Source organism: Tenacibaculum sp. IB213877 (genome assembly GCF_034043975.1).
Lineage (GTDB): Bacteria > Bacteroidota > Bacteroidia > Flavobacteriales > Flavobacteriaceae > Polaribacter.
The window spans coordinates 173014-288356 of the sequence record NZ_JAXCHH010000005.1 but is presented as its reverse complement, the minus strand read 5'-3'; the positions used below and the strand labels follow the sequence as shown (position 1 = coordinate 288356).

The window sequence follows — 115343 nt, the reverse complement described above, 5'->3', positions numbered from 1 at the left end:
TATTGAACTCATTTATTTTTTGAGAGATGAACAAAAATTTGACTCGATTAATGAATTAATTAATCAGTTAAAAAAAGACGAGCAAACTTCTAGAGATTATATAAAGAATAATCTATAAGTACACGTTGCTAAATTCTTACGCTTCACGTATCTTTGCTACCTTAAAATTTAAAAAAGATGTTACAAGTTCAGTTTATTCGAGACAACAAACAGACTGTTTTGAAAGGATTAGCAAAACGTAATTTTGCTGATGCCGAAGCAATTATTGATGATGTGTTAAAAGCAGATGAAACACGTAGAGAAACTCAAGTGTTGTTAGACAATGTGTTATCTGAATCGAATAAAATATCCAAAGAAATTGGAAATCTTTTTAAATCGGGTGAAGTTCAAAAAGCCAACTTGTTAAAAGAAAAAACAGGTCAGTTAAAAGAACAATCAAAAGAATTAACTGAAAAATTGAATGAAGCTGCAGATAAACTTCAAGAATTATTATATCAAATTCCAAATATTCCTCACGCATCAGTAGTTGCCGGTAAAAATGAAGAAGACAATGAAGAGGTATTTAGAGAAGGTGTGATTCCAAATTTAGGTGAAAAAGCCTTACCTCACTGGGAATTAGCAAAAAAGTATGATATCATTGATTTTGATTTAGGCGCAAAAATTACGGGTGCCGGTTTTCCTGTATATAAAGGAAAAGGAGCTCGTTTACAACGTGCTTTAATCAACTATTTTCTAGATAAAAACACAGCAGCAGGGTATAAAGAGGTTCAAGTACCACATTTGGTAAATGAAGCTTCTGGATTTGGTACCGGTCAGTTACCAGACAAAGAAGGTCAAATGTATCATGTTACGGGTGATGATTTGTACTTGATTCCAACAGCAGAAGTACCTGTTACTAATTTGTTTAGAGGAGAATTGGTGCAAGAAAGTGATTTACCAATTACGTTAACAGGGTATACACCATGTTTTCGTCGTGAAGCAGGTAGCTACGGAGCTCATGTAAGAGGTTTAAATCGTTTGCATCAATTTGATAAAGTAGAAATTGTTCGTGTTGAACATCCTGATAACTCGTACGAAGCGTTAAACGGAATGGTAGAACATATCAAAGAAATTTTACGCGAGTTAAAATTACCGTATAGAATTTTACGCTTATGCGGTGGAGATACCGGATTTACTTCGGCTTTAACTTTCGATTTTGAAGTGTTTTCAACGGCTCAAGACCGTTGGTTGGAAATTAGTTCAGCCTCTAATTTTGAAACTTATCAAGCTAACAGATTAAAACTTCGTTTTAAGAATAAAGAAGGTAAAAATGAATTGGCACATACGCTTAACGGAAGCTCTCTAGCTTTACCAAGAGTATTAGCAGGAATTTTAGAGAACTATCAAACAGAAGACGGGATTAACATTCCAGAAGTATTAGTTCCTTACTGCGGATTTGATAAGATAAATTAATAAAGTTTGGTGTTTCAGTAGTCAGTTGCGCGCTAACTGACTGCTGGATTTCCCCCTTTATATTAGTTGGCAATTACTGCCGTCATTAATCTTTTATACTTGTTCATTTCTAATAAAGCTTCAAAATATTGCGTTATTAGTCCTGCTTTCATAAATTCGTTTGCATTTCTTTTTGCAGTCTCGTATTGTTTAGTTAAGTTTTTCATAATTCAAAAATTTGTTTAGTTTTCTTTCTATTAAGACAAAGTTCATGCCAAATTGTTACAACTAATTTTAGAAAACGAACGGATTTAATAATAATTTAACAAATTTCTTCGCTATTTTTGATTGATGAAAAAGCAAATATTCATACTTATTTTACTGATAAACAATATGTTTTCCATGGCGCAAAGTAATGATTTTGTGTTGGCAGAAAATTATTTTAGAAATGGTGAATTTGAAAAAGCTTCATTGTTTTATCAACGTTTGTCAGAAAAAAGCCCGTATAACAATGTTTATTTAAAAAGATTAATTGCTTGCTATCAAGAATTAGGTGCCTTTCCAAAAGCAGAAAATTTATTGCTATCAAAATTAAAACAACAGCCTAATCTTTCTTTTTTGAATGTATTAGTAGGCTATAATTTTGAGCGTCAACAACAAATAGAAAAAGCTACAGAATATTACAATAAAGCCATTAATAGTATAGATGAAAAACCAAGCTATGCAGCCACCATTGCAGGATTGTTTAAAGAATATAGTAAGTTAGATTATGCAATTGAAGCTTATCAAAAAGCATCAGCGGGAAATAAAAATTCGAATTACGGATTTCAAATAGCACAGATTTATGGTGAAAAAGGTGATTTTGACCAGATGTTTAATGAATACATCAATTTTTTAGATCAAAATGAAAATCAGTTAAATACCGTAAAACGATTTACTGCTCGTTATATTTCTGACGATAGTGAAGATGAAAACAACATTTTGTTCAAAAAAGCTTTATTGCGTAAATCTGCTAGCAATCCAAAAGAAGAATGGAATGATTTATTAAGTTGGTTGTTTACAAAGCAAAAAGAATATAGTAAAGCTTTTATTCAAGAAAAGGCATTGTATGCTAGAAATGCTGATAATTTAGCTGGAGTAAATCAACTAGGGCAAATTGCTTTTATGAATAAAGATTACCAAGCAGCAAAACAATGCTTTGATTTTGTTATAGACAAAACAAGTTATCCGAGAGATAAATTCAATGCAATACACATGAATTTATTGATTGATGTTGAAACAAAAAATCCTAATGTTGAGCAACAATTTCAAGACCTTTTCACTGAATACGGTATAAATAACAATACATTTTCTATTCAGATGGCGTATGCCGATTTTTTGACCTTTGATAAAAATCAGCCTAAAAAAGCAAAAGAAGTTTTAGAGCAGGCATTGCCTTTTGCAACTTCTAACTATCAAAAAGGAAAAGCTAAAATAAAACTGGCCGATGTATTGGTTTATCAAGGTCTTTACAATAAAGCATTGATTTATTATACACAGGTTCAAAATCAGTTTCAAAACCATTCATTGGCACAAGAAGCTCGTTTTAAAGTAGCACAAACTTCCTATTTTAAAAACGATTTTAAATGGGCAAAAGCTCAGTTGAAAGTATTAAAAAAATCAGCAAGCCAACTTATTGCTAATGATGCTGCAGAATTATTCTTAACCATTTCAGATAATGAACCTAAAGATAGCTTACCCAACGGACTGCAACAATACGCCAAAGCCGATTTGTTAGCTTTTCAAAATAAAAACGACGAAGCTATAGCTATTTTAGATCAAGTTTTGGTAGATTTTAAAGGGCAATCAATTGAAGATGAAGCGTTGTTCAAACTAGGAAAAATCTATACTAAAAAGAAGATCTTTAATGAAGCGATTTCAAATTATGAAAAAATCCTAACGTTAGACAAAGAAGGCATATATGTTGATGATGTTTTATATTATATGGCAGAATTGTATAAAAACGAATTAAATCAACCAGAAAAAGCCTCAGAATACTACCAAAAGATTATTTTTGAGCATCCATCTAGTATTTATTTGGTAGATGCCAGAAAAAAATACCGAAAATTAAGGGGAGACAATATTTAATTAATCAATGTAACAATACTTCATTGTTGCATTTCTTCATTCAAAAAATATGTATATATACAACGTAACAATTAATATAGATAATAGTGTTCACAACGAATGGTTAGTGTGGATAGAAAGTCATATTCCGGAAGTGTTGGCTACAGGAAAATTTATTAGTGCAAAAATGACACAGGTTTTGGTAGACGAAGAAATGGGAGGAATAACTTACTCAATTCAATATACTGCAAAAACCAGAGAAGATTTGGATGAATATTACCAGCATCATGCAGATAAATTACGTAACGACGGATTTATAAAGTTTGCTGATAAAATGGTAGCTTTTCGTACCGAATTAAAAGTAATTAACGAATTTTATCCATCCGAAGTTAGTAATTAATATGCAAGAAAAATTATATAATAACAGAAAAACATTGCTTTATATCGGTATAATATTAACGATTCTAGGAGTAATTTTAGGGTATTATATGTATGAAGTAGAACCTTGGGAAACTATAGGAGGAGCAATTTCAGGTTTAGGTTTTAGCATGTGTTTTATTTCATTAACAATAAAACATCCTGAACAGGTTAAGTAGATTTTTTATGACTGTACGCGCAAAAAAACATTTAGGGCAACACTTTTTAACGGATGAAAACATCGCTAAAAAAATAGCTGATTCACTAACGGAATCGGGTTACGATAATGTGCTTGAAATAGGTCCGGGTATGGGAGTGCTTACCAAGTATCTACTAGAAAAAAAACCTAAAGTAACGGTGATGGAGCTGGATAGCGAATCTGTAGAATATTTAAAAGAAACCTTTCCGGTAGAACATATTAAATTAGATACATCAGCAGAGAAATTTAATATTTTAGAAGGCGACTTTTTAAAACAGAAAATAGAAGATGTCTTTAAGGGAGAACAAATTGCTATTATTGGTAACTTTCCATACAACATTTCCTCGCAAATTGTTTTTAAAGCTATTGAAAATCGTCATTTAGTTCCAGAATTTTCCGGAATGTTTCAAAAAGAAGTGGCACAAAGAATTGCAGAAAAAGAAGGAAGTAAAACTTACGGAATTTTATCTGTTTTAACCCAAGCTTTCTATAATGCTGAGTACCTTTTTACAGTACCGCCAACCGTTTTTAATCCGCCACCAAAGGTAGATTCTGGAGTAGTGCGACTCATCAGAAAAGAAAATTATACGCTTCCTGTTGATGAAAAGTTATTTTTTAGAGTAGTAAAAACAGCATTCAATCAACGAAGAAAAATGCTTCGAAGCAGTTTAAAAACCTTTAATCTGTCGGATACTTTAAAAGAAGACCCTATATTTGCGATGCGTCCCGAACAACTATCGGTAGAAAAATTTATTGAACTGACGGATAAAATTGCAAACGATGGCATTAGAAATTACTAAAGAACTTTTAGAAAACGTATCAGAACTTATCCAAAATCAAAAAGATACTGATCTTTCTGATTTTTTTACTGATGTACACCATGCAGATATTGCTGAGGTATTAGACGAGCTTTCGTTTGATGAAGCAGTTTATATCATTCGTTTATTGGATTCAGAAACTACCTCGTCTGTTCTTATGGATGTAGATGAAGAAGTTCGTGAAAAAGTTTTTAAACAACTTTCTGCTAAAGAGATTGCAGAAGAAATTGATGAGCTTGATACCGATGACGCTGCCGATGTAATTGCTGAGTTACCAGAAGAACGCAAGCAAAAGGTAATTCAGGAAATTGAAGACAAAGAACATGCCAAAGAAATTGTAGAGCTTTTACGTTACGATGAAAATTCTGCTGGTGGTTTAATGGCTAAAGAATTAATTAAGGTCAATGAAAACTGGTCGGTGTTAGGTTGTGTTACCAAAATGCGAGAACAAGCAGAAGATGTAACTCGTGTACACTCAATTTATGTTATTGATGATGATGGCAAATTAAAAGGGCGTTTATCACTAAAAGACCTCTTAATGGCATCAACAAAAGCAAAAATTTCTGATGTATACATTCCTAATGTTGATTATGTAAATGTGCATGATAACGCTGAAGAAGTAGCTAATATTATGCGTAAATATGATTTAGAAGCTATTCCTGTTATAGATGAATTAGGTGTTTTGGTAGGTAGAATTACTATTGATGATATTGTAGATGTTATCAAAGAAGAAGCTGATAAAGATTACCAAATGGCAGCAGGTATAACACAAGATGTAGAAGTAAACGATAGTATTTTAGATCTTACACGAGCTCGTTTACCATGGCTATTTTTGGGATTGATAGGTGGTATTGGTGCTTTTTTAATTATGGGAGAATTTGAGCATACTTTTAAAGAAAACGTAGCCTTATTCTTTTTCACACCATTAATTGCGGCTATGGCAGGAAATGTAGGTGTACAATCATCTGCAATCATTGTACAAGGTTTAGCTAATGATGATGTACGTGGAAGTACTCAAACTCGATTGATTAAAGAAATGCTTTTAGCCTTATTAAATGGTGTAGTATTAGCTTCTTTCTTGTTTATGTTTGTGTTTATTTATGAGAAGGATTTTATGAAGGCATTAGCTATATCAGTTTCTTTAGTGGCAGTAATTGTTGTTGCGGGTTTAATAGGAACGTTTATCCCATTATTTCTTCATAAAAGAGGTATAGATCCAGCTATTGCTACTGGTCCTTTTATTACTACTAGCAATGATATTTTTGGGATTTTAATCTATTTTTTAATTGCGCAGCTTATTCTTGGAGTTTAGCAGTACCTTCTACCCTTTCCATTAAGGTTTCAATTTTATCTTTTGGAATAAACCCTTTTAGCATTAGTAAAGCACCAAAAACAATTAAAAGAATACCCATTCCTCTTTTAATACGATAAATAACTAAAGGAGTTAATTTACTTTTTAGTTGTTTTGCTAATAATATTTTAACTAAATCTGTTAAGGCATATCCTAAAATTACTGTTGCTAAATACCAAAATATAGAACGCGGATTCATATCTAACGTGGGTCCCACCACAACTAACAATCCTAACCAAAAAGCTAAAACACCTATATTTATAAAGTTTAAAAGAAATCCGTTAAGAGTTAATTTGAAATAATTTTTTCCTGCAGGAACTGCTATTTTAGAATCGTCAACTTCTTTTTTGTTGTTTTTATCTAAATATGTTATCAAACCATAAATAATCAATACCAAGCCACCAATTAAAAAGAGACGAGGATCGTCCTTAATTTTTTCTAACAAACTTCTACTGCCAAAATAAGCAATACACATAAAAGAAATATCTCCTAAAATAACTCCTAAATCAAAGGCCATGGCTGCACGTGCTCCTTTTAAGATACTAGTTTTAATAAGCATAAAAAATACAGGCCCAATCATAAAAGCCATAAATATACCTACTAAAAATGCGTTTTTAAATGTGTTAAAATCCATTTTATAAAATTATACTAAACATCATCGTAATCAACTATTATTTTTGAAGTGGTTGGATGTGCTTGACAGGTTAATATTAACCCCTCTTCTAATTCATCATCAGTTAAGATTTGATTTTTAATCATTACCGCTTTACCTTCGGTTACTTTTGCAATACAGCTACTGCAAACTCCTCCTTGGCATGAATACGGAGCGTCTAGTTTGTTGAGTAAGCTGGCTGCTAAAATTGTATCAGTTTGCTTCATGGTAAAGGTGGTTTCTTCATCATCTAACAATACTGTAATTTCGGTTTCTCCTTCTTTCACTTGCGCAGCAGCTTCTTCATCTATAGAAGCAGTAAAAAGTTCAAACAAGATGTTTTCTTTCTTGAATCCGTTCTTTTCAAGTGTTTCTGAAACAGTTTCAATCATTACTTCCGGCCCACATAAATAAGCTTTATCAAAAGAAATCTCTTTATAAATATTTTTCACAAAATAATTTACGTGCCCAGTATCAATTCTACCAAAAACAGAATCATCTTGTCGCTCTCTACTAAAAACAAAATTCAAATTGAATTGGGTAGGATACATTTCTTTTATAGCGTTTAATTCTGCATAAAAAATAGTGTCTGCAATAGTTCTGTTACCATAAACCAACGTAAAAGTAGAACTAGGCTCACTTTCTAAAACCGATTTGATCATAGACATAACAGGAGTGATACCACTACCAGCAGCGAAACCAATATAATTTTTACCAGCTTGAGGTTGCAAAATAAATTTGCCCTCAGGTTTACTCACCTCTAATTCATCACCCGCTTGTAGTTTAGTTGTGGCATAGACAGAAAATTTTCCGTTTTCAACTGCTTTTACAGCCACTTTTAACTGTCCACTTTTAGGAGAAGAACATAAAGAGTACGCTCTGCGTACTTCTTCATTGTTAATTTTTGCTTTTATGGTGATGTAATGACCTGCAGTAAACAAAAACTCTGGTTGCAATTGTGATGGAACCTCAAAAACGATAGAAACAGCCGAAGCAGTTTCTTTAATAACATTTTTGACTTTAAGCGTATAAAATTGACTCATTTCTAAATTTTGGAACACAAAAATAAGAAACTAGCTTCACTTTTTCCCCTCAACAATAATTACAATTTCACCTTTAGCAGGTTTTTCAATATAATATGATAACAATTCTTGTATACTTCCTCGTTTGGTTTCTTCAAATAATTTGGATAATTCTCTAGAAACAGATGCTTCTCTATCTTCACCAAAATATTCTGCGAAATTGGTTAAGGTTTTGATGAGTTTGTGTGGACTTTCATAAAAGATCATGGTTCGAGTTTCTTCTGCTAAAAACTGTAAGCGTGTTTGACGTCCTTTTTTAACAGGTAAAAAACCTTCAAACACAAATTTATCATTGGGTAAACCAGAATTTACCAAAGCGGGAACAAAAGCCGTAGCACCAGGTAAGCATTCTACTTCAATACCGTTCTGAATGCAAGCTCGCGTTAATAAAAACCCTGGATCAGAAATTGCAGGAGTACCAGCATCAGAAATCAGTGCAAATGTTTCTCCACTTTGAATACGTTTTACAATCGTTTCAACCGTTTTATGCTCATTGTGCATGTGATGTGATTGCATTGGTGTAGCAATATCAAAATGTTTTAGCAATTTACCGCTTGTACGCGTATCTTCAGCTAAAATATAATCCACTTCTTTCAATACTCTTATAGCACGAAAGGTCATATCCTCCAAATTTCCAATCGGGGTAGGTACTAAATACAATTTACTCATACAACAAATGTAAGAAATTGTCATTCCTGTGAAGGTAGGAATCTTATCCTTTTTGTATTTTTGTTTTTATGCCAAAAAACTTGTTAAACAATATTAGTTTTCCTTCGGATATTAAAAAATTAAATACTGATGAATTGCCGCAATTAGCGCAAGAATTGCGAAATTTTATCATCGATGTGGTTTCAACTAAAGAAGGTCATTTAGGTGCTAGTTTAGGAGTTATAGAACTTACCATTGCATTACATTATGTGTTTAATACTCCAGATGATTTATTGGTTTGGGATGTAGGACATCAAGCATATGGACATAAAATTTTAACAGGTAGAAAAGATGTTTTTCATACGAATCGTCAATTAGATGGTATTTCCGGTTTTCCTAAAAGAAGTGAGAGCGAGTACGATACTTTTGGTGTAGGACATTCATCAACTTCTATTTCTGCTGCATTAGGAATGGCTATTGCTTCACAACTAAAAGGTGAAAATAACAAACATCATATTGCAATAATTGGTGACGCGTCTATCGCAAGCGGAATGGCATTTGAGGCATTAAACCATGCTGGAAGTACCAATGCTAATTTATTGGTAATTTTAAACGATAATGCTATTGGCATTGATCCTGCTGTGGGTGCCTTGAAAGATTATTTAACCAGAGTAAAATCAAATCGATTAGACGTTGATCAACAAAATATAATTGAGGCATTGAATTTTGATTATTCAGGTCCTATTGACGGACATAATTTTGATGAATTGGTATCAGAATTAAATCGATTAAAAACTGTTGAAGGACCCAAGTTTTTGCATGTTGTTACAACAAAAGGAAAAGGTTTACGTCAAGCAGAAGAAGATCAGGTAAAATATCACGCACCTGGTAAGTTTGATAAATTCTCTGGTGATTTGTTACCAAAATCTGAGGAAGTACTTCCCCCTAAATATCAAGATGTTTTTGGTGAAACCATAGTTGAGCTTGCTGAAAAGAACAAAAACATAGTGGGTATTACACCTGCCATGTTAACAGGAAGTTCTTTAAAAATAATGTTAGAGAAGTTTCCTGAACGAACTTTTGATGTTGGTATTGCCGAACAACATGCGGTTACTTTAGCAGCGGGTATGGCAACCCAAGGATTAGTTCCGTATTGTAATATTTATTCTACGTTTTTGCAACGAGCGTATGATCAAGTAATTCATGATGTTGCGTTACAAAACCTACCCGTTATTTTTTGTTTAGATAGAGCAGGTATTGTGGGTGAAGACGGAGCAACACATCACGGAGTTTTTGATTTGGCTTATTTGAGGTGCATTCCTAACCTAATTATTTTTGCTCCACGTAACGAAATAGAATTACGAAATATATTATTTACAGCACAATTAGGCTTAGAACATCCTATTGCTATTCGTTATCCTAGAGGTAGAGGAGTTACGGTGGATTGGAAACAACCTTTTCAACAAATTGAAATTGGAAAAGGAGCAGTTTTACAAGAAGGAAAATCAATTGCAGTATTATCTGTGGGTTCTATAGCTAAAAACGTCTCAGAAGCTTTAAAAACAATCAATACAGATGAAGTTGCACATTACGACTTACGTTTTGTAAAACCTTTGGATGAAAAATTGCTACATGAAGTATTTTCAAAATATCAAGATATCATTACTATAGAAGATGGAACCATAATTGGTGGCTTTGGTAGTGCTATGCTAGAATTTGCAGCAGAACATAACTATCAGCAATCTATTAAAATTATGGGGATCCCTGATGAATTTATCCATCATGGCACTGTTGATGAATTGCATCAAATATGTAACCTTGATGCGGTATCAATTAAAAGAGTACTTGAAAGCATGTTAACATAAAAAAAGGTGAACCAAATGGTTCACCTTTTTTCTATTTTATTCAGTCAAGCTTTATGTTTAAAGCTTTTCTTTATTTAAGCATTTTGCTAATGTTTAATTGTTTAATGCTTCAGCACCACCTACAATCTCTAAAATTTCGTTAGTAATTGCAGCTTGACGAGCTTTGTTATACGTTAATAATAAATCATCACGTAATTCTTTAGCATTGTCTGTAGCTTTATGCATTGCAGTCATACGAGCACCATGTTCGGCAGCAAATGAATCACGGATGGCTTTGTATAACTGAGTTTTTAATGACTTAGGAATTAATTGTAATACAATTTCTTCTTTTGAAGGCTCAAAAATGTAATCTAGATTTACATTTTCATCAGTTTCAGTAGGTTTAATTGGTAAAAACTGTTCAACCATTGCAATTTGGGTTGCGGCATTCTTAAAATGGTTGTAAATAATTTCAATTTTATCATAAGTTCCTTCCACAAACAATTCCATTAGTTGCTCAGCAATTTCAGAAACATTTTCAAAAGTTAAATCATCAAAAACATCGTTTCTGTTTTCAAGAACATTATACTCTTTTGATAAAATATCGTTTCCTTTTTTACCAATAGTAAAAATATCAACTTGAGTACCGTTGTATTTTTCTTTAATGGTGTTTATTGTAGCCTTAACTATAGATGAGTTAAAACCACCACATAAACCTCTGTTAGAAGTAATAGATACTAATAACACCTTATTTACTTCTCTTTGATCAGAATAAGCTCCTCCTGCATCCCCTTCTAAAGTAGCGCTTAAGCTTTGTAAAAGTTCAGTAAGCTTTGATGAATATGGGCGCATTGCCGTTATTGCATCTTGTGCTTTTTTCAACTTTGCAGCCGATACCATTTTCATGGCAGAGGTAATCTGCATGGTTGAACCAATAGAACTAATTCTGTTACGTATTTCTTTTAAGTTTGCCATTTATATGAACTTAAAATTTGAATATCCCGCTCAGTTTGAGCGGGAATGTTTTTTATTGATTAAGCTGAAAATTTAGCTGAAATTTCTTTTGCAGCAGCAGTTAATGTATCTGTAACTTCATCAGTTAATTTACCTGCTTTTAACGTGTCTAAAACACCTCTATGTTTAGCGTTTAAGTACTCTAAGAAATCTGCTTCAAACTCTTTTACTTTATTTACAGGAACATCTTTTAATAAGTTTTTAGAACCTGCATAGATAATTGCAACTTGATCTTCAACAGTAAAAGGATCTCCTTGATTTTGCTTTAAGATTTCTACGTTACGCTTACCTTTTTCAATTACGTTCATAGTAGCAGCATCTAAATCAGAACCAAACTTAGCAAACGCTTCTAACTCACGGTATTGAGCTTGGTCTAATTTTAATGTACCAGATACTTTTTTCATTGACTTAATCTGAGCAGAACCTCCTACACGAGATACCGAAATACCTACGTTAATTGCAGGACGTACACCCGAGTTGAATAAATCAGACTCTAAGAAAATCTGTCCATCAGTAATCGAAATTACGTTTGTTGGAATATATGCAGAAACGTCACCCGCTTGAGTTTCAATAATTGGTAATGCAGTTAATGATCCACCACCTTTTACTTTACCTTTTAAAGACTCAGGTAAGTCGTTCATTTCAGCAGCAATAGCATCATCATTAATAACTTTTGCAGCACGCTCTAATAATCTTGAGTGTAAGTAGAAAACGTCTCCAGGATACGCCTCACGTCCTGGTGGACGACGTAATAATAACGATACCTCACGGTAAGCAACTGCTTGTTTAGATAAATCATCATAAACAATTAAAGCTGGTCTACCAGTATCTCTAAAATATTCTCCAATTGCAGCACCTGCGAATGGAGCATATACCTGCATTGGTGCAGGATCTGAAGCATTAGCAGCAACAATAGTAGTATAAGCTAAAGCTCCTTTTTCTTCTAACATATTTGCAATGGCAGCTACTGTAGAACCTTTTTGCCCAATAGCAACATAAATACAGTAAACAGGCTCTCCTGCATCAAAAAATTCTTTTTGATTTAAGATGGTATCAATAGCTACTGTTGATTTACCAGTTTGACGATCTCCAATGATTAACTCACGTTGACCACGACCGATTGGAATCATTGCGTCTACAGATTTAATACCTGTTTGTAATGGCTCAGTTACTGGTTGACGGTAAATTACACCAGGTGCTTTACGCTCTAATGGCATTTCAAAAGTTTCACCTTCAATTGGTCCTTTACCATCAATTGGGTTTCCTAAGGTATCTACAACTCTACCAACAATTCCTTCTCCTACTTTTAAAGAAGCAATTCTTTCTGTACGTTTTACAGTTGAACCTTCACTAATTCCTATGGATGGCCCTAATAGTACCACACCAACGTTATCTTCTTCTAAGTTTAGTACGATTCCTTCTAAACCGTTACCAAAATCTACTAATTCACCATATTGTACGTTAGATAAACCGTAAACACGTGCAATACCATCACCTACCTGTAATACAGTTCCTACTTCGTTTAACGTAGCTTTTGATTCGAAATTTGTTAATTGTTCCTTTAAAATTGCTGATACTTCAGCTGGTTTAATTGCTGCCATCTTATATCTTTTGATGTATAATTAAAGTTTTGGAATATAATGACTATTGTCAAATTCTCTTCTTAATTCATTAAATTGGTTAGAGATACTTGCATCGTATTGCTTGTCTCCAACACGTAAAATAAATCCACCAATTATATCAGGATTTACAATATTTTCAATTGTAGCACTGTTACCAGTAATAGCTACTATTTTATTTTGAATTTTTGTTTCTAACGCTTCTGTTAAAGGTACAGCAGTAGTTACAGTAGCCACTTGCATGTTTTTATAGTAATCATAAATAACTGTGTACTGTTTTGCAACTGCTTTTAGCATTAACATTCTTTTGTTTTCAGCTAAAAGATTGAACAAACCTTTAGTAACATTGTTTACTTTGTTACCAAATAAAGCAGTTAAAACCTTATTTTTATCTGTTACTTTAATAACAGGGCTTTTAAGCATAGCGTCTAGATCGTTACTTTCAGCAATTGTTTCAGCAATTAACTTCATATTGTCGTTAACTTCTGAATCTAATCCTTGATCTTTAGCAAGATTTAATATTGCTTTTGCGTAACGTAATGCTGGTCTAGCTTCTTTCATTTTGTAAGATTAGTTTAACGTAACGTCTTCTAACATTCCTTCAACAAGCTTTAATTGATCATCTTGTGAAGCTAATTCTTTTTTAACAACTGTTTGAGCAATACCGATTGATAAATCGGCTACTTTTTTCTTTAATTCAGCTACAGCTGCTTGTTGTTCTTGTTTAATGGTAGCTTTAGCAGATTCAATCATTTTAACTGCTTCTGATGATGCTTCTTCTTTAGCATCAGCAATGATCTTATCTTTAATTTCTCGAGCTTCTTTCATCATTGCATCTCTTTCTGCTCTTGCTTCTTTTAATAATCTTTCGTTATCTGCTTGTAAATTTTGAATTTCTTTACGTGCATTTTCAGCCTCATCTAAAGCATTTTGAATTCCTTCTTCGCGCTCAGTTAATGCTTGCATAATTGGTTTCCAAGCAAACTTAAACATTAATGCTAGTAAAATTACTAGAATTACTGCTTGCATGATAAACAACCCTGGTGAAAAATCATTTAATAACTGATCCATTATATACTTAATTTATTCTTTGTTACTCTTTTTTGTTTAATTTTTAAAACATTTCCTGTAACCAACCGTTACAGGAAAATGTTTTGTCTTTTGTTTTGTTCGGAATTATTTTCCTAAGATTAAAGCACCGAATGCTAAACCTTCTAATAATGCTCCGATGATGATCATCGCTGTTTGGATTTTACCAGCTGCCTCAGGTTGACGAGCAATACCTTCCATTGCTTTTCCACCGATTTGACCTAAACCGATACCTCCACCGATTACGATTAATCCTGCTCCAATTAAATTGTACATACCAATTGATTTATATAATTAAACAAATTTTTATTCTTAAATAATTCGGGTATCTTCATACCCAGTAGCATCTTCATTATGCGCATGCTCATGATCGTGCTCTTCTACTGCCATACCAATAAACAACGCTGAAAGCATTGTAAAAATGAACGCTTGTAAGAAAGCTACCAATAACTCAATAACTGAGATGAATAATGCCAATGCTAATGACAATCCTGTTGAACCAACTGAACCAAATTGATTTTTTAACGTAATCATTAAGGCAATTAAGCTCATTACTACAAAGTGTCCTGCTGTCATGTTAGCAAACAAACGAACTAATAATGAAAAAGGTTTAATTAAAACAAAACCTACCATTTCAATTACTGCTAATATTGGTCTTAATATTTTTGGCACCCCAGGCATCCATAAAGTATGCGCCCAGAAATCTTTGCTACCATTGGTCATATAAATAATCATGGTAAAAATTGCTAAACATACAGTTACTGCAATTTGACCAGTTACGTTAAACCCTAATGGAGTTAACCCTAACAAGTTTAAAATCCAAATAAAGAAGAATACCGTTAATAAATATGGCATAAACTTCTTGTATTTTTTTTCTCCAATATTAGGTCTTGCTATTTCGTCTCTTACGTATAATACTAAAGGCTCTAATACACGACCAACACCTGTTGGAATTGCACCTTTTTTATATCCTCTTGCTAAAGAACTAAAACCTAACAACATTAATAAACCTGCCAACAACATACCAAACACACTTTTAGTAATAGAAAAGTCTAACACTTTATGTGCATTCGTTGCATGGTGCTCTTCATCAAAAGAAACCTCTGTAACTCCTTCTTCTAATTCGTATATTTTACTGTGAATTTTTGTTAATTTAACCCCGTCTTTCTCAACGATAACGTGGCCATCATCATTATGATGAAATGCTGAAGACATAAAAGTTCTTAAACCTTTGCTTGTCCAAACAATAACAGGCAATGGAAAACCTACGTGTTTTCTTTCTCCTGCATCATTTGTATAAGAATACAAAGCAAAATCATGAGAATCAGCTAAGTGATGTTTGATATAACCTTTAATTTGCTCTGGTGTATTGATTTGCCCACCTTTACTAGTTGAACCGTGCTCTCCACCTCCTGCAAACATGGTAAGTGTAGAGAATACTACTGCTAATGTTACTAAAAATTTGATAGGGTTTTTTGCTATCATCATACCTTTTTCTAAATATAAGATTATGGTCTCTAAATTTCCGTGCAAAGGTACACATTTAATTAAAACTACAAACCCTTTTTTTATTTAGTTTTTTAAAGATGTTTTTTAGTGATCGTTTACAGGAACTATTTGTTATTCAATAGTTTTGAAACAGCTATAGCTTCTGAGATCAAAAACAAGAAAAGAGGAATTACTAGTGAGAATCTTTCAGGTTTTGTCAAGTTGTCATTTTCAAAGATAGGTGCTTGAAAAATAATTACAAAAAAACCTATCTTTAAAAAGATAGATGCTAAATAGGCATATCCTGCTTGGTTGGGAAGTTTATCAGCAACCAATTCAACTATAGCATATACAATACCAGCAGCGATAACATGAAAAAGATAAACAGAGTGTAAAGAGAAGGTTAGATAACTATCATTAATTGTTAATAAATACCAATGTAAATTATAACTTATAAGATATAATACTATTATCAATACTATAAAGTAAAGTATTCTTTTAATCATTATCTTTTGAAAGCTTAGTTACTTGTACAATTACGGAAAGCATTGCACCAAAGACGGCTACAAGTGTACAAATTTTTGTGTAAAGTTGGTTGTTGTTTGGATATTTTGAATCTAACCACCCACCTAGTATACTACCTAGATAAATGGTTAGACCCATTTGAATAGCTATTCCGGTAAACCGGATGTATTTATTAAGCGGTTTTTTGCTTGAGTTCTTTTTTGTCATTACTATCTTTACTCAATTCTTTTACCGCTCCTTTCATATTGCATGTGGCATTAAATGAAGCTCCAGGTTCTGTAGAAATTTGACCCACTATAACGCTTCCGGTAATGTTTGCTGTAGATTTTGCAGTTAAAGTTTGAGAAACAACGAATTCTCCAGAAAATTTACCTTCGACATCAGCATTGGTACATTCAACGTTTCCTTTAATAAAACCTTCTTGACCAATGATAACTCTACCATTAGTTTTTAAAGTTCCTTCTAAAACACCGTCAATTCTAAAGTCTCCATCTGAAATTAAATCACCAATAATTTTGGTGCCTGGTCCGATTACGTTTCTGCTACAAGTGCCTTTTACACTGGCAACTTCTTTTTTACTTTTTGTACTAAACATGGGGATATTTATTTTAATATATTAATTATTTCTTGGGCTTTTTTACCCTCAATTCTATTAGCATAGCTAAAAGCAACAAACTCAAGAGCTTTTTTATATTCCTCCTTAGTTTTGTATTTACCTATAGCCAAAGCTTTTAGGAGAGCAAATTTAGGAATTAATTCCGAATTTTCAATGGTTTGAGAAAAACTATCTATTTGATTTACAACTTCTTCATACTTTTCTTCTTTGTATAAATAGTAAACCTGTTTATATTTTTTACCAACGACGTCCTCTTCTTCATTAATTTCTAGCTTTTTAGTAGGGTTGGTGATAATCTGTGCAAATTGTGAATTAGGATAATTTGTTACAATATAGTTCTTAGCCTTTTCTGCTTTTGATGTTTCATTTACATTAGTATATAATTGATATAAATGATAGTGAATAGGCAAGTTTAATTCCTGATTTTGATTAACCGCCAACAAGCGTTCTAGATTGTGAATAGCTTGTTGATTATTGGTGAATTTTTCCTTGTAAATTAATCCTAATTGATACAAAGCATCATTACGATCTTTTTTTAAACTATTGATTTCTTCACTATCTGTAGGGATAGTATTTAGATAGGTGCTTAATTCGTATCTGCTTTTATTTTCTTCTTGCTGATTAACTGCCAGATTATTTTGGTTGATCGCTGTTTTTTCTGAATTTCTCCAATTGTCCTCTAAAGGTCTATTACCCCACACACGTTCAAACTCTGCAACTCCAAAGGCTTTGGATTGCGAATTATAAAAATACCATTTGCCTTTGTTTGAACTGCCAAAGCCAGCACCACCACCAAATTGACTTCCAAAGTTTTGCGAGTTTAGTAATTGCTGACGACGTTCTTCATCTTCTTTTTTAATTCGTTCTATATAATTTTCAAAAAAAGCGGTGCGCTCATCTGCACTCATAGCTACCAATTGTAAAATACTATCATTGGTTTTAACAACGTCTTCGTATTTTCTTAAAGAGGTCAACCCTTTATTCTTTCTTCGGATTCTTCGAATTCTTTTTTCATTTTCAAACTCTTTCGATGCCAATTGAAGCACACTATCATAATAAGTACCTGCGAGCAGATAGTTTTGCTTGTTAAAATACAGGTTACCTATACCTTCATAAGTGTATGTTTTTTGATAGTTGTTTTCTTTACCTGCTTCTAATGATTTTTTATAGTATTCAAGTGCTTTTTCTGTATTTCCTCTTTCTTGGTATAGTGTTCCTAGTTGGTAATATAACTCATCATAATATTTACGATTATCTATGTTTTTTACCAGTTTTCTAAGACGATCTATCAATACAACATCCGTTGAATCCTTTGCTGAATTTTTAGCCAATTCAATAGTGGCATGAACTCGATATTTATTTGGAGCTTTTGAGTTTTCTGTTAGATCTTTAAAAACCATTCTTGCAGAATCCTTATGATTTAATTCGCTATAAATCTGACCTAATATAAATTGATTTCTTGCTGATTGCTCTTTGTTGATAAACGTTTTGGTAGCTTTTGTTAAATGCTCAATTACTTTTTGAATAGTATCCGTTTCAGTATAAGCCATAGCCATAGCTGTATGTGCTTGTTCTTGAATTGCTTTCGGAATTTCTTCTTTTTCATCAACTACTTTTAAAAGCAATTTCATCGATTGAATTGCACTTTTTTCACCTCCTAATCTGATGTTAGCCTTTGCTCTCCAAACACGTGTTTCATAATTTAAATTGGCATTGGGGTAGTTAGCAATAATGTAGTTAAATGCTTCAACTGCCGGAATAAAACGCTGTGTATAATAACGGGATTTACCTAGCAATAAATAAGCGTCATCAATTTGACGGTTTTTTTCATACCCATTGATGTTCATAGAGTGTTTTTGAATAGCTTTTACAGCTTTTTCTTCAGCTCTGTCAAATGGAGTTTGATTAGCCGATTGTGTTTCTTTACCATTAAAATCAGCTCCTGGGTTGTTAAATTTTGGAGCAGCAATTTTTCTGTCATCAAACGTAATAGGTTCAATAGGCAAACGTTTCCAAAAATTATCTTTATAGTTGCTTTGTATTTGGGTAAGACCTTTCTCAAATGCTTGTTCTCCATTAAATAATACATTGTATTTAGTGGTTAATGCATGAAAATTTCTATTAATTACACTGTCTTTTTGTGTACTACAAGAAAGTAAAAACACAAAAATGCTTGTAAAACCAAGAATTTGAGAAAGCTTTTTCATAAAAAAATACGCTCTAAATACAACTATATTTTTGATGAGATATTGTACGTTAGAGCGTAAAAATAGGAATAAAAAGCTAATTTTTTAATTAAGTCAGTTTTTTAAGGTTATTTCTTTTGATTAAAATTCAAAGCTGTTTTATAACCAAACTGTATGGATGCATAATTTTCTTCATTATTTAATATCCTCTCAGTTTTCAACCTTAAAAAGAAAGCAGAATTTTTATTTGTACTATCATAATAATACATCTCTGCATTTACACCTATTGTAGAAAAATCTTTAACTTTTTCAATTATATCACTATTGTTTTTATGGTCATACAAGTTCAAGTCTACTGAAATAGCAAGTCCAAAATTTCTTATTTTCCTAAAGTTAGCAGAAATACCCGACCCCCACACTACAGTGTTTATGTTGTCTGATGAATTAGAAGTACTATTATTAGTTTCTCCTATGTTCAGCTGAAATCTAACAGGAATAGAAAAAGAAAACGGGTATTCTTTACCCAACTTAACTTCTAATAAATTCAAATCTAATCCACTTACTATAAATGCCTTTTGACTTAATTCCAATTTATTGTCAATTTTATTATTATTTATAATTATGGCTCTATCATCATTATCAAACCTTGAATATCTTACAAAAGGGCTTATTTTTTTTCCTATATGAATCAATCCTATATTGCCTGGGACTAAATGAATATCTGAAGAAGCTTCGAAGCTTATAATACCGTTTGGAGTTTCATTTATTAAACCTAAAAAATCTGAATAAACCTTAAGGTTTATAAATGAATTTAAATTGTTATTTAACTCTAAAATTTCATTAGGTTCCTTCCTTGTCAAGACAACTCTTTTATTTTCTGGAGAAAAATTGTTTCCTCTAACATGTTGGTATCGAAGAACATTTTTTAAGTAAATTCCTTTTGATTTATTATTTTCTTCCCAAAGAATCCAATCATTATAATGATGAAATCTTAATATAGAAATAGGCGACCGATTAGAAAAATGTCTTCTCTCAGGAGAATTTGTCACCTCATTAAATAAACTGACTGAAATATCGGTGATAAAACCATCTTCTATATACATATCAATTTTATCAACTTTCCATCTTTCTTGAATATCTAATACATCTTCAAGAGACGATTGTGTAACACCGGTTAAGTCTTCAATTAGTTGAATATTAGTTTTATTTTCTAATCTCTCTCTTTCATCTATTGTTTTTTTTATTTCTCTACTTATAATTGATATGGAATCTGAGCTAGATTTATTTAAAGATAATGCTAAATTTTTTATTTTTTTATCTAAAACTTTTATAGAATCAGCCTTTATTTTTTTTATTATTTTTTCATTAGCTATGTCTAGCTTTTTAAATCTTATTTTGTCTTTAATGTTATCTTTTATAGACTGATTTATATCTCCTTTTTTAGATTTTATAGCTTCTGAATCAGATAAATCATTTATTCCTAAATTTAATCCTAAAAAAGTATGCACCTTTATAGGAAGAATAGGTATTTCTTTATTTATCATTGAAAAGGCTCCAATATTTGTTAACTTATCTACCTTAGCTAACTCTTGAACATGACTTAAAATAGAATCTATTTTTTCTTTTTGTGTTTCTTGTCCAAAAAAAGGCTCAATAGTAATGAATAAAAGTAAAATAAATAAAATAATATTTTTCATAGCAATTTAGTTTTAGTTAAAATCAAAAATACTAAATTACTGATTATTAATTAATTGTTTTTTTAATTAAGCTGAAAAATAGCTTTCTAATTCTTTTAAGGTTTCTGGTGAGGTTTTAATATCTTTTACCATATTTCCTTTTTCAAGAACTACAATTCGTTCACAAACTTCGGTTACATGACTTAAATCGTGACTAGATACTAAGACAGTAACTTCACTTTCTTGTGTTAATTTTTTAATGATGCTTTTTAAACGAATTTGTGTGGTCGGATCTAAATTAGCAAAAGGCTCATCTAAAATAACCACTTGCGGATTCCCCATCATTGCTGCAACAATTCCTGCTTTTTTCTGATTTCCCTTACTTAAATCGCGTAAATACTTTTTCTTTCCTAGAATTTCCCCATTAAAAAACTCTTCAAACTGACTCAAAAATGATTGCACGTCTGCTTTATTCATTCCTCGTAATTCTCCAATAAAATCAAAATATTCTTGTGGAGTCAAATAACCAATTAAAAAGCTTTCATCAATAAATGATCCGGTAAAGGTTTTCCAATCCTCACTTTTATTTACAATTACTTCATGATTTTCAATAGTACCTGAAGTAGGCCTTATTAAATCCAACAGTAAATTGAAAAAAGTTGTTTTTCCGGCTCCGTTGTTACCCACTAACCCAAAGGATTGCCCTTTTGGAATATCTAAAGCAGGAATGTTAAGCACTTCAGTTAATCCGTATTTTTTTGAAATATTTTTAGCTTGTATCATGTGTGTCTTAGTTTAGGTTAGTTATTTCTGATTAAATGCATGAATAGCTGCATACTTATCTTTGATATATTTCTTTTCGATTAAATCCATAAAATAATTTTTAAAAAGTAAGCAGATAATTCCCACAGCAGCTATAGCAGCAATACCCGCATTAAAACTTACGTACTTGTTAAAAATCCAGAACAAAAACATTGGTACCCCCATTAATGGAAGCACAATTAAAAATTGTGTTGCGCTGGTTCCTTGCATGTTGCCAAAACCACTGGCGTTCAAATCAATTCTTTTTCGGTTAAAGGAGCCTGCAAAAAGTAAGAACAAGCTGTTAAACCCTATGTTGAAGATTGCTCCGGCAGTAATCATTAAAAATTTATCTACACCATAATACAAATAAGGAATACTTAAAATGTACAAAACAAAGGTCATAATAACCATTAATAGCCATTTACTTTCTAAGAATTTACGATAACGTATATTTTGGCTCATTAGCATTCTATAATGGGCGCTATCCCAAGCAGGAATAAATTGTCCGTAGTTTATTGCAAAACCACCCGTAACAAAGAGAGCTGCAAATATTAAAAAAGCAGGCATTTTTTCTTCATAAACTTCTTGAGAAAAGAAAATAACTCCATAAAAAAGGAATAAGAAAGACATGAAAAAGATGGTTTTTGTACGTTTATTCCTCCAAATTTGTCGCATATCATTTTTAATAAATGGAGCTAAACTTCCGAAACGGTTGATAAATGATAAATCGCTAGATGCTACCTCTTTAGTTTTTACAGAAACGGCATCATCTAAGTATACTCTATTAGATAACTGTTTAAAATTCAATAAATACAAAATAATAAGTGCTGCTAAAGGCACTAAAACATATATGATGTTTTCGTATAAACCATTAAACAACAAAGAGCTGATTTTAGTAAAATCATACACTCCAAAATGTTGCAAAGCAACGATTCCTCCTAACAAAATAGCCAACACCGCAAAAGCTATGTTGTTTTTATTAATTAAGAAGTTTACATAGTTTGCTGATAAAGCAATAAAGAACACTCCTAACAACCAACTCAACACTTTAGTTACATCATACCCTTCTTTAATTAAAACTATTGCAAAAGGAATAAAAAAGAACATTCCTATAATATTAAAAAAAGAAAAAGCAGACTTTGTTAAAATATAGTTGACTAACTTACTTTTTTTTATGGGTAAGATAAGCATCGGCTTAATGTTCATTACCGGTAGTTTTTGAAGTAAGTAGCGAAAAATTAAATCTGCAATAACATAAAAAAGTAGTGCAGTGTTTACCAATGCTAGCGGATCTTGTTCTGGAAATTGTTTTTTAAGAATATAAAATCCAAGTATACCTGTACTTAAAAAAGCAGAAATAAGATACAGCGCAAAAAAGCCTAGTAAAATATTAACCAGAACGCTCTTTTGCCAAAACATGGAACGAATAAACTGTTTCCATTCAAAGTTTAAAAAGTTTTTAATCATTTGGTTATTTTTTAGTTGATACTAATTAGTTGTTTAAAAATGAGTTTTGTTACAAAAAATAAAAAAGCATCAACTATTTGTTGATGCTTTTCATGTATGTTTTATACTAATAAATGTTTATAACCACTGGCATAAAATACCTCCCATAATTGCCAAAGTAATAATCCAATAACCTGCATTTATGGCTATATATTTAAAATTTTTACGTTCAAATAAAGCTTGAATTCCTAGTATTGGGAAGGAAACAAAAAAACCAATTAAGGCACCATGTAAAGCTCCGTGTTTAAAAGTTCTGAAACGATCTCCGTAGTTACTCATGAAATCAGTGAAGTAATTCCAAACTTCTCCCGATTTTTCCATAAAACCTGGTTCTCCTGCTAAAGTAGAGAATACACCCCATTGGTGAATTACTACCGGCATTAAACCTAATGTTATTAAAAAACTAAACACATAGGTTAAACCAAAAATCAATGGCATGTTTGCACCTTTCATACTTTCTTCTGTAAGGTTCATTTCTTTCATCCAGGCATTTTTAAAAAGAGAACCATACCAAATAAATCCGGTAACTAAAGGAACCAAAGCTGCAAGGGCACATACTAAAAAATTAATGTCCATAAAATTATTGTTTATAGTTAGTTCTATCAAATATAAAAAAAAGCACCTAAGTTTAAACTTAGGTGTTTTGGAGGTATTTTATGTTAAATTGTTATTCTATTTTTAATGATTTACCAATAGCTTCAAGTTCAAATATAAAATCACGTTTGTTAATAGAAGGAGCGTAGGTAAAGCCTTCAAAAACAACTAAACGATTATTCTTTTTATCAATTACCGTATAATTAATAAAAGGGCCTGCCATGAAATCGTTTTTAACTTCCCACTTTCCACGAGTTTCATATGCTTTTTTACCATCAATTTCTGCTTCATAAGTAAAAGGGGTATATGCTGCTTCTGTAATCATATACATTCCTTCTTTGCTTCCTGGTATATATTTTTTTCCAATAGTATCTCTAATAGCGGTAATATTATCTACTACTTTATTTTCATCTTCTAACGGAACAGAATACACTAAAATATTATTAGTTCCATCACCTCTTGCAATACCACTTTTTAAGTGATGGCGTAACCACAAAAATTCACCTGTATCCTCTACCAATTTATATCTATCAGGTATGTTTAACGTAATTTTTAAGTTTTGTAGTGTTTTAAATTTAGTAGGATCTAACCGCTCTTTATTAAAAACACTTTGTATAAACTTAATATCTGCATCTTTAAATAATTTAATAATCTCTTTACCTCTGCTTCTAATTAAGTTTATCAAACCTTCTTCATCTTTTGCTGTAGCTGTAATAATTATTTGCGGCTGAGCATATTTGTTTTTGATGCTTGTGATTTGCTCTTTTTGTCCTGTTTTAAGGATTAACAAAGCTTTTCCGTTACGTACAAAGCCTCTAAACCCTGCTGGGTCAATTTGACTAACAGAAAGCAATGTTTCTGGTTGTGGTAAACCTACTTGATGTTCTCCAAAAACAGTTCTCAATTCATCTCCTGGTTTTCCGAGCCACAAATTACCATCCATTACCACCATAATTTTATTAGTGTTTCCTGATGATGAAGGCAGAACAAAGTCTGATGTTTTTCCATCAGATTTACAAGCAACAAAGGTTATTGCAAGTGTAAAAAGTGTAAGTAATTTTTTCATTTTAGTTTTTATGGTTTTGGTAAAAAGTGAAATCAAAAATTATTCCGTTTTACATTCTTCTAGGATAAATATATAAGCGTTGACCTATTTTTAGGTTCGTATTTTTCATATTATTCCAGCGTTTTATTTTACTAACAGTAACGCCAAATTTGTTTGCTATTTTACCTAAATAATCTCCGCTTTTTACTTTATAACGAATACGTTTATCCATTTCAAAATATTTAGGCAAAGGTTGCTCTCTCTTAGAATCATCATATTCAGCTAAGGCATAAATTTCATGTTCTTTATCAATAAAATCAAATGTTTTATTACGAGGTAATCTAACTGTAAAATTCTTCTTGTTTACATACGGAATCACATCTAATTTATACATCGGATTTAAGAAAGAAATAATTTTTTCATCAACTCCTGTTTTTTCTGAAATATGATCAAAAGAAATAGTTCTTTTGACATGAATAGTATCCGTTTGAAAATTAAAAATTTGTGGAGCTTCCGGGTAAATACCCAATTCATCGGCATATTTAAAAATATACATGGTTGCATAAAAAGCCGGAACATAACCTGCTGTTTCTCTTGGCAAAAACGGACGAATATTCCAATAATTTCTATGTCCGCCTGAACGCTTAATAGCTTTTAATACATTACCCGGACCCGAATTATACGCTGCTAGAGCCAGATCCCAATCGCCAAAAATATCGTATAAATTATTTAGGTATTTACATGCTGCAATAGTAGATTTTTCAGGGTCTTGACGCTCATCTACATAGGAATTGATAGATAATTTAAATTGCCTACCAGTACCATACATAAACTGCCAAAGACCTGTTGCTCCTACTCTAGATTTTGCTTTTGGATTTAAAGTTGACTCTACAATTGCCAGGTACTTCATTTCTAACGGAATGTTATACTGGTCTAAATACTGCTCAAACATAGGAAAATAGTATTGTGCTCTTGCCATAACAGCAGGATAATACTTTTTTCTGTACTTAATGTAGTTATTGATGACCTTTTCTAAAGCTGGATTATAAGCTAAATGAAATGGAGTTGTAGAATTGATTTCTGACAATCGTTGCTTTAATAAATCGGGAGAAACAATTTGCTCTACATTACCAATAATATCTTTATCATTAATCACATACTGTATGCTATCATACAAAGGCGATTTAAATTTTGCCTCAACTAAAAGACTATCCATTAACTTTAAATCATCATGTGTAAAAAGTTCTTTTTTGGTGGCAGGTTGAATAATCGTATCAGAAAGTTGAAAAACTTCTTTTGGAGTAACAATAACAGAATCTATTTCTGTATTCTGAGCAAATACTTGATAGGTTACAGTGCATATCAACAACATTAAAAATCTTTTCATAGTTTCTCTTTTCAATAAATTCAACTTCATCTTAACTTTTTAAAATTTAAATTCAACTGCTATCGGACAATGGTCTGAATGTTTAGCTTCAGGTAAAATATATGCTCTAGAAATATTTTCTTTTAAAGGTTCTGATACCATGCAATAATCTATACGCCATCCTTTATTATTAGCTCTTGCATTGGCCCGGTAGCTCCACCAACTATATTCTTGAGCGTCTTGATGTAAGTGCCTAAAACTATCTATAAAACCATTATCAATAAACTTGCCAATCCATTCGCGTTCAATAGGCAAAAAACCAGAAACTCCTTTCATTTTAGGATTGTGAATGTCAATTTCTTGATGACAAATATTATAATCACCGCAAATTACTAAATTTGGAATTTCTTTTCGTAATTCATTGATATACTCCTGAAATTCAGCCATGTAATTTAGCTTAAACCCTAATCTAGCATCATTGGTACCAGATGGTAAATATAGACTCATAATAGACACATGGTCATAATCAATACGTAAGTTTCTACCTTCAAAATCCATGGTTTCAATTCCGGTTCCGAATGCAATGTTCTTAGGTTCTTCTTTACAAAAAACAGCTACTCCAGAATATCCTTTTTTTTCTGCGGAAAACCAATAATGGTGAGGATACCCTGCATTTTCAAATTCAGATAGATCTAATTGCTCTGGATGCGCTTTGGTTTCTTGAAGACAAATTACATCTGGATTAGCAGCTTGCAACCAATCTAAAAAACCTTTTTTAATTGCGGCTCTAATTCCGTTTACGTTATAAGAAATTACTTTCATTTATGTTTTATAAAAAAGAAAAGACGTAAAGAAACAGCTTTACGTCTTTAAATATTAATAATTAGGTGTTAAATTTTCATTTCTGGCACTTCTCCGTTTATAATCAAAGTGCCTTCTGTTGCTGTTTGAATTTCTTCAACAGATACTCCTGGAGCTCTCTCTATTAAATGGAAACCATTGTTTTTAATCTCTAAAACAGCTAAATTAGTTACAATTTTTGTAACGCAACCGACCCCAGTTAAAGGTAACGTACAGCTCTTTAGTAATTTACTTTCACCTGCTTTGTTAGTATGCATCATGGCAACAATGATATTTTCAGCAGACGCTACTAAATCCATAGCACCACCCATTCCTTTTACCATTTTACCTGGAATTTTCCAGTTGGCAATGTCACCATTTTCAGCTACTTCCATAGCTCCTAAAATAGTTAAATCAACATGTTTACCACGAATCATAGAAAAACTGGTAGCAGAATCAAAGAAACTTGCTCCCGGTAGCGTTGTAATAGTTTGTTTTCCAGCGTTTATAATATCAGCATCTTCTTCACCTTCAAAAGGGAAAGGCCCCATACCTAAAACTCCGTTTTCACTTTGAAATTCCACTTCAATATCTTCGCGTACAAAATTTGCTACTAATGTAGGAATACCAATTCCTAAGTTTACATAGTAACCGTCTTTAACCTCCTGGGCAATACGTTTTGCTATTCCGTTTTTATCTAAAGCCATAACTAGTTTTTTTGTCTTACTGTGCGTTGTTCAATACGTTTCTCATACTTTTTACCTTGAAAAATGCGTTGTACAAAAATTCCAGGAATGTGAATTTGATTTGGATCTAACTCACCAACCTCAACTAATTCTTCCACTTCAGCAACGGTAATAGTTGCAGCGCCACACATATTAGGGTTAAAGTTACGTGCTGTTCCTTTAAAAATTAAGTTTCCTGCTGCATCACCTTTCCAAGCTTTAACAAAAGAAAAATCTGCTTTAAAGGCTTCTTCCAACACATACATTTTACCATTAAATTCACGGGTTTCTTTACCTTCTGCTACTTCTGTACCATAACCTGCTGGTGTATAAAAAGCCGGAAAACCAGCTTGTGCTGCTCTACATTTTTCAGCCAGTGTTCCTTGTGGGGTTAATTCAACTTCTAATTCACCAGAAAGCATTTGGCGTTCAAATTCATCATTTTCTCCCACATAAGAAGATATCATTTTTTTGATTTGCTTGTTTTGAAGTAATAAGCCTAAACCAAAATCATCCACTCCTGCATTGTTTGAAATACAGGTTACGTTTTTAATTCCTAAACGCACCAATTCTGCAATGGCATTTTCAGGAATACCAGATAAACCGAAACCTCCAAGCATAAAAGTCATATTGTCTTTTACGCCTTGTAAAGCTTCTTGTACATTATTTACTTTTTTACTGATCATTTTTAGTTGTTTGTTTGTTGTTGATTAGAAATCCGTATCTTTTTGTTCTTCTTTCTTCTCTTCTTTATTATCCTCTTCTCCTTCCTCTAAATTATCATCTTCTACTTTATTACAATCTAAATTTATAGAAATATCATCTGGTTTTTCAAATGCTTCTTTACTAATATCTAAAGATTTATCTTCATAACATTTACGCATAAAAATTGCCCACGTAGGTAACGACATTGCAGCTCCTTGACCTTTATCTATTCCTGCAAAATGAATAGAACGATCTTCTCCACCTGTCCAAACACCTGTTGCTAAATTAGGTACAATTCCCATAAACCAACCGTCAGATTGGTTTTGTGTAGTACCTGTTTTACCAGCAATAGGATTATTGAATTTATAGGGATATCCTGTAATAAATTTACCTCTAGGAAAAGTTGTACGTAAACGAACACCAGATCCTGCTTGTGTTACTCCTTCCATTAAATTCAAAATTACATAAGCAGATTCTTCACTTAATACCTCTTTAGTTTCTGGAACAAAAGTTTCTAACACAGTACCGTTTTTATCTTCAATATGCGTAATCATCATTGGGGTTACACGCATACCTTTGTTTGCAAAAGTAGAATAGGCACTAACCATTTCTAATAATGATAAATCAATTGCTCCTAATGCTATAGATGGATTTGCTTCTATTTTTGTTGAAATACCCGCAGATTCTGCTAAACGAGCTACATTTATAGGAGATACTTCATCAATTAAACGAGCTGTAATTACATTGACAGATCCTGCTAAGGCTTGTTTTAAAGTTAATTCGCCTCCATATTTATTTCCCGCGTTTTTGGGAGTCCAATCTTGGTCCATCCCATATTTTTCTTTTGGAATGGTATAAGGTGTATTTGGTAATTTATCGCAAGGAGATCTTTTTAACTGATTAATAGCTGTTGCATATACAAATGGCTTAAAAGTAGAACCTACTTGTCGCTTTTGCTGCTCAACAGCATCGTATTTAAAATACTTATTATTTATACCTCCAACCCATGCTTTTATATGTCCGGTTTGTGGCTCAATAGAAACTAAACCAGAACGTAAGAAATATTTATAATGTCGAATAGAATCATAAGGAGTCATAATAGTATCTCTATTTCCTTTCCATGTAAATATTCGCATTTCAGTTTTAGTATTGAAAGACTTTTCAATTTCTTTGTCCGACTTACCATTAGCATTCATACGCTTGTAACGATCTGAATTGCGTTTTGCTCTGTTGATGATTTTCTTGATTTCTGATTTATCAATATCATAAAAAGGAGCTTGTCTATTTCTTTTTTGCTCTTCATAAAAGAATTTTTGAAGATTGGAAACATGCTCTTGAACAGCTTCCTCTGCATATTGTTGCATACGAGAATCTATGGTGGTGTAAATTTTTAAACCATCGCGGTAAATATTGTACTCTGTACCGTCTGGTTTAGGATTTCGTTTTACCCAACCTTTTAAAAATCCACGTAAATGCTCTCTAAAATAAGTAGCTAAACCGTCACTATGGCTTTCAGGTGTGTAATTTAGATCTAACGAAAGTTTTTGTAATGAGTCTTTTTGTTGCTCGGTAATATAATCATTACGTTCCATTTGCTTTAACACCACATTTCTTCTGTCTTTTACCATTTGCTCTCTTCGAAGAGGGTTGTATAAAGATGAGTTTTTTAACATGCCCACTAACATTGCAGATTCATGCATTTCTAACTCAATAGGCTCCTTACCAAAGTAAATTCTAGAAGCAGAACGGATACCCACCGCTTGGTTTAAGAAATCGTACTTATTTAAGTACATGGTTAAGATTTCTTGTTTAGTGTATTGGCGTTCAAGTTTGGTAGCAACAACCCATTCTTTTATTTTTTGCTTAACACGCATTACAATATTTCTTGATGCTTTACCTGTAAACAACATTTTTGCTAACTGCTGCGTAATGGTACTTGCACCACCGCTACCTGGTTTTAAAAAAGCTCTGGCAGTACCTCTAAAATCAATACCTGAGTGCTGATAAAAACGCTCATCTTCTGTAGCAACTAAGGCTTTGATTAAGTTTTCAGGTAAATCTTTATATTTTACAGGTGTTCTGTTTTCATCTGCGTATTTCCCTAGGGTTTTTCCGTCTGTAGAAATAATTTCTGTAGCTAAATTATTCTCTGGATTTTCTAACTGCTCAAAGGTTGGAAGTTTACCAAAAGCCCCCCATGATGCTAATAAAAAGATAAAACAGATTATAGCTAAACCAGCACCAATAGTTATCCAAAACCATTTAATAAATTTACCAAAGTTGTTCACTTTCTTTTCTGTCATTTTATTCAATTTTTTCAATTCTAAAACCTACATCCGTAATTCCTTCTAAAGCGTGCACACCATTTACATCACCATTTTTTCGCATAGCATGACGTACTTCAAAAGCATACTCTCCTAGTGTAGGAAATGTAATATTTTCTTTATAAAATAATTTATTTTCTTTAATTTCTGAAAAACCTTGCCCTAAGAATTTTCCTGTATTATCAGCCATATCATATTCTAAGGTATCGATCATTTTTTGGCCATCAGGAAAACTCATTTTAGTAATTAAAAACAGGTTACTAAATGAATAATTATTGTTGTTTCTTATGTTGATAAACAAATTGCGCTTAGCCAAAGTATCTGACACTTCAAAATGAAAGCTAATTGGGTCATTTGCTTTCCATTTATTAGAAGAAATTGTGGTGTATTCATCAAAAATACGTTTGGAATCGCATGATACCAAAACGAATAAAAACGATATAATTAAGATTAACTTATTGTTTTTGATTGTTCTGGTCATTTTTATTGTCATTACTTCTACGCCTGTTATTTCTTCTTTTGTTAGGTCTTTTTTTACTTTCAGTAGCTTGTGGCTGATTATCTTTATTTACAGGATTTTTTGGTTTATTTCGTCTTTGCTGAGGTTTAGGCTTTTTTTGATCAGCTTTTGGTTTTTTATTGTCCGCTACCTGTTTATTTTTAGGTGATGTATCGGTCTTTTTTTCCGTTTGAGATTTTGGCTTTTTGCGAGACTTGTTACGATTTCTTTTTGATTTTTTAGGGGTGTCAAAACGAGTTAAACTATCTTGTCCAACCACATTTTCAAAATCTACCTTAATTTCTTCCTCAATTTCTGCTTCATAATCTTCTAATGGTGAAGAAAGTTCATCGTTCTGATTCAGTTCAATAATTTCTAATACCTGATCTAATGTAAGTTTATACCATCTATAATTTTCTTGTTTGTAAGTATACCAAAGCAATTGCTTAAAGATGTCCATTTTTACAAAAACAGCTTCTCCTTTTTCAGTTTTTAAAACAGTATCTTGCTTAGGAAATTCTTTTAACGCATCTAAATAAGTATCTAACTCAAAGTTTAAACAACATTTAAGCTTTCCACATTGTCCTGCTAATTTTAACGGATTTAATGATAATTGTTGGTAACGGGCAGCTGCAGTATTAACTTTTCTAAAATCGGTTAACCAAGTAGAGCAGCATAGTTCTCTTCCACAAGAACCAATTCCTCCAAGGCGCGCTGCTTCTTGACGCATTCCTACTTGTTTCATCTCAACTCTAATGGAAAAAGCACTGGCTAGATCACGAATCAATTGTCGAAAATCTACACGTTCATCTGCAGTATAATAGAAAGTTGCCTTATTTCCGTCTCCCTGATATTCAACATCAGAAAGTTTCATTTTTAAGCCTAATTTGCTTATAATTTCACGGCCTCTTCTTTGTGTTTCTAGCTCTTTTCCTCTTGCCTCTTGCCAAACATCAATATCTTTTTGTGTTGCTTTACGATATATTTTTTTTACATCATCACTATCTGCAGTAACATTTCTTTTTTTCATTTGAACTTTTACCAGCTCTCCTGCTAAAGAAACAACACCAATATCATGACCCGGACTTCCTTCAACCGCTACTATATCACCCATAGTAATGGTAAAGTTGTTTGTATTTTTATAAAAATGTTTCCTTCCGTTTTTAAAACGGACTTCATACACATTAAAAGACTCTTGCCCTGTAGGCAAAGTCATATTTGATAACCAATCAAAAACAGCGAGTTTGTTTCCACTTCCACATGATCCTGTTGCACAATTTCCATTGCTTTTACATCCTCTTGGAACGCCATTTTTGTTAGTTGAGCAACTGCTACAACTCATAAAAATTTATATATTTTGAGGTGTTTTTTAAACCTGAAAGCTAATCAGTATCAAAAAACACTCTATTTTAATAATTGATTTTCAATCGAATACACAAATAAGCGATAAACGATTCTTAATCAGTAAATATACATATTATAACGGAATGATAAAATTGAATTTTATGTTAAAATATTATGCTTTTTTACTGATGAAAATAGCCTTAAAATAAGAAACGCACCCAAATGGGTGCGTTTCTTATTTTTTTTTCAAAAACGTGCTATAATTATACCACTCCTTGTGCTAACATTGCATCGGCAACTTTTACAAAACCTGCTATATTTGCTCCTTTTACATAATCAACATAACCAGATTCATCTGTACCATATTCAACACAAGCTTCATGAATGTTTTTCATGATTCCTTTTAATTTTGCATCAACCTCTTCACGAGTCCAGCTTAAACGTAATGAGTTTTGGCTCATTTCTAAACCAGAAGTTGCCACACCTCCAGCATTTGATGCTTTACCGGGTGCAAACAAGATTTTATGCTCATGGAAAGTTGCAATTGCCTCTGGAGTAGATGGCATGTTTGCTCCTTCACTAACACAAATACACCCGTTGTCTACTAATGTTTTTGCTTCGCCTCCGTCTAACTCGTTTTGAGTAGCACATGGTAAAGCAATATCTGCTTTTACTGACCAAGGACGCTCTCCTTTAAAGAATTTTGCTGATGGATATTTTTCAACATACTCGCTAATACGACCACGTTTTACATTTTTAAGATCCATTACAAATGCTAATTTTTCAGCATCAATTCCAGCTTCATCATAAATATATCCAGAAGAATCTGACAAAGTAACTACTTTAGCACCTAATTCAGTTGCTTTTTCACAAGCGTATTGTGCCACGTTACCAGAACCAGAAACTGATACTGTTTTTCCGCTGAAAGAATCTCCTTTAGTTTGTAACATGTTTTGAGCAAAATAAACCGCTCCATATCCAGTAGCCTCAGGTCTAATTAAAGATCCACCCCAAGATGCACCTTTACCAGTTAAAACCCCAGTAAACTCATTTCTAAGTTTCTTGTACATTCCGAACATGAATCCAATCTCACGACCACCAACACCAATATCTCCAGCAGGAACATCAGTATTTGGCCCAATATGACGGAATAACTCACTCATAAAGGCGTGACAGAAACGCATAATTTCGTTATCTGATTTTCCTTTAGGATCAAAATCAGATCCTCCTTTTCCTCCACCCATTGGTAAAGTTGTTAATGAGTTTTTAAACACTTGCTCAAAAGCTAAGAATTTAAGAATACTAGCATTTACAGTTGGGTGAAAACGTAAACCTCCTTTATAAGGCCCGATAGCAGAGTTCATTTGAACTCTATATCCTCTGTTTACTTGAATTTCTCCTTTATCATCAACCCAAGAAACTCTGAATGAAATTAAACGTTCAGGTTCAACCATTCTTAATAAAATGTTTTTACCATCGTAAATTTCTTTAGTTGCTATATAAGGAATTACTGTTTCTGCAACTTCTTGAACAGCTTGTAAAAATTCTGGTTCGTGCCCATTGCGCTCCTTAACCAGATCCATAAAAGCGTTTATTTTAGATTCCATAATTTAGTTGTTCAAATATTATTGATATCATAATTTTAATACGCAAATATACTTAAATAACAATTCTGGCAACTTAAAAAGAGTCTTTTTTTGCGGGCATGCTACATCGTTTTCGTAAACAATAATATTTAACCATAATTTTCAGTAAAAAAGCGTAAATTTGCCACTTAATTTTTTGATGGATTATGTTAGATAAGATTAAAGAAATGATTGGAGAGGTAAATACCTTTCAAACTACCTCTAAAGAAGAAATAGAAACATTCAGAATTAAGTACTTAGGAAGCAAGGGGATTTTAAAAGATTTATTTGCTGAATTTAAAAATGTACCTAACGAGCAAAAGAAAGAGTTCGGACAAACCATCAATTTATTAAAAAAATCTGCAGAAGATAAAGTAAACTCTTTAAAAGAAGCATTAGAAAGTGCTGTTGAAGATAAAGGTGTTTATGGCGATTTAACGCGTCCGTCTGAACCAATTGAATTAGGTGCACGTCACCCAATATCAATCGTTAAAAACAGAATTATTGAAGTTTTTAACAGAATTGGATTTACAGTTTCTGAAGGACCGGAGATTGAAGACGATTGGCATAACTTTACTGCATTAAACTTACCGGAATATCATCCGGCACGTGATATGCAAGATACGTTCTTTATTGAAAAGTCCCGAAACGTCGGGACTGATACGTTATTAAGAACACATACGTCATCGGTGCAGGTACGTTATATGGAAAATAACGAACCACCAATTCGTACGATTTCTCCGGGTAGAGTATTCCGTAATGAAGATATTTCTGCACGCGCACACTGTATTTTCCACCAAGTGGAAGGATTATACATTGATACTGATGTTTCGTTTGCTGATTTAAAACAAACATTATTATACTTCACTAAGGAGATGTTCGGTAAATCTAAAATCAGATTGCGTCCGTCTTATTTTCCATTTACTGAGCCAAGTGCTGAGGTAGATATTTACTGGGGATTAGAAACGGAAACTGATTACAGAATTACCAAAGGAACCGGTTGGTTAGAAATTATGGGTTGCGGAATGGTTGATCCTAACGTATTGAAAAATGCCAATATCGACCCTGAAAAATATAGTGGTTACGCTTTCGGAATGGGAATTGAGCGTATTGCTATGTTGTTATACCAAATTCCGGATATTCGTATGTTCTATGAAAACGACGTTCGTTTCTTAGAGCAGTTTAAGTCGGTAATTTAATTTTATAGAAAATAGAATAGAGATTAAAGATAAGAGACACATTAGTCTCTTTTCTTGTTTCTTATCTCTCTTATCTTACTAAAAATGAAAAAAGACATCCACATACCTAAAGTAACAGGAGTAGAAATAGCTGTAGTGTTAGAACATAATGAACAGCATAATGAAGATGATTGGAATGTGTACATCATCAATAAAAAAGAAGTTGATTTAGAAATGGTGGTTATTGTTTCTCAAGGATTTTCAGAAACTAAAACAACCTCACTTTTTAGAAGAAAGATTGATAAACTTCCTGCTAACTCGTTTGCTAAGTTTGAAATGATGCAACCAGAGTTGTTTGACTTAGACAATCGTTTTCAGGTAAGTTTCTTTGAAGGAAATCAGATTCATGAAAAAACGTTTATTTTTCAAGCAGAAACCATTCAGGAAGGTTTCTTGAGAGATATAGATATGTTAGGTAAAAAAGGAATAGTTTGTAAATAATTATTCTTAAAAAAATAACAGAAGAACGGTAGTTGTTAAATAACAGCTATCGTTCTTTTTCTTTATATACGTTTTATTAATTTCGTTTTAAAATATTTTTATGTTTTCAACTATCCAAAATTTAGTAGCTGAGTTTTCTTCATGGATTTGGGGAATACCATTATTAATCCTTTTAATTGGTGGCGGATTGTATTTATTTATCTATTCAGGATTAGTGCCGTTTAGATATATAGGTCACGCTATAGCTATTTTACGCGGAAAGTATGATAAGCATGATTCTCCTGGAGATCTATCACATTATGAAGCTTTATCATCAGCAATTGCAGCTACGGTTGGTATGGGAAATATTAGCGGAGTTGCCATTGCGATTGCTACGGGAGGTCCAGGTGCTATTTTTTGGATGTGGGTAAGTGCTTTTGTGGGTATGGCAACTAAGTTTTTTACCTGTAGTTTATCGGTAATGTACCGCGGAAAGGATGAGGAAGGAAACGTAAAAGGCGGGCCGATGTATGTGATTACTGAGGGATTAGGAAAAAAGTGGAAACCTTTGGCTGTATTTTTTTCATTTGCAGGATTGTTCGGAACGCTACCCGCATTTCAGGCAAACCAATTAACACAAACATTGATAGATGTTTTTGAAGTAAATGAAAGTAATACGTTTATTGCTAAATTATTATTAGGAATTACAATCGCTATCATTGTTGCTCTGGTAATTTTCGGTGGAATTAAACGAATTGGTAGTGTTGCAGGAAAATTGGTTCCGGTGATGGTAGTAGTGTATTTAATCACAGTTTTGACCATTTTAATTTTAAAGTTTGATGTGGTTCCATCTATATTCAAATTAATTTTTACAGATGCTTTTTCAGGAAAATCGGTTTTAGGAGGAGCCTTAGGGGTTTTAATAATCACGGGAGTGAAACGAGCAGCATTTTCAAATGAAGCAGGTTTAGGAACCGCACCTATGATGCACGGAACAGCTAAAACTAAAGAACCTATTCGTGAAGGTTTGGTGGCAATGTTAGGTCCTGCTATTGATACGTTGCTGGTTTGTACACTAACCGCATTGGCAATTTTAGCTTCAGGAGTTTGGAAAGGTTTTGAAGGAAACGGAATTTCTATGACCTTAGCAGCATTCGATTCTGTTTTACCCTATAATTCAGGGAGTGTAATTTTAACTATTTGCGTGTTGATTTTTGCTTTTTCAACCTTGTTTACCTATTCGTTTTACGGATATAGCTGTTTAAGCTACCTAACCAATTTTAAAACAGGAAAGTTTTACAATTATATTTACATAGCAACTATTGTAATTGCCTCAATTATCAAGTTGGATTTTGTAATTAATTTAATTGATAGTGCCTATGCGCTAATGGCAATTCCAACGGTGATTTCTACGTTGATCTTAGCACCAAAAGTTAAAAAAGCAGCCTCAGAGTATTTTCAGAAGTTGAAGATGAATGAGTTTTAAATTTTTGTGTCATTCCTGCGAAAGCAAGAATTTCTTTATAAATATGCTCGGTTTTAACTATTGGATTTCTGTCTTCGTAGAAATGACATGCATTTATCGATAGTTTTCTTCTTTACCTATCGGATGATCTTCATAGAAATCTTCAAAAGTTTTATCAGTAGTATATTGGTCTCGTAGTACTTTATAAACCATCAATGCTACGAGCAACTGACCGATAACCGTAAGCACAAACATACAACTAAAACCTAATTTAGTAAAAGCCAAAGCGGTTAATACTATTAAAAAACCAGTGGTAAACGATACCATAAATATAGCTGAATTCTTCATAATCAAAAGTTTACACCTGTTAAATTTACAAAAAACAGATGGTTTTTTAAAATTTAATAATTCAAAAAAGTAATCTTTTATTTGTTTAATGTAAACAAAACTTTACATTTGTTAAAAAATTATAGAATTATGAATTTTCAAATCTTACCAAATTGGTGTAAAAAATTAGGGGTTATTTTATTTTTAATAGGTGCTATAGGTAGCTTTTATGAAGGATTTTCAGAAGGTATACATAGTTCTCGTAATGATGTAGAATCAATTGTTCATCCAAACCATTCAAACTGTATATATAATTATATTCATTTCTTTAGTTTATTAGAAGTTTTAGGAATGATGATTTATATAATGTCTAAAGAAAAAGTAGAAGACGATTATATTAATGTATTACGATTGGAATCATACCAATTAACCTTTTTTATTAATATAGTTATAGCTCTGTTTCTATTCGTGTTTAAAAAAGAAATGAATGTAGAATTTGATTTTTACTTATCATCTTTTCTATTGATATACCTAATAACATTTGCCATAAAGAAAAGAGAATATTAAATGAAAAACCTGATTAAAGTTGAAAGAGCAAGGCATAATTTAACTCAAGCAGATTTAGCAGAAAAGCTTGGTGTTTCAAGACAAACTATTCATGCTATCGAAAAGAATAAGTTCAATCCTTCGGTAACATTAGCTATAAAAATGGCTCGTTTTTTTAATGTTACTGTTGAGTACTTGTTTGATATAGAAGAAGAGTAAAAAAAGTAAAAAGCTATGATACAAATTATAATATACCTCATTGTCTGGGTAACTAGTAAAGTTTGGCCTTTGATAAGTTTGTTTTTCTAACAATTTTTCAGGTTAAAATCCTTAATTTTGCGCATCTAAAATAAACAAGAAATGTACAGAACGCACACTTGTGGCGAGTTAAGAGCATCGCACATTACTACTGAAGTTACTTTAGCCGGTTGGGTACAAAAATCGCGCGATAAAGGTTTTATGATTTGGGTTGATTTACGCGACCGTTACGGAATTACACAGTTAATTTTTGACGAAGAGCGTACGCCAAAAGATATTATAGAAAAGGCTAAAACTTTAGGTCGTGAGTTCGTAGTACAAGTTACAGGAACGGTAATTGAGCGTCAGTCTAAGAATCCAAACATGGAAACTGGAGATGTTGAAGTTTTAGTTACCAAGTTAGATATTTTAAATGAAGCAAAGCTTCCTCCATTTACTATTGAAGATGAAACGGATGGTGGAGAAGATATCCGAATGAAATATCGTTACTTAGATATTCGTCGTAATCCGGTAAAGGACAGCTTAATTTTCCGTCATAAAGTGTCTATGGAAGTTCGTAAATACCTTTCTGATAAAGGATTTATTGATGTTGAGACTCCATATTTAATCAAATCTACACCAGAAGGAGCGCGTGATTTCTTAGTACCTTCTCGTATGAATGCGGGTCAGTTTTACGCATTACCACAATCGCCACAAACCTTTAAGCAGTTGTTAATGGTGGGTGGAATGGACAAATATTTCCAGATTGTTAAGTGTTTTAGGGATGAAGATTTACGTGCCGACCGTCAACCGGAGTTTACGCAAATAGACTGTGAAATGGCGTTTGTTGAGCAAGAAGATATTTTAGAGATCTTTGAAGGAATGACACGTCATTTATTAAAAGAGATCAACGGAGTTGAGGTGGATAAATTCCCAAGAATGTTGTTTGACGATGCTATGCGTTTATACGGAAATGATAAACCAGATATCCGTTTTGGAATGCAGTTTGGTGAGTTAAATGAGGTTGCACAACACAAAGATTTCAAAGTATTTAATGATGCTGAATTAGTAGTGGGTATTGCAGTTCCTGGAGGAGCAAGTTATACGCGTAAAGAAATTGATCAATTAATTGATTGGGTAAAGCGTCCGCAAGTTGGAGCTTTAGGAATGGTATATGTGAAGTGTAACGAAGACGGTTCATTCAAATCATCTGTAGATAAATTCTATGATCAAGAAGATTTAGCGAATTGGGCTGAAAAAACCGGAGCAAAAGCAGGAGACTTAATCTGTATTTTATCAGGAAACACTAATAAAGTAAGAGCACAATTATCTGCGTTACGTATGGAAATGGCAGAACGCTTAGGATTACGTAAACCAGATGAATTTGCACCGTTATGGGTTATTGATTTCCCATTATTGGAACTTGATGAAGAAACAGGACATTATCATGCAATGCACCATCCGTTTACATCGCCAAAACCAGGTCAATTAGAATTGTTAGATACAGATCCGGGAGCAGTGAAAGCAAACGCTTACGATTTAGTATTAAACGGAAATGAAATTGGTGGAGGATCTATCAGAATTCATGATAAAGAAACGCAAGCAATCATGTTCAAACATTTAGGATTTACTCCAGAAGAAGCAAAAGCGCAGTTTGGGTTCTTAATGGATGCTTTTGAATACGGAGCGCCACCACACGGAGGTTTAGCATTCGGTTTAGATAGATTAGTGGCTATTTTAGGAGGACAAGAAACGATTCGTGATTTTATTGCGTTCCCTAAAAACAACTCAGGTCGTGATGTAATGATTGACGCACCTGCAACTATAGATGAAGAACAATTACAAGAATTAAGCATCAAACTTGATGTAAAAGAATAAATAAAAACCTCGCAATTAGCGAGGTTTTTTTTATCCCATATTTTAAATATCAAAAAACATTAATAATTAATAATATATTATGAAGCAAATAGTTTCTAAAAAACTAAATGAGCTTGAGTCCACGGCAATTTGTGGTAATGATATTAGTTCATCGGTTCTTTATGTGTCTGCTTTAGCTATTGCTTTTGCAGGACAATATGCATGGATCACGTTACTGATAGTTTCTGTAGTTCTTTTTTTATTTCGTAAAATTTATGGAGAAGTGGTAGGTGCTATGCCCTTAAATGGCGGGGCATACAATGCCTTACTTAATACCACCAGTAAATTAATGGCTTCTTTTGCTGCAACCCTTACCATACTTTCTTATATGGCTACTGCAGTAATTTCTGCTAACGAGGCGATTCATTACTTGCATCATTTAGTACCGGTTATGCCTATAATTATGGCAACCATAGTGCTTCTTTTCTTTTTTACAATTTTAACTATAGGTGGTATCACTGAATCAGCAAAAGTAGCGGTAGGAATATTTATTTTTCACTTACTTTCTTTAACCGTTTTAACTTTATTTATAGGTGTTTATTTGTTTCAAAACGGTATTAATGTATTGTTTACCAATTGGAATCATCCATCAGAAAACAGTATAGCTTATGCTATTTTCTTTGGTTTTGCAGCATCAATGTTAGGGGTCTCTGGATTTGAAAGTTCTGCCAATTTTGTAGAAGAACAGAAGAAAGGAGTTTTTCCTAAAACGCTGAAAAATATGTGGATTATAGTAAGTATTATAAATCCATTAATGGCCGTATTTGCCTTGTCATTATTTAACATTCCAGTGTTGCAAAGTGCAGAATACCAAAACACATTATTAGTACAAATGGGAGATTTTGTAGGAGGTAAATGGGTAGCTGCCATTATAGCTATAGATGCTTTTTTGGTGTTAAGTGGAGCTGTTTTAACCAGTTTTGTAGGTGTTACAGGATTGTTAGAACGTATGACATTAGACCGAATAATGCCACAATTTTTTCTTAAAAAGAACAAAAGAGGAAGTTCTTACAGAATCATCATTTTGTTTTTTATTCTTGCTGTTTCTGTTCTTTTAATAACAAAAGGAAATGTAGGATTATTAGCAGGAGTGTATACCATTTCATTTTTATCGGTAATGGCTCTTTTTGCTATTGGTAACATCCTTTTAAAAATAAGAAGAAATCAATTACCCCGACCAGAAAAAGCAACATGGATTTCTGTGTTACTCGCTATTGCAGCTGTATTATTAGCGTTGATGGGAAATGTATTAATGAAACCCAAAGAAGGCTCTCCGAGTAATGTAATTATATTTTTAGATTATTTTATTCCCACTATTATTTTTGTGGTTATCATGCTAAATCGAACTATTCTGTTAAAATTAGTACTTCGCTTAATTTATGCTATTTTTAATCCATTAAGAAGATTGGTTTTAACAACCGATAAAAAAATTACCCAAACTATAGATGAAATAAATGCTCAAGAATTTGTATTTTTTACTAAAGGAGATAATATAGCTACACTCAACAAAGTGATGCTTTATATTATTAGGAACGAGCATACCAAGAAAATAAAGATTGTATTGGCTCTTGATAAAGGTGAAATAATTCCTAAAAATTTACCAAATGAAATCATATTTCTAGACAAAGAATATCCTCAAATTAAAATAGATTTTCAGGTCATAGAAGGTAAATTTAGCCCTCAATTAATTAAAGAACTATCTAAAAGGTGGAATATTCCTGTAAACTTTATGTTTATAGGTGCACCAAGTGATAAATTTCCATATAAAGTTGAAGAACTAGGAGGAGTAAGATTAATTATTTAATAAAAAGGATATAAGAGTTTAAACAATTATCCCTTTCTATTTTTAGATTGGGATTTTTTTTTACATTTAGTCCTGCTATCAATTAATCCCAATGAAATCATCAAAAAAAATACTGAAAAAGATTTTAATATGGCGCTATAAAAACATTTCCGAGCGTCAATTCATTTATATTTTAAGCATTTTAGTAGGTGTTTTAGCAGGTATTGGCACACTTGCATTAAAAAACCTTACATATTTTTTTCAATGGGTTTTAGAAGGAAAATTGATTAGAGATGCTCATCATTCTTTATACTTTATTTTCCCGGTGATTGGATTGTTTTTAGTGTATTACATTAAAAAATACATTATTAAAAAAGAAATTGGGCATGGTATTTCAACAACGCTCTATGCTATTTCCAAAAAAAATGGAATTATTGAACAATACAAGATTTTCGCATCCTTAATTACAGCACCTATTACCGTAGGTTTTGGAGGTTCTGCCGGATTACAAGGACCTGCAGTAAGCACTGGAGCTGCTTTAGGATCTGGTGTAGCACAGTTATTCCATATGAATACCAAAACACGAATGTTGCTTATTGGGTGCGCCACTGCCGGAGCCATGTCTTCTATGTTTAAAGCACCCATTGCAGCCATTATTTTTGCGGTAGAAATTTTTAGCTTAGATATGGCTTTTGCCTCATTAATTCCGTTATTGTTGGCCTCGGTTTCTGCGGTGATCACCTCCTATTTTTTTATTGGAACAGATGTGCTTTTTCGCTTTAAACTTCAAGATGCATTTGAAATTAACGATTTGTTTTTTTATGTGTTATTAGCAATAGGTACAGGCTTTGCATCTGTATATTTTACAAAAATGTATTTTGGTATTACCGATTATTTTAAACAATATAAAAATCCTGTTCACAGATTAATTATAGGAAGTTTAGCTATCGGTTTGCTATTGTTTTTAATTCCGCCACTTTTTGGTGAAGGTTATGGTTTGATCAATAATTTATTAGCAGGAAAACATATGGCTGCTATAGGAACTACTCCTTTTAAGATAGATTTAACTAATAATTGGGTAATTATTTCTTTATTAATAGGAATAACCTTTTTTAAAGCAATAGCTATGACTACAACATTTGCTGCTGGAGGTGTGGGTGGAATTTTTATTCCTACGCTAGTAATGGGAAGTGCATTAGGAAATGTAGTAGCTAAAATTATTAATCAGTTTGGATTTCATGTTTCTGAAACCAATTTTACCTTAATTGGAATGACCGGGTTAATGGCAGGAGTGTTACACGCACCATTAACAGCCATTTTCTTAATTGCTGAAATTACAGGTGGTTATGATTTATTTGTACCATTAATGCTAGTTGCAGCTATATCTTATGCTCTTACCAAATATTTTGTCCCCTACTCTATTTACACCCATGAATTGGCTGAAAGAGGTGCTTTGTTAACACATAATAAAGACAAAAATGTGTTGATGATGATGGAAATTCATAAAATAATAGAGTCCAATTTTTTAACAGTAACTCCTAAAATGACGCTAGGCGAAATGTTAAAAAATGTAGTAGCACAATCAAATAGAAATATTTATCCTGTAGTAGATAAAAAAGAACGTTTTTTAGGAATTGTTTTGCTTGATGACATTAGGCAAATGATGTTTAATCAGGAATTATACCATACTACTTATGTAGAAGATTATATGAAAACCGCTCCTGATATCATTTTTTATGAAGATACTACCGAAACTGTAATGCAAAAATTTAAGGAAAGTGGTGCATGGAACTTGCCTGTGGTTAAGAACAAGAAATACGTAGGATTTATTTCTAAATCTAAATTACTCTCTGCATACAGAACTAAGTTGTTGGAATTTACTTCGTAGCTAAAAATTCTACAGCTTTATCAGGGAAATCGGTAAAACAACCATCTACATCAGCTTCAAATAGGAATACTTGCAGCATTTCTTCAAAAGATGAAAATTCATCTAATTGATCTGCTCTAAAAGTGTACGGATGTACTTTTAAACCCAATTTATGTGCGTTTTCAACCAAAGGAGTAAACTGCCACGTATCATTTTCTTTTTTATCTAAAATTTGTTTGTACCAAGGACTAATTCCGTCAGCGTATTTTGCATAATAATCCAAATGGTTGGCTTCTTCAGGAAATTCTATCAATTGCACTAAAAACAAGTCAGAATTTAATTCTTTTCTGACCCTTTCTAATTCTTTGGCATCAAAACATTGAAAAATACATTTATCGTTTTTGGTTTTGTAACCATATTCGGTTAAAATATTTAGAGTAATTTTGGCAATATCCTTTCCGTTTGTATGATGAAAAGCAGGGTCTTTAATTTCTGGATAAATACCAATACTGTTCCCTGTACTTTTATTCAATCCTTGAATTAACTCAATTTCTTGTTGCAATGAATGTAACTTAAAACTGCCTTTTCCCTTCGGAAAACGATTTGGGTAAAATTGTTTTCCGGTTTTAGGATCAAAACGTTCGGTTACATTGAGTTGTTGCAATTCATCAAACGTAAAATCAATTACATAGAAACGACCATCAGGACGTTTTCTATTCGGAAATTTTTCAGCAACATCAGTAACATCATCCAAATAGATATCATGAATTACAATAGGAACATCATCTTTACTCAATACCAAATCTTGCTCAAGATAATCGGGTTTCATAGCATACGCCATTGCTTTGGCTTCCATGGTATGCTCAGGCAAATATCCTGAAGCGCCTCTATGAGCTATAACTACTTTTGTATTCATGGCTAACAGTTTTTTTTGAGAATGTTTACACCCAATAATTAAAATAAGAAGTGAGAAATAAACTAAAAACCTCATAGTTATAAATATACTTGAAGGGTTAATGAAATCATGGTAAACAGGGTTAAAATAATTACTAACGGAATTACAAATTTTAACCATTTATCGTATCCTATTTTTACAATGGCTAACGAAGCTAAAATAAGTCCGGTGGGATTGATAAACGCAAACAAACCCATTCCGTATTGATACGCATTTACAATCACTTCTCTACCAATACCCACGGTATCTGCTAACGGAGACATAATTGGCATGGTTAACACCGCCATACCCGAAGAACTCGGAATAAAAAATGATAATCCGGAGTAAATAAAAAGCAAAACATTGGTGAATAACGCTTTGGGCATACCGCTGGTAATTCCGCTGGCATTTTCTAAAATAGTATCACTAATCAATCCTTGATCCATTAAAACAGAAACACCACGAGCAATACCAATAATAAAAGCAACGCCTAATAAATCGTTTGCTCCTTTGATGAATTCGGTCACAAAAGTTTCTTCTTTCATTCTGGCTAAAAAACCAATGAGAATAGCTCCGATTAAAAACACAACTGTCATTTCTTCAAACCACCAACCTAAACGCGATACACCATAAATCATCACCACAAAACACAATGCAAAAACGGTTAAAATAATTCGGAAACGAGCCGTAAGTGAATGTGTACTGCTTGTAGAACTACCAAACAAACCTTCAATCATTTCTTTTTCTTCAAAAACAATTGATTTTGATGGGTCTTTTTGAACTTTATTTGCATAACGCATGATATAAACAATGCAAATAATTACTCCAATGATAAGCATGATCAATCTTCCTGTGAATCCGGTTGTCCAGTTAATTCCTGCTGAATCCGAAGCAATAATTACACTAAACGGATTCACCGTTGAGCACATGGTTCCTATAGAAGAACCTAAATATACGCAGGCAAGGGCTACAATGGCATCGTATTTAGCGGCAAGAAAAATAGGAATTAAAATAGGATAGAAAGCAATAGTTTCTTCTGCTAACCCAAAAGTAGTACCCCCAATACTTATGAGTGTGGTTACCACTATAATCAACCAATATTCTTTTCCTTTTAAGGCAGCAGCTAACCAAGAAATACCCGCATCAAAAGCCCCAATATGGTTCATAATACCAATGATTCCGCCTAAAATTAAAACGAATAAAATGATATCAGAAGATTCAATAATTCCTTTGATAGGAGATTTAATAAAATCCATAAACCCTTGCGGACGAGGGTCTAATTTTTTATACGTTCCCGGTACACTAATTGGTTTACCAATATCACCATTTGTAAACTTTTCTAATGGAATTTTAATGTTTAAACTTTCTAGTGTTTCTTGGGTTGCAGGTAACGTTTTTGTGTCTGATTGACTCGCATATACAAAAGATTTTGCATCACTTTGATATTGCAAAGTATCGAATTTTCCTGCGGGAATTAACCAAGTTAATATGGCTACAAATCCTGCTATTAATAGCAAGATGGTATGTGGTGTTGGAAATTTTATGTTTTTCAAGAGAATCGTTTTATACGTAGTGTTAAAAATAAAAAAAAGCATCGGTAATCGATGCTTTTTATATCGTTTTGTAAACTTTTAGTAAGCTCTTTTATCGCTCCCTTCATAAAAGTTAATAAATGCGTCATTTACAACTCTATGACCGCCATCTGTTGGATAATCACCTGTAAAATACCAATCTCCGGTATGATCTGGACATGCTCTGTGTAATCCATCTACTGTTTGGTAAATTACTTCTACCTGTGCATTGATCTCTTTCGTTTTTAACATTTCTGCAATTTTTGCTGAAATTTGCTCGTCGGTAAAGGGCTTATAAATTTCTTTAACATAGTTTACAATGTCTTTATCTTCCTTACTTTGTTGCGCTTTCGATTTTTTATAAACCTCATCAACAATATAATATTGATTCGTTTCTTTTAACAGTTCTAAAGCGGCTTTAAAGGCAATAAAATCACCAATTTTTGCCATGTCAATTCCGTAACAATCCGGATAGCGAATTTGTGGTGCCGATGAAACCACGATGATTTTCTTTGGTGATAATCGGTCTAAAATCTTGATGATACTTTTCTTCAAAGTAGTTCCACGAACAATACTATCATCAATAATTACCAAATTATCGGTAGGTTTTACCACGCCATAGGTAACATCGTACACATGCGCTACTAGATCATCACGACTCGTATCATCGGTAATAAACGTTCTTAGTTTAGCATCTTTAATGGCAATTTTTTCAAAACGAGGTCTTTCTGATAAGATTTCTGTAACAGTTTCCGCTGAAAGTTTACCATCGCCAGCTAAAATTTTAGCGGTTTTTTGCTGATTTAAAATATCTTCTGCCGATTCCATCATTCCGTAAAAAGAAGTTTCCGCAGTGTTAGGAATGTATGTGAAAACCGAGTTAGAAATATCGTTATTAATAGATTTTAAAATCTCTGGAAATACATATTTCCCTAATTTTTTTCTTTCTTGATAAATATCGGCATCACTTCCTCTAGAAAAATAAATACGTTCAAAAGAACACGATTGTTTTTCGCGTTTCTTTAGTACTTTTTCTATGGATGTTTTTCCGTTCTTTTTAATAATTAAGGCTTTTCCTCTTGGTAACTCTTCAATTTTATCAATAGGAACATTAAACGTAGTTTGAATTACTGGTCTTTCGGATGCCACTACCACTACTTCATCATCTTGATACCAAAATGCAGGACGAATGCCTGAAGGATCACGTAGTACAAAAGCATCTCCATGACCTAATAAACCAGCCATGGCATAACCACCATCCCAGTTTTTAGACGAACGTTTTAAAATGCGTTGAATATCTAAATGCTCTTCAATAAATGGCGAAGCTTCTCTTTTGTTAAAACCTTCCTCTTTGGCTCTTTTATAGGTGTCAGCCACTTCATCTTCTAAAAAATGACCAATTTTTTCCATTACAGTAACCGTATCGGTAGCTTCTTTTGGGTGTTGACCTAACGTAATCAATTCTTCCATTAATTGTTTAGAATTGGTCATGTTAAAGTTACCCGCTACAATTAGGTTTTTATGTTTCCAGTTACTTTGACGTAAAAAAGGATGTACATTTTCTATGCTGTTTCCTCCAAATGTTCCGTAGCGAACGTGTCCTAAAAACAAGTTTCCAATGTAAGGCATGTTTTCTTCTTGCCAGGTAACATCATTTTGCTGTTCAGGGTTTTTATCAAAAATACCGTTGATTCGTTCATTAATCTGACCAAAAATATCCTGAATAGGCTGGGTTTGATTAGAGCGAATTCGGCTAATAAATCTTGTGCCTGGTTCTACATTAAATTTAATACTTGCTAAACCTGCACCATCTTGACCTCTATTATGCTGCTTTTCCATTAAGAGGTACATTTTATTTAGTCCGTAAAAAGCTGTACCGTATTTGTCTTTATAGTATTGCAAAGGTTTTAATAATCTAACCAATGCTATTCCACATTCGTGTTTTAAAGCGTCGCTCATGTTGTAAATTATAATTCCTTCGCAGGCAGGAATTTTTTATGTTGTGTTGTTGTGTGTTGGTTTTTTAACTAGGTTAAAAATAGTATTCCTGCCTGCGCAGAAATTGCAAATATGAAAAAAAAATCCGCACACAAAGGCGCGGATTTAATTATGATAGTTCAATATCAAATTGTGTTAATTCTTTAAATGCTTGTAAACGCATTTCTACTTCTTCCTTCGTCAACTCTTCCATACGTTGTGTTCCGAATTTTTCTACACAGAAGGAAGCTAAGTTAGAACCGTAGATAATTGCATTTTTCATGTTTTCAAACGAAATATCTTCAGTCTTAGCTATATATCCGCAGAAGCCTCCAGCAAATGTGTCTCCTGCTCCTGTTGGATCAAAAACTTCAGCCAACGGTAATGCCGGAGCAAAGAACATATTTCCTTCATTAAACAATAATGCTCCGTGTTCTCCTTTTTTAATTACCACATACTGTGGACCCATTTCATGGATTTTTTGTGCAGCATTTACTAATGAATATTCACCACTCAATTGACGCGCTTCTTCATCATTAATTGTAATAACATCCACACGTTTTAACACTTCATGCAAATCATTTAAAGCAATATCCATCCAGAAGTTCATAGTATCTAATACTACTAAATTCGGACGTTCATTCATTTGATCTAAAACAGATGCCTGTGTTAATGGGTGTAAATTACCCAACATCACTACAGGTGCATTTTTAAACTCCTCTGGCACAACTGGTTGAAAATGCTCTAAAACATTTAATTCAGTTACTAAGGTATCACGAGAATTCATATCGTTGTGGTACTTACCACTCCAAAAAAAGGTTTTTCCGTCTTTTACGATTTCAATTCCTTTTGTATCAATTCCTTTGTTTTCCATCATATCTAAGTATGATTGTGGAAAATCACCTCCCACAACTGAAACTACTCCGGTTTTTACACCGAAATGAGAAGCTGCTAATCCAACAAAAGTTCCTGAGCCCCCTAAGATTTTATCTGTTTTACCAAAAGGCGTTTCAATTGCATCAAACGCCACTGTACCTACTGCTAATAATTTACCCATATTTATAATCTATCTTCCTACCTATGCAGGATTCAATTTTAATTTTAGTTTTTATTTGAGAGAGATTCCTGTCTTTGTAGGAATGACAACACAAATATTATATGTAATTTTGTACAATAATTGCACAAAATAAATTTTAAAGTGCAAAAATAGTTCTAAAAAATGACTATCAAAGAAATACAAGAAGAAATTATTGATGAGTTCTCTATGTTTGAGGATTGGATGGAGCGTTACGAATACATAATTGAGTTAGGAAAATCACTTCCACTAATAAATGAAGAGTTTAAGGTGGATGAAAATTTAATTAAAGGATGTCAGTCGAAGGTATGGTTACATTCAGAAATTAAAGGAGATACAATTGAGTATACAGCCGATAGTGATGCTATTTTAACCAAAGGAATAGTAGCCCTATTATTACGTGTGTACTCTAATCAAAATCCACAAGCTATTTTAGAGGCAGATACCAATTTTATAGATGAAATTGGATTAAAAGAACATTTGAGTCCAACACGTGCTAACGGATTAGTATCAATGGTAAAACAAATAAAAATGGATGCGCTAGCACAACAAACTAAGTTAGCGAATTAAGAAGTTTTGACAATGACAGAAGAAAAATTAGAAGAGTTAGGAGATAAAATTGTAAGAGTTTTAAAAACTATTTACGATCCAGAAATTCCTGTAGATATTTACGAGTTAGGGTTAATCTATGATGTTTTTGTATCCGAAGAAAATGATGCTAAAATATTAATGACATTAACCTCACCTAATTGTCCGGTTGCTGAAACCTTACCTGTTGAAGTGGAAGAAAAAGTAAAAACGCTTGAAGAAATTAATAATTGTGAAGTGGAGATTACCTTTGATCCTACCTGGACTCAAGATATGATGAGCGAAGAAGCAAAACTAGAATTAGGACTCCTATAAAAAATCCTCAGAAAATGAAAACTGGTATTGATGCCATAGATTTTTATGTGCCCAATCTGTACATGTCAATTAAAGACTTAGCAGAATATAGAAACATCTCTTATGAAAAGTTAAATAAAGGTTTAGGCTTGCATAAAATGGCAATTCCAGATGTTGGTGAAGATGCAGCTAGTTTTGCAGCAAATGCATTATTATCGTTATTAACAAAAAACAACATTGACCCAACAACCATTGGAAGAATATACTTAGGTACAGAAAGTGCGTTAGATTCATCAAAACCAACAGCAACCTATGCGGTTGAAGTAGTTGAGAAAGAATTATCTAAAACATACGGAGAAAGGTGTTTTAAAAACTGTGATGTGGTTGATATGACCTTTGCTTGTATTGGTGCAGTAGATGCTTTTCAAAATTGTGTAGACTGGGTGCGCAATAATCCAACCAGAAAGGCAATTGTTATAGCTTCTGATGTTGCAAAATACGATTTAGGGTCTACAGGAGAGTATACTCAAGGTGCAGGAGCTGTTGCAGTGTTAGTAGGCAATAATCCATCAATTATTGAGATTGATGATGTTTGGGGTGTAGCAACAAAAAGCGAAGGTGATTTTTTTAAGCCACGTAGAGAGTTCAATAAAGACTCTATAATTGAAGAGTTGTTACAAACGTTGAATATTGACATTACTAAAGAAGAAGTAAAAGAGAAGTTAATTAATTCTACTTCTAAATTTTGGTCAGATGAGAATACATCGTACAAATTATATAAAGAAGAACCTGTTTTTGACGGTCAGTTTTCTAATCAATGTTATAGCGACCGAATTTCAGAAGCGTTTGATCATTTCAACAATCAAAAAGAGACTGATTTCAATAAAGATTGGAATCATTTAATATTCCATTTACCTTATGCATTCCATGGAAGACGAATTATTTTTAATAATTGGATTCAATGGTTAAAAAAGAATGATTCTTATAAGGAATTAGAGGAAGAAATAGGAGCGTTCGAAGATGCTAAAGAATGGAAAAGAGCCGCAGTAAAATCAAAATTATTTAAAGATTTCATTGATGCTAAAATAGCTCCGGGAGAGAAAGCGTCTTCGGATATTGGAAATATGTATACAGCCTCTATTTTTATGTCGTTGCTAAGTATGTTATCGTATTCTTTTAATCAGAAAACAGATATCACTAATAATAAAATAGGATTTATTGCTTACGGAAGTGGCTCAAAATCTAAGATTTTTGAAGGTGTAGTATGTGAAGGTTGGGAAGAAAAAATTAAGAACGTTCAATTATTTGAGTACTTACATTCAAGAACAGCAATTAATGAAGTTCAATATAAAGAGTTACATACGGGAGCAGCTTCAAACTGTTTGTCAAACTCTAAAGTTGTAAAACTCACAAAGATTGAACATTCAGAAAACATTTTAGGATTAAGAAGATATTCGTTATAAAACCAATTTTATGTCAGACGAAATCATAAATAGAGTAGCAAATAGTGTATTAAAAACTATTGACCTTGAAGATTTTTATCCTCAAGGAAAACGAGTTGTTTTTGATATTAAAGATTGGTTGTTTGAAGGGTTAATTCTTCGAGAAAAAGATTTTAGAGAACAGGTTAAAAACCATAATTGGAGTCAATATCAAGATTCATACGTTGCTTTAACGTGTTCCTCCGATGCAATTATTCCTTCTTGGGCATATTTATTACTAACAACGCAACTCAATCCTTTTACCAAGAAAGTAGTTGTTGGTAATTTAGAACTATTAGAAACGGTTATTTTTCAGGATTTAATCAATAAAATAGATGTTTCTGAATATGAAGGCAAACCAATAATTATTAAGGGTTGTGCTAATAAACCTATTCCTCCAAGCGCATATTTATTTTTAATTAAAAGATTACAGCCTGTGGTTAAGTCAATTATGTTTGGAGAAGCATGCTCAACGGTTCCGTTATTTAAAAAATAAGGCGTAAAACGTGACTTTTCACACAAAAAATTGTCTAAAACTTACGGATGGCGTAATTTTGCGCCCTAAAATTTAAAAAATTCAAGAATGAAAAAACTATTAGCTATTGCCGTTTTATTCGGAGCATTAACTGTATCTGCTCAGGACAAAAAGGAAGAACCTAAAGAAGGTTGGAAAAAGAGTGGTAACATCACTTTCTTATTTAATCAATCCGCATTTAACAACTGGTTAGCAGGAGGTACTAACAACATTGCTGGTAACTTAGGATTAAATTATGATTTTAACTATTTAAAAGGAGATTGGACTTGGGATAACAAGATCATTGCTTCTTACGGATTAACTAAATTAAAAGGACAAGAAACACAAAAAACGGATGACCGCTTTGAGTTCAACTCTTTAGCAGGAAAAAAAGCTGAAGGGTATTGGTACTACTCTGCATTTGCAAACTTTAAAACGCAAATGGAAGCAACTTATGATGGAGCAGGAAATCAATTATCACACTTTTTCTCGCCAGCATATTTACAATTTGGTCCAGGTATGTTATGGAAAAAGCACGATAATTTAAAAGTTAATATTGCGCCAGCTACGTCTAAATTTGTATTCGTACATGATCATTTAACAGTTAACGGACCAGCTTTTGGTGTAGAGCAAGGAGAAACATCTCGTTATGAATTAGGAGCAGCACTAAGTAGTTACTATAAGTTTGAATTAATGGAAAATGTTACTATTGAAAATATTTTAAACTTATATAGTAATTACCTTGAAGACCCTCAAAACGTAGACATTGACTATACAGTAAATGTAGTAATGAAGATTAACAAATATTTATCAGCAAACTTAGCATTACAGGCTATTTATGATGATAATGCTTTTGAAGGTTTTCAAACAAGAGAAGTGTTTGGTTTAGGTATTAACTACGGTTTCTAATCACCAACAAAAGATATTTAATAAAACCTCAAGAGTTAGCTCTTGAGGTTTTTTATTTTCATTATTTTTACTAAAATTTTAAAAGTTATGACGCTATTAATTGTTTATGCAGTACTATCTATTTTCTTTTCTTTTTTATGTTCCATTTTAGAAGCTGTACTATTAAGTGTTACACCAACCTTTGTAAATATTAAAAAAAACGAAGGAAAAACGTATGCTGAAGATTTAGAAAACTTAAAAAAAGATGTTGACAAACCTTTAATTGCTATTTTAACTCTAAACACCATTGCTCATACAGTTGGAGCTATTTTAGTAGGGGTACAAGCAGAAAAATTGCCTTATAAGTTTGAAATTTTTGGAATAAACATGGTAGGTATAGTTTCTGCAATTATGACTTTATTAATATTAGTTGTTTCTGAAATTATACCTAAAACTATTGGTGCTACCTACTGGAAAGCATTAGCAAACTTTACATCAAAGGCTCTCAATATTTTAATGTTTCCATTAAAATGGACAGGTATTTTATGGTTGCTACAGTTAACTACTAAGCTAATTGGAGGAAAAGGAGCACACGGACATAGTGTTTTAAGTAGAGAAGATTTTCATGCCATGACAGAGATTGCTCATGAAGAAGGCGTTTTTGAAGAAGCGGAAAGTAAAGTGATAAAAAATATGCTAAGTTTTAAAGAAGTTAAAGCTAGACATATTATGACACCCCGTACGGTTTTAAAAACGGCAGATGAATCGCAAACCATTCAATCTTTTTTTAATCAAAACCCGAATTTACGCTTTTCACGCATTCCTCTGTATAGTAAAAATCCCGATAATATAACAGGGTATTTTTTGAAGAATCAACTCTTAGAAGCGATTATAAATGGTAATGGAGACGAGAGTTTGGAATCTATTAAAAGGAATATCATTATAACTCAACGAGACTTACCTATTCCAGATCTATTTGAAAAATTCATCGGACAAAGAGAACATGTAGCATTAGTGGTAGATGAATACGGTTCTGTAAGTGGACTAGTTACTCAAGAAGATGTTATTGAAACCTTATTAGGTCTTGAAATTATGGATGAAAGTGATAATGTTGCTGATTTACAGAGTTTAGCTAGAAAAAGTTGGCTACAAAGAGCTAAAAAGCTAGGATTATTAGAAGATAATGAAGATGTTGAAAGTTTATAAATAAAAAAATCCGCTGTTTTTACAGCGGATTTTTTTATTCTTCACTATACTCTTGGTATAAAAAATCATTATAAGGGAAACGCTGTATATGAATTTTCCTTACCTCTTCATATACCTTTTCTTTAAAAGCTTCTAAATTATCTTTGTTTAAAGCTGATATAAAAATACTTTCAGTAGAAAGATCATTCATCCATGTTTTTTTCCAATCATCTAACGTGTAATGCTCTTTGGTTTTTTCGGTAACAATATCATCCTCATCAATTGTTTTGTGAGTATAAGCATCGATCTTGTTAAACACCATGACAGTTGGTTTGTCTGCACTGTCAATTTCATCTAAAATTTTATTTACAGAGGCAATGTGATCTTCAAAATTTGGATGCGAAATATCCACCACATGCAGCAATAAATCAGCTTCACGAACTTCATCAAGGGTAGATTTGAATGATTCTACCAACTGCGTAGGAAGTTTTCTAATGAACCCAACAGTATCAGTCATTAAAAACGGAATGTTTTTAATCACTACTTTTCTAACCGTAGTGTCAAGCGTAGCAAACAATTTATTTTCAGCAAAAACCTCACTTTTACTAATCACATTCATTAAAGTAGATTTACCTACGTTAGTGTATCCTACTAGGGCAACACGAACCATTTTACCACGATTCTTACGTTGAACCGCCATTTGTTTATCAATGGTTTCTAACTTTTTCTTGAGCAACGTAATTTTATCACGAATAATACGACGGTCGGTTTCAATTTCTGTTTCCCCAGGACCACGCATACCAATACCTCCTTTTTGCTTGTCAAGGTGTGTCCACATTCGTGTTAAACGAGGTAGTAAATATTCATATTGTGCTAATTCTACCTGTGCTTTTGCTGAACTGGTTTGCGCTCTGTTTGCAAAAATGTCTAAAATTAGATTGGTTCTGTCTAATATTTTACAGTCTAAAATACGTTCAATATTACGTAATTGAGCAGGAGAAAGCTCATCATCAAAAATAGCAGTCCCTATTTCGTGAGTTTCAATATAGGCTTTTACATCATCCAATTTACCAGTACCTAAAAACGTTTTAGGATTGGGTTTATCAAGTTTTTGTACAAAGCGTTTTACAGGCACACCTCCTGCAGTCATCGTTAAAAATTCAAGTTCGTCTAAGTATTCATCTGCCTTAGTTTCATCTTGATATTGGGTTATAATTCCTATTAAAACCGCTTTTTCAGATATTGCTTCTCTTGTTTCTATCATAGGCTACAAAAGTACAAATTTCTTACCTTTACAGCTATGTTTGCTTTAGTAGATTGTAATAACTTTTATGCCTCTTGCGAGCGGGTTTTTAATCCGAATTTGCAAAATAAACCCATTGCTATTTTATCAAATAACGATGGATGTGTTATTTCACGAAGTGATGAAGCAAAAGCAATAGGGTTGCCTATGGGTGCTCCTATTTTTAAGTGGGAGCAATTTTGTAAAGAGAATAATATTTCAGTTCTGTCTTCTAATTATCCGTTATATGGCGATATGAGTGAACGAGTGATGAATATTTTAGCACAATTCACTCCAGATGTTGAGGTATACAGTATTGATGAAGCTTTTTTACAGTTTAAAGGTTTTGATGATTGTAATTTTGATGTATACGGACAGCAAATTCGTCAGCGAGTGTTGCGTTGGACGGGAATTCCGACTTGTGTTGGAGTAGCACCCACTAAGGGATTAAGTAAAATAGCTAACAAAATTGCACGTAAATTTTTAAAAGAAACAAATGGCGTGTATGTTATTGATTCCGAAGAAAAAAGAATTAAAGCTTTAAAATGGATGCCTATTGAAGATGTTTGGGGTATAGGATATCGTTTACAAAAGAAGTTAAAAGCAAAAGGATGCGTAAAAGCGTATGATTTTACGCAGTTAGATAGCGAGTGGGTACGTAAAACGTTTTCTATTACGCTATGGAAATTACAACAAGACCTATTAGGAAATCCAACTTTAGAGTTAGATGAACGTGAAACCAAAAAAGCCATAGCAACTACAAGAAGTTTTGAATATACCTATTCAGATATTGAAAACATCAAAGAACGTATTTCTACTTTTGCAGTAAGTTGTGCTGAAAAATTACGAAACCAAAATAGTAGTTGCCATATGCTCATTGTTACCTTAAGTAGTGATCGTCATAAAAAAGAACTAGAACAACACCGAGCGAGCAAAACAGTTATTTTTCCATATCCTACCAATTCTACCTTAGCAATTAGTAAAAGTGCAGTAGCAGCGGTTAAAACGATATTTAAAGAAGGAATAAAATACAAAAGAGCCGGCGTGATTGTAACTGGGTTGGTTCCAGATGATAATTTTCAATTAGATTTGTTTCTGAAAGAAAATCCGAAGCACAAACCTTTGATGAGTGCTATTGATATCATCAACAGAAAATATAAATCTGATAAGATTAAATTAGCAAATCAAGATTTAAAGCGAACATGGAAGATGCGTCAAGAACGTTTATCGCCAAAATATACCACAAATATTAAGGATGTTATTGTTGTAAAATGAAGTTGAAATCACAAAATTTAACCTTTTTTAGCCCGAAGAATACTCATAGCAAGGGAGCAATTTTCTTCGACACAGGCATATCTGCTGGATTTCCATCGCCGGCAGATGATTTTAAAGAAACACGAATTTCTTTAGATGAAGAATTAATTCAGAACAAAGAAGCTACTTTTTTTGCAAGAGTAAGCGGTCAATCTATGATCGGGGCAGGATTAGACGACAACGATTTACTGGTTATTGACAGAAGTATAGAACCTAAAAACAATAAAATAGCTGTTTGCTTTTTAGATGGAGAATTTACTGTTAAACGATTAAGAGTAGAAGGAAATGAAGTTTGGTTGCAACCCGAAAACCCAAATTATCCGATTATCAAAATAACAGAAGAAAATAACTTTGTTATTTGGGGGATTGTTACCAACGTAATTAAAAGAGTATAACGTGAGATTTAGTAAAAAGAGACAAATTTATACCGTTGCATTTTATAATGTAGAAAACTTATTTGATACGGTAGATAATCCGTTAACAGCAGATGATCAATATACTGCAAAAGGAGAAAGAAGATGGAATAAAAAGAAATACTTGCATAAAATTAGAAAACTCAGTTCTGTTATAGCCCAATTAGGAACCAACTTATCTGCTCATGCACCAGCCATTGTTGGTTTAGTAGAAGTTGAAAACAGTAAGGTAATTCAAGATTTAATCCGACATAAAAACTTAAGCAAACATGATTACGGATTTGTACACTACGATTCTCCTGACGAACGTGGAATTGACGTAGCACTATTATACAACAGGCGATTTTTTGAAGTATTGTCTTCAAAAACGTACGAATTAGATTTGTATGATGAAGATGGAAATAGAGATTATACTAGAGATGTATTGCTGGTTTCTGGAAGGTTAAATGGTGAGTTGATTCATGTGTTAGTTAATCATTGGCCATCGCGTAGAGAAGGTATTGAAGAATCTAAGCATAAGCGTATTAAAGCTGCAAAAGTTGTTCATGAGGCTATTGAGGATATAAAAAGGCACATTAATGATCCTAATGTTATTATTATGGGCGATTTTAACGATGATCCTACTAGTGAAAGTATACAAGACAATTTACTTACTGATGAATTGTTTAACCCCATGAATATGTTGCATAGGAACGGATTTGGAACATTAACTTTTGGAGGAAAATGGAATTTGTTTGATCAAATTATTTTTTCAAAGAATTTTTTTGATTCGGGTAAGAGCAAGCATACTTTTTTACATGCGGAAGTTTTCAATCAAAAATGGTTAAAAGTACATCGAGGAAAGTTACAAGGAAGTCCGTTTAGAACCTATATTGGACCTTGGTATAAAGGTGGTTTTTCAGATCATTTTCCGGTGTATACCTATTTTGAAAAAGACGAATAAAAAAATCCTGTGTTAGCTTAACACAGGATTTTTGTTATTTATATCAACTTCAATTACTCTACAGTAACTGATTTTGCTAAGTTTCTTGGCTGGTCTACATTCTTACCCAACATTACCGCAATATGATACGATAATAATTGTAATGGAATAGTTGTTAATAATGGTGTAAATGCTTCTTCTGTTTCAGGAATTTCAATTACATGATCTGCAATTTCCTTAACAGTTGTATCACCTTCAGTAACAATAGCTACAATTTTACCACTACGTGATTTAATTTCTTGAATATTACTTACTACTTTTTCGTAATGACCTTTACGAGTTGCAATAACAAAAACAGGCATGTTTTCATCAATCAAAGCAATAGGTCCATGTTTCATTTCCGCAGCAGGATATCCTTCTGCGTGAATGTATGAAATCTCTTTTAACTTCAATGCGCCTTCTAAAGCTACTGGGAAATTAAATCCGCGACCTAAGTACAAACAGTTCTTAGAATCCTTATATACATCAGCAATTTCTTGTACTTGCGGATCCGTTTTTAACAACTTCTCCACTTGTGCAGGAATTTGCTGCATCGTTTGTAAATAGGTATTTACTGCAGATTTAGATAAAGTTCCTTTTGCTTGCGCTAGCTTTAAAGAAATTAAAGAAAGTAAGGTGATTTGAGTAGTAAATGCTTTGGTAGAAGCCACACCAATTTCAGGTCCTGCATGAGTATAAGCCCCAGCATGTGTTTCTCTAGCAATAGAGGAACCTACAACGTTACATATACCAAATACAAACGCTCCTTTTGATTTTGCTAATTTAATAGCGGCCAACGTATCAGCGGTTTCACCAGATTGAGAAATAGCAATAACCACATCTTTTGAAGTGATAATCGGATTTCTATATCTAAATTCTGATGCATACTCTACCTCTACAGGTATACGTGCTAAATCTTCAATTAAGTACTCACCTACTAATCCAGCATGCCATGAAGTACCGCAAGCAACGATAAGAATTCTGTCAGCATTTAAAAATTTAGATAAATTATCGTCAACACCTGCCATTCGAATGATTCCTTCATCCGGAAGCATTCTTCCTCTAAATGTATCTATTATAGCTTTTGGTTGCTCGTAAATTTCTTTCAGCATAAAGTGATCAAACCCTCCTTTTTCAATTTGATCTAAGCTTAATTGAAGTTCTTGAATATTAGTATCAATTAGTTTATCACTATCTATTTTACGAACACGAATTTCTCTTCCTTTTTTAATAATAGCTAGTTCTCCATCTTCAAGATAAATGGCATCTTTAGTATACTCTATAAAAGGTGATGCATCAGAAGCTACAAAAAACTCTTCATTATTTTTTCCTACACCAATAGCAATAGGGCTCCCTAAACGTGCCACTACTAATTCATTTGGTTTGGTTTTATCAAAAACAGCAATTGCGTAAGCACCAATTACATTGGTTAATGCTAATTGAACAGCTTTACCCAATTTACAGCCTTCTGTTTTTTTAATTTCTTCAATTAGGTTAACTAGTACTTCTGTGTCCGTGTCACTTTGAAATTCATAACCACGAGAAATGAGTTCTTTTTTAAGAGTATCATAATTTTCTATAATTCCATTATGAACAATTACTAAATCTCCAGATTGAGAAAAGTGAGGGTGCGAATTAACATCGTTTGGAACTCCATGAGTTGCCCAACGCGTATGACCTATTCCTATTTTTCCTTCTTTTCTTTTTTCATCATTGTTAATGATTACTTCTAAATCAGAAACTTTACCTTTAGTTTTTGATAGGTGCATAGATTTTCCATCATACATCATAACTCCAGCACTATCATAACCTCTATATTCTAATCGCTTTAATCCATTAATAACGATAGGATATGCTTCTCTTTCTCCTATATAGCCTGCGATTCCGCACATAACAATATTGTTTTATTTCTTTAATTTTCTTCTGTATACGAAATAATTAATTTCGCTCTTTTTTCTCCGTTTGCTGGTAAGTGATTTAATAATCTAACCGATCTTGGATTCCAATTATATGTTTTTACAATAGTATCTAATGCATTATTAGATACTGGAGAATCTGTATCAACATTGTAAACTTTTATTCTTAAAGGTGGGTTATACTCTTTTTCTCCACTTAGTAAATCAGAAACGTAGTCTCCTATCCTTATTTCATATTTCTCTGGGTTTTCATCAGAGTCATATTGCAAATTACCACCAAAGAATGAAGACTCTGAGTATGAATCTTTAATCTGAGAGTCTGATGCATCTTCATTATACTTATAAGCAAATAGTCTTAAAGGGATATCTTTTGTTTCACTTGACTGATCTATATAAAAAGATAATAACGCATCGTTAATAAGCCAATTTTTTGCTCTTAACTCTTGAAGTTTAGCTTGGTCTAGAATTTTAATTTCAGCCACGGTTCCTGCTGTACCTTGAATAACAAAGTTATTTGTAGGTGTTGCAGAAGTTGGGTTTGTCATTTTATAATGACTGTTTTTCACACCAGATAAAGGAAATGAATAACTAGATATTATACTGTCTTTATATACAGTAGGTGCTTGAGGAGTTTCTCTTTCAAAGCGAGTAATGTTGTATAAAAATTCTATAGTTGCATTATTGTTTCCTGATAATGAAAAAGGGACTAAAGCTCCGTCTTCTCCTTCTGCTTTTAAAATTACCCCTCTAAAATAATCATCAAAAGCTTCTTTTGATTCAAACTCTGGATCATTAAACTTATCCCAAAACAATTCTTTCATTTTATCTATGCTTAAAGGAATAACTAAAAAGGGAGTATTGTTGGTGTGTGTAACTGTATCTTTAAAAGTAATATTATTACTTAATGTTCTTTCAAACTCAAAGAAAGTACTATGTGAGTTTGGTTTAAATGACGAACTTGAAGCTTCATTGAGCATTTCTTCTTCTATGTAATCCGTATTTGATAAATAACTATTTGTTTTAGAAGGATCTTCTGGGTTTAAGCTATTCAAATAAGTTCCATTTCTGTAAACGCTTAAAGATGTTTCAATATTAGTGTTTCCTAGAATAGAATCTAGTCTAAATTGTGGGTCTCCGTTATCATCATCTCCTAAACTTGTTGCTGTATAAGGTATTTTCAATATAACTTTATCAAGCCTATATATTGAATCAATACTATCTAAAGTAGAAACTTCTGCGTTTTTAAGGTTTGATAAGTAACCGACTTGACTAACTATTGAAGCTTCTATCTTTTTAGCTCCATCTTTTTTATAAACACCTAAAAGATATTCTCCTAAAGTTCCAAGCTTAATATTATCAGCTCTTACAGCCTCAACATCTACTGGATTTATGACAATATCTATAGTATCTTTATTTGTATTAAACTCATCATTCTTAATAACATTATTTCCTATATCTCTAAAATCTTTTTCACAGGAAATCATTGATGCAAAAGACAATGCAATTACACCTAAATAAGCTATTTTTTTAATCATTTGTAATCCCTAAATTATACGTTTTCTAACTCTAAAACCTCTTGTTTGTAAAAATTTAAATGAGCTTCATTTAAAAGTTCTTCATCTTGAAATTCTAAAACTTTTACTTTACTGTTTTTTATAAAATCTTCAAGCTCTTCAGCATATGATGCACTTCCTTTTATGATTGCATCAGAGTTTTCTATAGCACTTTTTAAAATATTGATATGGTTAGGGTCTTTTAAAACTGTTGTTTTTTTCTCAACTATTTTATCAAATTTCACTTTATTTACCAGTTCATTATTTAAAGCACCATCAAACTCATTATTATATAACGAAGTTACAATTTTACTTTCTGCAAATAATGGCTCTTCTTTATAATATTCTCTTAAATAAAGAGGCAAAAGTGAAGCCATCCATCCATGCACATGAATAATATCTGGCGCCCAATTTAATTTTTTTACGGTTTCTACTACTCCTTTAGCAAAGAATATCATTCTCTCGTCGTTGTCATTAAACAATTGATCATCTTCATCGGTATACATAGCTTTACGCTTAAAATACTCATCATTGTCTATAAAATAAACCTGCATTCTTTCTTTAGGAATAGAAGCCACTTTAATTATCAAAGGCATATCCATATCGTTGATAATTAAATTCATACCCGACAAACGAATCACCTCATGAAGCTGATGTCTTCTTTCGTTTATAACACCAAAACGGGGCATAAAAATACGGGTTTGAACTCCTTTAGAATGCGCAAATCTTGCAACATTAAATGCGGTAGATGATAACTCTGTTTCTGGTAAGTAAGGAACTACTTCTGAAGAAACATACAATATTCTCTTATCCTTCATTAAATCGAACTCTTTTTGTAAAGATGCAAAAGTACGAAATTTTATGCTAAAATCCTGTTAAATTGCTAATTTTGCATTCAATTTAAGAGATCGCTAATGAAAATATTTCAATCAAAATCCGAACTTAAAAAATATATATCACATTTAAAAAGTGATAAAAAAACAATCGGATTTGTACCCACAATGGGAGCTTTACATCAAGGACATTTATCACTTGTAAAAAAAGCAAAAGATAAAAATGATGTAGCAGTTGTTAGCATTTTTGTAAATCCAACGCAGTTTGATAATAAAGAAGATTTAGAAAAATATCCAAAAACACTTGAAAATGATATTAAACTGTTGGAAAGTGTAAATTGTGATGTATTATATGCGCCTACGGCGGATGATGTGTACGATGGAAATGTCAAGTCTGAATCATTTGATTTTGATGGTTTAGAACATCAAATGGAAGGAAAATTCCGTGACGGTCATTTTGATGGTGTAGGAACTATCGTAAAAGCATTGTTTGAAATTGTAACACCAGATGTTGGATATTTTGGTAAAAAGGATTTTCAGCAATTACAAATCATCAAAAAGATGGTTGAAAAGCATAATCTTCCTGTAAAAATAAAAGGAATGCCAATTTTTAGAGAAGAAGATGGATTAGCAATGAGTTCTCGAAACACACGGTTAACAAAAGAACATCGAGAAGCTGCACCATTTATTTATAAAACCTTAAAAAAGGCCAGAAAAAAATTTGGTACAAAAAATGCTAAAGAAGTAGTGGCTTGGGTAGAAAAAAAGTTCAAAAAGCATCCGTTATTAGAGCTTGAATACTTTACCATTGCCAACGAAGCAACGTTACAACCAATCGAAAACGCTGAACCAAACAAAAAATATCGCGCTTTCATTGCTGTGTACGCAGGCGACATTCGTTTGATTGATAATATCCGCTTCAAAAACAATTAACAAAAACTAAAAGATAAATTCTTTAAAAACAGTATTTTTGCAACATGTTAGTACAAGTAGTAAAATCTAAAATTCACCGTGTTAAAGTAACTAACGCGGATTTAAATTACATAGGAAGCATCACCATTGATGAAGATTTGATGGATGCTGCCGGAATTATTGAAGGAGAGCGAGTTCAAATCGTGAACAACAATAATGGAGAGCGTTTAGAAACGTATGCAATTCCTGGCCCACGTAAAAGTGGAGAGATCACTTTAAATGGTGCTGCGGCACGTAGAGTACAAAAAGGAGATGTATTAATTCTAATTGTATATGCCTTCATGGAATTAGAAGAAGCAAAAAAATTCAAACCACAGTTAGTATTCCCTAACGAAGAAAACAACTTGTTAGAATAGTTTGAGTTCACCAGCAAAAAAAATCATTAAAACCATATTACCTCTCGCTTTGGGAGGTTTTTTAGTATGGTATTCTATATCAAAAATTTCTATAGAAACCTTACTGCAGTATTTTAAAAATGCCAATTATTGGTGGATAGCACTCGGGTTATTCTTCGGAATTTTAAGTCACCTTTCTCGTGCTTATCGATGGAAATTTTTACTGGAACCTATGGGTTATAAGCCTGATTTTGGTAACAGCACCATGGCAGTTTTGGTAGCGTATTTAGTTAATTTAACAGTACCTAGAGCAGGAGAAGTATCAAGAGCCGCTGTAATGACTAATTATGAAGGTATTTCGTTTGAAAAAGGCTTCGGAACCATAGTTGCCGAACGTATTGCTGATTTAATAATGATGCTTATCATTATTAGTTTTACCTTATTAATTCAGTTCGATTTTATTTACGAATTGCTTACCAAAAATTTTAATCCATATAAAATTATTATTGCTTTGGTAGTTTTAATCATCGGATTTTTTATTTTTTCTCATTTTGTTAGAAGCGCAGAATCAGGCTTTTTGTTTAAAATCAAAACATTTGTAAGCGGTTTAATAGAAGGAGCCACCAGTATTTTCAAGATGAAAAACAAGTGGGCTTTCATTTTCCACACAGTTTTCATTTGGTTAATGTATGTGGCTATGTTTTGGGCAACAGTCCCTGCAATTGAGAACTTGCAAGTTCCGTTTGGAGCGGTGTTAATCGGATTTATTGCAGGCGGATTTAGTATTGCGGCTACCAATGGCGGAATTGGCTTGTATCCTGTTGCAGTTGCCGGAGCTTTTGCATTATTCAATATTCCCGAAGAACCTGCCAACGCTTTTGGTTGGATTATGTGGACTGCTCAAACTGCAATGATTATCATTTTTGGAGGATTATCTTTTCTATTCCTTCCTATTTACAATAAAAATAAAAGCAATTAGGGCGTTTTCCTTTCCTGAAACAAGTTCAGGACAAGCGGGTCGCGCTTTTCGCACTCGCTTTTTGCGTTGCAAAAGAGCTTAAACAAATGCCTCAATCACTAACGCAAATTTACTTTAAGGTCAAAAACAAAATCATCAACTTATATTATCAATTAATGTATTTTTGTTTATGAAGTTAACCTTTAAACATTTTAACTTTAAACTTTTCAAATAATATTTATGGCTAAAACCAAAACCACTTTTTTCTGTCAAAACTGCGGAACGCAACATGCGCAATGGGTAGGGCAATGCAATACTTGTAAACAATGGAATACTATTGTAGAAGAAGTTATTCAAAAAGAAGAAAAAAGAAATTGGAAACAGTCAGAAACTGCAAAAAAAGTATCCAAACCACTTCGTGTTGAAGAAATTGAACTAAATCCGGAAGAGCGAATTAAAACCAATAATGCTGAATTAGACAATGTTTTAGGTGGCGGATTGGTAAAAGGTTCAGTTACGTTATTAGGCGGTGAACCTGGTATCGGTAAATCAACATTATTGTTGCAAGTAGCCTTGAATATCAGTCAAAAAGTATTGTATGTTTCGGGTGAGGAAAGTCAGTCGCAAATAAAAATGCGAGCAGAACGATTAAATGCTCAAAACTCAAATTGTTTAATTCTAACAGAAACCAATACGCAACAGGTTTTTAAAAATATTGAAGATGTTCAGCCAGATGTATTGGTAATTGACTCTATTCAAACCTTACACACCAATTCTATCGAGGCATCACCGGGAAGTATTTCTCAAATCAGAGAAACATCCGCAGAATTGATAAAATTTGCAAAAGAAACCGCAACTCCGGTATTGTTAATTGGCCATATCAATAAAGAAGGACATATTGCAGGACCTAAGATTTTAGAACACATGGTAGATGTGGTGTTGCAGTTTGAAGGTGACCGTAATCATACTTACCGAATTTTACGTTCACAAAAAAACCGTTTTGGGTCTACAGCTGAATTAGGTATTTATGAAATGCTTTCAAACGGATTACGACAGGTTTCCAATCCATCAGAAATATTAATTTCTAAAAAAGATGCTGATTTAAGCGGAACTGCGATTGCCTCAACCTTAGAAGGTGTTCGCCCGTTAATGATAGAAATTCAAGCACTGGTTTCAACTGCTGTTTATGGAACGCCTCAGCGTACCACCACAGGATATAATTTAAAGCGTTTGCACATGATTTTAGCGGTGTTAGAAAAACGAGCGGGTTTTAAATTAGGCGCTAAGGATGTGTTTTTAAACATTACAGGAGGAATTCATGTAGATGATCCTGCAATTGATTTGGCAGTGGTTGCCGCTATTTTATCGTCGAATCAAGATATAGCTATCAATCCGAATGTGTGTTTTGCTGCTGAGGTTGGTTTAGCAGGTGAAATCCGTCCGGTTTCAAAAATAGAACAACGTATAAACGAAGCAGAAAAATTAGGGTATAAAACATTCGTAACTTCCAAATACAATAAAATCACCAGTAAAAATCATACAATTAAATTGATTTTAGTGGGTAAAATTGAAGAAGCTTTTGCAACCTTATTTGCTTAAAGTTACCTTTTATTTCCTTTTCTCTTTCTTTTTAAAAAGTCGATTAAAAAAACCTTTGATCCCTTTTTCTCTGTAAGGAGGACAATTGATTGATGAAGAAATTTCTTCAGGAATATCAAAAGAGGTTAGGTATTCTTTTTTTAGTTCAGGATCTTTTTCTATTTCTTTCAGAATAGTAGCAATAATTGGTAACGCTAACGACGAACCAGAACCATTTCCACTGTTAAAATGAATGGTGTTTTTAGTGTTTCCAACCCATGTTCCCAAAACAATATTCGGTGTGTATGCCATAAACCAAGCGTTGGTATAATTTTGTGCAGTACCTGTTTTACTTGCTAACGGACTTATAATTTTATAAGTATTCCTTATTTTAGAAGAAGTTCCTTGTTCAACTGCTTTTTGCAAAATAGTTGTAATTGTTTGAGCGCTTTCTTTAGTAAAAACTCTTTCAGTTTCTGGCTCTTCACTTTCATAAATGATATTACCTTCCTTATCGGTAATTTTACTGATCATGTATAAATCTCTTATTTCACCATCATTGGCAAAGGTACCATAAGCTCTTGTAGCTTCATAAAGCGAAACGTCAAGAGTTCCTAAGGCAACAGAGGGTGTATTATCAGTAATTTCTGGAAATTTTAAGTTTCTGCATGATTCTGCTAACCACTCTTTTTCTAACTTAAAATAAAGATTAACACTAGGGATGTTCATAGATTGAATCAATGCATACCATAATGCCACTTTTTTATCAGGAGTTGAAGTATGATCAGCGTTTTCAGGTTTCCAATTTTCGTACTCTTTATACGTTTTTTCCTCGTTTTCAAAATAATCACAAGGTGAAATTTTATTTTCTAAAGCGGTAGCATATAAAAAAGGCTTAAAAGCCGAGGCTATTTGACGATGCGACAATACCATGTCAAAAGGAAGAGTTGTAAAATTATTACCCCCAACCCAACTGATAATTGCTCCGTTCTTCGGATTCGTAACCAATACAGAGGCATTTAACATTTTTGCATAGTGCCAAAGACTGTCAATTTTGTTTCCTGTAATGGTTTTTGTACTGTCCCAATCAAACAACTTCATAGTCCTGTTTTGTTTATCTTCAGCTGAAAACTCTTGTCCTTTTAACCATTTGTTTTTTAAAATCTTTGATTGTAGCTCCTTGTCTAATTGCTTTTGTTTGATAATCAGCTGTTCTTTGGCTGCTTTTTCAGCAATTTTTTGAATGTTGAAGTTTAAGGTTGTGTGTATTTTTAAACCATCAGTTTCTAAATTATAATTGCTGTTGGTTGTTTCGTTTATGGTTTTTACAATTTCATCAGTTTTCTTTTTAACTTGATATGCAAAATAACCCGCAGAAGCATTCGTTTCTAGGTTTTTGTAAGAAAGTGTAATCGGTAATTTTTGTAAACTATCTTTGGATTTGTTGCTTAAATAAGCTTCATTGTTCATTAATTGAAGAACGGTGTTTCGGCGTTTTTTAGCGTTTTCTGGATATAACCTCGGATTGTAAAAAGTATTAGCCTTTAAAATACCTATCAGAACAGCCGATTCTTCAATGTTTAACTCATTCACTGACTTATTGAAAAATCGATTAGCAGCAGATTCTATTCCGAAATTATTTTCGCCAAAAGGAACCGAATTCAAATACAATAACAAAATTTCATCTTTGTTGTACAAGGTTTCCATTCTACGCGCTATAATAAGCTCCTTAATCTTATTAATAGGCATGCTTAAAAACCCATGATATTGTCTTCCGTAGAGGTTTTTAATCAATTGTTGTGTAATGGTACTTCCACCGCCACCAGAGGCATCTTGCATTAAAATACTCCTAAAAAATACTCTAGCATAACTTTGACCATCATAACCGTTATGAGAATAAAAACGCTTGTCTTCTGTAGCAATCAAAGCATCTTTTAGATGTTGAGGGATTTGTTCTAGCTTAACATTGGTTCGGTTTTCCGCAAAAATCTTCCCAATAATAACATCATCAGAAGAATAAATTAAAGATGCTTCTTCATTAATGATAGAAGTTAAATTTTCTTTATTAGGTAATTTACCAAACAATTCAAAATATACTGATAAGAATAGTAAGAATATTAAAAGAAGTCCGAAAAGAAATAATCCTGTTATGTATTTTAATAAAAGGGTTGCATTCTCTTTTTTGAAAAGCTTATGTTGGGTTTCCTTCAATGTTTTCATTATGCTATACAACTATTTTTTTCTGATAAAATTGTGAAAATTATCAACGTTGTTTGTAAAAACAAACATAGTTAATAAAATAAAAACCCTTGCTAAGTTGCAAGGGTTTGGTTTATAGGTTTTGAAAATAGGTTATTTCTTTCCGTTTACGTCTTTAATATATTTTTCTAAAGCCATAGTCATAGAAGGTGTTTCTGGGGTTGGCGCAGCAATATCTACACGCAAACCTCTTTCTTCAACAGCTTTCACAGTTGAATTACCAAACACAGCAATACGAGTGTTGTTTTGCTTAAAGTCTGGGAAGTTTTGAAACAAACTATCAATTCCAGATGGACTAAAAAACACTAAAATATCATAAAAAACATTCTCCAAATCCGATAAGTCACTTACCACTGTTCTGTATAAATCCGCTCTAGTCCAGTTTACCTTTAATTTATCTAATTCAACAGGAATTTCTGGCTTTAGTTTATCTGATGATGGTAATAAAAACTTCTCGTCTTTATGTTTTTTAATAATGGTTGTTAATTCAGGAAATGTACGTGTACCTACATATATTTTACGCTTACGATATACTACATATTTTTGTAAATAGTATGCTACTGCTTCAGATTGACAGAAGTATTTTAAATCATCAGGCACAGTATATCGCATTTCTTCAGCAATTCTAAAAAAATGATCTACTGCATTTCTACTGGTTAAAATAATAGCTGTGTAATTTTTCAAGTCAATTTTTTGTGCGCGAACTTCCTTAACCGGAATACCTTCTACGTGTATAAATGAACGAAAATCAACCTTTACTTTTTGCTTTTCAGCCAGATCAAAATACGGTGAAGTCTCTGTTTTTGGTTCTGGTTGAGATACTAAAATAGTTTTAACTTTCATAAAACTTTTTTTTATTTAGTTATTGTTTTATAGAGGATTAACAAAGGTGCTAATTCGAGAGTGCAAAAGTACAAAATAAAATAAAACAACTTATGAAAGACTATTTTTTTATTATTAAAAAGAATTAAAAGCCCTCTAAAGGCAAATAATATAAGAACAAGAACAATAAGAATACTTGTGTTTTTCAACCAATATTGATGAACTATTAAAACAGGAAACAACCAAAGACAAAGAGTATATAAATAACCGTTTTTAGTAAATAAAAAATATCTAGTATAATCTTCAATATCTAATACAAATGCAAATAGTTGATGTAATCCTGTTTTTACAGAAAAATAAATTGCTGTTCCTCCTAAAATACCTAAAAAGACCAAAAAATTTTGTTGAAATCCAAAATAAGGAAGTATCAAATAGCCTGTTAAAGAGATAGTAATGATACTAAACGCAAACAAAACAGCATGAAAAGGAGTGAAAATTGATGGATTTTCTTCTGCCTTTTTTTCAATAAAACCTTGGGTAAAAAAAGCAATAGCGTACCCTAACAAATGTTGGGGTTTAAATAATTTCATTAAAGCCAACAAAATACCACCCACAATAAAAGTTAGGGTAATCCAATCATTCGTTAAAAAATTACGTTCAATAATTTCCATTGAGTAATTACAGGGGCTTGTCAATTAACACAAAATTAGTAATAATTTAGTGTATCTTTGTTCAACTTTTTGAAGAAATATATTTATGTCTGATACGCTAGTTATAATTCCAACCTATAACGAAAAAGAAAATATCGAAGCAATTATCAAAGCTACTTTTAATCAAAAAAAAGAGTTTGATATATTAATTGTAGATGATAATTCTCCTGATGGCACTGCTAATATTGTAGAAAAATTGCAACTACAATTTCCCAATCGATTACATATTGAAAAAAGACAAGGTAAAAATGGATTAGGAACAGCATACATTCACGGATTTAAATGGGCACTAGCTAAAGAATATGAGTATATTATTGAAATGGATGCCGATTTTTCTCACAATCCAAACGATTTAGTGCGTTTATACAATGCCTGTAAAAACGAAGGAGCAGATGTTTCGGTAGGGTCAAGATATTCGGTTGGTGTAAATGTAGTTAACTGGCCAATGCGTAGAGTTTTACTATCGTATTTTGCATCTAAATATGTGCGATTTATTACTGGAATTCCGGTGCACGATACCACAGCCGGTTTTGTATGCTGGAGCAGAAAAGTTTTAGAAACCATTAAGCTTGATAAAATTAAGTTTGTAGGATACGCTTTTCAAATAGAAATGAAGTTTAAAGCTTGGAAACACGGATTCAATATTAAAGAGGTTTCTGTGGTTTTTACAGATAGAACACTAGGAGAATCTAAAATGAGTGGTTCTATAGTTTCTGAGGCTTTGTTTGGAGTTATTAAAATGAGATTAAAAGGGCTGCCAAAATAATATGGACATAGTAACTAGACCTGCTAAAATAGAAGAATTAGAAACCTTATTAAAGTTTGAGCAAGGAATTATTGAATATGAACGCCAATTTGATGATGCATTAAAAGACGAACACTTTCATTATTATGATTTAAAAACTTATATCTCATCAGAAAATGCAGAAGTAGTTGTTGCTGTTGATAATGACCAATTAATAGGTTCTGGTTACGGTAGAATTGTAAATTCAAAATCTTTCCATAAGCATTCTAAACATGTGTATGTAGGTTTTATGTTTGTAAAACCTGAGTATAGAGGTAAAGGAGTTAGTGGTAAAATTTTAGAGGCTTTAAAAAATTGGGCTACATCTAAAAATATATACGAAATGAAATTAGATGTTTATGCAGATAATGTATCAGCACTTAATGCCTATGAAAAGTTTGGTTTTAAAAAGGATTTAATAAATATGCGTTTAAAAATTTCAGAATAAAATGTCAAAATCATATCTTATAAAAAACGCAAAAATTGTTAATGAAAACAAGGTCTTTACAGGCGATGTTTTGATTGAAGGAGAATTCATTTCAAAAATTGCAGAAGAAATTCAGCCATCGAAAGATTTTGAAATGATCAATGCAGAAGGAAAATATTTAATTCCGGGAATGATTGATGACCAAGTGCATTTTCGTGAACCGGGTTTAACACATAAAGCAAATATTGCTACCGAAAGTAAAGCTGCCATTGCAGGTGGTATTACATCGTTTATAGAAATGCCGAATACGGTTCCGCAAGCAACAACTCAAAAATTATTAGAAGACAAGTTTGAAATAGCAAGCAAAACATCATACGCTAACTATTCGTTTATGTTTGGTGGAACCAATGATAATTTAGAGGAATTACTTAAAACAAATCCGAAAAATGTTGCGGGGATTAAGTTGTTTTTAGGTTCTTCAACAGGAAACATGTTGGTTGATGATCAAGAAGTTTTAGAAAAGATCTTCTCTTCAACTAAAATGCTGATTTCTGTTCATTGTGAAGACGAGCAAACCATCCGAAGAAATACAGAAAAATTCAAAGCTGAATATGGAGATGATATTCCGGTGAAGCTTCACCCGATTATCAGAAGTGAGGAAGCTTGTTATTTATCATCATCAAAAGCCATTGAGTTAGCTAAAAAAACAGGAGCCAGATTGCATGTTTTTCATTTGTCTACGGAAAAAGAAACACATTTATTTAGAAATGATATTCCGTTAGAAGAAAAACAAATCACCGCCGAAGTTTGTGTGCATCATTTATGGTTTACAGATGCTGATTATGATAAAAAAGGCACGCTTATTAAGTGGAATCCTGCAGTAAAAACACAAAAAGATAAAGACGGACTTTGGAAAGCTTTATTAGATGATAGAATTGATATTATTGCTACCGATCATGCTCCGCATACATTAGAAGAGAAAGCAAATGTATATACAAAAGCACCAAGTGGTGGTCCGTTAGTTCAACACGCAGTTACAGCTATTTTTGAAAAGGTAAAAGAAGGAATAATTTCTGTTGAAAAAGCAGTAGAAAAAATGAGCCATAATCCTGCTAAAATCTTCAAAATTGAAAAAAGAGGATTTATAAAAGAAGGGTTTTATGCAGATTTGGTGTTGATTGATGCTGAAAATCCATGGACGGTTTCTAAAGAAAATGTACTGTATAAATGTGGTTGGTCTCCTTTTGAAGGAACTGAGTTTTCATCAAAGATTACACATACATTCATCAATGGAAACTTGATGTATAACAACGGAGAGTTTAACGAAGAGATTAAAGGAAAAAGATTAGCATTTAATAGATAAATGAGGGTTTTAGGTTATATATTTTTAGTTTTTTTAATGGTTTCTTGTACCAGTAATACTATTTATGAGAAGCCAAAAAATTTGATTCCAAAAGATTCAATGATTGCTTTGTTAACAGACATGTACATTGCTTCTTCAGCTAAAAATACTAAGAACATATACTTACAAAGAAATGTAAATTACATGGCCTTTGTATATGAAAAGTATAAAATAGATAGTACGCGTTTTGATGCTAGCAACACTTATTATACTTCAAAAATACAAGAGTATAATGACTTAATTAGTGAGGTAAAAAAGAGATTGGACAAAAAACATACATTTTATCAACTAAAATTAGATAGTTTAGATTCTATCAAAAGGCATGAAAAACTAAAAACTCCTTTAAAATCAGATTCTATAAAAAAAGTTGTTTCAAACTCAAAATTAAAAGATAGTATTAGAAGTTTTACATTAGATAAAAAATTAAAGCGTCCAATACAAAAACAGTAATTACAACAAAAACTCTTCACAAGTTTTCTTAATAACCATATCAATGCTTTCAAATTTAAAATTGAGAGCATTTTTTATTTTTTCAGAGGAATAAAATTCTTTTTTATGAGATGATCTTGCAGAGTTTTTGGTAAGTAGAGGTTCTTTTCCAGTAATTTTTGTTAACAACCAATCAACTCTCCAAAAAATAGAAGTTGCAATTTTTCCGATTTTTATCGAAGGTCTTTTTTTACCAAAAACATCAGCTATACTAAAGAAAATTTCTTTAAATGATTTGTTTTCAGACACTAAAACGAAACGTTCATTTTTTATATCTGATTTAGTTAACTCAATCATCGCTTTTACAACATCTCTTACACCCACAAACCCCGTTATTCCTTCCGTGTAAAACTTAAATCCGTTATAAACCTGAGTAAACATTTTACCAGAGCCTTCGTTAAAAAAACCACTTCCTAAAATTACTCCCGGATTAACAATTACAACATCAATTCCCTCTTGACTTCCTCTCCAAATTTCCATTTCGGCACCATATTTTGTAATTGAATATCCATGACTTTCTCCTGTATCTGCCCATTCATTTTCTTCGGTAATAATATTACCGTTAATAGCATCTCCAACCGCAGCAATAGAACTTACAAAACAGAGTTTTTTAACTTTTGTATCAATAGAAAAATTAACAATGTTAGCTGTTCCTTCAATATTTACTTGTCGCATTTTACGGTAATCTTTCGGATCAAAAGATACTAGTGCAGCACAATGGTAAACGTATTCTATCTCATTAGAAAATACAATTTCTAAAGAAGGAACATCTGTAATATCTGCTTTTATCCATTCAATTTTTGAAAATTGGTTTTCAAAATCATCAGTATAATAAGAAAATACTTTTTTTACTTTTTGAAGTTTTTCTTCAGATCTAAAAATAGCACGGACAGTCTCATTTTCCTTGACTAAATGATACAATAAATGAGATCCTACCAATCCTGTTCCTCCGGTAACTAAAATCATGCAACGAAAATAGAATTTTTTAGTTGATAAATGTATCTTTGTGGCTCTAAAAACAAAGACAAATGACCAAGAATTTAGTAGAAGAATTACGTTGGAGAGGTATGATTCATGATATGATGCCTGGAACCGAAGAGCAATTACAAAAAGAAATGACAGCTGCTTATATAGGTTTTGATCCAACGTCTGATTCGTTACATATTGGTAGTTTAGTGCCCATTATTTTGTTGGTACACATTGAAAAAGCAGGCCATAAACCCATTGCATTGGTGGGTGGAGCAACTGGTATGATTGGTGATCCATCTGGAAAATCAGATGAGAGAAACCTGTTAAATGAAGAGGCTCTAGCAAAGAATGTTGAGGGAATTAAAAGAACCTTAGGTCGCTTTTTAGATTTTGATAACGGTTCTAAAAACTCACCCATCTTAGTGAATAACTATGATTGGATGAAAAAGTTTTCGTTCATTGAGTTTGCTCGTGATGTAGGTAAACGTATCACGGTAAATTACATGATGGCAAAAGATTCTGTAAAAAAGCGTATTTCAGGAGAAAGTGGAAGCGGAATGAGCTTTACAGAGTTCACGTATCAATTAATTCAAGGGTACGATTTTTATCACTTGTATAAAAACTTTGATTGTAAGCTTCAAATGGGAGGTTCAGATCAGTGGGGAAATATTACTACTGGAACTGAATTGGTAAGAAGAATGACCGATGAAGATGATGCTAAGGCATACGCAATGACGTGTCCGTTAATTACCAAAGCAGATGGTTCTAAATTCGGGAAGTCTGAGGGAGGAAATGTTTGGTTAGATGCAGATAAAACTTCTGTGTATAAATTTTATCAGTTCTGGTTAAATACTTCGGATGAAGATGCAGAAAAGTATATTAAAATATTTACGTTTTTAGATAAAGAAACTATTGATTCTTTGATTGCAGAACATAAAGATGCACCACATGTACGTGTTTTACAAAAGAGATTAGCTGAAGAGGTAACTACTTTTGTACATTCAAAAGAAGAATTAGAAAAAGCAATTGCAGCGTCTAATATTTTATTTGGAAAATCAACTGCTGATGATTTAAAGAACTTAGATGAACAAACATTTTTAGATGTGTTTGAAGGAGTTCCACAAGCAACTGTTTCTTCCGAAGATATTAAAGAAGGTTTGGATATGATTGGAGCTTTAGCAGCAAAAACAAACTTTTTAAAGTCTAATGGAGATGCTCGTAGAGCATTAAAAGAGAATTCGATTTCTGTTAACAAAGAAAAGATTAAAGAAGATTACGTTATTACAGCATCAGATTTAATAGCTGATAAATATGTGTTATTACAAAGAGGAAAGAAAAACTATTTCTTACTTCAAGTAAGTTAATAAGCATATAACAAAAAAATCCTTGGCACTTGTCAAGGATTTTTGCATTTAATATATAAACTAGCTTTATGAAACGGCTTTAAATTCGTAGGTTAAAGGGCAGCGCTTACAATTTATACCTTTCTTCTTGTATTTATTACAACACTTCGATTTGGGTTTTAAACAACTAGCAGTACAAGAAGTACTACAAGAAGAACTTTGCTCTGAAAGTGAAACGATAGGGGTAACTTTTTTATTTTCAGGGGTATAAAATATAATCATAACCAAAAAATCTGGTGCAAATATACTGTTTTATTTAGAATAAATTAAAATAAGAAAACAGATATTTATCATGTTAGTATTGATGCATTAAACAGTATCTTTGCAAACGATTAAAAACATCTGTTTTTGAAACAAAAAATAGGCATATTTCTACTTGTGTGGTTGTACATGATTGCCATGTTACGCCCCATAGCTCCTTTTGTAGAGTATGCTATTAATTACGATTATATTTCTAAAGTGTTGTGTATTAACAAAGACAAACCAGAATTAGAATGTAATGGTAAGTGTCATTTAATGAAAGAATTAAAAAAACAACAGGAAGATGATTTTAAATCACTTCGAATTTCTATGGAAGAATATCCTGTTGGATTCATTTCTCTTTTAAGTCTAATTAATACAAAAACATTAGAGAATTACACTTCTAACAATTCATTCTTTTATTCAGATAATTACTCGTACTTAGATGTAAAGTCTGTTTTCCATCCACCCAATTTTTCATTTTAAATAACGGTCTTCTGATTACTTAAAATCAGAAAAATAAATTCAAAAAATTAATAATTGCTTTGATGGTTTGGTGTATACCATAACCATCAAAACAGAATACAGTATAAATTAAAATGAAAAAAATATTTAGTTTATTGGCAATTACTATTGCCTTTACTTTCATGTCTTGTAGTGATGATGAAGCATCAGAAAAATTAGAAGGAAACAACATGGTTTCTATTGAATTTGACAATTCTTTTAATGGAGACGATTTAATCTTAGGAAGCACTTATGTAAATGGTAACGAAGAAACATTAAAAATTTCGGCATTCGATTACATTGTAAGCAACTTTGTTTTGGTTACTGAAACTGGTGAAGAGTATGTATATCCAAAAGAAAAAAGCTATTTTATAATTAGCGAAGGAGGACAAACCATAGCTGGGGCCAATAAAACAAAGAATGTTAAAGTAATGCTAGAAAATGTTCCTGCCGGAAATTACACTAAAATTAAATTTGGAATTGGAGTAGATCAAGAAAGGTATACTCAAGGTCAAGCAGCACAAGAAGACTTTTGGACCAAAGCAGAAAATTATGCACTAACTTGGAGCTGGCAAGCGGGCTATAAATTTGTTGTTTTAGAAGGTGATTTCACTTCAGAAACACAAGTTGATGAATTACCTTTCAAATTACATATTGCAAGTAGAGGAACTGCTGTAGATCTTTATAAAGAAGTTGAATTAGGAATGAATGTTGCTTTAGTTAGTAGCAATAAATCTCCTCAAATTCATATTGTTGTAGACGCTAACAAAATGTTAGACGGAGCTCAAAAAATTAATCTTTCTGAAGAAGAATCTATTATGGGTGGTGATAAAGCTGCCATAATTGCTGATAATAACATAGATATGTTTACTGTACATCATGTACATAATGGTGATGGAAGCCAACAACATAATTAAAAAATAATATAACCCTAGCAGAATTTTTTTGCTAGGGTTATTGTCTTATACTTTTAAAAATGAGAAATACAGCATTTTTTATAGGTGTGTTGTTGCTTTTAATTGGTTGTAATAGTAAAAAAGATGTTTACACAAATATGCCTTTGGCATTTGAAAAACCAAGTAATTTCCCTGAAATTCAGTATAACTTAGAGAAAAATATTATAACTGAAAAAGGTTTTGAACTTGGTAAAAAATTATTTTTCGATGGCAAACTATCTTCAGACGGAGTTGTTTCATGCTCTTTCTGTCATCAGCAACAATTTGCATTTACACACCACGGACATCAATTTAGCCATGGTGTTGATAACAAACAAGGTTTCAGAAACTCTCAACCTATACAAAACATGGCTTTTCAAAAAGAATTTGCATGGGATGGGGCTACATTTCATCTTGATTTGTTTCCTATTATCCCAATTACCAATCCAGATGAAATGGGAGAAACCGTTGGTAATGTACTTGAAAAGCTACAAGAAGATATAGATTATCAAAATTTATATGCTTTAGCTTTTGAAGATGGTAAAATAAATACAGAAAACACATTTAAAGCCTTATCACAATTTATGTTGATGATGGTTTCTGCAAATTCTAAATACGATAAGTATGTTAGAAATGAAAACGATGTAACTTTTAGTGTGCAGGAAAAAGAAGGACTGGAAATTTTTAAAAATAAATGTTCTGTTTGTCATACAACAGATTTGTTTACAGACGATGCTTTTAGAAATAATGGTTTACCAGTAAACGTAGAGATCAATGATTTAGGGAGAATGCGAGTTACGCTTATAGAAGAGGATAAATATAAATTTAAAGTACCTAGTCTTAGAAATGTGGCTTTAACAGCTCCTTATATGCATGATGGTCGTTTTGGCTCATTAGAATCTGTATTGAATTTTTATTCAAACGGGGTTCAAGAAACTGAAAATTTAGATCCTATCCTTAAAAACTCAGATGGCTCAACCGGTATTAATCTTACTTCCGAAGAAAAACAAAGTTTAATTGCTTTTTTAAAAACCTTAACCGATGAAGAATTTATTAATGATGAACGATTTAAAGAATAATAAACCAATATTTCTGATGTTTTTCTTGATTTTTTCAATAAAAACAATAGCAATCAATCCGTTTCCATCAGATTATAGATTGTTTTTAGAGGATTGTGATGCTTGTGGTTGTAGTAATAACGGAGGTAGCCTAGGAATGGGCGGAGTTATTGACAATAATTTTATTGGAGTTAGATATTTGTATCAAAAGTATGTGTCAAAAGATGGAATATTTTCTAACTCGCCTGAAATAAATGAGTTTTTTAATACAACTCAAGTTTGGTCTAAAATTCCAATTAATGAAAAAATTGAAATACAGGCATTTATTCCTTTTCATTTTCATAGTAGAGAATATATTGATAGAACTACCTCAATAAGTGGTTTAGGTGATATTAGTTTATTTGCAAATTATGTAGTAATAAACAAACAAAGTGGTAATTACAATGAAGAAACTGATAAAGTTTCCTCTACAAATCATTTATTAAAAATTGGAGGAGGAATTAAGCTTCCAACTGGTAAATATAATGAGGAAATTAGCAATTCTATTAACCCAAGTTTTCAATTAGGAACAGGAAGTGTTGATTATATAGCAAATTTACAATACATCTATAAGTACAATTCTTTCGGAATTAATAATTACATAAACTATTACTATAAAACAGCTAATAGTAAAGATTACAAATTTGGTAATCAGTTTAATTTTAACAGTACTTTTTTTTATGTTTTAAAAGATGCTAAAAAACGAGCATTTGTTCCATCATTAGGGTTTTCAGGTGAATTTTATGAAAAAAATGAAGTGTTTAATTTACCAGAAAGCAATACAGAAGGATATGCACTATTTACATCTTTAGGAATTGAGTATAACACAAAAAATATAACCGTAGGTACTCAAACTATTTTTCCCATACAGCAAAGTTTAGCAAAAGATGTTATAAAAGTAAAATATCGCTCTAGTATTTATATAAATTATAATTTTTAAAAATTTATTTTTTACGATATTTTTAGTGTTTCTTTAAGTATAGATTAATACTTTTGAAAGTAATATAACCTACAAACCCCTTAAAATGAAAAGATCAATTGTAACAATTATAGTTTTTGTAGTAGCTTTATTAGCAACAAATTCAGTAAACGCACAAAAATTCTCGAATTTAGACAAAAGCCCTATGGATGCAGCTTCATACCCGGCAAGTTACCGAGTATCAGATAAAGTTGTAAAAGTAATTTACAGTCGCCCACAATTAAAAGGAAGACAATTAAGTAAATTAGCCCGTAACGGTAAAGTTTGGCGTACAGGAGCCAATGAAGCAACAGAAGTGGTTTTTTATAAAGATGTAGTTTTTGGCGGGAAAGAAGTGAAAGCAGGAACATATACCATGTTTACCATTCCTGGTGAAACAGAATGGACTATCATTTTAAATACTGCACAAAATGTGTGGGGATCGTATATGTATAACGACAAAGAAGATGTGGTACGTGTTACAGGAAAAGTTTCTAAAGCAGCGGAAGCTATTGAAGCATTTTCAATTGTATTTGATGGAGAAGATGCCAGTTTTAACATGCATCTAGGATGGGGAAACACTGTAGTTTCCGTTCCGGTAAAAGGATAAAAATGTAAATCAAATCAATATCAAGTCCCGATAGGTTCGGTTGCTGAGCGAAGTCGATGCAAAAACCTATCGGGACTTTTCTTTTTCATAAGAATAAACGTAAATTTGCCACTTCAAAATTAGTGTCATTGCGAACTGCTACATTGAGCGTAGTCTAAATGAAAGTGAAGCAATCTCAATAAAAAGATTACTTCGTCATTTCAATCCTCGTAATGACTGAAATCAAAATAAAACAATGCAATACAATCACCGAGAAATCGAGAAAAAATGGCAAGAATACTGGGCAAAAAATCAAACATTTAAAGCCAGTAACCAATCAGATAAACCAAAATATTATGTGTTAGACATGTTCCCATATCCATCAGGAGCAGGTTTACATGTGGGGCATCCATTGGGGTATATTGCCAGTGATATTTATGCGCGTTACAAGCGCCATCAAGGATTTAATGTATTGCATCCACAAGGGTATGATAGTTTTGGATTACCTGCAGAACAATATGCGATTCAAACAGGGCAACATCCTGCAATTACTACCGAAACCAATATTGCTACCTATAGAAAACAGTTAGATAAAATCGGATTTTCGTTCGATTGGTCTCGTGAAGTGCGTACGTCAAACCCAGAATATTATAAGTGGACACAGTGGATTTTCATCCAATTGTTCAACTCTTGGTACAATAAAGATACTGATAAAGCTGAAGACATTTCAACTTTGGTTGCTAAGTTTGAAGCTGAAGGAAATGCAAACGTAAATGCTGTTTGCGATGAAGATATTAGTACGTTTTCTGCGGATGAGTGGAAAGGCTTTTCATCAGCAAAACAACAAGAAATTTTATTACAATATCGTTTAACTTATTTGTCAGATACCGAGGTAAACTGGTGTCCTGCCTTAGGAACCGTTTTAGCGAATGATGAAATTGTAAATGGAGTTTCTGAACGTGGAGGTCATCCGGTAGTTCGTAAAAAAATGACCCAATGGTCAATGCGAATTACAGCCTATGCGCAACGTTTGTTAGACGGATTAGATACCATCGATTGGCCACAACCATTAAAAGACAGTCAAACCAACTGGATTGGTCGTTCGCAAGGAGCAATGGTTTCGTTTGATGTAGATGGTCATGATGCTAAAATTGACGTGTTTACTACACGTCCTGATACTATTTATGGAGTAAGTTTTATGACGTTGGCTCCAGAACACGAATTAGTAGCTAAAATTACTACTGATGCACAGCGTGAAGCTGTTGAAGCATACGTAGATGCAACTTCTAAACGTTCGGAGCGTGATAGATTAGCCGATGTAAAAACTATTTCTGGAGTGTTTACCGGTGCGTATGCATTGCATCCGTTTACGGGCAAACAAGTACCAATTTGGATTGGTGATTACGTGTTAGCAAGCTACGGAACAGGTGCGGTTATGGCGGTTCCATGTGGCGATCAACGTGATTATGATTTTGCTAAACACTTCGGATTAGAAATCCCTAACATTTTTGAAGGTGTTGATATTTCTGAAGAAGCATTTGCCGATAAAGAAAAAACCGTATTGTCGAATTCTGATTTCTTAAACGGATTAAACTATAAAAAAGGAATGAAAACCGTGATCTATGAACTAGAAAAACGCGGTTTTGGTTACGGAAAAATAAACTATCGTTTACGTGATGCAGTATTTAGTCGTCAGCGTTATTGGGGTGAACCATTCCCAGTGTATTACAAAGACGGAATGCCGCAAATGATTGATACAAAGCATTTACCAATTGTGTTACCAGAAGTAGAAAAGTATTTACCTACCGAAGATGGTAAGCCACCATTAGGAAACGCTGAGGTTTGGGCTTGGGACGTTGAGAAGAATCAAGTAGTTTCTAATGAATTAATAAATCACACGAGTGTGTTTCCATTAGAACTAAACACCATGCCAGGGTGGGCAGGAAGTTCTTGGTACTTTAACCGTTATATGGATGCAGGAAATACTGAAGAATTTGCCAGTAAAGAAGCGTTAAACTACTGGAAAGAAGTTGATTTATACATTGGGGGTTCTGAGCACGCAACAGGCCACTTGTTATATGCACGTTTTTGGCAAAAATTCTTGTATGATTTAGGGATGGTTCCTGTAGATGAGTTTGCTAAAAAATTGATCAACCAAGGTATGATTTTAGGTACGAGTGCTTATGTTGATGTGATAAAATTATCTTTTTGGGATAAAGAAGGAGCTCAGCTTGGTAGTTATGAATTTGAAACTCTTATAAGTCACGGTATATCAGAATTTTATAAGAATAACTTTAGAAAGATTCAGGATTACTTTATTAAAGATAAAATCCACCAAGAATCTATTTTAAATTCATTTGATGATGAAGAAAGATTAAACTTTTTTTACTTAACAAAAAGATTTGAAGAAATTTGTAAAAAATACGATTGTGAATTTCCTCATTACAATTTACCATTTCCAATAAGACCTGTATCTGTTGATGTGAATCTAGTATCTAGTAATGATGAAATTAAAGAAGGTAGAATTCAAGATGTTATGAATTTTACAAAAACGTATAATTTAATTACCGAAAGAGATTCAAGTTTTAAAAAACTCGTTCGAGAAGTCGAAAAAATGTCCAAGTCGAAGTACAATGTTGTAAATCCAGATCAGATTTGTGAAGAATATGGTGCTGATAGTTTACGTTTGTTTGAAATGTTCTTAGGCCCGTTAGAGCAATACAAACCTTGGAAAACATCAGGTATTTCGGGTGTGCATTCGTTCTTAAAAAAGCTTTGGAAATTATACCACAACGGTGATGTTTTTGAAATTTCTGATGCAGAACCAACTAAAGATGAGTTAAAAACCTTACATAAAACCATCAAAAAAGTAGAAGAAGATATTGAGAATTTCTCGTTCAACACGTCAGTTTCTACCTTTATGATTGCGGCTAACGAATTATCAGCATTAAAATGTAACAAACGTGCTATTTTAGAGCCATTGTTAGTGTTAATTTCTCCGTATGCACCGCATATTGCTGAGGAATTATGGAGCAAGTTAGGTAATGAGGAATCAATTGCGTTTGCGACGTTCCCTAAGTTTGAGGAAAAATATTTAGTAGAGTCAGAAAAAGAGTATCCGGTATCGTTTAATGGTAAAATGCGATTCAAGATCAATTTACCGTTAGATTTAAGTAAAGATGATATTGAAAAAGCAGTAATGGCTCATGAAAAAACACAACAACAATTACAAGGACGTACACCTAAAAAAGTAATTATTGTTCCGGGTAAAATTATCAATATTGTAGGATAATTATATCAAACACAAATTAAAAACACTGTAATAGCTTATATTACAGTGTTTTTTGTTTTTTTATTATCATTTGTAAAGTTTTAGTATTTTACCGACAAATTAGGGGTTATTTTATCACAATTGGACTTTTGTAAGAATCACATTAATGCTCGCTATTTTACTTCGGTTGAGGAAATACCCGAAGAAATTTGGCATCAGTTAGACTGTACACACAGTGTGTATTTCAGTCCAAAATACCTATCAGTAATTGCTAAAAATCACCCAAAAATTCAATTTTTTTATCTGGTTTTATTTGATGAGCAAAACCTAGCAAAAGCTTTCGCTACTATTCAAATTATAGATTTTTATTTAGACCGTGTTCAAAACAATTTTCAAAGTTTAATTAACAGAATCAAATGTTTTGGTAGAAGTTTAGGCATCATTTCTCCTGAAAAACCATTTAAAATCCTTACTTGCGGAAATACATTTGTAAGTGGAGAGCATGGTATTTTTATAAAAAATGACCAAGACAAACCAAAAGTACTGAACGAACTAGCAAAATCATTGGTCAATTTTGTAAATACCGATAAAAAGCTACGAAAACAAATCAGTGCATTTATGCTTAAAGATTTTATCAAAGAATCTTTAGTGATTTCAGATGAATTGCATGAGTGTAAATACAGTTCGTTCAATGTTGAACCTAATATGATTATGCAAGTAGATACTGATTGGAATGATTTTAATGATTATCTATCTGCAATGAAAACCAAGTTCCGTGTAAAGGCAAAAAAAGCCATTGAAAGAAGTTGTTTTCTAGAAGTAGTTTCTGTAGATGAAAACACTTTACAAACATACAAAAATGAAATGCAAGAGTTATACAACAATGTATGTACAAAAGCAGGGTTTAATCTAGGTGAGTTTTCTATTGACACGTTTAAAGAACTAAAGAAAAACTTAGGTAAAGATTATATTGTGCAAGCCTATTTCTTAAATTCTCATCTAGTTGGTTTTTTATCTGGGATGATAAATAATCAAACATTAGATGCTCATTTTGTAGGCATTGATTATCAATATAACAGAGAATATGCTATTTACCAACGTATGTTGTATGATTATGTGCAAATAGCCATTGAAAGAGACCTGAAAACCATTAATTTTGGAAGAACCGCCAGCGAGATAAAAAGTTCGGTAGGAGCACAACCACAAGATCTAACTATTTATTTACGACATAAAAACACTATTTCTAACAAAATTTTGGGCATGTTCATTCATAAATTACAACCTACTCCATTCCGACAAAACTTTCCGTTTAAAGTTAAAAATTTGGTGCAGCAAACGTAAAGGGGTATCTTTACGTTTCGATAAAAATGACCCTAATGAAAGATGCAAAAGAATTACTAGAAATTCTTACACTTGATAATATAGGTAACAACAATTTTAACGGAGAAAGTAAGGATATTGGTAGTCCAAATGTTTTTGGAGGACAAGTATTAGCACAAGCGTTAAATGCTGCCTATAGAACTATACCTAAACAACGTATTTTACATTCGCTACACGCATATTTCTTAGAAGCAGGAAATTTAAATTTACCTATTACCTATAGTGTGCAAACTATTAGAGATGGAGGAAGCTTTTCTACCAGAAGGGTAACTGCGCATCAACAAGAGAAAACCATTTTTATTTTAGCTTGTTCTTTTCATAAACAAGAAGAAGGATATGAACATCAAGTAGAAATGAAAAAGGAAATTAAACAACCAGAAGAATTATTAAGTTGGACTGATATGTTGAATCAGTTTGGTGATTTTTTGCCTCAAAAAACCAAAGAATTCTTAGCTATAGAGCGCCCAATTGATTTTAAACCTTTACATGTTCCTAATCCGCTTGAAAGAAAGGATTTACCACCAGTTGTTGATGTTTGGTTTAAGTTAAAAGGAGAAGCTAAAGGATTGGATTTAGCCATAAAACAACAGGTGTTAACATATATATCAGATTATAATATTCTTACGGCTTGTTTAAATCCGAATGCAAGTGTGGCTAGCTTTGGCAATACACAAATGGCAAGTTTAGATCATTCTATGTGGTTTTATAGAGATTTTGATTTTGATGATTGGTTGTTGTTTTCAATTGAAAGTCCAAATACATTTGGTGCAAGAGGTTTTGCACGAGGAAATATTTTTACTAGAGATGGTAAGCTTGTAGCATCTGTAGCACAAGAAGGATTAATGAGGCCCATAAAAAAGAAATAAAATATATATGAACCCATACTACTATGTATTATCTGTAAACGGATTGTTATTTATATTTAGTTTAATATTTTACTTTTTCCCTCCGAAAAAGATCAATTATTTATATGGTTACAGAACTTCGAGAACCATGAAAAATGAAGATATCTGGAAGTTTGCTAATACGGTTTTTACCAAACAGTTTTTAATTTATTCTGCTATTTCATTAATAGCTGCACTCGCTTTAGCATATATAAACCCTAAAGTTACATGGCAACCCATGGCTATACTACTGCTTTCTTTAGCCGTTTCAGTTATAAAAACAGAACAAGCTATAAATGTTCATTTTGATAAAGACGGAGAAAGGAAATAACGCTATTTAGCGTATTCTTTCTTTAGCAATTCAATATCTGTAATAATCTTTTGCATGTTTTCTTTCTTGGTACCATCATAGGAACCACGAATACGTCTGTCTTTATCAATTAAAACAAAATTTTCAGTATGAATAAAATCATCTTCATCTCCAGTTCCTTCATCTAAAACAGCAAAATAACTCTTACGAGCTAAATCATAGATGTGTTTTTTGTCTCCAGTGGTAACATTCCATTTTCCGTCAATAACACCTTTAGCATCAGCATATGCGCGTAAAACAGGTACACTATCCATAACCGGAGTAACAGAGTGTGATAAAAACATAACTTCATCATCATTCTTAAAATGCTCTTGTAATTCGCTCATGTTGTATGCCATGGCAATGCATATAGTTTGACAACGAGTAAAGAAAAAATCAGCTACATAAATCTTTCCATCATAATTTTTATTAGTGATAACCTCACCATTTTGATTGATGAGTTTAAAATCACCTACGGTATGATTTTTAGTTTTATTTCTAACAGATTCATCAACTAATTTAGGGTTGACATCTGCAGGATTGTAAATTGGTAATTTATCTTCTGTTTTAACCAAATGGTAAAAAACAGGCACTCCTACAATGGTAAAAAGGAGTAAAAACAAAAAAGTATTTCTAGATTTTTTAAAGAATTTTAAATCCATAGTATTTGTATATATACTGCAAAAATACGGCTTAAAAAGAGGAGAATAAAATGACAAATGTCAAATTATATCTAAAATCTATGTTAAATGAAGTGTTTTGAAATACAAAGCATTTTTACAACTGTATTGAAAAACGTACATTTGCTCGATTAAAGAAATTTTAGATACAATACCCTTTATGGAAATAGTAATAAAAGCATCACAATTTATTTTAAGTTTATCGCTCTTAATTGTTTTACACGAACTTGGGCATTTTATTCCGGCTAAATTATTTAAAACCAAAGTAGAGAAGTTCTACTTGTTTTTTGATTACAAATTCTCATTATTTAAGAAGAAAATTGGAGAAACTGTATATGGTATTGGTTGGATACCTTTAGGGGGTTACGTGAAGATTGCTGGTATGATTGATGAAAGTATGGATACTGAGCAAATGAAACAACCTGCACAACCTTGGGAATTTAGATCTAAACCCGCGTGGCAACGCTTAATAATTATGTTAGGTGGAGTGATAGTAAATTTTGTATTAGGTTGGTTGATTTATGTGTTTTTAATGTGGGGATATGGAGAAAGATATTTACCTAATGAAAATGTAAAAGATGGTATTTGGGCTCAAGATGAATTAGCTACCGATTTAGGTTTGCAAACTGGAGATAAAATTGTATCAATAGATGGAAAGAAGATTGAGAAATTTGATCAATTACCTATTGAATTTATTAATGGAAATAGCTATACTATTGAAAGAAATGGAGAAAAGATAGAAAAAGAAATTCCTGTAGATTTTATTTCTAAAATTGTAGATAGAGGTAAAGAAGCGGGGAGTTTTATATCACTTAGATATCCATTTATGATAGGTCAAATCCCTAAAGAATCATTAAATGCTGAATCAGGATTAAAATCAAAAGATTTAATAATTTCTGTTGGCGAAACACCTGTTAAGTATTTTGATCAAGCTGAAGCTATTTTGCAACAGTATAAAGGACAAAAAACAACTATTAAGGTTTTAAGAGATGGTAATGAGGTTAGTGTACCTATTACAGTCTCTCAAGAAGGAAAATTAGAAATTGTACCGGGATCTGTTTCAGGTAAAGATTTGGAAAAACTAGGATATTATCAATTAGCCGATAAAAAATATTCTTTTGCAGAAGCTGTACCAGCAGGAACACATAAAGCATGGAACACGTTAACTAGTTATGTTAAGCAATTAAAGAAAATCTTTAACCCTAGCACAGGTGCATATAAAGGTTTAGGAGGTTTTATTTCAATTGGAAGTATATTTCCATCTGAATGGAGCGCTCAAACTTTTTGGAGTATTACAGCCTTTTTATCAATTATGTTAGGTTTTATGAACTTATTACCTATTCCAGCTTTAGATGGAGGACATGTAATGTTTACGCTTTGGGAAATGATTACTGGTAAAAAACCAAGTGATAAGTTTTTAGAATATGCTCAAATTATAGGGTTTATATTGTTATTAACTCTACTAATATTTGCAAATGGAAATGATATTTTTAAGCTTTTTAAGTAAAAAAATTATTATAAAAAAAACATCAGCACTTGCTGATGTTTTTTTTATATGCGAAATCTACTATATACTATAGTGCGCTATATAATTCTTTTTTATATTTATTTAGTAAAGACTTTGCAATTCCTAAGTTTGCTTTTTCAGAATCTATTGCTAAATAAGTAAAATAAGAACCACTAGGAGCTACATTAATAATGTGTACTTGTTTTCCTAAAGTAATAGTTATATCTTCTATAGATTCTTTAAGGTTTAATGCTTTTATTGCATTTAATTTAGCTTTTACAACTTCTAAGTTATATGCAGATGCTAATTCTGGCTCAAATCCGTTTACAGCAGCAGAATCATAAGCAACTCCGGTTTCAATTTCAGTTACAGATACTCCTAAAAAACCATCAATGCTTTTAATGTTTTCTTTGAATGTGTTTAAAATTTCTTTCATTTTTTGTCTCCTTTAATTTGTTTTTTTTTCAGGGCAAAAATGAAATGAAAATCTGGAGAGAATCTGTAGATTTTTTTTATAACTAAATAATTTGCTTATAAACAAAAAAGATACTAATGGTATGCCAGTTACCCTCGTTTTTATAAGCTAAGTAAAAATTGTAATAAGAAATGATTTTCTTTACAAGAAACAGTCCTAATCCTGTAGAATTTAAATTATTGGTAGGTTTGCTAAATCTATTAAACAATTTTAGTTTTGATATTTCTAAAGGTTTTCCTGTATTTTTTATAACAAAAGATTTATCTGTAATTTCAATAATAATTTCTCCTTCTTTTATATTATGTTTTATAGCATTACTAATTAAATTGTTGAATAAAAGATCTGCCAAAGTTTCATTTAATAAAAGCTGTGGATTAAAATCAAATTTTGTGGTAATGTTAATACCTTTTAAGGTTAAAAGTTCTTCAAAATCTTCTATTTTTTCTCGGATAAAATCTGCTAAAAATATTTCTGAATTTTCTACAAATTGATTGTTATCAATTTTTGTTAAAATTGATAGATTTTTGTTTAATCTAGACAACCTACCTGTAGATTCATGAATTTTAGCTAAGGCTATTATATGATCTTGAGTAAGTGTTTTATCTTGTATTAATAACTCTATTTTATTTTTAATAATGGCTAAAGGAGTTTGTATTTCATGTGTTACATTTTCTGTATACTCTTTTAATGCTACATAATCTTTTTCAACTTTTGTTGTCATTTTTTCTATTGATGAATTTAAAGAATTAAACTCATCTACAATAGTTGAACTGAGTTGTAAAGGATCAGGGTTTTTAACATTATAAAACTGTAATTGTGAAAGTGTTTGATAAAATGGTTTCCAAATAACTTTAGATATAAAGTTGGTAAGAAATACCATGGTAACAAAGAATAAAAGTAAAATAGCTAAAAAGATTACTAAAACCCCTTTTACTAAGTTTTGCTGTGATAGTAAAGATTTTGTGATACTTATTATATAATCTTGTCCTTTAATTTTTTTATAAAACGTTATTTTTCTATGGTTTAATAATTTTTTCTCATACATACTGTACATAACAGTATCTTGAATAATGGTTGTAACTTGAGGTATATAGGTTGCTTTTTTTATGTGTATTTTATCTCCAATATTTAACATATACTTTGGTAGTACTTCATCATAAGTGTTTAGCTCATGTAATAACTCTTCCTTTTCTGCATATAATTTTTGATTAAATTCTTCATTAATAGTATATTTTATAATATAAAAAGCAAATATGCTTCCTAATATTGAAGCAGCTAGAATGCCCACAAAATAATATTGATTAGAAAGTTTTAGCAGTTTCATTCATCTGTAAATTTATAGCCTACTCCGTATACTGTTTGTATATAATCTTTTCCTTTTTTTAAGATGATTTTTTTTCGAAGGTTTTTAAGGTGTGAATAAATAAAATCATAAGAATCTGCCATATCCATTTCATCTCCCCATAAATGTTCTGCTATAGAGCTTTTGGTAATTACTCTGTGTAAATTGGTGATAAAATACAGTAATAAATCATATTCTTTTTTTGTCAGTTTTAAAAACTCATTATTTACTTTTACTGTTCTGTCATCTGGAAAAACTTCAATTTCATTAAAAATAATAGAGTTTTGTGCTTTAAAACTTCTTCTTCTAATAATAGATTTAATCCTAGCGTTAAGTTCTACTAGATCAAAAGGTTTGGTAAGGTAATCATCTGCTCCTATTTCCAGTCCATATATTTTATCATCTAATGCATGTTTTGCTGAAACAATTATGATACCAGCATCCGATCTCATTTTCTTAAGCTGTTTAATGACTTCAAATCCTTTACCATCTGGCAAATTAATATCAACAATTAAACAATCGTATTCATAATCCCAGCTTTTTGTTTTTGCTTCTTGCAAATTATCTACCCATTCACATTGGTATCCTTCTTTTTGAAGGTAACTAATCATGGTTTCAGCTAATAAATGTTCATCTTCTACAATAAGAATTTTCATTGGTAATGAGTGGGGATTTTTAATTACTATTCTTCTAACTTCATAGATAATTCAAACCAACGCTCTTCTTTGGTTTCAATATCTTCAATTATTTTTTGAAGCTCAACGGATTTATCATTGATATCATCAGTTCTTATTTCACCATTGGCAAATTGTGTTTCTATCTCCTCCTTTTTCTTCTGAAGCTTTTCAATATCTTTTTCCAACAAACCATACTCACGCTTTTCATTATAGCTTAACCTTCCTTTTTGAGTTGTTTTAACGCGCTCTACTGGTTCTTTTTTATCTGTTGAAGGTTCTGGTTCTTTTGAGTCTTCATATGCTCTAAAATCAGAGTAATTTCCAGGAAAGTTTTCTACCACTCCATCGCCTCTAAAAACAAACAAACTATCTACAATTTTATCCATAAAATAACGATCGTGCGACACTACCATTAAATTACCCGGATAATCTAGTAAAAAATCTTCTAAAACGTTTAATGTTACTACATCTAAATCGTTGGTAGGCTCATCCAAAATTAAAAAGTTCGGATTCTGAATTAATACTGCACATAAGTACAAGCGTTTTTGTTCACCTCCACTTAGTTTTTCTACAAAATCGTGTTGCTTTTTTCTATCAAATAAAAAGCGTTCTAATAATTGAGAAGCTGATATTTTTCTTCCTTTGGTTAGCGGTATATACTCACCAAACTCTTTAATTACCTCAATTACCTTTTGTCCTTCTTTAATGGTAATTCCTTTTTGGGTGTAATAACCAAACTTTACGGTTTCCCCCACAACCACTTTTCCTCCATCTAAAGGAATTTTACCTGTTAAAATATTTAAAAAAGATGATTTCCCCGTTCCGTTTTTTCCAATAATACCAATGCGTTCTCCCTTTTTAAACACATAATCGAATCCGTCTAAAATAACCCTATCATCAAAATTCTTTTTTAGTTTGTGCAACTCCACAATCTTACTTCCTAGGCGTTCCATGTTAATTTCTAACTGAACTTCATGATCTTTTCTACGTTGATGTGCTTTTTGTTTGATTTCAAAAAAATCATCAATACGCGATTTTGACTTGGTGGTTCTTGCCTTGGGTTGGCGGCGCATCCATTCCAACTCTTTTTTAAATAAGCTTTTGGCCTTGCTTAAGTTTACTGCCTCTAAAGCTTGACGTTCTTCTTTATTTTGAAGATAATACGAGTAATTGCCTTTATATTTATATAATTGACCGTTTTCAAGTTCTATAATTTCATTACATACACGCTCTAAAAAATAACGATCGTGCGTAACCATAAACAACGTAATTTTCTCTTTAGCAAAAAAAGCTTCAAGCCACTCAATCATTTCTAAATCTAAATGGTTAGTGGGCTCATCTAAAATCAATAAATCGGGTTTATTGATTAAAATAATAGCTAACGCTAAACGCTTTTTTTGTCCACCAGATAATGTTCCTACTTTCTGACTTAAATCTTCTAATTTAAGCTTAGATAAAATCTGTTTGTATTGTGTTTCAAAATCCCATGCATTATGTTGTTCCATTAACTCAAAAGCTTGTTGATACGCTTCTGTATCATCAGGATTTTGCAATGCTTTTTCATACTGATGAATAATAGGTAAAATGGTACTTTCTGTAGAAAAAATGGTTTCTTCAATGGTTAAATCAGCATCAAACTTATGTTCTTGTGCTAAATAGGAAATAGTGATTCCTTTTCTGCTGACTACTTGTCCGCTATCAGGAGTATCAACTCCAGCAACGATGTTTAGAATTGATGTTTTTCCACTACCGTTTTTAGCAACAAAAGCTATTTTTTGATCTTTATTAATACCAAAAGAAAGATCTTCAAACAACACTCTTTCTCCGTAAGCTTTAGATATATTTTCTACTGTAAGGTAATTCATAGTTTTTATAATGAGATTCCTGCCTTTACAAGAATGACAAGGTTAACTGCAAAGAAACAAAAAAACCCGAGCATACACTCGGGTTTTCATTGGTTTTAAAAATGAAGGGCTTATTTTTTAACCAATTTGGTTGTTAATAATTTTTGTCCATCGTTAACTTCTAAAATGTACATACCTGTTTGTAATTTAGAAACATTAACATTAGTGTTGTCTAATCTACCTGCTTGTACAGATTGCCCTAAAGTATTTACAATTCTATAAGTAGCGTTTGAAGTATTACGTGTATTTAATTTTACTTGAACAAAACTAGTTGCTGGATTGGGATACGCCATAACATCTGATACTGCTTCGTTTCCTAATCTTGTAGCGCTTACATTGCTATTAAAAGAACGTGCTCCATTAGAAATATTAACTGTATAATCTTCTACTTCTCCATCTCCAAAGTTTTCACAAGCAGTTGATTTGCTGTTGTATTTCATAGATACACGCATTCTTGTATTACCTAATACTGCATTAGCTGGAACCACAACATCTGCTGATAAATTTCCTGCACTAGAAGATGATCCTGCTACTACTTCTTCACTTGATTCAAATGTTCCGTTTTGGTTGAAGTCAATCCAAATTGTAAAGAACTCTGTATAAGTGCTTCCGCTGAATCCTGCACTAAAAATAATTTGATTTGTAGTTCCTGGTGCTACGGTTGCTACCTTTGAAGTAAAGTCTCCATAACCTCCGTTTGCTGCAGAAGAATTAGTCATTCCTCCAAAAGATACATAATCAATCCACTCATAAGTAACTCTGCTTCCTGAAGACGCACAGTAGGTAACTTGATTGGTTAATGTTGTAAATGTAACAGAGCCTGCTCCTGACTCATTTCCTGCAGCGTCTTTAGCTCTTACAGAATACGTATAGCTAGTTGCAGCTGTTAAACCTGAAACATTTACAGAAGTTGATGTAGTTGATGTTACAAAAGTTGCCCCTCTATAAACATCATATCCTGTTACACCCACATTATCAGATGAAGCCGACCAAGATATAGTTGCTGAGGTTTGTGTTACGCTTGATACTGATACGTTACCTGGAGTTGTTGGTGCTTGTGTATCTGGCGTTCCTGCTCCAATAACCACAGTATAATCTTCAACCTCTCCGTAAGAAAATGTTTCACAAGATGTTGGCACACCATTATATTTCATAGAAACACGCATTCTAGTAGCTCCAGATAATGCGCTTGCAGGCACGGTAAAAGATCCTGAAACTGGAGTTGTTTTAGATGCTGTTCTAGTCCAAACTGTTTCTCCACTATCTGCAAAATCACCATCTTGGTTGTAATCAATAAATACTGCATAACCTTCATTATAAGTAGTACCAGTCCAATTTGGAGTAACGGTAATAGTTGCTGAAGCTGACTTAGCTAAAGTTGTTGATAATGAAGTATGATCAGAATATCCGTTTCCTCCTCCTGATGAATTATCAATAGCTCCTAATTGAACTCTTCCAATATATTCATCAGCTACACTATTTCCTTTAGAAGCACAGTAAGATACTGGTGCTGAACCTGTAGTTGTAACATTAATTGTAGATGATGCTCCTGCTCCTCCATCTGCACATTTAGCTGCTACTGATACTGAATATTGAGTTCCTGCTGTTAAACTAGAAACCGTACGAGAAGTTCCTGTAACATTTACTGTACTTCCACCAACAGTTACATCATACGATGCTGCTCCTGAAACTGCATTCCAAGAAACTGTAAATCCGTTATCTCCAACATTTGAAGATGCTAATCCTGTAGGTGCTGTTAATTCACAAGGAGTTCCAAATTTATCAGATAAAGCTAAGCTTCTACGAGAACCTCCTGCTTCTAAAACAGCACGCATTCTGTTTTTTTGTCCTGTTGTAAATAAGTTCATACAAGTATCATCCGAATAATCCATATAGTTTTCAACCATATCTTCAGATCCACAAGAAGTATGACCTGTTGCACAGCCATAATTTGCTGCATCAGATTCTGGTGTATCCGACACAAAATCATCTGCACCACAAGCACCATCACCCCAAATATGGCGTAAGTTTAAAAAGTGACCTACTTCATGGGTGGTTGTTCTTCCTTTATCAAAAGGAGCTGATAAGTAAAATCCTGATCCTTTATCTGAACTACCAAAGTATTGAGGACCCATTACAACTCCATCTGTAGAAGCACTACCTCCAGGAAATTGAGCGTATCCTAAAATACCTCCACCAATGTTACATACCCACATATTTAAATACTCTGAAGTATTCCATGGGTCTACACCTCCTTGTGAAGATTTTTTCATTGCATCGTTAGTTCCCCAAGATGTTGTACTAGAAGATTTTCTTGTAATACCTGTTGTTGGGTTTCCATTAGGATCAATAGTTGCTAATTGGAATTCAATTTGCGTATCTGCTGCTTGAGACCATTTACTGGTAGCATCAGCATTTGTTCTACGATAATCCTCATTTAAAACATCTAATTGTGATTGAATTTGAGCATTGCTAATGTTTTCATTTGCATTGCTATAAATAACATGAACAACAACAGGAATCGTAATAATTTGGCCATCAACTCTGGCTTGGTTACTTTCCATTTCTGCAACTCTTTGCTGAGTAAACGATTCAATTTGTTCCATTCTTTGTTGTAAAGTTGGGTCAAGGGATTGTCTATACTCAAGGTTTTCCATGGAGTGACAATTTCTTTTTTCCTGTGCATTTAAAACCACAGAAAAAAATAAGCATGTTAATGCTAGAGTAATTTTTTTCATGTAATGAAGGGTTTGTATTAGTACTATTTTAATTAACAAGCAAGAGTTATATCTTAAAAAACTCTTAATTTTTTGTTAATATCATGGCAAATATAAATTATTAATAATAAAAACAAAACATTCTGTTAATTTTTTAATAATAACACCAATTAAATACACTTAAATTTAAGTATTCTTACCTATAATTAATATATGATGAATATTCCATTATAAATACACTTAAAAAATAAAAAGCTCGGGTGTCAAAACCCGAGCTATACTATATTGTTAATCAGTTATTTTATTTTTTAATTAATTTTGTGGTCAATAATTTTTGTCCGTCATTAACTTCTAAAACATACATTCCTGTTTGTAATTGAGATATGTTAATATTTCCTGATTCTAATTTACCTTTTTGAACAGATTGACCTAAAGTATTAACAATTCTGTAAATAGCATTTACTGTATTACGAGCATTCAATTTTACTTGAACAAAAGTAGTTGCCGGATTTGGATACGCCATAACATCAGCCACAACTTCATTTCCTAAAGTATCGGCTGCATCAGCTCCAAATGTTTGAACTACTGTTCCTCCGCTTGTAATATTCACTGTATAATCTTCAACCTCTCCATAAGTAAATGATTCACAAGCTGTTTGTGCGCTATTGTACTTCATAGATACTCTCATTCTTGTAGATCCTAAAACAGCATCCGTTGGAACCGTTATATCTGCTGTTAAATTTCCTGAACTTGATGATGATCCAGTAACTACTTTTTCTGTATCGGCAAAGGTACCGTCTTGGTTAAAATCTATCCATACAGCCCAATATTCTGTGTATGATGAGCTACCAAACCCTGCGCTAATTACTATTTGACTAGTTGAACCAGCAGAAACCGTAGCAACTTGACTTGTGTAATCTGCATATCCTCCATCATTTCCTGTTGTGTTTGTCATTCCTCCAAAAGCAACATAATCAATCCATTCATAAGACGAATTATTTCCATTTGATGAACAATATGAAACTTGACCTCCTGAAGTGGTAAAAGTAACTGATCCTGACGCTGATTCATTTGCAGCAGCATCTACAGCAGTAACTGAAAATGTATATGCAGTTGATGCTGTTAAACCTGTAATATTAGCAGAAGTACCAGTTACTGTACCAATATTAGTCGATCCTTGGTAAACATTATATCCTGTAACTCCTACATTATCTGAAGAAGCAGACCAAGACAATGTTGCAGATGTTTGAGTGATACTAGATGCTGTTACATTTGTTGGTGCAGATGGTGCTTGTGTGTCACCTCCTCCAGTACCTCCTCCTTCAATACAGAAAGTAGTAGATTGAGATGATGAAAAACTTCCTCCACTAACAATTACTCCTTCTGATCCTGTTAGAGTATACGATCCGTTTCCGTATGAACAGCAAATACCATCACCATAAGCATCGCTAATTGTAAAAGTATAATCATCTGCTGCTAAAGCACTAAAAGTAACGTTTACTGTTGACCCGTCTGGGTTAGAAGATGAATAGCTAGCTGAATCAACAGTTGCTCCGCTTGAATCTTTTAAAGTCCATGAAGTTTCTTCCGGATAGTTATCAAAAGTTATACTTAAAGTAACATCACCTGTATGACAGACATCAGATCCACCTCCACCATTATATGCTGACCCAATACCAACAGCATAAAAAGCATCTGTAGTAGCAATTACTTCTGGGCTATCTTCTCCATATAAATCAATAGCTGCTTGAATTCCGCCTGTTCTTGCATCAGCATATTGTGAGTTTGATGATAAATACACACTCTCTAAACGATATGCAATAGCTGCGGCTTTTGCTATACCTATACCGGCAATGTTAAAAGAACCTCCATTATCATTACTTCCAGAACCTCCAACGGTTAATCTATAAAACCAGTGATTTAATACACCGGAGTTATAATGAACTCCACCATTATCTCCCGATCCAGAATACCAATTTGTTCCTTGGTAGGTGTCTGGTTGACTATGTGCATTTGGATTTGACATAGAGCGAATTGGTCCTCCAATTTCATCTCCAATCAACCAAATTGCAGCATCTGGTGCTAAGTCATTTCCATTTCCTTTAGCAAAATGTTCTACTGCTGCTGCCCAAATATCTGAAAATCCTTCGTTCATTGCTCCTGATTCATATGAATACACTAAATCTGCCGTATAAGTACAAACCGCATGACCAATTTCATGAGCTGCCACATCTATAGAGGTTAATGGTGAAAAACTTGTTCCGTCTCCATAGGTCATTACACTACCATTCCAAAATGCGTTATCTTGACTTGGATAACCATACTCAACTAAATCAAAATGCACATAACTCTTAATAGCTGCTCCACTGCCATTGAAACTATTTCTTCCAAATACTTGATTAAAATAGTCATAAGTCATTTCTGCTCCCCAATGAGCATCTAATGCTGCATTGTCTTTAGCTGCATTATTATGTTCTGCAGACGTCCAGTTATTATCATTATCTGTAAAATCAACAGCGCTATTGTAGTTAATTCCCATGTTCATATCATAGGTTTCAACTCCGTTACCACGGGTATTATCTCTTAATATATAATTACCTCCGCTTTGTGTTGTTTCAATAGACCTACTTCCACTGTATCTTGTAGCTGCACTACCGGTTACAAACATTTCTTCAAAATCAAAATCAACAGAATTTTCTTTCTTCTTTGATCCGTGGCTGTGCTCTCCTAAATGCTTAATAATTGCATTTTTAAAGAGAACCTCTCCTGTTTGAGCATCTACATAAATATAATCTCTACTAACTGGTTTAGTAGCATATACATCAAATTTATAGGCTAATCTCGCTTCAGATGTATTAGCAATTTCACCTGGTAACACTACTAATTCTCCTGATGGCTTTTTATAATTATCCATCAATTTGGCCTGCGCTGGTGATTGCCATAAATACTCTTGTGCTCCTACATCAGATAAAGCTCTTTGTAAAGCAGCATCTGCAGATAACGAAACTTTTGTGGGTACATTTTTAATTTTAAAGAAATCGCCATTAATAGACTTAACCTCACCGTTTTTACTATGAGATTTATAGGTTCCGAACTCAACTTTTATTCCTTTGTAATACTGTTGAAATTCTTCATGCCTATACCCTAATTTATCTGTTTTAGAGTCTTTTTTTCTTAATTCATCATTTGATGACATTCCTAAACGTTGAAACGCTTGAGTAGAACTTGTAACTTTTTCTGATCGATTAAAAGTTAACATTTTGGGTGCTTTTTTCTTTTCTTGTGCTGTTGCTGCAAAAGCAAAAGACAACGCTAATGAAAGGAAAAAACCATTGCGTAATTGTTTTTTCATGTAATGAAGGGTTTAAATTAATACTATAATATTCTCTTAAAATTTTATGTTTATACTTATCACTAAAAAAGAATATTATTACTAAAATGTCTTAATTTTTTATAAAGACAACAACAAATATAGTTTTTTATTAAACATAAAATTAATATTTTGTTTTATTGATGAATTTTTTTCATTTTTAAAATCAAGGTATAATTTCTTATTTTTGATACTTATTTATGATTAAAGTATCTCATTTATCTGTTTCTTTTTCTCCAAACACTGTTGTAAATAACATTTCCTTTACAATACATAATAACAGTATACTAGGTGTTGTTGGTGAAAGTGGTAGCGGAAAATCTATTACCTCATTAGCTATTTTAGGATTGTTACCTAAAGCGGCTACAGTAGAAGGAGAAATTTTATTTAATGATAAAAATTTACTCTCTCTTTCTGAAAAAGAATTTCAAAAATTACGAGGCAATGACATTGCTATGATTTTTCAAGAACCGATGAGTTCTTTGAACCCGAGTTTAACATGCGGATTTCAAGTTGCTGAAATTTTAAAACAACACACAAACTTATCAGACACAGAAATACATGAAGAAGTTATTTCGCTTTTTAAAAAAGTAAAACTTCCTAGGCCTGAACAAATTTATAGTTCTTATCCTCATGAAATTAGTGGAGGGCAAAAACAACGCGTAATGATTGCTATGGCAATTGCTTGCAAACCTAAGTTACTCATTGCAGATGAGCCTACCACTGCTCTTGATGTTACTGTTCAAAAAGAAATCATACACTTACTCAAAGAGCTTCAACTAGAAACCAAAATGAGTATTCTTTTTATTACGCACGATTTAGGATTAGTTTCTGAAATTGCCAATAATGTTGTAGTAATGTATAAAGGAACTATTGTTGAACAAGGAAAAGCTGCTGACGTATTTTTACATCCTAAAGAGAATTATACCAAAGCGCTTATCAATTCCAAACCGCATTTGAATAAACGCTTAAAAAAGCTTCCAACAGTATCGGATTTTATTCATGATACCGTTGAAAGTGATTTATACACGGATGAAGATAGAGAGGCATTTCATCAAAAAATATACAATCAACCTCCACTTTTAGAAATTAAAAACCTTAAAAAAGAATATATTTCAGGTGGCAGTTGGTTTTCTAAAAAACAAATTGTCAAAGCTGTAAATGATGTTTCTTTTTCAATTCATGAAGGAGAAACCTTAGGTTTGGTTGGAGAATCCGGTTGTGGAAAAACCACATTAGGACGCACAATTTTACAATTAGAAAAAACTACGTCTGGTCACATTTTTTACAAAGGAAAAGATATTACTAAACTCAATAAATCAGATTTAAAATCTCTTAGAAAAGAAATTCAGATTATTTTTCAAGATCCTTTTTCTTCTCTAAACCCTAGAATTCCTGTGGGAAAAGCAATTTTAGAGCCTATGAAAGTTCATAAAATTCTTAATTCAGATAAAGAACGAAAAGAATATGTTTTAGATCTTTTGAAAAAAGTAGGATTAGAACCCGAGCATTTTTACCGTTATCCGCATGAATTTTCTGGCGGACAACGTCAACGTATTGGTATTGCACGCACTATAGCGTTACAACCAAAACTTATCATTTGTGACGAATCAGTTTCTGCATTAGATGTATCTGTACAAGCGCAAGTTTTGAATTTGTTAAACCAATTAAAATCAGAATTCAACTTTACGTATATTTTTATTTCGCATGATTTATCCGTAGTAAAATACATGTCAGATCAACTGATTGTGATGAACAAAGGAAAAATTGAAGAATTAGGAGATGCCGATGAAATTTATCAAAATCCAAAAACAGAATACACCCAAACCCTTATTAATGCCATTCCAAAAGGAATTTAACTTTTTCTCAATCCCTCAATTAATAGTATATTGCGTCTCTAAAAAGGATTAAAAAAAAAATACATGAAAATTATAGTACCAATGGCGGGGGTTGGTTCTCGTCTGCGTCCACATACACTTACTACACCCAAACCTTTAACTGTTATTGCCGGAAAAACCATTGTACAGCGTTTAGTTGAAGATATTAGCAAAGTTTTAGATGAAAAATTAGAAGAAATTGCTTTTATCATTGGTCCTGCTACTAAAGGTTTTCCTTCAAATACAAAAGATAAATTAATTGAAATAGCCAATAATTTAGGAGCTAAAGGCTCTGTATATGTGCAAGAAGAAGCCTTAGGTACGGCTCATGCTATTTACTGTGCTAAAGAATCATTAGGCGGCCCTTGTGTGGTTGCTTTTGCAGATACTCTGTTTAAAGCAGATTTTACCTTAGATGCCAAGGCAGATGGTGCTATTTGGGTAAAGCAAGTAGAAGACCCAAGTGCTTTTGGTGTTGTTAAATTAAAAGATGGAGTTATTACCGACTTTGTTGAAAAACCAAAAGAGTTTGTTTCTGACTTAGCTATTATTGGTATTTATTATTTCAAAGATGGCGATAAACTAAGAGAAGAAATTAAGCATTTAATTGATAATGATATTAAAGAAAACGGTGAGTTTCAACTAACCAATGTTTTAGAATCATTAAAACAACAGGGGGCAAAATTTGTTCCTGGTAAAGTAAATGCATGGATGGATTGTGGTAAGAAAGATCCAACTGTAGATACTAATAAACAAGTTTTAACTTTTGAACAACAAGCGGGTAACAATTTGGTTTCTGATGATGTAGTTTTAGAAAACTCAGAAATTATCCAACCTTGTTACATTGGTAAAAATGTAGTGTTGAAAAATTCAAAAATAGGCCCTTATGTTTCTATTGGAGAGAATAGTGTTGTTGAAAATTCTACCATTGTTAATTCTTTAATCCAAACAAATGTACACATCACCAATGCAAAATTAGATACCGCAATGATTGGAAATTTTGCTAAATTTAACGGAAACTTTACATCGGTTAGCATAGGTGATTATACTGAACTTACATAGAAATTTATTCAAAAAAAATAATTTAGAATTAGGAGCCAAAAATCTATTGTTTTTACTCTTAATTCTAACTTTTTCATTGCTAAATGCACAGGATAGTATTGTGCTGAAATCGGGTATTGAGGAAAAGAAAAAGTTAGATTTTCAAGAGTTTTTCTTTAAAGCAATTACAGAGAAAGCTATTAATAACCCTCAAAGAGCTATTGAAAATTTAGAAGAGTGTAACGCACTTATTCCAAATAACAAAGCCGTTCTTTTTGAACTTTCTAAAAATTACTATCAACTGAACAGAATTCCGGAAGCGGTTCAATTTGCCAAACAAGCATTAGCTTTAGAGCCTGATAACTTGTGGATTCAAGAACATTTGGTTTCTGCTTATAAAAGAGAGATGGATTTTGGAAATGCAATTTCTTTACAAAATAAAATAGCAGCAAAATATCCTAAGAAAAAGGAACAATTGGTTTTTTTACATATTCAAAATGGAGATTCAAACACAGCAAAACTTGTTTTAAATGAGTTGGCGGAAGCTAAATTATTAACACCCAGACTTAGAAACCTTCAAAAAAGATTGCTTCAAAAAGAAGAAAAAACTTCTAAGATTATTGAAAATAAACCTGTTGTGAATGGTTCTTTGCAAGATCAGTTTAAAAAGGACAGATCTTATAAAACTCTTACAGAACTGTTAAATAAATTGGATGAAGATAATAATCCGCAATTGTTAACGTATAGTGAACAAGGTATTGCTCTTTTTCCTGCACAACCTTTTGTGTACTTAATGAATGGTAAAGCGTTGAATAAAAAAAATGAGTTTAAAAAAGCTGTTGAAAGCCTACAAAACGGCATTGATTTTGTAATTGATGATGACGTTATGCAAAATCGGTTTTACTCAGAATTAGTTAAAGCTTACAAAGCGTTAAGAGATAGTAAAAACGCGATTAAATATCAGAAAAAATTAAAGTAAATGAAGTTTTTTAAATATATCTTTCTTATTGGATTAATAGGCTTTTCCTCATGTAAATCGAGTAAAAAAGCAGTGTCTGTAGTGGATATCAAACAAATGTCGGCACGAAAAGTGGCAAAAAAACACGTAGCTGCTAATTTTGATGAAAAAACAGTAGACGCTAAACTAAAAGTTAATTACAAAGATACCAAAGAAGATTTAGGTTTTTCAGTACGAATGTCTATTAAAAAAGATGAAGTTATTTGGCTTAAAGGTTCAAAAATAATTACCATTTTTAAAGCAAAAATAACACCTACTGCCGTGAGTTTTTATTCTCCTGTAAAGAAAAATTATTTTGAAGGTGATTTTACTATGTTAAAGAAATTATTGGGTACAGATATTAATTTTCAACAACTTCAAAATATGTTGTTAGGACAAGCTATTTTAGACGTAAAGTCAGCAAAACAAAACGTTGAAATTGCTGAAAAAGCATATCAATTATCACCCAAAGCACAAGCAAGTTTATTTGATATTTTTTATTGGATAAATCCTTCTCATTTTAAACTCAACAAGCAATCTTTGGTAAACGAGTTTAAAAATCAACGTTTAGATATTGCATATCCTTCATATATCAACAATAAAGGAGCATATTTTCCAAAGGAAATAAAAATAAGTGCTAAAGGAAAAAATAAATATACTCGTATAGATATGTCAATTAAATCTGTTGAATTTAACACCGCTTTATCTATGCCGTTTAAGATTCCGAGAGGTTATAAAGAAATTAAGTTATAATGAATAAAAAGCTTTTTTACATATCATTTTTGTGTTTCCTTTTTTCAGGCATGCTTGGATATGCCCAAACCAGAAAAGAGCTTGAAAATCGCCGTAAAAAGCTTAATAAGGAAATAGAAAAGGTTAACGACTTACTTTTTAAAACCAAAAAAGAAAAAACTAGTGCGTTAGATGATTTAAAAGATATCAATCAAAAAATTACGGTTAGAGAACGTTTAATTGAAACCATTGAATTAGAAACTAAAGAGTTATCAAAGGAAATAAAATCAAATGAACATAAATTAAACAAGCTTAACAATGAGCTTACGGTTTTAAAAGATGATTATGCTGATATGGTTGTAAAATCGTATAAAAGTAAATCACAACAAAGTAAAACCATGTTTTTACTGTCTTCAAAGAGTTTTTATCAAGCATACAAACGCTTGAAATACATGGAGCAGTATAAAAATTACCGTAAGAAGCAAGGTGAGGATATTGCTTTAAAATCGGATGAAATTCAAGCAGTTAATGATTCATTAAAAAAACAGAAAAAAGCAAAAGAGCTACTAATTACTTCTGAGCAAAAACAAAAAAAAGAAATTGAAGGAGATAAAAAAGAACAGGAAGGTTTAGTTAGTAAAATTAAAAAACAGGAAAGCAAGTATAAGCGAGAGCTAGAAAAGAAAATAAAAGAAGAAAAAGCACTTGCTAAAAAGATTGATAAGCTTATTAGAGATGCCATTGCCAAGGCAAACAAAGCAAAAAAGGGAAAAGCAAAAAAAGATGAGCTTTTACTTTCTGCAGAAGAAAAAACATTAAAAGCCAATTTTGAACAAAATAAAGGTAACTTACCTTGGCCGGTTAATGGATTAATTACACGTAAATTTGGAGTACAACCTCATCCTACTTTTAAAGGAATTACCATTAATAGTACTGGGTTACACATTCGAGGTAAATCTGGTGATAAGGCAAAAACTGTATTTAATGGTAAGGTTTTAGCAGTTCAATTATTATCTAAAGGAAGAAAAGCTGTGTTAGTACAACACGGAGATTATATTACCGCATACAATGGTTTAAAAGAAGTGTTTGTAAATGTGGGACAAAAAGTAAAAACAGGAGATGCTTTAGGTAAAATTTTTACGGATAAAGTTACCGGAAAAACTGATTTAGGCTTTGTATTGTTTAAAAACATTAATCGCTTAGATCCATCTGATTGGATAGAAAACAGATAATGAAAAACGCAACAAATTTTGTAATAGTTACTGCTGCTATCATTGCAGTTTTAGTAATAGGAAAAGGAATATTAATTCCGTTTATTTTTGCCTTTATATTCTGGTTTTTAACAAGAGAAATTAGAAAAACGATCTACCGTATACCTTTTGCAAAAAAAATCATCCCTAATTGGTTAAGTAACATTATTGTGTTTACACTTATCATTTTAGCCTTTGGATTTATTTCAGAAATTATAACCAATAGTATTGCTACGGTTACCTCATCATACAGTGAATATGAACCTAACATACAGATGATCATCAACAATCTGAACTCTTATTTACATGTTGATTTGATAAAATCTGTAAAATCTGTGGTGGGTGACTTTGATTATGGTACTGTTTTAGGTGAAGTAGCTAATGGTTTGAGTGGTTTGTTAGGAGATACTTTTATGATTGTAATTTATGCTCTTTTTATCTTTTTAGAAGAAACTAGTTTTATCAAGAAAATGCATAAGATCTTTGATAATTCTGATCGTTTTGATCAGTTACAATCTCTTTTTCAAAAGGTAGAATTTTCTATTACCAACTATTTACGTTTAAAAACCTATGTAAGTTTACTTACTGGTGTTTTAAGTTATTTGGTGTTGTTAATGGTAGGTATTGATAGCGCTCCTTTTTGGGCTTTTTTAATTTTTTTACTGAATTATATTCCTTCTATTGGTTCTTTAGTAGGAACTGCTTTTCCTGCCATATTCAGTTTAATTCAGTTTGGAGAATTCACTCCATTTTTAATTGTGTTAATTGCAGTAGGGTCAATTCAAGTAGTAGTAGGTAATGTTATTGAACCACGTATTTTTGGTAAATCTCTTAATTTAAGCCCTTTGGTAACTATTTTAGCATTAGCTATTTGGGGAAATATTTGGGGAATTACCGGTATGATTTTATCGGTTCCTATTACTGTAATTATGATTATTATATTTTCTCAATTTGATAAAACACGTCCTATTGCCATTCTCCTTTCAGAAAATGGGGAAATTGATGAGATAGGAAAAATTAAGAAATCTAGCTTGTAAACAACGCTTTAAGTTCTGTAGCTTCATTAGGCTTCATTCTACCTGCTAAAACTAAACTTAATTGCTTTCTACGTAAAGCTGCATCATAACGTTGTTTTTCAAGTTCTGTTTCAGCTTCTATTGGTGGAATTGGCACAGGCTTACCCGTTTCATCTACTGCTACAAAAGTGTAAATACCTTCATTAACTTTTGTTTTTTCTCCTGATTGGCGATCTTCTATCCAAACATCCACATACACTTCCATAGATGATTTAAAAGCTCTTGAAACCTTGGCTTCTATAGTAACTACACTACCTACAGGAACTGATTTTGAAAAAGCTACATGATTAACAGAAGCCGTTACAACTGTTCTTCTTGAATGACGGCGAGCAGCTATACTACAAGCTCTATCCATTCTTGCTAACAATTCCCCTCCAAAAAGATTATCTAAAAAATTGGTTTCACCTGGTAAAACTAAATCGGTAAGTACAGTTAATGATTCTTTTGGTGTTTTCGCTTTCATCCGTTAAATTTTGCGCAAAGATATGGATTCCCTTAAAAATAAAAGGCTAGAATAGGTGGTTATGTTAACAAGAAAATTAGTCGATTTTTTGAATTAATAACCAAGCTTCTGGATTTACCTGATCTTTAATTTCATACAATGCTTTTTTAGCTTCTTGTTTCGTTTCATAACTATCAAAAGCAACCTGAATTAAACCCCATTTATTTACTCCAAGTATTCGTGCATTGTATCCTTGTTTTAATAACTGATTTAATTTCTTTTCTGCATTTTCTGCTTGTTGAAAAGAGCCTGCAATCACATGAAATTCTTTACTGGATACCTTTTCAATATTTAAATTGATGGTTGGTAACGGATTGTCAATTACAAACGTAGCCGATTGAATTTTTTGATCTACTTTTTCTTTCTCTTTTGCATACTCAATTCTGTCTTGGTTTAAGCTATATTCCTTAAATCCAATAGTGCCTACAGTTAATAAAATAGCTGCTGTAGCTGCATACTTTACAAAAGACGGAATTCCTTTTTTAGCTTTTTCTTCAGAAGTTGTTTTATTTACCGGAATTAACGGTTTTACTTCTTTGGTAAAACGCTCAATAACAGGTGAATTTACAGTATTTAACCCGAAAGATTCTGTTAAGAAATTAGTGTTGGTATTTGGTTCAAAAACTAGTTGTTTATCATTATTTAGCATTAAACTTCCAACAGTGTCAATTTGAACTGCTTGTGTTTCTAGTTTTTGTTTCCAATCAGAAACAGCATCATTAATTCTTTGATTTGCATTTTCAAAAGAAATACTTTCTGCAGATGAAATATAATTAGCCAACAATCCGTCATTATGCTTTAAATGAGAATTGAATGAAATTTGTTTGGTAGGTGGGTAAAAAGTATGTGTAGCATTATTCAATTTTGCACTTACTTTATTGGTTACAAAACCTCCAAAATCAGGTACAATTACACAATCGTATCTATACAGTAAATCGTTAATGTAGTTGGCTAGATTCATATAAACAAAAATACTTTTTTTGTTTATCTAACCAAGTAAAACGACGCATTAGTTATCAACAAATTTTTTGTATATTGATTTTCAATTGCTTTAAAATGAAAACAGAAGAATTACTAGCTATATTACGTTTACAGGCTACCCAAAAAATAGGTGATATCTTAGCAAAAAAACTTATTCAAACTACCGGAAGTGCCTCGCAAATATTTAAAGAAAAAGCTTCTTCATTACAAAAAATAGAAGGAATAGGAACTTTACTCGTTAATAATTTGTTAGATGAAGATTCTCTTGAAAAAGCCGAAAAAGAGCTGGCTTACATTCAGCAGACAAATACACAATTTTCTTATTTTTTAGACGCTGATTATCCTCAGAACTTAAAACATTGCATTGATGCTCCTATTTTACTTTTTAAAGATGGAAATATCCATTTGCATACGGATAGAATCATCTCTATTGTTGGAACACGCAATATTACTTCATATGGAAGAGATTTTTGCAATCAATTAATTAAAGATTTAGCAGAATATCATCCCGTTATTGTTAGTGGTTTTGCGTATGGAGTTGATATTTGTGCGCATAAAGCTGCCATGGATCATAATTTGCAAACCATTGGTGTGTTAGCTCACGGATTGGATGAAATTTATCCAAAAACACATAAAAAGTATATTCATAAAGTGAATGAAAATGGTGGTTTTTTAACTGAATTTTGGCATGACGAAAAACCATTACGAGAGAATTTTTTAAAACGAAATAGAGTAGTTGCGGGTATTTCAAAAGCAACCATTATTATTGAATCGGCAGAAAAAGGAGGTTCTTTGGTAACTGCAGATATTGCTAACTCTTATAACAAAGATGTGTTTGCAGTACCCGGTAGGACAAATGATCTGTTTAGCAAAGGATGTAATAACCTTATTAAAAACAATCAAGCACATTTATTAACCTCAGCAGAAGATATTGTAAAAATGCTGAATTGGGATATGGTTACTGATTCCACTCCCAAACAAAAAACTCTTTTTGTTGAACTTGATGAAAATGAACAAAAAATTTACGATTATCTCCAACAAAACGGAAAACAATTGTTAGATGTTATTGCTTTAGAGTGCGCTATTCCTATATATCAATTATCATCTATTTTACTACAAATGGAGCTGAGAGGCATAATAAAACCGCTGCCTGGTAAAATGTTTGAGGTTTAATTTAAATTTATTGACCTAATTATATCATTAATTAAAATCCCTCTATTTGATATTCCTTGTATATAAAATATAATATCTTCTTCGTTTATAAAAGAGTCTTTTTTTAATTTAAAAACTATTCTGTTTTCTGTATTACTATTTTTTAATATTGGTTTCCAATCTAGTTCATGTATTATATTGGGATTATCAATATTTAAAACCGGTGGAAAATATTTTTCTTCTTTATCATAACCGTTTTTTATAACGTATTCTTTAAATAAATTCACAATATTTTTTTTATAATTCTCTGTGGTAAATACTTGAACTATTTTGTTTCCTTTTATTGGTAAAACAGCAATATTTTCAATTTCACTCATTTGTAAAGATACGGGTAGTTCTTCTGAAAAAATTCGTCTCCCGTCTATGATTAATATTGCTTCATACGTTGTTCCTGTTTGTAAATATTTTTCTATTCCTTTCCATACTTCTAGATGAATTCCTTCATTTTTAAAAAGAAAACTCATCAAACTTTCTTCATCCTTATATTTAGAGTTTAAATTTAAAAAATCATACATCCCAATCTTTCTATCATAGGCTTTATACTTTTTTACAAGTCTTTTTTTTCTTAAATATTGCTTACTTACTCTATTTACTTTTATTTCCACTTCATCTAACTTAATATTCTCAGGATTAATGAAAAAATTTTCATTATAAACTAAATAATTAGATGGTTTTAATAAGTGTTTTACTTCAGGGTGAGGTTTGGTTTTTAAAGAATCCCAATTAATCTTTTTTGGAGAAAGAGCTTCTTCATTTTTTAAAAATGATATTTTAACTGTATCTCCTTTGTAAATTAATAGTTTCTTAAAATTAAAATTTTTGTTATTTCTCAATCTAACCTTATCAATCAATTTGTTTTTAGAAGTTATTAAAGCTAACGTATCTGTTATAACTGGAGATAAACTTCCTTTTAAATTGAATCCCAATTCAAAATTGAATTTATAAGTAGGATTTAATTCAGAAATCATTTCTTTAAAATTATCTTTTTTGGTTTTTTGATTCATTAAAAGTAAATCCAAATACTTCTTCTTTTTAATGTTTAAATTATCAAAATAATACGATGGTTCTTCAATTAAATTATTTGTAAAAGGAGATAGATTAAAAGACTCAAAAATATCTTTATCAGGATGAAACATTGATCGTCTATCTAATAAAATAGCTATACTAATATTTACTTTTAGTGGATTGTTGTTTATATCTGATATTGCTAAACTATAAGTTATTGAATCGTTTTCTTCCTCAAGTCTCTGAAGTAGTATAGAGCTTTTATTATTTTTTTTTTCAATAAAAAACTTTCTTTCAGAAATTGGTGCGTTATTTTCAAAAAGAGTTACCGTATTTACTCCTTCTAAAAAGCTATTTTTAGCTATAATTACTGTTTTTGTTTCATTTAATTCAAAATCAGGTATTTCAAAATAGTTAATTAATTTATTAAAGTTATGGAATAACAAAGTGTACTTTTCTCGATTTTTAAGTGTTTTAAATTTTGATTTTAAATGGACTTTAACGGAATCTTGATTGTTTTCTAAATGTAATAAAACTCCTTCTTCAAAAGCTTGTGGTAATGTTTTTATTAAAACAGTGTCTTTTAAATGTATTAAAGCTTCATATTTTACACCTTTTTTATAAAAAAAATTAACTTTGGACATTCCTTTGTGTTCTTCTTTAAATGCCCTAGTAGCCGAATTTCCTACTTCTTTGATTTCTCCTTGATAATTAATCCCACATCCATTTTTAGTTACTTTTAACCCTATTTTATTTTCTACCTCTTCAAGAAAAAAACCTCCTTCAGGATATATTTGAACATCATATTCTTCATTAATTTGTTTCTCTGTAACCTGTTTACCTGATATAAAAATCTTCTTTAAGAAATAATTTTTCTCTCCAAAATTTTTCATGTAGTTAGTATATGCTTGTATATAATATACTTGTGAATTTTTATTAGAAGGAAGTTCAATTTGATTTATTCCTACTCCCTCATTAATAAAAACATTTTTAGAAGTTATTAAATTTCCTTTCTCATCTAATAAATTAACATACAATAATGTTGTGTTTAGTGACGGTTTATTATTAACATCAACAACATACGCCTTAAACCAAACAATATCATCGAAATTATAGGTTTCTTTATTTGTATGTAAATAAACTTTTTCAAAGAATAGTTGGTCTTTTTGTAGTGGCCTTATTACACTATCAACAAAGCTGTTTTGAGTAAACAAATTAAAATTTATAGTAATAAAAATAATTACAACGAGTTTCTTTTTCATTTTTTAAAGATAATAAAAGAATCTTTCAAAATATTTCCTTGTTAAATTCTATCTTTGAATAAATTCATAATTCATGGCTAGCGAAGAAAAATTAATGTCGAAAAAAAAGCCTGCTTTTCCAGTAAATAGTCTTTTAAATGAGTATTTGGTAGAGCATGGTAGGAATATTAAAATTCCTATTTTTTATGATGATTTGCTTCGTTTTCAAGGATCGATAGTGGTCTACGATAAAAATGATGAAGATACTTTATGGGTTCGGGTGTATTATTCAGATTTTGAGCGTCAAGAAATTGATCTGAGCTTAAAAAAGGTATATAACATCTTACATTCAAACGGAAATGTTGACAACATTCAATATTTAAATGTAGATGCGGTAGACTACTGTACTTTTGGTAATTCTAAACCTTTTCGAGTAAAAGTCAGAAATATTTTAAACGATAACTACACTTATTTTTATGTTAAAAAAACCGATGCTTCTCGTGTATATGGTTTAGAGTTAGAACATATTTTATCTCCTTACAACCTCAATTTTTTAGTGTATAAAGATACTTTGATTGAAGAACATATTACCGGAATTCCCGGAGATGTGTTTATCAAAGAAATGTTACCCGATTGCTCAGAGTCTGAAAAAGCACAAATTGCCAAAGAATTTGTAAAATTTAATGAGCGTTGTATGATTCGTTTGTTGGGTGATATGCGTTCGTATAACTACGTTATTGTGCCTACACACGATTTTGATCATGTAGTGTATAAAATTCGTGCGATTGATTTTGATCAACAATGTTTTGAGGGAAAATTTAAAGTGTACTATCCACAATTTTTTAAAGAAAATTACCTGATGGTAGAGTTGGTAGGAAACAAGCTATTAGAAAACTCTATTGAACAGTATAAACTCGAAGAACGATCAATCGTTGCAAAACGCATTCTATCTTCAGAAAAACGTATAGAACAACTTATTTTTTGTATGAAAAATGATACTATTTCTACAGATGAAAATATAACGCTGCTCAAAAACCAAGTCTATGATTTTACCAAAGATATTGCCTTTAAAAAGAGCCAAAATATGGGTGAAATCTTAGAAAATGCGTTGGATTTTGTGCGCCGTAATTATGAGGATGTGTCCATGATCCGATAGGTTTTACTTACTCTTACTCCGTAAACTCTCAATAACCACTGTTGCTAAAATCAATGCGCCTCCAAAAAAGGTATTTAGTGTTGGAATTTCATTTAAAAATATAAACGCTAATATTATCCCGAAAATAGGCTGTACGCTACTAATAATACTTGCAGTGGATACTGAAAAGAATTGTAAAGAATGTACCATTAAACTATGACCAATAGCCGTGGTTAATAAGGCCAACATCAACAAGTATGGATATTGACTTTCAAATCCGGAAACATCCATAAAAAACAACACCGGAACTAAAAAAATGGTGATAATCAGTGTTTGATAAAACATCAACATCACTCCGTTATAACGAATTACGTATTGTTTTAAAATTAGTATTCGGATAGAATAACAAAGTGCCGATAGCAGCCCAAATAAAATCCCTTGCATGTTGCTACTTTCCAAATTCAAATCGGGTGCCAGTATGTAAATCCCTAATAAAACTAACAACCCTAAAACAATATGAATTGGATTGAATTTTATCTTAAAAACCAAAGGTTCTAACAAGGCAATCATCACCGGAAAGGTGTATAAAGACAACATTCCAATAGCTACATTCGATTTTTTTAATGCATAGAAATACGTTATCCAATGCGCTGCCATAAAAAATGCACTAATTAAAAACGGAGCATAATGCTTACTGGATTCAATAGATAAATTGATCTTTTTAAATCGGCAAAAAGCATATAAAAGTACCACAGCAAAAGCCGATCGAAACCAAACAATTACTTCCGAGGGCATTGCAATATATTTACCTAAAACTCCTGAGGTACTAATAAAGAACGTGGCGGTTAGTATTCCGGCAACATTTTTAATATGGTTGTTTTGCATCGTGTTGGGTTAAGTTTTTCTTTACGTCATTGCGAGCGAAGCGAAGCAATCTATAAAATCGTGACTTTCTTATAAACAGATTGCTTCGCTTCGCTCGCAATGACACTATTTTTATACTTGTTGTAATACTTTTAATGCCTTGGCTACACTATCAATTTTTATAAAAGTGATGAGTAAACGCAATCCGTTTTTGGTTTGTTTTTCTTTCATTACGCAACTTTTTGGGTTTTGCTGAACATAACGCAACATTTTAGTAAATGCTTCGGTTTGGTAAAAATCGCTTTGTTGATCTGATACAAAGTATCCAATCATTCGTTTTTGCTTTAAAATTACTTTTTCTAAACCAAGTTTTTTAGCCAACCATTTAATACGCACGCTATCTAACAAATCTTGAACTTGCGTTGGTAATTCCCCAAATCTGTCTACCAAATTAGTTTCAAACGTTTGTAATTCTTCTTCCGAAGTTAAATCTGAAAGTTCTTTGTATAAATTCAATCGTTCTGTGATTGAGTTCACGTAATCATCTGGAAATAAGATTTCAAAATCGGTATCAATTTGAACTTCTTTTACGTACTCTTTTGGTTTGGTTGAAGTTTCTGAAGCATATAAATCTTTGAATTCATTTTCTTTTAATTCTTCAATAGCTTCGTGTAATATTTTCTGATAGGTATCAAAACCAATATCGTTGATGAATCCACTTTGTTCACCGCCTAACAAATCTCCTGCACCACGGATTTCCAAATCTTTCATGGCAATATTCAAACCACTTCCCAGGTCTGAAAACATTTCTAAGGCAGAAATTCGCTTGCGCGCTTCATCGGTCATATGATGATATGGCGGTGTTATAAAGTAACAGAATGCTTTTTTGTTAGAACGTCCCACACGACCACGCATTTGATGCAGATCTGACAATCCGAAGTTATTAGCATTATTGATGAAAATGGTGTTTGCATTTGGTACATCTAATCCGCTTTCAATGATCGTGGTAGACACCAATACATCAAACTCACCGTTCATAAATGCCAGCATCAATTCTTCCAGTTTTTTACCTTCCATTTGTCCATGACCAATACCTATTTTTGCTGATGGTAACAAACGCTGTAATAACCCTGCAACTTCTTTGATATTTTCTATTCGGTTGTGAATGAAAAATACCTGACCTCCACGAGAAATTTCATACGAAATAGCATCTCGAATTGTTTCTTCAGAAAAACGAATTACATTGGTTTCAACCGGATGACGGTTTGGTGGTGGCGTTTTAATCACTGATAAATCACGCGCTGCCATCAAACTAAACTGTAACGTACGCGGAATTGGCGTTGCGGTTAACGTTAACGTATCTACATTTTCTTTGATGGTTTTTAGCTTGTCTTTTACAGCAACCCCAAATTTTTGTTCCTCATCAATGATCAACAAACCTAAATCTTTAAACTGAACTGCTTTGTTAGTTAACTGATGTGTTCCGATAACAATATCAATACTTCCATCAGCAACACCTTCTAACACGCCTTTTCGTTGTTTTGCGGTTCTAAATCGGTTTAAATAATCTATTCGTACCGGAAAGTCTTTTAAACGCTCTGAAAACGTTTTAAAATGCTGAAAAGCTAAAATAGTAGTTGGGACTAAAACAGCCACTTGCTTTCCGTTGTCTACCGCTTTAAACGCTGCACGAATGGCTACTTCGGTTTTTCCAAAACCAACATCACCACACACCAATCGGTCCATTGGTTGATCTTTTTCCATGTCTTCTTTTACATCCTGCGTAGCAGAAAATTGATCGGGCGTATCTTCATATAAAAAACTTGCTTCTAACTCATGCTGCATGTGTGTGTCATGTCCAAAAGTATATCCTTTTTGTAAACGTCGTTTTGCATACAACTGAATAAGGTTGAACGCAATTTCTTTAACTCTGGTTTTGGTTTTTTGTTTCAGCTTTTTCCAAGCACCGGAACCCAGTTTGTAAACTTTTGGCGGTTTTCCATCTTTTCCGTTGAACTTTGAAATTTTGTGCAACGAGTGAATGCTCACGTATAAAATATCTCGATCGCCATAAATTAACTTAATGGCCTCTTGTTTTTTACCTTCTACGTCTATTTTTTGAAGGCCTCCAAACCTTCCAATCCCATGATCAATATGGGTTACATAATCGCCTTTTTCTAGGTTGGTAAGTTCTTTAAGTGTAATGGATTGTTTTTTAGCGTATCCGTTTTTTAATCGGAATTTATGGTAACGCTCAAAGATTTGATGATCGGTATAACAAACTATTTTTTCATCTTCATCTATAAATCCTTGATGGATAGGAAACACTAACGTTTCATAATGCACTTTTTCTTCAGCATCATCAAAAATATCATGAAAACGATTGGCTTGCTGTTCGTTTGCACATAAAATATAATTGGTAAATCCTTGCTCGTGATGTGTATTTAAATCTTCAATCAATAAATTAAAATGCTTATTGAAAGAAGGCTGCGCCTTAATATTAAAATGGATGGTTTTTTCATCCGCTTTTTCTTGAGTGGTAAGTTGAGCAACGGTAAAATCTTGTAACTGTTCTTTCAATAATGCACCATCACAAAACAATTCGTCGGGTTTAGCGTGTTTTATTTCTGAGGATAGTTTACTAAAAGCTTCTTCGGCCTTTTGATAAAATTTATCTAAACTCCCCAGCAATAAATCGGTATTTTTCGTAAAAATGACCGTTTTTG

104 protein-coding genes (2 of these 104 only partly in view) are annotated in these 115343 nt (G+C 32.2%); 52 read left to right on the top strand and 52 right to left on the bottom strand.

Going from position 1 to position 115343, the window contains the following annotated elements; genetic code table 11:
* On the top strand, window positions 1-118 hold the 3' end of the coding sequence (locus tag SLH33_RS07225) for a bifunctional riboflavin kinase/FAD synthetase (protein WP_320418413.1). 815 nt of this gene lie to the left of the window's left edge; 118 of the gene's 933 nt are visible here — the last part of the coding sequence; its start codon lies beyond the left edge, outside the window; it ends in the stop codon at window positions 116-118.
* A gap of 59 nt (window positions 119-177) precedes the next feature.
* Window positions 178-1452 (top strand): serine--tRNA ligase, encoded by a 1275-nt coding sequence (serS, locus tag SLH33_RS07220; protein ID WP_320418412.1) that lies wholly within the window; start codon window positions 178-180, stop codon window positions 1450-1452.
* A 62-nt stretch (window positions 1453-1514) separates the two neighbouring features.
* On the opposite strand, the gene SLH33_RS07215 is transcribed toward serS, so the two are convergent.
* Complete coding sequence (locus tag SLH33_RS07215) at window positions 1515-1658, bottom strand: hypothetical protein (RefSeq protein WP_320418411.1); 144 nt, start codon at window positions 1656-1658, stop codon at window positions 1515-1517.
* Window positions 1659-1833: 175 nt separating this feature from the next.
* Here SLH33_RS07215 and SLH33_RS07210 point away from each other — a divergent pair, with 175 nt between their 5' ends.
* From SLH33_RS07210 to mgtE, 5 genes are read left to right on the top strand one after another with little or no spacing between them, the layout of a single operon-like run.
* Window positions 1834-3558 (top strand): tetratricopeptide repeat protein, encoded by a 1725-nt coding sequence (locus SLH33_RS07210; protein WP_320418410.1) that lies wholly within the window; start codon window positions 1834-1836, stop codon window positions 3556-3558.
* A gap of 49 nt (window positions 3559-3607) precedes the next feature.
* On the top strand, window positions 3608-3937 hold the full coding sequence (locus SLH33_RS07205; RefSeq protein ID WP_320418409.1) for a DUF4286 family protein: 330 nt from the start codon (window positions 3608-3610) through the stop codon (window positions 3935-3937).
* A 1-nt stretch (window position 3938) separates the two neighbouring features.
* Window positions 3939-4133 (top strand): hypothetical protein, encoded by a 195-nt coding sequence (locus SLH33_RS07200; RefSeq protein ID WP_320418408.1) that lies wholly within the window; start codon window positions 3939-3941, stop codon window positions 4131-4133.
* A gap of 7 nt (window positions 4134-4140) precedes the next feature.
* On the top strand, window positions 4141-4953 hold the full coding sequence (gene rsmA, locus SLH33_RS07195; RefSeq protein ID WP_320418407.1) for a 16S rRNA (adenine(1518)-N(6)/adenine(1519)-N(6))-dimethyltransferase RsmA: 813 nt from the start codon (window positions 4141-4143) through the stop codon (window positions 4951-4953).
* Window positions 4934-6283 (top strand): magnesium transporter, encoded by a 1350-nt coding sequence (mgtE, locus tag SLH33_RS07190; RefSeq protein ID WP_320418406.1) that lies wholly within the window; start codon window positions 4934-4936, stop codon window positions 6281-6283. Before rsmA ends, mgtE begins: the two co-directional genes overlap by 20 nt.
* Here mgtE and SLH33_RS07185 read toward each other — a convergent pair.
* The 3 genes from SLH33_RS07185 to rsmI are packed head-to-tail and all read right to left on the bottom strand — an operon-like array spanning window position 6267 to window position 8725.
* Complete coding sequence (locus SLH33_RS07185; protein WP_320418405.1) at window positions 6267-6956, bottom strand: LysE family translocator; 690 nt, start codon at window positions 6954-6956, stop codon at window positions 6267-6269. The genes mgtE and SLH33_RS07185 overlap by 17 nt on opposite strands.
* Before the next feature lie 14 nt (window positions 6957-6970).
* Window positions 6971-8017, bottom strand: a complete 1047-nt coding sequence (locus SLH33_RS07180; RefSeq protein WP_320418404.1) for a ferredoxin--NADP reductase — start codon at window positions 8015-8017, stop codon at window positions 6971-6973.
* Between the two features lie 36 nt (window positions 8018-8053).
* On the bottom strand, window positions 8054-8725 hold the full coding sequence (rsmI, locus tag SLH33_RS07175; RefSeq protein ID WP_320418403.1) for a 16S rRNA (cytidine(1402)-2'-O)-methyltransferase: 672 nt from the start codon (window positions 8723-8725) through the stop codon (window positions 8054-8056).
* 68 nt (window positions 8726-8793) lie between these two features.
* Between rsmI and dxs the strand changes: the two genes are divergently transcribed.
* Complete coding sequence (dxs, locus tag SLH33_RS07170; RefSeq protein ID WP_320418402.1) at window positions 8794-10569, top strand: 1-deoxy-D-xylulose-5-phosphate synthase; 1776 nt, start codon at window positions 8794-8796, stop codon at window positions 10567-10569.
* A 93-nt stretch (window positions 10570-10662) separates the two neighbouring features.
* Here the strand turns inward: dxs and atpG are convergent, their stop codons facing one another.
* The 23 genes from atpG to gdhA form a co-directional block, all read right to left on the bottom strand.
* A complete protein-coding gene (gene atpG, locus SLH33_RS07165) occupies window positions 10663-11523 on the bottom strand; it encodes an ATP synthase F1 subunit gamma (protein ID WP_320418401.1) in 861 nt (286 codons plus the stop codon).
* A 59-nt stretch (window positions 11524-11582) separates the two neighbouring features.
* Window positions 11583-13163, bottom strand: coding sequence for a F0F1 ATP synthase subunit alpha (gene atpA, locus SLH33_RS07160; RefSeq protein ID WP_320418400.1), 1581 nt, complete (start codon window positions 13161-13163; stop codon window positions 11583-11585).
* Between the two features lie 21 nt (window positions 13164-13184).
* Window positions 13185-13742 carry an ATP synthase F1 subunit delta gene (gene atpH / locus SLH33_RS07155; RefSeq protein ID WP_320418399.1) on the bottom strand — a complete coding sequence of 186 codons (558 nt, stop codon included), beginning with the start codon at window positions 13740-13742 and terminating at the stop codon, window positions 13185-13187.
* Between the two features lie 9 nt (window positions 13743-13751).
* Window positions 13752-14252, bottom strand: a complete 501-nt coding sequence (locus tag SLH33_RS07150; RefSeq protein WP_320418398.1) for a F0F1 ATP synthase subunit B — start codon at window positions 14250-14252, stop codon at window positions 13752-13754.
* A gap of 105 nt (window positions 14253-14357) precedes the next feature.
* A complete protein-coding gene (atpE, locus tag SLH33_RS07145; RefSeq protein ID WP_004569351.1) occupies window positions 14358-14546 on the bottom strand; it encodes an ATP synthase F0 subunit C in 189 nt (62 codons plus the stop codon).
* 36 nt (window positions 14547-14582) lie between these two features.
* Complete coding sequence (gene atpB, locus SLH33_RS07140; protein ID WP_320418483.1) at window positions 14583-15758, bottom strand: F0F1 ATP synthase subunit A; 1176 nt, start codon at window positions 15756-15758, stop codon at window positions 14583-14585.
* 125 nt (window positions 15759-15883) lie between these two features.
* The gene (locus SLH33_RS07135; RefSeq protein ID WP_320418397.1) at window positions 15884-16264 is read right to left on the bottom strand and encodes a DUF6168 family protein; all 381 of its coding nucleotides are present in this window, start codon (window positions 16262-16264) and stop codon (window positions 15884-15886) included.
* The gene (locus SLH33_RS07130) at window positions 16257-16490 is read right to left on the bottom strand and encodes an AtpZ/AtpI family protein (RefSeq protein WP_320418396.1); all 234 of its coding nucleotides are present in this window, start codon (window positions 16488-16490) and stop codon (window positions 16257-16259) included. The genes SLH33_RS07135 and SLH33_RS07130 overlap by 8 nt, the downstream gene beginning before the upstream one ends.
* Window positions 16456-16878 (bottom strand): polymer-forming cytoskeletal protein, encoded by a 423-nt coding sequence (locus tag SLH33_RS07125; protein WP_320418395.1) that lies wholly within the window; start codon window positions 16876-16878, stop codon window positions 16456-16458. Before SLH33_RS07125 ends, SLH33_RS07130 begins: the two co-directional genes overlap by 35 nt.
* Window positions 16879-16886: 8 nt before the next feature.
* Window positions 16887-19106: a tetratricopeptide repeat protein gene (locus SLH33_RS07120; protein ID WP_320418394.1), complete on the bottom strand. Its 2220-nt coding sequence runs from the start codon at window positions 19104-19106 to the stop codon at window positions 16887-16889.
* A gap of 107 nt (window positions 19107-19213) precedes the next feature.
* On the bottom strand, window positions 19214-20782 hold the full coding sequence (locus SLH33_RS07115; protein WP_320418393.1) for a hypothetical protein: 1569 nt from the start codon (window positions 20780-20782) through the stop codon (window positions 19214-19216).
* A 66-nt stretch (window positions 20783-20848) separates the two neighbouring features.
* Entirely contained in the window at window positions 20849-21544 is a 696-nt protein-coding gene (locus tag SLH33_RS07110) for an ABC transporter ATP-binding protein (RefSeq protein WP_320418392.1), read from the bottom strand.
* Between the two features lie 21 nt (window positions 21545-21565).
* A complete protein-coding gene (locus SLH33_RS07105; RefSeq protein ID WP_320418391.1) occupies window positions 21566-23032 on the bottom strand; it encodes a DUF5687 family protein in 1467 nt (488 codons plus the stop codon).
* A 117-nt stretch (window positions 23033-23149) separates the two neighbouring features.
* Window positions 23150-23647 carry a DUF1761 domain-containing protein gene (locus tag SLH33_RS07100; RefSeq protein WP_320418390.1) on the bottom strand — a complete coding sequence of 166 codons (498 nt, stop codon included), beginning with the start codon at window positions 23645-23647 and terminating at the stop codon, window positions 23150-23152.
* A 91-nt stretch (window positions 23648-23738) separates the two neighbouring features.
* Window positions 23739-24731 (bottom strand): DUF4837 family protein, encoded by a 993-nt coding sequence (locus SLH33_RS07095; protein WP_320418389.1) that lies wholly within the window; start codon window positions 24729-24731, stop codon window positions 23739-23741.
* Between the two features lie 49 nt (window positions 24732-24780).
* The gene (locus tag SLH33_RS07090) at window positions 24781-26097 is read right to left on the bottom strand and encodes a lytic transglycosylase domain-containing protein (RefSeq protein WP_320418388.1); all 1317 of its coding nucleotides are present in this window, start codon (window positions 26095-26097) and stop codon (window positions 24781-24783) included.
* A gap of 39 nt (window positions 26098-26136) precedes the next feature.
* Entirely contained in the window at window positions 26137-26898 is a 762-nt protein-coding gene (locus tag SLH33_RS07085; protein ID WP_320418387.1) for an exodeoxyribonuclease III, read from the bottom strand.
* A gap of 68 nt (window positions 26899-26966) precedes the next feature.
* Window positions 26967-27623, bottom strand: coding sequence for a CoA transferase subunit B (locus tag SLH33_RS07080; protein WP_320418386.1), 657 nt, complete (start codon window positions 27621-27623; stop codon window positions 26967-26969).
* Between the two features lie 2 nt (window positions 27624-27625).
* On the bottom strand, window positions 27626-28327 hold the full coding sequence (locus tag SLH33_RS07075) for a CoA transferase subunit A (RefSeq protein WP_320418385.1): 702 nt from the start codon (window positions 28325-28327) through the stop codon (window positions 27626-27628).
* A 24-nt stretch (window positions 28328-28351) separates the two neighbouring features.
* Complete coding sequence (locus SLH33_RS07070) at window positions 28352-30649, bottom strand: penicillin-binding protein 1A (RefSeq protein ID WP_320418384.1); 2298 nt, start codon at window positions 30647-30649, stop codon at window positions 28352-28354.
* 1 nt (window position 30650) lies between these two features.
* Window positions 30651-31151 carry a gliding motility lipoprotein GldH gene (locus SLH33_RS07065; protein WP_320418383.1) on the bottom strand — a complete coding sequence of 167 codons (501 nt, stop codon included), beginning with the start codon at window positions 31149-31151 and terminating at the stop codon, window positions 30651-30653.
* Entirely contained in the window at window positions 31126-32511 is a 1386-nt protein-coding gene (locus SLH33_RS07060; protein ID WP_320418382.1) for a regulatory iron-sulfur-containing complex subunit RicT, read from the bottom strand. The genes SLH33_RS07065 and SLH33_RS07060 overlap by 26 nt, the downstream gene beginning before the upstream one ends.
* A gap of 265 nt (window positions 32512-32776) precedes the next feature.
* Complete coding sequence (gene gdhA, locus SLH33_RS07055) at window positions 32777-34120, bottom strand: NADP-specific glutamate dehydrogenase (protein ID WP_320418381.1); 1344 nt, start codon at window positions 34118-34120, stop codon at window positions 32777-32779.
* A 185-nt stretch (window positions 34121-34305) separates the two neighbouring features.
* On the opposite strand from gdhA, the gene pheS reads away from it, so the two are divergent.
* The 3 genes from pheS to SLH33_RS07040 all read left to right on the top strand — a co-directional run bounded on the left by pheS (window position 34306) and on the right by SLH33_RS07040 (window position 37282).
* Window positions 34306-35337, top strand: coding sequence for a phenylalanine--tRNA ligase subunit alpha (pheS, locus tag SLH33_RS07050; RefSeq protein WP_320418380.1), 1032 nt, complete (start codon window positions 34306-34308; stop codon window positions 35335-35337).
* Between the two features lie 84 nt (window positions 35338-35421).
* Entirely contained in the window at window positions 35422-35817 is a 396-nt protein-coding gene (locus SLH33_RS07045; RefSeq protein WP_320418379.1) for a hypothetical protein, read from the top strand.
* Window positions 35818-35917: 100 nt separating this feature from the next.
* A complete protein-coding gene (locus SLH33_RS07040) occupies window positions 35918-37282 on the top strand; it encodes an alanine/glycine:cation symporter family protein (RefSeq protein ID WP_320418378.1) in 1365 nt (454 codons plus the stop codon).
* 93 nt (window positions 37283-37375) lie between these two features.
* Here the strand turns inward: SLH33_RS07040 and SLH33_RS07035 are convergent, their stop codons facing one another.
* A complete protein-coding gene (locus SLH33_RS07035; protein WP_320418377.1) occupies window positions 37376-37609 on the bottom strand; it encodes a hypothetical protein in 234 nt (77 codons plus the stop codon).
* 129 nt (window positions 37610-37738) lie between these two features.
* Here SLH33_RS07035 and SLH33_RS07030 point away from each other — a divergent pair, with 129 nt between their 5' ends.
* From SLH33_RS07030 to SLH33_RS07010, 5 genes are all read left to right on the top strand, one after another.
* The gene (locus SLH33_RS07030; protein ID WP_320418376.1) at window positions 37739-38155 is read left to right on the top strand and encodes a hypothetical protein; all 417 of its coding nucleotides are present in this window, start codon (window positions 37739-37741) and stop codon (window positions 38153-38155) included.
* On the top strand, window positions 38156-38353 hold the full coding sequence (locus SLH33_RS07025) for a helix-turn-helix transcriptional regulator (RefSeq protein WP_320418375.1): 198 nt from the start codon (window positions 38156-38158) through the stop codon (window positions 38351-38353).
* 141 nt (window positions 38354-38494) lie between these two features.
* On the top strand, window positions 38495-40249 hold the full coding sequence (gene aspS / locus SLH33_RS07020) for an aspartate--tRNA ligase (RefSeq protein ID WP_320418374.1): 1755 nt from the start codon (window positions 38495-38497) through the stop codon (window positions 40247-40249).
* Between the two features lie 79 nt (window positions 40250-40328).
* A complete protein-coding gene (locus SLH33_RS07015) occupies window positions 40329-42092 on the top strand; it encodes an APC family permease (protein WP_320418373.1) in 1764 nt (587 codons plus the stop codon).
* Between the two features lie 91 nt (window positions 42093-42183).
* Window positions 42184-43959 (top strand): chloride channel protein, encoded by a 1776-nt coding sequence (locus SLH33_RS07010; protein ID WP_320418372.1) that lies wholly within the window; start codon window positions 42184-42186, stop codon window positions 43957-43959.
* Here the strand turns inward: SLH33_RS07010 and glpQ are convergent.
* From glpQ to SLH33_RS06990, 4 genes are all read right to left on the bottom strand, one after another.
* Window positions 43949-44929, bottom strand: coding sequence for a glycerophosphodiester phosphodiesterase (gene glpQ, locus SLH33_RS07005; RefSeq protein WP_320418371.1), 981 nt, complete (start codon window positions 44927-44929; stop codon window positions 43949-43951). The two genes, SLH33_RS07010 and glpQ, sit on opposite strands and share 11 nt — an antisense overlap.
* A gap of 2 nt (window positions 44930-44931) precedes the next feature.
* On the bottom strand, window positions 44932-46425 hold the full coding sequence (locus SLH33_RS07000) for a YfcC family protein (RefSeq protein ID WP_320418370.1): 1494 nt from the start codon (window positions 46423-46425) through the stop codon (window positions 44932-44934).
* Window positions 46426-46503: 78 nt separating this feature from the next.
* Window positions 46504-48402: an amidophosphoribosyltransferase gene (locus tag SLH33_RS06995; protein WP_320418369.1), complete on the bottom strand. Its 1899-nt coding sequence runs from the start codon at window positions 48400-48402 to the stop codon at window positions 46504-46506.
* Window positions 48403-48550: 148 nt separating this feature from the next.
* The gene (locus SLH33_RS06990) at window positions 48551-49477 is read right to left on the bottom strand and encodes a PfkB family carbohydrate kinase (RefSeq protein WP_320418368.1); all 927 of its coding nucleotides are present in this window, start codon (window positions 49475-49477) and stop codon (window positions 48551-48553) included.
* Window positions 49478-49639: 162 nt separating this feature from the next.
* Here SLH33_RS06990 and SLH33_RS06985 point away from each other — a divergent pair, with 162 nt between their 5' ends.
* The 6 genes from SLH33_RS06985 (at window position 49640) to SLH33_RS06960 (ending at window position 54466) form a co-directional block, all read left to right on the top strand.
* Complete coding sequence (locus tag SLH33_RS06985) at window positions 49640-50065, top strand: SufE family protein (protein ID WP_320418367.1); 426 nt, start codon at window positions 49640-49642, stop codon at window positions 50063-50065.
* 12 nt (window positions 50066-50077) lie between these two features.
* Window positions 50078-50398: a DUF59 domain-containing protein gene (locus tag SLH33_RS06980; protein WP_320418366.1), complete on the top strand. Its 321-nt coding sequence runs from the start codon at window positions 50078-50080 to the stop codon at window positions 50396-50398.
* A gap of 14 nt (window positions 50399-50412) precedes the next feature.
* Entirely contained in the window at window positions 50413-51840 is a 1428-nt protein-coding gene (locus SLH33_RS06975; protein ID WP_320418365.1) for a hydroxymethylglutaryl-CoA synthase family protein, read from the top strand.
* A 10-nt stretch (window positions 51841-51850) separates the two neighbouring features.
* A complete protein-coding gene (locus tag SLH33_RS06970) occupies window positions 51851-52354 on the top strand; it encodes a DUF2480 family protein (RefSeq protein WP_320418364.1) in 504 nt (167 codons plus the stop codon).
* 87 nt (window positions 52355-52441) lie between these two features.
* On the top strand, window positions 52442-53281 hold the full coding sequence (locus tag SLH33_RS06965) for a DUF3078 domain-containing protein (protein ID WP_320418363.1): 840 nt from the start codon (window positions 52442-52444) through the stop codon (window positions 53279-53281).
* Between the two features lie 87 nt (window positions 53282-53368).
* Window positions 53369-54466, top strand: coding sequence for a hemolysin family protein (locus tag SLH33_RS06960; protein ID WP_320418362.1), 1098 nt, complete (start codon window positions 53369-53371; stop codon window positions 54464-54466).
* A gap of 34 nt (window positions 54467-54500) precedes the next feature.
* On the opposite strand, the gene hflX is transcribed toward SLH33_RS06960, so the two are convergent.
* Window positions 54501-55709 carry a GTPase HflX gene (hflX, locus tag SLH33_RS06955; protein ID WP_320418361.1) on the bottom strand — a complete coding sequence of 403 codons (1209 nt, stop codon included), beginning with the start codon at window positions 55707-55709 and terminating at the stop codon, window positions 54501-54503.
* 36 nt (window positions 55710-55745) lie between these two features.
* On the opposite strand from hflX, the gene SLH33_RS06950 reads away from it, so the two are divergent.
* Genes SLH33_RS06950 through SLH33_RS06940 form a run of 3 tightly spaced genes read left to right on the top strand, consistent with a single transcriptional unit; the run spans window position 55746 to window position 58397 of the window.
* On the top strand, window positions 55746-57002 hold the full coding sequence (locus tag SLH33_RS06950) for a Y-family DNA polymerase (protein WP_320418360.1): 1257 nt from the start codon (window positions 55746-55748) through the stop codon (window positions 57000-57002).
* A complete protein-coding gene (locus SLH33_RS06945; RefSeq protein WP_320418359.1) occupies window positions 56999-57436 on the top strand; it encodes a translesion error-prone DNA polymerase V autoproteolytic subunit in 438 nt (145 codons plus the stop codon). Before SLH33_RS06950 ends, SLH33_RS06945 begins: the two co-directional genes overlap by 4 nt.
* 1 nt (window position 57437) lies before the next feature.
* Window positions 57438-58397 carry an endonuclease/exonuclease/phosphatase family protein gene (locus tag SLH33_RS06940; RefSeq protein ID WP_320418358.1) on the top strand — a complete coding sequence of 320 codons (960 nt, stop codon included), beginning with the start codon at window positions 57438-57440 and terminating at the stop codon, window positions 58395-58397.
* Between the two features lie 53 nt (window positions 58398-58450).
* On the opposite strand, the gene glmS is transcribed toward SLH33_RS06940, so the two are convergent.
* From glmS to SLH33_RS06925, 3 genes are read right to left on the bottom strand one after another with little or no spacing between them, the layout of a single operon-like run.
* A complete protein-coding gene (glmS, locus tag SLH33_RS06935) occupies window positions 58451-60307 on the bottom strand; it encodes a glutamine--fructose-6-phosphate transaminase (isomerizing) (protein ID WP_320418357.1) in 1857 nt (618 codons plus the stop codon).
* Window positions 60308-60327: 20 nt separating this feature from the next.
* Entirely contained in the window at window positions 60328-61866 is a 1539-nt protein-coding gene (locus SLH33_RS06930) for a DUF4270 family protein (RefSeq protein ID WP_320418356.1), read from the bottom strand.
* Window positions 61867-61880: 14 nt separating this feature from the next.
* A complete protein-coding gene (locus tag SLH33_RS06925; RefSeq protein WP_320418355.1) occupies window positions 61881-62702 on the bottom strand; it encodes a glycogen/starch synthase in 822 nt (273 codons plus the stop codon).
* A 96-nt stretch (window positions 62703-62798) separates the two neighbouring features.
* On the opposite strand from SLH33_RS06925, the gene panC reads away from it, so the two are divergent.
* The 4 genes from panC to radA all read left to right on the top strand — a co-directional run bounded on the left by panC (window position 62799) and on the right by radA (window position 66581).
* Entirely contained in the window at window positions 62799-63650 is an 852-nt protein-coding gene (gene panC / locus SLH33_RS06920) for a pantoate--beta-alanine ligase (RefSeq protein ID WP_320418354.1), read from the top strand.
* Between the two features lie 44 nt (window positions 63651-63694).
* Window positions 63695-64045: an aspartate 1-decarboxylase gene (gene panD, locus SLH33_RS06915; RefSeq protein WP_028891458.1), complete on the top strand. Its 351-nt coding sequence runs from the start codon at window positions 63695-63697 to the stop codon at window positions 64043-64045.
* Window position 64046: 1 nt separating this feature from the next.
* Window positions 64047-65003, top strand: a complete 957-nt coding sequence (locus SLH33_RS06910) for a lysylphosphatidylglycerol synthase transmembrane domain-containing protein (RefSeq protein ID WP_320418353.1) — start codon at window positions 64047-64049, stop codon at window positions 65001-65003.
* Window positions 65004-65222: 219 nt separating this feature from the next.
* The gene (gene radA / locus SLH33_RS06905) at window positions 65223-66581 is read left to right on the top strand and encodes a DNA repair protein RadA (RefSeq protein ID WP_320418352.1); all 1359 of its coding nucleotides are present in this window, start codon (window positions 65223-65225) and stop codon (window positions 66579-66581) included.
* A 9-nt stretch (window positions 66582-66590) separates the two neighbouring features.
* Here the strand turns inward: radA and SLH33_RS06900 are convergent, their stop codons facing one another.
* From SLH33_RS06900 to SLH33_RS06890, 3 genes are all read right to left on the bottom strand, one after another.
* Window positions 66591-68780: a transglycosylase domain-containing protein gene (locus SLH33_RS06900; protein ID WP_320418351.1), complete on the bottom strand. Its 2190-nt coding sequence runs from the start codon at window positions 68778-68780 to the stop codon at window positions 66591-66593.
* 132 nt (window positions 68781-68912) lie between these two features.
* On the bottom strand, window positions 68913-69662 hold the full coding sequence (locus SLH33_RS06895; RefSeq protein WP_320418350.1) for a uroporphyrinogen-III synthase: 750 nt from the start codon (window positions 69660-69662) through the stop codon (window positions 68913-68915).
* Window positions 69663-69673: 11 nt separating this feature from the next.
* Window positions 69674-70312 (bottom strand): DUF4271 domain-containing protein, encoded by a 639-nt coding sequence (locus tag SLH33_RS06890; RefSeq protein ID WP_320418349.1) that lies wholly within the window; start codon window positions 70310-70312, stop codon window positions 69674-69676.
* 85 nt (window positions 70313-70397) lie between these two features.
* Between SLH33_RS06890 and SLH33_RS06885 the strand changes: the two genes are divergently transcribed.
* The 4 genes from SLH33_RS06885 (at window position 70398) to SLH33_RS06870 (ending at window position 73414) form a co-directional block, all read left to right on the top strand.
* On the top strand, window positions 70398-71117 hold the full coding sequence (locus SLH33_RS06885; RefSeq protein ID WP_320418348.1) for a polyprenol monophosphomannose synthase: 720 nt from the start codon (window positions 70398-70400) through the stop codon (window positions 71115-71117).
* 1 nt (window position 71118) lies between these two features.
* Window positions 71119-71583 (top strand): GNAT family N-acetyltransferase, encoded by a 465-nt coding sequence (locus SLH33_RS06880; protein ID WP_320418347.1) that lies wholly within the window; start codon window positions 71119-71121, stop codon window positions 71581-71583.
* Window position 71584: 1 nt separating this feature from the next.
* Complete coding sequence (locus tag SLH33_RS06875) at window positions 71585-72925, top strand: dihydroorotase (RefSeq protein ID WP_320418346.1); 1341 nt, start codon at window positions 71585-71587, stop codon at window positions 72923-72925.
* Between the two features lie 81 nt (window positions 72926-73006).
* Window positions 73007-73414, top strand: coding sequence for a DUF4296 domain-containing protein (locus SLH33_RS06870; protein ID WP_320418345.1), 408 nt, complete (start codon window positions 73007-73009; stop codon window positions 73412-73414).
* Here SLH33_RS06870 and SLH33_RS06865 read toward each other — a convergent pair whose 3' ends face one another.
* Complete coding sequence (locus SLH33_RS06865; protein ID WP_320418344.1) at window positions 73415-74419, bottom strand: SDR family oxidoreductase; 1005 nt, start codon at window positions 74417-74419, stop codon at window positions 73415-73417.
* 62 nt (window positions 74420-74481) lie between these two features.
* Between SLH33_RS06865 and tyrS the strand changes: the two genes are divergently transcribed.
* From tyrS to SLH33_RS06815, 10 genes are all read left to right on the top strand, one after another.
* The gene (gene tyrS / locus SLH33_RS06860; RefSeq protein WP_320418343.1) at window positions 74482-75786 is read left to right on the top strand and encodes a tyrosine--tRNA ligase; all 1305 of its coding nucleotides are present in this window, start codon (window positions 74482-74484) and stop codon (window positions 75784-75786) included.
* Window positions 75787-76173: 387 nt separating this feature from the next.
* Window positions 76174-76551: a hypothetical protein gene (locus SLH33_RS06855; RefSeq protein ID WP_320418342.1), complete on the top strand. Its 378-nt coding sequence runs from the start codon at window positions 76174-76176 to the stop codon at window positions 76549-76551.
* A gap of 113 nt (window positions 76552-76664) precedes the next feature.
* Complete coding sequence (locus SLH33_RS06850; RefSeq protein WP_320418341.1) at window positions 76665-77486, top strand: MbnP family protein; 822 nt, start codon at window positions 76665-76667, stop codon at window positions 77484-77486.
* 59 nt (window positions 77487-77545) lie between these two features.
* Entirely contained in the window at window positions 77546-78583 is a 1038-nt protein-coding gene (locus SLH33_RS06845; RefSeq protein ID WP_320418340.1) for a cytochrome-c peroxidase, read from the top strand.
* Window positions 78546-79541 (top strand): transporter, encoded by a 996-nt coding sequence (locus SLH33_RS06840; protein ID WP_320418339.1) that lies wholly within the window; start codon window positions 78546-78548, stop codon window positions 79539-79541. Before SLH33_RS06845 ends, SLH33_RS06840 begins: the two co-directional genes overlap by 38 nt.
* 85 nt (window positions 79542-79626) lie before the next feature.
* Entirely contained in the window at window positions 79627-80169 is a 543-nt protein-coding gene (locus SLH33_RS06835; RefSeq protein WP_320418338.1) for a DUF2911 domain-containing protein, read from the top strand.
* A 235-nt stretch (window positions 80170-80404) separates the two neighbouring features.
* Window positions 80405-83440 carry a leucine--tRNA ligase gene (locus SLH33_RS06830; RefSeq protein ID WP_320418337.1) on the top strand — a complete coding sequence of 1012 codons (3036 nt, stop codon included), beginning with the start codon at window positions 80405-80407 and terminating at the stop codon, window positions 83438-83440.
* 120 nt (window positions 83441-83560) lie between these two features.
* Complete coding sequence (locus SLH33_RS06825) at window positions 83561-84760, top strand: GNAT family N-acetyltransferase (protein WP_320418336.1); 1200 nt, start codon at window positions 83561-83563, stop codon at window positions 84758-84760.
* Between the two features lie 35 nt (window positions 84761-84795).
* A complete protein-coding gene (locus SLH33_RS06820; protein WP_320418335.1) occupies window positions 84796-85665 on the top strand; it encodes an acyl-CoA thioesterase II in 870 nt (289 codons plus the stop codon).
* A 7-nt stretch (window positions 85666-85672) separates the two neighbouring features.
* On the top strand, window positions 85673-86014 hold the full coding sequence (locus SLH33_RS06815; protein WP_320418334.1) for an SdpI family protein: 342 nt from the start codon (window positions 85673-85675) through the stop codon (window positions 86012-86014).
* A gap of 2 nt (window positions 86015-86016) precedes the next feature.
* Here the strand turns inward: SLH33_RS06815 and SLH33_RS06810 are convergent, their stop codons facing one another.
* A complete protein-coding gene (locus SLH33_RS06810) occupies window positions 86017-86694 on the bottom strand; it encodes an SCO family protein (RefSeq protein WP_320418333.1) in 678 nt (225 codons plus the stop codon).
* A 178-nt stretch (window positions 86695-86872) separates the two neighbouring features.
* Between SLH33_RS06810 and rseP the strand changes: the two genes are divergently transcribed.
* Window positions 86873-88219, top strand: coding sequence for an RIP metalloprotease RseP (gene rseP / locus SLH33_RS06805; protein WP_320418332.1), 1347 nt, complete (start codon window positions 86873-86875; stop codon window positions 88217-88219).
* Window positions 88220-88286: 67 nt separating this feature from the next.
* Here rseP and SLH33_RS06800 read toward each other — a convergent pair whose 3' ends face one another.
* From SLH33_RS06800 to SLH33_RS06775, 6 genes are all read right to left on the bottom strand, one after another.
* Window positions 88287-88655 carry a hypothetical protein gene (locus tag SLH33_RS06800; RefSeq protein WP_320418331.1) on the bottom strand — a complete coding sequence of 123 codons (369 nt, stop codon included), beginning with the start codon at window positions 88653-88655 and terminating at the stop codon, window positions 88287-88289.
* An 82-nt stretch (window positions 88656-88737) separates the two neighbouring features.
* Window positions 88738-90018, bottom strand: coding sequence for a HAMP domain-containing sensor histidine kinase (locus SLH33_RS06795; RefSeq protein ID WP_320418330.1), 1281 nt, complete (start codon window positions 90016-90018; stop codon window positions 88738-88740).
* A complete protein-coding gene (locus tag SLH33_RS06790) occupies window positions 90015-90692 on the bottom strand; it encodes a response regulator transcription factor (RefSeq protein ID WP_320418329.1) in 678 nt (225 codons plus the stop codon). The genes SLH33_RS06795 and SLH33_RS06790 overlap by 4 nt, the downstream gene beginning before the upstream one ends.
* 26 nt (window positions 90693-90718) lie before the next feature.
* On the bottom strand, window positions 90719-92578 hold the full coding sequence (locus SLH33_RS06785; RefSeq protein WP_320418328.1) for an ABC-F family ATP-binding cassette domain-containing protein: 1860 nt from the start codon (window positions 92576-92578) through the stop codon (window positions 90719-90721).
* A 110-nt stretch (window positions 92579-92688) separates the two neighbouring features.
* Window positions 92689-95355, bottom strand: a complete 2667-nt coding sequence (locus tag SLH33_RS06780) for a GEVED domain-containing protein (RefSeq protein WP_320418327.1) — start codon at window positions 95353-95355, stop codon at window positions 92689-92691.
* A gap of 280 nt (window positions 95356-95635) precedes the next feature.
* Window positions 95636-98686, bottom strand: a complete 3051-nt coding sequence (locus SLH33_RS06775) for a M4 family metallopeptidase (protein ID WP_320418326.1) — start codon at window positions 98684-98686, stop codon at window positions 95636-95638.
* A gap of 218 nt (window positions 98687-98904) precedes the next feature.
* Between SLH33_RS06775 and SLH33_RS06770 the strand changes: the two genes are divergently transcribed.
* The 6 genes from SLH33_RS06770 to SLH33_RS06745 all read left to right on the top strand — a co-directional run bounded on the left by SLH33_RS06770 (window position 98905) and on the right by SLH33_RS06745 (window position 105638).
* Window positions 98905-100563 (top strand): ABC transporter ATP-binding protein, encoded by a 1659-nt coding sequence (locus SLH33_RS06770; RefSeq protein ID WP_320418325.1) that lies wholly within the window; start codon window positions 98905-98907, stop codon window positions 100561-100563.
* 63 nt (window positions 100564-100626) lie between these two features.
* Window positions 100627-101643, top strand: a complete 1017-nt coding sequence (locus tag SLH33_RS06765) for a sugar phosphate nucleotidyltransferase (RefSeq protein ID WP_320418324.1) — start codon at window positions 100627-100629, stop codon at window positions 101641-101643.
* A gap of 46 nt (window positions 101644-101689) precedes the next feature.
* Window positions 101690-102601, top strand: coding sequence for a tetratricopeptide repeat protein (locus tag SLH33_RS06760; protein WP_320418323.1), 912 nt, complete (start codon window positions 101690-101692; stop codon window positions 102599-102601).
* Window positions 102602-103372: a DUF4292 domain-containing protein gene (locus SLH33_RS06755; RefSeq protein WP_320418322.1), complete on the top strand. Its 771-nt coding sequence runs from the start codon at window positions 102602-102604 to the stop codon at window positions 103370-103372.
* Complete coding sequence (locus SLH33_RS06750) at window positions 103372-104583, top strand: murein hydrolase activator EnvC family protein (protein WP_320418321.1); 1212 nt, start codon at window positions 103372-103374, stop codon at window positions 104581-104583. The genes SLH33_RS06755 and SLH33_RS06750 overlap by 1 nt, the downstream gene beginning before the upstream one ends.
* A complete protein-coding gene (locus SLH33_RS06745) occupies window positions 104583-105638 on the top strand; it encodes an AI-2E family transporter (protein ID WP_320418320.1) in 1056 nt (351 codons plus the stop codon). Before SLH33_RS06750 ends, SLH33_RS06745 begins: the two co-directional genes overlap by 1 nt.
* Here the strand turns inward: SLH33_RS06745 and SLH33_RS06740 are convergent.
* Together SLH33_RS06740 and SLH33_RS06735 are read right to left on the bottom strand one after the other, a co-directional pair.
* On the bottom strand, window positions 105628-106140 hold the full coding sequence (locus SLH33_RS06740; protein ID WP_320418319.1) for an acyl-CoA thioesterase: 513 nt from the start codon (window positions 106138-106140) through the stop codon (window positions 105628-105630). The two genes, SLH33_RS06745 and SLH33_RS06740, sit on opposite strands and share 11 nt — an antisense overlap.
* Window positions 106141-106216: 76 nt before the next feature.
* Window positions 106217-107140, bottom strand: coding sequence for an SPOR domain-containing protein (locus tag SLH33_RS06735; RefSeq protein WP_320418318.1), 924 nt, complete (start codon window positions 107138-107140; stop codon window positions 106217-106219).
* A 95-nt stretch (window positions 107141-107235) separates the two neighbouring features.
* On the opposite strand from SLH33_RS06735, the gene dprA reads away from it, so the two are divergent.
* Window positions 107236-108333, top strand: coding sequence for a DNA-processing protein DprA (gene dprA, locus SLH33_RS06730; protein ID WP_320418317.1), 1098 nt, complete (start codon window positions 107236-107238; stop codon window positions 108331-108333).
* Here dprA and SLH33_RS06725 read toward each other — a convergent pair.
* Window positions 108330-110639 (bottom strand): hypothetical protein, encoded by a 2310-nt coding sequence (locus SLH33_RS06725; protein ID WP_320418316.1) that lies wholly within the window; start codon window positions 110637-110639, stop codon window positions 108330-108332. The genes dprA and SLH33_RS06725 overlap by 4 nt on opposite strands.
* A gap of 73 nt (window positions 110640-110712) precedes the next feature.
* Here SLH33_RS06725 and SLH33_RS06720 point away from each other — a divergent pair, with 73 nt between their 5' ends.
* Entirely contained in the window at window positions 110713-111774 is a 1062-nt protein-coding gene (locus tag SLH33_RS06720) for a hypothetical protein (RefSeq protein WP_320418315.1), read from the top strand.
* Between the two features lie 3 nt (window positions 111775-111777).
* On the opposite strand, the gene SLH33_RS06715 is transcribed toward SLH33_RS06720, so the two are convergent.
* Together SLH33_RS06715 and mfd are read right to left on the bottom strand one after the other, a co-directional pair.
* Window positions 111778-112638: a DMT family transporter gene (locus SLH33_RS06715; RefSeq protein ID WP_320418314.1), complete on the bottom strand. Its 861-nt coding sequence runs from the start codon at window positions 112636-112638 to the stop codon at window positions 111778-111780.
* Between the two features lie 111 nt (window positions 112639-112749).
* Window positions 112750-115343, bottom strand: partial view of a transcription-repair coupling factor gene (mfd, locus tag SLH33_RS06710; protein ID WP_320418313.1) — the 3' portion only. The gene runs 742 nt beyond the window's last position; the window shows 2594 of its 3336 coding nt (coding positions 743-3336); the start codon falls outside the window, past its right edge — the gene reads right to left on this strand; the stop codon is at window positions 112750-112752.

What these genes read in the sequence shown, in the direction of transcription:
- serS (WP_320418412.1), top strand. Translation starts at nt 178, where the DNA reads ATGTTACAAGTTCAGTTTATTCGAGACAACAAACAGACTGTTTTGAAA.
- SLH33_RS07215 (WP_320418411.1), bottom strand. Translation starts at nt 1,658, where the DNA reads ATGAAAAACTTAACTAAACAATACGAGACTGCAAAAAGAAATGCAAAC.
- SLH33_RS07210 (WP_320418410.1), top strand. Translation starts at nt 1,834, where the DNA reads ATGGCGCAAAGTAATGATTTTGTGTTGGCAGAAAATTATTTTAGAAAT.
- SLH33_RS07205 (WP_320418409.1), top strand. Translation starts at nt 3,608, where the DNA reads ATGTATATATACAACGTAACAATTAATATAGATAATAGTGTTCACAAC.
- SLH33_RS07200 (WP_320418408.1), top strand. Translation starts at nt 3,939, where the DNA reads ATGCAAGAAAAATTATATAATAACAGAAAAACATTGCTTTATATCGGT.
- rsmA (WP_320418407.1), top strand. Translation starts at nt 4,141, where the DNA reads ATGACTGTACGCGCAAAAAAACATTTAGGGCAACACTTTTTAACGGAT.
- mgtE (WP_320418406.1), top strand. Translation starts at nt 4,934, where the DNA reads ATGGCATTAGAAATTACTAAAGAACTTTTAGAAAACGTATCAGAACTT.
- SLH33_RS07185 (WP_320418405.1), bottom strand. Translation starts at nt 6,956, where the DNA reads ATGGATTTTAACACATTTAAAAACGCATTTTTAGTAGGTATATTTATG.
- SLH33_RS07180 (WP_320418404.1), bottom strand. Translation starts at nt 8,017, where the DNA reads ATGAGTCAATTTTATACGCTTAAAGTCAAAAATGTTATTAAAGAAACT.
- rsmI (WP_320418403.1), bottom strand. Translation starts at nt 8,725, where the DNA reads ATGAGTAAATTGTATTTAGTACCTACCCCGATTGGAAATTTGGAGGAT.
- dxs (WP_320418402.1), top strand. Translation starts at nt 8,794, where the DNA reads ATGCCAAAAAACTTGTTAAACAATATTAGTTTTCCTTCGGATATTAAA.
- atpG (WP_320418401.1), bottom strand. Translation starts at nt 11,523, where the DNA reads ATGGCAAACTTAAAAGAAATACGTAACAGAATTAGTTCTATTGGTTCA.
- atpA (WP_320418400.1), bottom strand. Translation starts at nt 13,163, where the DNA reads ATGGCAGCAATTAAACCAGCTGAAGTATCAGCAATTTTAAAGGAACAA.
- atpH (WP_320418399.1), bottom strand. Translation starts at nt 13,742, where the DNA reads ATGAAAGAAGCTAGACCAGCATTACGTTACGCAAAAGCAATATTAAAT.
- SLH33_RS07150 (WP_320418398.1), bottom strand. Translation starts at nt 14,252, where the DNA reads ATGGATCAGTTATTAAATGATTTTTCACCAGGGTTGTTTATCATGCAA.
- atpE (WP_004569351.1), bottom strand. Translation starts at nt 14,546, where the DNA reads ATGTACAATTTAATTGGAGCAGGATTAATCGTAATCGGTGGAGGTATC.
- atpB (WP_320418483.1), bottom strand. Translation starts at nt 15,758, where the DNA reads ATGATGATAGCAAAAAACCCTATCAAATTTTTAGTAACATTAGCAGTA.
- SLH33_RS07135 (WP_320418397.1), bottom strand. Translation starts at nt 16,264, where the DNA reads ATGATTAAAAGAATACTTTACTTTATAGTATTGATAATAGTATTATAT.
- SLH33_RS07130 (WP_320418396.1), bottom strand. Translation starts at nt 16,490, where the DNA reads ATGACAAAAAAGAACTCAAGCAAAAAACCGCTTAATAAATACATCCGG.
- SLH33_RS07125 (WP_320418395.1), bottom strand. Translation starts at nt 16,878, where the DNA reads ATGTTTAGTACAAAAAGTAAAAAAGAAGTTGCCAGTGTAAAAGGCACT.
- SLH33_RS07120 (WP_320418394.1), bottom strand. Translation starts at nt 19,106, where the DNA reads ATGAAAAAGCTTTCTCAAATTCTTGGTTTTACAAGCATTTTTGTGTTT.
- SLH33_RS07115 (WP_320418393.1), bottom strand. Translation starts at nt 20,782, where the DNA reads ATGAAAAATATTATTTTATTTATTTTACTTTTATTCATTACTATTGAG.
- SLH33_RS07110 (WP_320418392.1), bottom strand. Translation starts at nt 21,544, where the DNA reads ATGATACAAGCTAAAAATATTTCAAAAAAATACGGATTAACTGAAGTG.
- SLH33_RS07105 (WP_320418391.1), bottom strand. Translation starts at nt 23,032, where the DNA reads ATGATTAAAAACTTTTTAAACTTTGAATGGAAACAGTTTATTCGTTCC.
- SLH33_RS07100 (WP_320418390.1), bottom strand. Translation starts at nt 23,647, where the DNA reads ATGGACATTAATTTTTTAGTATGTGCCCTTGCAGCTTTGGTTCCTTTA.
- SLH33_RS07095 (WP_320418389.1), bottom strand. Translation starts at nt 24,731, where the DNA reads ATGAAAAAATTACTTACACTTTTTACACTTGCAATAACCTTTGTTGCT.
- SLH33_RS07090 (WP_320418388.1), bottom strand. Translation starts at nt 26,097, where the DNA reads ATGAAAAGATTTTTAATGTTGTTGATATGCACTGTAACCTATCAAGTA.
- SLH33_RS07085 (WP_320418387.1), bottom strand. Translation starts at nt 26,898, where the DNA reads ATGAAAGTAATTTCTTATAACGTAAACGGAATTAGAGCCGCAATTAAA.
- SLH33_RS07080 (WP_320418386.1), bottom strand. Translation starts at nt 27,623, where the DNA reads ATGGCTTTAGATAAAAACGGAATAGCAAAACGTATTGCCCAGGAGGTT.
- SLH33_RS07075 (WP_320418385.1), bottom strand. Translation starts at nt 28,327, where the DNA reads ATGATCAGTAAAAAAGTAAATAATGTACAAGAAGCTTTACAAGGCGTA.
- SLH33_RS07070 (WP_320418384.1), bottom strand. Translation starts at nt 30,649, where the DNA reads ATGACAGAAAAGAAAGTGAACAACTTTGGTAAATTTATTAAATGGTTT.
- SLH33_RS07065 (WP_320418383.1), bottom strand. Translation starts at nt 31,151, where the DNA reads ATGACCAGAACAATCAAAAACAATAAGTTAATCTTAATTATATCGTTT.
- SLH33_RS07060 (WP_320418382.1), bottom strand. Translation starts at nt 32,511, where the DNA reads ATGAGTTGTAGCAGTTGCTCAACTAACAAAAATGGCGTTCCAAGAGGA.
- gdhA (WP_320418381.1), bottom strand. Translation starts at nt 34,120, where the DNA reads ATGGAATCTAAAATAAACGCTTTTATGGATCTGGTTAAGGAGCGCAAT.
- pheS (WP_320418380.1), top strand. Translation starts at nt 34,306, where the DNA reads ATGTTAGATAAGATTAAAGAAATGATTGGAGAGGTAAATACCTTTCAA.
- SLH33_RS07045 (WP_320418379.1), top strand. Translation starts at nt 35,422, where the DNA reads ATGAAAAAAGACATCCACATACCTAAAGTAACAGGAGTAGAAATAGCT.
- SLH33_RS07040 (WP_320418378.1), top strand. Translation starts at nt 35,918, where the DNA reads ATGTTTTCAACTATCCAAAATTTAGTAGCTGAGTTTTCTTCATGGATT.
- SLH33_RS07035 (WP_320418377.1), bottom strand. Translation starts at nt 37,609, where the DNA reads ATGAAGAATTCAGCTATATTTATGGTATCGTTTACCACTGGTTTTTTA.
- SLH33_RS07030 (WP_320418376.1), top strand. Translation starts at nt 37,739, where the DNA reads ATGAATTTTCAAATCTTACCAAATTGGTGTAAAAAATTAGGGGTTATT.
- SLH33_RS07025 (WP_320418375.1), top strand. Translation starts at nt 38,156, where the DNA reads ATGAAAAACCTGATTAAAGTTGAAAGAGCAAGGCATAATTTAACTCAA.
- aspS (WP_320418374.1), top strand. Translation starts at nt 38,495, where the DNA reads ATGTACAGAACGCACACTTGTGGCGAGTTAAGAGCATCGCACATTACT.
- SLH33_RS07015 (WP_320418373.1), top strand. Translation starts at nt 40,329, where the DNA reads ATGAAGCAAATAGTTTCTAAAAAACTAAATGAGCTTGAGTCCACGGCA.
- SLH33_RS07010 (WP_320418372.1), top strand. Translation starts at nt 42,184, where the DNA reads ATGAAATCATCAAAAAAAATACTGAAAAAGATTTTAATATGGCGCTAT.
- glpQ (WP_320418371.1), bottom strand. Translation starts at nt 44,929, where the DNA reads ATGAGGTTTTTAGTTTATTTCTCACTTCTTATTTTAATTATTGGGTGT.
- SLH33_RS06995 (WP_320418369.1), bottom strand. Translation starts at nt 48,402, where the DNA reads ATGAGCGACGCTTTAAAACACGAATGTGGAATAGCATTGGTTAGATTA.
- SLH33_RS06990 (WP_320418368.1), bottom strand. Translation starts at nt 49,477, where the DNA reads ATGGGTAAATTATTAGCAGTAGGTACAGTGGCGTTTGATGCAATTGAA.
- SLH33_RS06985 (WP_320418367.1), top strand. Translation starts at nt 49,640, where the DNA reads ATGACTATCAAAGAAATACAAGAAGAAATTATTGATGAGTTCTCTATG.
- SLH33_RS06980 (WP_320418366.1), top strand. Translation starts at nt 50,078, where the DNA reads ATGACAGAAGAAAAATTAGAAGAGTTAGGAGATAAAATTGTAAGAGTT.
- SLH33_RS06975 (WP_320418365.1), top strand. Translation starts at nt 50,413, where the DNA reads ATGAAAACTGGTATTGATGCCATAGATTTTTATGTGCCCAATCTGTAC.
- SLH33_RS06970 (WP_320418364.1), top strand. Translation starts at nt 51,851, where the DNA reads ATGTCAGACGAAATCATAAATAGAGTAGCAAATAGTGTATTAAAAACT.
- SLH33_RS06965 (WP_320418363.1), top strand. Translation starts at nt 52,442, where the DNA reads ATGAAAAAACTATTAGCTATTGCCGTTTTATTCGGAGCATTAACTGTA.
- SLH33_RS06960 (WP_320418362.1), top strand. Translation starts at nt 53,369, where the DNA reads ATGACGCTATTAATTGTTTATGCAGTACTATCTATTTTCTTTTCTTTT.
- hflX (WP_320418361.1), bottom strand. Translation starts at nt 55,709, where the DNA reads ATGATAGAAACAAGAGAAGCAATATCTGAAAAAGCGGTTTTAATAGGA.
- SLH33_RS06950 (WP_320418360.1), top strand. Translation starts at nt 55,746, where the DNA reads ATGTTTGCTTTAGTAGATTGTAATAACTTTTATGCCTCTTGCGAGCGG.
- SLH33_RS06945 (WP_320418359.1), top strand. Translation starts at nt 56,999, where the DNA reads ATGAAGTTGAAATCACAAAATTTAACCTTTTTTAGCCCGAAGAATACT.
- glmS (WP_320418357.1), bottom strand. Translation starts at nt 60,307, where the DNA reads ATGTGCGGAATCGCAGGCTATATAGGAGAAAGAGAAGCATATCCTATC.
- SLH33_RS06930 (WP_320418356.1), bottom strand. Translation starts at nt 61,866, where the DNA reads ATGATTAAAAAAATAGCTTATTTAGGTGTAATTGCATTGTCTTTTGCA.
- SLH33_RS06925 (WP_320418355.1), bottom strand. Translation starts at nt 62,702, where the DNA reads ATGAAGGATAAGAGAATATTGTATGTTTCTTCAGAAGTAGTTCCTTAC.
- panC (WP_320418354.1), top strand. Translation starts at nt 62,799, where the DNA reads ATGAAAATATTTCAATCAAAATCCGAACTTAAAAAATATATATCACAT.
- panD (WP_028891458.1), top strand. Translation starts at nt 63,695, where the DNA reads ATGTTAGTACAAGTAGTAAAATCTAAAATTCACCGTGTTAAAGTAACT.
- radA (WP_320418352.1), top strand. Translation starts at nt 65,223, where the DNA reads ATGGCTAAAACCAAAACCACTTTTTTCTGTCAAAACTGCGGAACGCAA.
- SLH33_RS06900 (WP_320418351.1), bottom strand. Translation starts at nt 68,780, where the DNA reads ATGAAAACATTGAAGGAAACCCAACATAAGCTTTTCAAAAAAGAGAAT.
- SLH33_RS06895 (WP_320418350.1), bottom strand. Translation starts at nt 69,662, where the DNA reads ATGAAAGTTAAAACTATTTTAGTATCTCAACCAGAACCAAAAACAGAG.
- SLH33_RS06890 (WP_320418349.1), bottom strand. Translation starts at nt 70,312, where the DNA reads ATGGAAATTATTGAACGTAATTTTTTAACGAATGATTGGATTACCCTA.
- SLH33_RS06885 (WP_320418348.1), top strand. Translation starts at nt 70,398, where the DNA reads ATGTCTGATACGCTAGTTATAATTCCAACCTATAACGAAAAAGAAAAT.
- SLH33_RS06880 (WP_320418347.1), top strand. Translation starts at nt 71,119, where the DNA reads ATGGACATAGTAACTAGACCTGCTAAAATAGAAGAATTAGAAACCTTA.
- SLH33_RS06875 (WP_320418346.1), top strand. Translation starts at nt 71,585, where the DNA reads ATGTCAAAATCATATCTTATAAAAAACGCAAAAATTGTTAATGAAAAC.
- SLH33_RS06865 (WP_320418344.1), bottom strand. Translation starts at nt 74,419, where the DNA reads ATGATTTTAGTTACCGGAGGAACAGGATTGGTAGGATCTCATTTATTG.
- tyrS (WP_320418343.1), top strand. Translation starts at nt 74,482, where the DNA reads ATGACCAAGAATTTAGTAGAAGAATTACGTTGGAGAGGTATGATTCAT.
- SLH33_RS06850 (WP_320418341.1), top strand. Translation starts at nt 76,665, where the DNA reads ATGAAAAAAATATTTAGTTTATTGGCAATTACTATTGCCTTTACTTTC.
- SLH33_RS06845 (WP_320418340.1), top strand. Translation starts at nt 77,546, where the DNA reads ATGAGAAATACAGCATTTTTTATAGGTGTGTTGTTGCTTTTAATTGGT.
- SLH33_RS06840 (WP_320418339.1), top strand. Translation starts at nt 78,546, where the DNA reads ATGAAGAATTTATTAATGATGAACGATTTAAAGAATAATAAACCAATA.
- SLH33_RS06835 (WP_320418338.1), top strand. Translation starts at nt 79,627, where the DNA reads ATGAAAAGATCAATTGTAACAATTATAGTTTTTGTAGTAGCTTTATTA.
- SLH33_RS06830 (WP_320418337.1), top strand. Translation starts at nt 80,405, where the DNA reads ATGCAATACAATCACCGAGAAATCGAGAAAAAATGGCAAGAATACTGG.
- SLH33_RS06820 (WP_320418335.1), top strand. Translation starts at nt 84,796, where the DNA reads ATGAAAGATGCAAAAGAATTACTAGAAATTCTTACACTTGATAATATA.
- SLH33_RS06815 (WP_320418334.1), top strand. Translation starts at nt 85,673, where the DNA reads ATGAACCCATACTACTATGTATTATCTGTAAACGGATTGTTATTTATA.
- SLH33_RS06810 (WP_320418333.1), bottom strand. Translation starts at nt 86,694, where the DNA reads ATGGATTTAAAATTCTTTAAAAAATCTAGAAATACTTTTTTGTTTTTA.
- rseP (WP_320418332.1), top strand. Translation starts at nt 86,873, where the DNA reads ATGGAAATAGTAATAAAAGCATCACAATTTATTTTAAGTTTATCGCTC.
- SLH33_RS06800 (WP_320418331.1), bottom strand. Translation starts at nt 88,655, where the DNA reads ATGAAAGAAATTTTAAACACATTCAAAGAAAACATTAAAAGCATTGAT.
- SLH33_RS06795 (WP_320418330.1), bottom strand. Translation starts at nt 90,018, where the DNA reads ATGAAACTGCTAAAACTTTCTAATCAATATTATTTTGTGGGCATTCTA.
- SLH33_RS06790 (WP_320418329.1), bottom strand. Translation starts at nt 90,692, where the DNA reads ATGAAAATTCTTATTGTAGAAGATGAACATTTATTAGCTGAAACCATG.
- SLH33_RS06785 (WP_320418328.1), bottom strand. Translation starts at nt 92,578, where the DNA reads ATGAATTACCTTACAGTAGAAAATATATCTAAAGCTTACGGAGAAAGA.
- SLH33_RS06780 (WP_320418327.1), bottom strand. Translation starts at nt 95,355, where the DNA reads ATGAAAAAAATTACTCTAGCATTAACATGCTTATTTTTTTCTGTGGTT.
- SLH33_RS06775 (WP_320418326.1), bottom strand. Translation starts at nt 98,686, where the DNA reads ATGAAAAAACAATTACGCAATGGTTTTTTCCTTTCATTAGCGTTGTCT.
- SLH33_RS06770 (WP_320418325.1), top strand. Translation starts at nt 98,905, where the DNA reads ATGATTAAAGTATCTCATTTATCTGTTTCTTTTTCTCCAAACACTGTT.
- SLH33_RS06765 (WP_320418324.1), top strand. Translation starts at nt 100,627, where the DNA reads ATGAAAATTATAGTACCAATGGCGGGGGTTGGTTCTCGTCTGCGTCCA.
- SLH33_RS06755 (WP_320418322.1), top strand. Translation starts at nt 102,602, where the DNA reads ATGAAGTTTTTTAAATATATCTTTCTTATTGGATTAATAGGCTTTTCC.
- SLH33_RS06750 (WP_320418321.1), top strand. Translation starts at nt 103,372, where the DNA reads ATGAATAAAAAGCTTTTTTACATATCATTTTTGTGTTTCCTTTTTTCA.
- SLH33_RS06745 (WP_320418320.1), top strand. Translation starts at nt 104,583, where the DNA reads ATGAAAAACGCAACAAATTTTGTAATAGTTACTGCTGCTATCATTGCA.
- SLH33_RS06740 (WP_320418319.1), bottom strand. Translation starts at nt 106,140, where the DNA reads ATGAAAGCGAAAACACCAAAAGAATCATTAACTGTACTTACCGATTTA.
- SLH33_RS06735 (WP_320418318.1), bottom strand. Translation starts at nt 107,140, where the DNA reads ATGAATCTAGCCAACTACATTAACGATTTACTGTATAGATACGATTGT.
- dprA (WP_320418317.1), top strand. Translation starts at nt 107,236, where the DNA reads ATGAAAACAGAAGAATTACTAGCTATATTACGTTTACAGGCTACCCAA.
- SLH33_RS06725 (WP_320418316.1), bottom strand. Translation starts at nt 110,639, where the DNA reads ATGAAAAAGAAACTCGTTGTAATTATTTTTATTACTATAAATTTTAAT.
- SLH33_RS06720 (WP_320418315.1), top strand. Translation starts at nt 110,713, where the DNA reads ATGGCTAGCGAAGAAAAATTAATGTCGAAAAAAAAGCCTGCTTTTCCA.
- SLH33_RS06715 (WP_320418314.1), bottom strand. Translation starts at nt 112,638, where the DNA reads ATGCAAAACAACCATATTAAAAATGTTGCCGGAATACTAACCGCCACG.